Genomic DNA, 111,751 nt, shown 5'->3' on the forward strand with positions numbered 1-111,751 from the left:
GCGAGATCGTGCGGACCGCCCGGGACCAGGGCACCGCGGTGGTCCTGGTCACCCACGAGCCGCGGGTGTCGGCGTACGCCGATCGCGAAGTTGCCCTGCGCGACGGCGTGGTCGACCCGACCGGACTAGGTCTGGGGGTCACGGCGTGAGTCCGGCGACGCTGAGCCGGCTCGCGGTGGCCGGCAACCGCACCGACGTGCTGCGGACCGTGCTCACCGCGCTCAGTTCCGGGCTCGCGGTGGTGGCGCTGCTGGCCGCGGCCACCGTCATCTCGATCACCGGCTGGGCCGACCGGTACTCGAACCCGCTGCTCGTCGAGGACGGCCTGCGGCCCGGCGTGATGGCCACCCTGGTCCTGGTGTCGTTGCCGGTGCTGGCCCTGGCCGGGCAGTGCATCCGGCTCGGCGCGCCGGCTCGGGACCGGCGGCTGGCGGCCCTCCGGCTGGCCGGTGCCACGCCCCGCGAGTCGGTGCTGATCGCGACCGCCGAGACGGCCGTGGCGAGCCTGCTCGGCTCGGTGCTCGGCCTGGTCGCGTACCTGATCGGTCGTGAGGTTTTGACTCGGCGTGACGCACTCGGCCGGCTGCTGCTGCCCACCGACGTGTTGCCGCACCCCGCGGCCATCGTGCCGATCGTGCTGGTGGTGCCGCTGCTCGCGGCCCTGATCGGCGCGTTGCTGATGCGCCGGGTCATCGTCACCCCGCTGGGCGTCGTCCGGCGGACCCGGGACCGGGGTCCGCGGCCGTGGCCGGGGCTGCTGATCGCGGCCGGTCTGGTGCTGTTCGGCATCCCCGTCTCGTGGGAGCGCGTGCACACCATGCCCCGGGCGCTGTTCTACAGCCTGCTCACCGCTGGGGTGGTGCTGACCATGGCCGGGGTGGTGCTGGGCACCGGCTGGATCTCGCACACCGCCGGCCGGCTGCTGCGCCGGTACGGACGCGGGCCGGCCACCCTGCTCGCCGGCCAGCGCCTGATCACCGATCCGTGGAACGGCAGCCGCACCATGGCCGGGCTGTTGGCAGCGGTGATCGTCGGGGCGGGCGTGCTCGGCTATCGGGCCAATCTCGCTACCACGTTCCGCGCCTACGACCTGTTCAACCAGGCGATGGGCGAGCGGGACGGCTCGGGCATCTCGGCCGGTGACGAGCCGGGGTTCTACTTCGGCGCGATCCGGCTCATCATGATCGCGATCGCGGTGAGCGCGGCCGTGGCGGCGGCCGGGGTGCTGGTGGCGCTGGCCGAGAGCATCGTGGCCCGACGGCGGACGTTCGCGGCGCTCACCGCGACCGGCGTGCCCCGGCGCACCCTCGCCGCCGCGGTGCTGTGGCAGACCCTGGCGCCGCTGGTGCCGGCCATACTGCTGGGACTCGCGGTCGGCAACGCGCTGGCCCGGCTGATCGAAACCCGGGTCACCGTGGGCGGCTATGAGACCTGCATCGGCGAGGACGGAACCACGGCGTGCGTCTCCCAGGTGGTGCCGCGCATCGAGCTGGCAGTGCCGATCCCGTGGGCGCACCTCTCGCTGCTCGGCGGCGGCGTCCTGCTCACCGTGCTGGTCGCGGTCGGTGCCGGACTGCTGGTGTTGCGGTCCAGCACCGACCTCGAGGAGCTACGCGCCGGCTAGACCCAGCACGTCGAGGGTCCAGGCGGCCACGAACGACTCCTCTTTCCAGGCGTCGTAGCGGCCGCTCGGACCGGCGTGGCCGGCACCCATCTCGGTCTTGAGCAGGTAGGTGCCGTTCGGTGCGACGCGGCGTAGCCGCGCGATCCACTTGGCGGGCTCGTGATAGAGCACCCGGGTGTCGTTCAGGCTGGTCACCGCGAGGATCTTGGGGTATGGCAGGTCGGCGACGTTCTCGTACGGGCTGTACGCCTTCATGTAGGCGTACACCTCGGCCGATTCGATCGGGTTGCCCCACTCCTCCCACTCGGTCACGGTCAGCGGTAGCGACGGATCGAGGATCGAGGTCAGCGGGTCGACGAACGGCACCTGGGCCACGATGCCGGCGAACGCCCGCGGCGCCAGGTTGGCGACCGCGCCCATCAGCAGGCCGCCGGCCGAGCCGCCCCGGGCCACCAGCCGGTCCGCGGTGGTCCAGCCCTTCGCCACCAGCGCCTCGGCGACCGCGACGAAGTCGGTGAACGTGTTTTTCTTGGTCAGCAGCTTGCCGTCCTCATACCAGTGACGGCCCATCTCGCCGCCGCCGCGGACGTGCGCGATGGCATAGACGACGCCGCGGTCCAGCAGCGACAGCCGGGCAATCGAGAAGTACGGGTCGATGCTGTGCTCGTAGGAGCCGTAGCCGTAGAGCAGCGCCGGAGCCGCGCCGCCGTCCCGGACGCCCTTACGGCACACGATCGAGATCGGCACGCTGGTGCCGTCGGCGGCCCGCGCCCACTCCCGGAACTGCTCGTAGTCGGCCGGATCGTACCCGCCCAGCACCGGCTTCTGCTTGCGCAGCGTCATCTGCCGGGTCACCAGATCGACGTCGTAGATCGAGTCGGGCGTGACCATCGAGGTGTAGCCGATCCGGACCGTGCCGGTGTCGTACTCCGGGTTGCCGGCCAGGCCCACGCTGTAGAGCGGCTCGGGGAACGGCATGTCGTACGAGTCGGTGCTGCCGTCGCCCATCACCCGCAGCCCGGTGAGGCCGTCCCGGCGCAGCGAGATCACGATGTGCCGGGCGAACGCGTCGACCGACTCGAGCCGGGTGCCCGGCTGGTGCGGGATCAGCTCGACCCAGTCGCCCGGTGCGTCCGCCGAGGTGTACGCGAGCGCGAAGTCCTCGGCGTCGCGGTTGTGCAGGATCAGAAACCGGTGCCCGTGGTGCTCGACGTTGTACTCGACGCCCTGCTGGCGCGGCGCCACCAGGACCGGCTCGGCGGTCGGCGTCTCGGACGGGATGATCCGGACCTCGGACGTCACCTTGCTCTGGGTGTCGATGACGATGAACTTCTCGCTGCGGGTGAGTTCGACGCCGACCCAGAAGCGCTCGTCGGACTCCTCATATACGACCACGTCGTCGGTGGCCGCCTTGCCGATGGTGTGCCGCCACACCCGGTTGGGCCGCCAGGCGTCGTCCACGGTGATGTAGAACAGCGTGCTGTCGTCGGCCGACCAGGCGGTGCCGTAGAAGGTCTCGGGCACCTCGTCGACCAGTATCTCGCCGGTGAGCAGGTTTTTGACCCGCAGCGTGAAGCGCTCGTCGCCGCCGAAGTCGGTCGAGTAGGCCAGCCAGTTGCCGTCCGGGCTGACGTCGAAGGTGCCCAGCGCGAAGAACTCCTTGCCCTCGGCCAGCGCGTTGCCGTCGAGCAGGATCTCCTCGCCCGGCTTGTCGTCGGCCATCGGCGGCGCGGTCTCGCCCGGCTGCACCGGCACCCGGCAGTGGATGCCGTACTGCTTGCCCTCGACGGTGCGCGTGTAATACCAGTAATTGCCCTTGCGGGTGGGCACCGACAGGTCAGTCTCCTGGGTGCGGCTCTTGATCTCCTGGAAGACCTGGTCGCGCAGCCCGGCGAGATGTGCCGTGGCCTTGTCGGTCCAGGCGTTCTCGGCCTCGAGGTAGGCGGTGGTCGCCTGGTGGTCCTTGTCGGCGAGCCAGGCGTACTCGTCGTGCACGGTGTCACCGTGGAAGGTGCGCTCGCTCGGCACCTGGCGAACCGTGGGCGGGCTGTCGGGCGTTTCGGTCGTCACGGGACTCACGGTACCGGGCACCAGGGTTTGGCAGACATTATTGGGCCACCCAACCCCGCGCGCGTTCGAACATGTGTACGATATGCCAGAGTGGACGATCTATCTGACCGCCCCATCTGACCGCCGCTTTTGACCGCCGAGGCCGGGGGACATGAACCAGCTGCTTGATGCGCTTGTGGACATCTGCGGCCCTGACTATGCGCGCGCCGCGCGGTCGGTGGATGCCGTGGGTGGCCGGCGTGCCGGTTTCGTGGCGGTGCCCGCGACGGTGCATGCGGTCGCCGATGTCCTCCGCCTCGCCGCCGACCGTGGACTGGTTGCCGTGGCCCGAGGTTCCGGCAGCAAAATCGACTGGGGCCCGCCTAAAGCCGCCGTCGACCTGATCGTCGACACGGCGAGACTCGGCGGCATGTGGCATCACGACGTGGCCGGCCGCACCGCCGAGGTCGGCACCGGCACTCCCGTGCACGCGCTCCAGGCCGCCCTGGCCCTGCGCGGTCAACGGCTGCCGGTCGACCCGCCGTCCCGCACCGCGACGGTCGGCGGCATGCTCGCGGTCAACGAGTCGGGCCCGCTGCGTCACCGCTTCGGCTCGCCGGCCGAGTGGGTCGAGCGTATGGCGTATGTCGACGAGCTCGGCCAGCCCGCCGAATCCGACGGCGAACGCGGCCGCCCCGGCCTGGCTGAGGTAGCCGGCGTCATCACCTCGGCCGCGGTCCGCCTCGAGCCGTTGCCCGCCCTGCGCCGCTGGGTCACCACCCCCGTGCTCAATCCGATCCAGGCCACCAAGCTGGCCACCTCGGTGCCCGACCGCGCCGCCGCCGCGATCGAAACCGACCTGCCGGCCGAGGGCGCCGGCGCGCTGGCGGTCCTGTTCGAGGGTGACGAGGCCGTGGTCACCGCCGAGTCCGACGGCCTGGCCGACGCGTGGGGCGCCGACGCCGCGGTGTCCCCGGTCGCGCCCGCCTGGTGGGGCCGGTACCCCTTCGCCCCGTCCGACGTGGCGCTGCGCCTCTCCACGTCCCCGGCCGACCTGCCCGCCACGGTCTACGCCCTCGCCGACGCCGCCGGCATGCCGATATCGGTCCGGGGCTCGGCCGGCCTGGGTAGCGTGCACGCCGTACTGCCCGGCACGTTCCCACCCGAACGCATCAACCAGATCATGGAAACCCTGCGCCACGTCCTGATGGCCCGCAACGGCCAGGCCGTCCTGATCTCCGCCCCACCCACGCTGGCCACCGAGATCGAATTGGCTGCCCGCCATGACTTCTTCTGAGCACATGATCAGCCACCAGGTCAGGGCGTTCGTTCAGCTCGGCCCGCTCCCGTCGGAGCTCGACGACTCCGAGGACGGCGACGAGGCATTCGAGGCACGGGAACGCGCGCTGCTGGCCGTCGAGCCGCCGGTTTCCGCCGAGGAGGCAGACCTGCTGCTCGGCGCCTTCGGCGAGGACGACTGCTTCGGCCTGGCCTGGACGCTGCTGCACCTGGTCGAGTCAGCCCCCGCGCCGGCCGTGTCCACCGCCCCGCCGGCGGGCTCGAACCCCTGGATCATCCGTCTGTGGCAACGTCACCAGAACGACAAGGACCCCGGCTAGTCTCCCGGCTGGTCTCCGCCCAACACCGCCCTCTCCCGGTCGTCCCTCCCCCCGCGCCGCACCACAACATGCCGGGCGGGTCCGCGCGCGCCGGGATCGAGTCCCCGAGCCTGAACAGGATTCCGGTCTGCACGGCCAGATTTTGTCGATCTGGTGTCTGATCGACTTTCGCCATTTCGGGTTGGGAACCCTTTGCGGGTCGCCGGCGCGCACGGCTGCCCCGCCGACCCGCCGCCGTCAGGGCGATGTGGAGTTGCGTTTCGGTTGAACAGGAACTCGAAAAGTCCAAAGCCGCGGTGCGACTTTTTAGGAGTATTTGCGGTTTTTGTTCCCGCTGGATCACCGACTGACGGAACGATCGTCCACTTGTCGGGAAGAAGGCCACGGCGCGGGGGCCTGTCCCGACATTCGGTTGCCGGGAACCATTGACTGGGAACGGGAATGCCGATCAGGAGTTCGGCCGACAAGCCGCCTTCGTATAACGCGCATAACGGATGATGGCGAAACTCGAGAGTGACTGCCACGAACCGCAACCCGACATGATCGAGAGGCCGGGCTCTCGCCGCCGCGCTCGATACCTCGCCGGGTGCCATGAGACCGGAAAGCGGAGGCCGAGGGAGCAAACCTGCCGGGTGGCTTCCGGCCCGCACGGTCGGCAGCGACGGGCACGGTGATTCGCACCGGACCCTGGTGGGCGGCGGTTCAGTTGCCCCAGCGGGCCTTTTCCAGCAGCGCCAGAGCCTCGGCTGCTGCCTCGTCGCCGTTCGCGCGCAGGACTCGGGCTGCCTCGTCGACCGTTTCGGTCAGGCGTTGCCACTGGGCCTCGCGTTCACGGGCGGCTTCGGCCTGGGACTTCAGTTGCTGGGTCTTGGTCCACAGGTCTACGAAGATGGAGACCTTGGCGCGCAGCACCCACGGGTCGAAAGGCTTGGTCAGGTAGTCGACGGCGCCGGCCGCATATCCCCTCAGTGCCAGTTGGGCGTCGCGGTCGGCGGCGGTCAGGAACAGGATGGGCACGTGCCGGGTGCGTTCGCGCCGTTTGATGTGGCTGGCGGTCTCGAAGCCGTCCATGTTGGGCATTTGCGCGTCCAGCAGGATCACCGCGAAATCGTCGGTGAGCAGCTGTTTCAGCGCTGCCTCGCCGCTCTCCACGGCGACCGGGGTCACCGGGAGACCCTGAAGGATGGCCTCCAGAGCCAGGAGGTTGTCCTTTCGGTCGTCGACCAGCAAAGCTTTGGCGCGTTCCGCCACGCCGCCTCCTTCCTAGGTCAGCTTTCGCTCCGGCGGTCAGCCGCGCTCCGGCGTCCGGTCAGCGTTCACCCAGCGGGCCATCAGCTCGATCAGCTCGTCCAGGTCTACCGGCTTCGTGATGTAGTCACTGGCGCCGGCGGCTAGGGCCGACTCCCGGTCGCCGGGCATCGCCTTCGCGGTAAGGAACACTACCGGTAGATCCCGGAAGCGCTGGTTTCGCCGGATGCCGCGAGTGGTCTCGTAGCCGTCCTGATCGGGCATCATCGCGTCCATCAGCACGATGTCGACCTCGGGGTGTTCGGCCAGCAGGCGTACGCCGTCCGCGCCGTTGTCCGAGTAGAGCACGTTCAGGCCGTGCATCTCCAAGGCGCTGGTCAGGGCGAACACGTTGCGCACGTCGTCGTCGACGATCAGCACGGTGGCGCCGTCCAGCTGACGGCCGGCGGGGCTGAGCGGGGTGTCCACCTGCGGCGGCGCGGTCACCACCGGCAGGTCGAGCAGCGGCAGGTCGAGCGACTGGGCCGGCCGGACCACGACCGTGGTGGACGGTTCCGACGGCAGAATGCTCAGGCTCAGCGTCTGCACCGAGTCGGCGGTCAGCGCGTCCGGCACGTACAGGGTGAAGGTGGAGCCCTCGCCCGGATTCGACGAGACCACGATGGTGCCGCCGAGCAGGGCCGCGAACTCGCGGCTGATCGACAGGCCCAGGCCGGTGCCGCCGTACTTGCGGGTGGTGGTGCCGTCGGCCTGCTGGAACGGCTCGAAGATGATCGCCAGTTTCTCGTCGGAGATGCCGATGCCGGTGTCCGCCACCGCGAACGCCACCACCTGCCGGGCCGAGGACAGGGTCGGGATGTCGAAGTCGGTGGTGGGCGGCGCCGCGAAGATGCTCAGCGTCACCGAACCGCTGTCGGTGAACTTGACCGCGTTGGACAGCAGGTTGCGCAGGATCTGCTGGAGCCGCTGACCGTCGGTGACGATCGACTCGGGCAGGTCGGGCGCCACCTCCACCCGGAACTCCAGGCTCTTCTCTTCGGCCTGGGGGATAAAAGCCTGTTCCACGTACGCGCGAACGCCGTCGAAATCGATCTGGTCGACCTCGACGTCCATCCGTCCCGCCTCGATCTTGGCGAGGTCGAGGATGTCGTCGATGAGCGACAGCAGGTCGGAGCCGGCGCTGTGGATCGTGCGGGCGAACTCGATCTGCTTCTCGGTGAGGTTGCTCTCGGTGTTGTCGGCCAGCAGGCGGGCCAGCAGCAGCAGCGAGTTGAGCGGCGTCCGCAGCTCGTGGCTCATGTTGGCCAGGAACTCGGATTTGTACGCGCTGGCCCGGGACAGCTGCTGCGCCTTTTCCTCCAGGCCGCGCCGGGCCTGTTCGATCTCGCGGTTCTTGGTCTCGATGTTCGCCTTCTGCTCGCTCAGCAGCTGGGCCTTGTCCTCCAGTTCGGCGTTGGTGCGCTGGAGTTCGGCCGACTGGTCCTGCATCTCCCGGGCCAGCCGCTGCGATTGGGAGAGCAGTTCCTCCGTACGCCTATTGGCCTGAATGGTGTTGAGAGCGACCCCGATCGTGGCCACCAGCCGCTCCAGGAACGTCAGGTGCAGACCGGAGAACGCGGCCACCGAGGCGAACTCGATCACGCCGAGCATCTCGCCCTCGAACAGCACCGGCAGCACCACCAGGTCGTTCGGCGGCATCGACATGAGCCCCGAGCGCATGGTGAGGATGCCGTCGTGGGTGGCCCGCACCCGGATCGTGCGCCGGGACACCGCGGCCTGCCCGACCAGGCCCTCGCCCGGCCCGAAGGTCACCTCGTGGTTGCGGGCCACGTAGCCGTACGACGCCGCCAGCCGCAGCCGCATCACCGCCTGCTCGTTGTCGACCAGGAAGAACGCGCCGAGCTGGGCGTCCACCAGCGGGGTCACCTCGGTCATGATCATCCGGCAGACCTCGCCGAGGTCGCGCTGACCCTGGAGCAGGCCGCCGATCCGGGCCAGGTTGGAGTCGAGCCAGCCCTGCTCCGCGTTCGCCTTGGTGGTTTCGCGGAGCGTGACGATCATCTGGTTGATGTTGTCCTTGAGCTCGGCCACCTCGCCCTGCGCCTCGACCGCGATGCTCTGGGTCAGGTCACCACGGGTCACCGCGGTGGACACCTCGGCGATGGCGCGCAGCTGGATGGTGAGCGTCGAGGCGAGCTGGTTCACGTTGTCGGTGAGGTCCTGCCACGTACCGGAAACGCCCTTGACCTGCGCCTGACCACCCAGCTTGCCCTCCACGCCGACCTCGCGCCCCACCCGGGTGACCTCGGTGGCAAAACTGGAGAGCTGGTCGACCATCGTGTTGACGGTGTCCTTGAGCTCGAGGATCTCGCCCCGGGCGTCGACGGTGATCTTTTGCGACAGGTCGCCCTTGGCGACCGCGGTGGTGACCGAGGCGATGTTCCGCACCTGGGCGGTCAGGTTGGACGCCATGTAGTTGACGTTGTCGGTGAGGTCGCGCCAGGTGCCGGCCACGCCACGCACCTGGGCCTGGCCGCCCAGCTTGCCCTCGGAACCCACCTCGCGGGCCACCCGGGTGACCTCGTCGGCGAATGACGACAGCTGGTCGACCATGGTGTTCACGGTGTTCTTCAACTCGAGGATCTCGCCCTGCGCGTCGACCGTGATCTTCTGCGAGAGGTCGCCCTTGGCGACGGCGGTGGAGACCTGGGCGATGTTCCGCACCTGGGCGGTCAGGTTGGAGGCCATCGAGTTGACGTTGTCGGTGAGGTCGCGCCAGGTGCCGGCCACGCCGCGCACCTGGGCCTGGCCGCCCAGCTTGCCCTCGGTGCCCACCTCGCGGGCCACCCGGGTGACCTCGTCGGCGAACGACGAGAGCTGGTCGACCATCGTGTTGACCGTGGTCTTGAGTTCGAGGATCTCGCCGCGGGCGTCGACCGTGATCTTCTGCGAGAGGTCGCCCTTGGCCACCGCGGTGGTAACCGAGGAGATGTTCCGCACCTGGCTGGTCAGGTTGGACGCCATGTAGTTCACGTTGTCCGTCAGGTCGCGCCACGTACCGGAAACGCCTTTGACCTGGGCCTGACCACCCAGCTTGCCCTCCGAACCCACCTCCCGGGCCACCCGGGTGACCTCGTCGGCGAACGACGACAGCTGGTCGACCATGGTGTTCACGGTGTTCTTGAGTTCGAGGATCTCGCCGCGGGCGTCGACCGTGATCTTCTGCGAGAGGTCGCCCTTGGCCACCGCGGTGGAGACCTGGGCGATGTTCCGCACCTGGTCGGTGAGGTTGTTGGCGAGCTGGTTCACGTTTTCGGTGAGGTCGCGCCAGGTGCCGGAGACGCCGCGCACCTGAGCCTGGCCACCCAGCTTTCCCTCGGTGCCCACCTCGCGGGCCACCCGGGTGACCTCGTCGGCGAACGACGAGAGCTGGTCGACCATGGTGTTGACGGTGTCCTTGAGCTCGAGGATCTCGCCCTGCGCGGCCACCGTGATCTTCTGCGAGAGGTCGCCCTTGGCCACCGCGGTGGAGACCTGGGCGATGTTCCGCACCTGGCTGGTCAGGTTGGACGCCATCGAGTTCACCGAGTCGGTGAGGTCCTTCCAGGTGCCGGCCACGTTCGGCACCTCGGCCTGGCCGCCCAGCTTGCCCTCGGTGCCCACCTCGCGGGCCACCCGGGTCACCTGCTCGGCGAACAGGCGCAGCGTGTCGGTGAGGCCGTTCATGGTGGCGGACAGCTCGGCCACCTCGCCGCGGGCCGACACGGTGATCTTCTGCGACAGGTCGCCGCGGGCCATCGCGGTCGCCACCTGCGAGATCGAGCGCACCTGATGGGTCAGGTTGGAGGCCATCAGGTTGACCGAGTCGGTGAGGTCCTTCCAGGTGCCGGCCACGCCGCGGACGTCGGCCTGACCGCCCAGCTCGCCCTCGGTGCCCACCTCGCGGGCCACCCGGGTGACCTCGTCGGCGAACGACGACAGCTGGTCGACCATGGTGTTGACCGTGCGGCCGATGCGCAGGAATTCACCCCTTAGAGGACGTCCGTCCATTTCCAGGGCCATGTGCTGGGACAGGTCGCCCTCGGCTACCGCGACGATGACCCGGGAGATCTCGGTGGTGGGCCGGCCGAGATCGTCGATCAGCGAGTTCACCGACCGGACGCTGTCCGCCCACGAGCCGTCCAGGCCCTCGTCGTCGAGCCGCTCGGTGAGCCGGCCGTCCCGGCCCACGATCCGGCTGATCCGGCGCAGGTCGAGATTTTGACGTTCCTGCAGGGAGACGACCTCGTTGAAGGCGTCGGCCACCTCGCCGGCCATCCCGCCGCGCCGGGGCAGGCGGACCTTGAGATCGCCGCGGCGGACCCGCCGTAGCGCCTCGGCGAGCTCACCGAGCAGGGCGGTCTCGTCGGGCACGCCGACGCTGGCTTCCTTGGCCGCAGTCATGCTGTCCTCACCTGCTGTCCGTCTGCCGGGCTCTTCCATCGTCCTGCCGGGCTCTCCATCCTCTCTCGCTCGACCGGGTCAATGCGAGAGACGACTTTGTGCATCCCCCTGTCAACAGGAGAGGATGCATGGGTGTCAGGTTCGGAGACCCCGGCGGGCGGTCTCGTCCGGCGGGTCCGGCTGCCCAATGATCGTCGTACCCCGGCGGCAGCCCGCGCACTCGTCCGGTCGGTGCTGGAGGAGGCCGGCCTCGACCCGCTGCTCAACGAGGCCCTGCTGCTGACCACCGAGCTGTCGACGAACGCCGTGGTGCACGCCAACACCGAACTCGACATCGAGGTCAGCGCCGACCAGGCCGGCCTCACCGTGACCGTCACCGACTTCGCGCCCGGCCCGGTCGAGCAGCTCGCGGTGGGCCCGCGCAACGAGAGCGTGGACATCGGCGAGGTCGCCGAGCGCGGCCGCGGCCTGCTGCTGGTCGACCACTTCGCGAGCCGCTGGGGCACGGTGCACGAGGGCACCGGCAAGGGCGTGTGGTTTCGCCTCGAACGCCACGCCGGGCCCGAGCCGACCACGTCGGTGGTGCCGGTCGGCACGGCGGCCGAGGCGGGCACCCCGAGCGTCGGGGCGCTGACCGCGTTGTTGCAGGTCAACCCGGAGCGGCAGACCGACGAGGCGCTGGCCGACTTCGCCACCGACATGCTGGCCCAGCTGGCCCGGCTGACCGGTGCCGCCGGTGGGGTGGTGCGCCTCGACCGCGGCGACGGCGGCGGCCGGCAACTGCTGGCCCGCTACGGTCGGCAGCCGCGGGACGACGCCGACACGATCCGGGTGCCGCTGACCGTGCACCGGCCGTACTCCGGCGAGCTGGAGCTGGACGCGGCGCCGACCGGCTATGCGCAGCCGCTGGCCACGATCGTCGCGGAGCGGTTCTCGCTGCACCTGGAGAACGACCGGCTGCGCCGTACCGACCTGCGCCGGCAGACCTGGCTCACCTTCCTGGCCGAGGCCAGCGAGCTGCTCGCCCAGTCGCTCGACGTCAACCTGACGATGGCGCTGATCCCGCAGCTGGTGGTGCCCCGGCTGGGCCAGTGGTGCGCGGTGCACACCACCGACGCGTGGGGCCGGCTGCAGCTGGCGGCGGCCACCCACACCGACGAGTCGGCGGTGCCCAAGCTGCACGAGACGCTGGCCGAGACCGGTAGCGACTCGATACTGGCCCGGCTCGAGGAGGCGTCCCGGCTCGGCACCCAGGTGATGTTCGGCGGCCCGACTGAGTCTTCCCGCGGCGGAAAACCCCAGAAGATGACAGAAGGCTTTGCCGTGCCCCTGGTCGCCCGCGGTGCCCGGCTCGGCACGCTGGCGGTGGGCCGGCACGCCCGGCACCGGCACGACGCCGACGAGGTGGCCGTCCTGGAGGACGTGGCCCGGCGGGCCGCGCTGGCGATCGACAACGCCCGCATCCACGACGAGCGCCGCAAGGTCGCCCGCACCCTGCAGGCCTCGCTGCTGCCGCCGGCGCTGCCCCGGGTGGACGGGGTCGGCTTCGCGGCCGAGTACGTGCCGACCGGCTCCGAGGTGGGCGGCGACTTCTACGACGTGGTGCCGTCCGGCCCGGACCGCTGGGTGGTGGTGGTCGGCGACGTCTCGGGCAAGGGCGTCCAGGCGGCCACCGTGACCGGCCTGGTCCGCGACGTGATCCGGATCCTGGTCGACGACGGCAAGCCGATGACCGAGGTGCTGGCCCGGGTCAACCGCACGCTGGTGCAGCGCGGTGGCGGCCGGTACTGCACGCTGGCGATGGCCTCGGTGCACCGCGAGGGCGACGGCACCCTGGCGGTCTGCCTGCACCTGGCCGGGCACGACCGGGCGGCCCTGATCCGGGCCGACGGCAAGGCGTCGTTCGTGGGCGAGGGCGGCACCGCGCTGGGCCTGCTCGAGACGATCGCCTCACCACAGGTGGAGGTACGCCTCCAGGCCGGTGACTCGCTGGTCTTCTACACCGACGGGGTGACCGAACGCCGTCGTGGCCGCGAACTGTTCGGCACCGCCCGGCTGCTGGACGCGGCCGGCCCGCTGGCCGGCTATCCGGCCGACGTGATGGCCGCCCGCCTGCGCTCCATCACGATCAACTTCTCGGTCGAGGAGCCTCGCGACGACATCGCCGTACTGGTCCTCCGGAACGACGCCGGTTAGTCGGATTCGCGCCTTTCGCCCGCATCCGCGTGGCATGGTGGATCTCATGGCGAAAACCCAGTACTACACGGCCACGAGCATCGACGGTTACATCGCCGACGAGAACAACTCGCTCGAATGGCTCTTCGACGTCGACGGCGGCGCCGAGAACCCGTTCGGTGGCTTCTTCGCCGGGGTCGGAGCGTTCGCCATGGGCGCCAACACGTACGAGTGGGTCCTGCAGAACGACAACGTCCTGGCCGAGCCGCACAACTGGCACGACCTGTACGGCGACGTGCCCTGCTGGGTCTTCGCCAACCGGGAACTCCCGCTGGTTCCCGACGCCAACATCTTCATGGTCAGCGGCGACGTCCAGCGCGTACACGAGGCCATGCTGGTAGCCGCCAAGGGCAAGAACGTCTGGCTCGTCGGCGGCGGCGACCTGGTCGGCCAGTTCGTCGACCGCGGCCTGCTCGACGAGATCATCCTGGGCATCGCCCCGGTGCTGCTGGGCAAGGGGGCGCCGCTGCTGCCCCGGCACCTGAGCGCCCGGGAGATGGTGCTGACGGGCGCGGCCCTGGTGGGCCGCTTCGCCTATTTGACGTACGCGGTGGGCACCGAGCCGCTGCCCCAGCGGCACCCGGCCACCTCCGGCCGCGCCCGGGAGACCGCCCGGCGCTGAGCGGCGTCAACTGTTCACATAGGGGGTCAGGGCGTTCGTCAGTGCGGCCCGCAGGATCGACTTCGGGCGGGCGCCGACCAGGGACGCCGTCACCACCCCGCCGGTGAAGAACAGCAGGGTGGGCATCGACATGACCCGGTAGGTGCGGGTCGTTTCCGGGTTCTCGTCGGCGTTCAGCTTGGCTATCAGCAGGCGGCCCTCGAACTCCGGGGCCAGCTCGGCCAGGGTCTGCGCCATCGGGCGGCACGGTGGGCACCACTCGGCCCAGAAGTCGACGACCACCGGCAGGCCGGCGGCCAGCACCGTGTCGGCGAAGGTGGCGTCGGTGACGGTGATCAGGTCTGTTTGCGGCATGGGGACTCCTCGGCCTGGGTCAGCTGGGCGTGCAACTGCTGCCGGACCGCGGTGAGCTGTTCCAGGTAGCCGTCCACCTCGGCCAGCTTCCGGCGCAGCACCACCACCGAGTCGGGACAGACGTGGCCGGACTCGTTGCCGGCGCGCAGGCACGCGACGAAGGGCTTGATGTCGTCCAGCCCGAAACCGGCGGCCAGCAGCGACCGGATCTCGTGGACCACGCGCAACTCGGCGTCGTCGTACTGGCGGTAGCCGTTGGCGTCCCGCTTGGGGCGCACCAGGCCCTGCTCCTCGTAGTAGCGCAGGGTCCGGGCGCTCGTGCCGGCCCGCTCGGCCAACTCACCGATCAACATGGCAGCCTCCCGTCGTGCACCGACGGTAGGGCTTCACACCGATGTCAGGGCAAGGGTCAGGACGGTGCTGTGATCATCAAGGCGCTGCGCAGGCCGGTGATGTCGAGCACTCGCATCAGGAAGTCGCCGACGTTGGTGAGCGACAGCACCGAACGGGCGTGCTGGGCCTTACGGCTGAGCACCACCAGGGTGCCCAGGCCCTGCGAGTCGCAGAACGTGACGCCTGCCATGTCGAGCACGATCCGGGCCGGCGGGTCGGCCAGCGTTTCGTTCACAATGGCGGAGAGGTTGGTCACGGTGAACACGTCAACCTCCCCGGCGAGGTGCAGGACGACCTCGTCGGGGGCGCGATCAACCGCGATGGTCAACTCCGGCCGCTCCACGAGGGAAGCCTATCGCTTGCGGTCCCGATCGGCCTGCCGGGCGCGTTCGCATCGGAGCTTCCGGACATGCGGGGATGGTCGGCGGCGCATGCTCGGATGACGTGAACAACCCTCTCGGAAACCACCGGGCACGCCGCTGACAGAATGGGAGCCGCTGTGACCACGACATACCGCCCCGAGGGCCTCCCCTACCCGGAGGACGCCCCGGTCTCCCAGGCCCTGTTCGACCGTGCCTCGGCCATCGTGCCCGGCGGGGTCAATTCACCCGTGCGTGCGTTCCGAGCGGTCGGTGGCACGCCCCGATTCATGGCGCACGGCTCCGGCCCGTGGCTGACCGACGCCGACGGCCGTCGCTACGTCGACCTGGTGTGCTCGTGGGGGCCGCTGATCCACGGCCATGCCCACCCCGAGGTGATCGCCGCCGTGCAGGCCGCCGCGGCGCACGGCACCAGCTTCGGCACGCCCACCGCCGGCGAGGTCGACCTGGCCGAGGAGATCGTCCGGCGCACCCCGGTCGACCAGGTCCGCCTGGTCAACTCGGGCACCGAGGCGACGATGAGCGCGATCCGGCTGGCCCGCGGCTTCACCGGCCGGGCCAAGGTGGTCAAGTTCGCCGGCTGCTACCACGGGCACGTGGACGCGCTGCTGGCCGCGGCCGGGTCCGGCGTGGCCACCCTCGGACTGCCCGACTCGCCCGGGGTGACCGGCGCGGCCGCCTCCGAGACGATCGTGCTTCCCTACAACGACGCGGCCGCGGTCGAGGCAGCGTTCGCTGCCGAGGGCGACCAGATCGCCGCGGTGATCACCGAAGCGGCGGCCGGCAACATGGGCGTGGTCGCCCCGCGCGACGGCTTCAACCAGCGGCTCGCCGAGATCGCCCACGCGGCCGGCGCGCTGCTGATCATCGACGAGGTGATGACCGGCTTCCGGGTCTCGGCCGGCGGCTGGGCCGGGCTCGACCCGGTCGACGCCGACCTGTTCACGTTCGGCAAGGTGATGGGCGGCGGGCTGCCCGCGGCCGCGTTCGGCGGCCGGGCCGAGATCATGTCGCGGCTGGCGCCGGCCGGGCCGGTCTATCAGGCCGGCACGCTCTCCGGCAATCCGCTGGCCTGCGCGGCCGGACTGGCCTCGCTGCGGCTCGCCGACGACGCCGTCTACAAGCGTCTCGACGACCTGGCCGGCACGGTAAGTGGGCTGGCCACCGAGGCGCTGGCCGCGGCCGGGGTGCCGCACCGGCTGTCCACCGCCGGCAACATGTTCTCGATCTTCTTCACCGACGCCGAGGTGGCCGACTACGACACCGCCAAGACCCAGGACGTGGCGGCCTTCAAGGCGTTCTTCCACGCCATGCTCGCCCGGGGGGTCTACCTGCCGCCCAGCGCGTACGAGGCGTGGTTCGTTTCGACGGCGCTCGACGACGTGGCGCTGGAGCAGATCGCCACCGCGCTGCCGGCTGCGGCGCGTGCGGCGGCGGAGGCGGGGGGCACAGCTTGACCGAGGCGACCAGGACGACGGTGCACGTGCTGCGGCACGGCGAGGTCTACAACCCGGACAAGATCCTGTACGGGCGGCTGCCCGATTTCCATCTGTCCGAGTTGGGCGTGCAGATGGCCAAGGCCGCGGCCGAGGTGCTCGCCGACCGCGACGTGACCCACGTGGTGGCCAGCCCGCTCGACCGGGCCCAGGAGACCGCCGTGCCGATCGCGGCCGCGTTCGAACTGGAGACGGCCACCGACACCCGGCTGATCGAGAGCGCCAACTACTTCGAGGGTAAAAAGGTGTCGGTCGGCGACGGCGCGCTGACCAACCCGCGGCACTGGTGGGTGCTGCGCGACCCGATCACCCCGTCCTGGGGCGAGGCCTACCTGGTGATCGCGCAGCGGATGTTCGCCGCGGTGCAGGCCGCCCGGGTGGCCGCCGAGGGACACGAGGCGGTCTGCGTCTCGCACCAGCTGCCGATCTGGACACTGCGCCGGTACGTGGAGAAGAAGCGCCTCTGGCACGACCCGCGTCGCCGGCAGTGCGGCCTGGCCAGCCTCACCTCGTTCCGCTTCGTGGGCTCCGCGGTGGTCGGCATCGACTACTCCGAACCGGCCGCCCACCTGGTGGCCATGTCCGCGACGGCCAAATACGCCAAGGGGGCCTGATGCGTCGCCTCGTGGCCGCCGTGGTCGCCACTGCTTTGGCCGGTGCGGCGCTTGCCGGTTGCGGCGAGCCGAACTGGGCCACCAGGTGCACCACCACCGGCAAGGTCGTGGAGTGCGCGCCCGACCTGCGGCCCCAGGTCACCGAGGTCACCGGCGAGTTGCTGGACGGCGGCTCGTACGACGTGACCACCGACCGCGGCAAGGTCGTGGTGGTCAACTTCTGGGGCTCGTGGTGCGGGCCCTGCCGGGCCGAGGCGGACGACCTGGAAAAGACCTTCCAGGCCACCAAGGACAGGGGCGTCAACTTCATCGGGGTCAACTCCCGCGACGACCGCGACTCGGCCAAGGCGTTCCACCGGGGCCGGGCGACCTACGACAGCATCTACGACTTCGACGGCGAGGTGGCGCTGAAGTTCGACGTCACCCAGGTCAGCACCCCGGCCACCCTGATTCTCGACCGGAAGGGCCGGATCGCGGTCGCCATCCGGGACGCCACCACGGTGTCCCAGCTGCAGCCCCTGGTGGAGCGCATCGCAGCGGAGGCCGCGGGCTGATGGGCGAGGAGTTCGCGAGCATCGCCGGCACCGGTCCACTGGTGCTGGCGATCGGTGTCGCGGCGATCGCCGGCCTGGTCAGCATCCTGTCTCCGTGCGTGCTGCCGCTGATACCGGGCTATCTCTCGTACGTCACCGGCCTGGCCGGCTCCGACCTGGACGACAGCCCCGAGCCGGACGGCGCCGGTGGGGTGGCGGTGCGCACCCGCCGGCACACCCGCGGCCGGGTGCTGGCCGGGACGCTGTTGTTCGTGCTGGGCTTCGCGGTCGTCTTCACGCTGCTGGTGACGCTGGTGGCCAACATCGGCTTCGCCCTGAAGTCGCATCAGGACGTGCTCAACATCGCGCTCGGCGTGCTGGTGATCGTGCTCGGCCTGGCGTACCTGGGCTGGATTCCGGGTTTGCAGCGGGAAATGCGGATCCGCAGGCTGCCGGCCGCCGGGCTGCTCGGTGCGCCGGTGTTCGGGGGCATCTTCGCGCTGTCCTGGCTGCCGTGCACCGGCCCGACCCTCAGCGTGGTACTGGCGCTGGCCACGACCAGCGGGCAGACCAGTCGAGCGGTGACGCTGGCTCTCGCGTACAGCCTCGGTTTGGGTTTGCCGTTTGTGCTTTTCGGTCTTTTCTTCCGCAAGCTGCTCGGTGTCTTCCGGGCGATCCGGCGCAACAGCCGGTGGGTGACCCGGATCGGCGGCGTGCTGCTGATCCTGGTCGGCATCGCGCTGGTCAGCGGCGGCTGGAACCATTTCCTGGTCTGGCTGCTCACCACGTTCAACTTCGGCGGGGGGACGCTGCTGTGACCGTCGTCGAGGAACGGCCCGCGACTGCCGCCGAACCACCGCCGCGCCGCCCGAACCGGCTGTGGGCGCTGCTGCGCAACTCGTGGCGGCAACTCACCAGCATGCGTACGGCCTTGGTCCTGCTCTTCCTGCTGGCCGTCGCGGCGATCCCGGGCTCGGTGTTCCCGCAGCGCTCGGTCAACATCTCGCGTGTCGTCCAGTTCTACAACGACAATCCCGGGCTGGCGCCCTGGCTCAACCGGTTGGGCGCCTTCGACGTCTACTCGTCGCCCTGGTTCGCCTCGATCTACCTGCTGCTGTTCACCTCGCTGGTCGGCTGCGTGCTGCCCCGCCTGCTCGACCACGTACGGGCTCTGCGGATGGCGCCGCCGGACGCGCCGAAGCGCCTCGAACGCCTGCCCCAGCACTTCACCGCGGAACGGTCCGGCTCGCCGGCCGAGGTCGCCGAGTCGGTGGCCGGGATACTGCGCAAACGCCGGTTCCGCACGCGGGTCCGGGAGGGCGCGGACGGCGGCTGGACGGTCTCCGGCGAGAAGGGCTACCTCAAGGAGACCGGCAACCTGCTGTTCCATTTCGCGCTGCTGGCCGTCCTGATCGGGGTGGGATTCGGGCACTGGTACGGATGGCACGCCAACCGCATCCTGGTGGCCGGCGGCGACCAGGGCTTCTGCAGCTCGCTCGCGCAGTTCGACGAGTCCACGCTCGGGCCCCGGGTCACGGCGGCCGACCTGCCCCGGTTCTGCCTCAAGCTGACCAAGTTCGACGTCAGCTTCCAGGAGACCGGCCAGCCCAAGATGTACTCCGCCCAGGTGTCGGTGAGCGAGGACCACGGGCCGCCGGCGACCCGCCGGTTCACCGTGAACGACCCGCTGCGGCTGGACGGGGCCAGCGTGCACCTGATCGGCCACGGCTACGCGGTGACCGTGCGGTATACCGACCGGTTCGGCGCGTCGCAGACCAAGGTGGTGCCGTTCCTGCCGATCGACGGCATGTTCACCAGCGAGGGCGTGGTCCAGTTCCCGGACGTCAACATCGACCCCAGGACCGACGAGCGCGACCCGGCGCTGCAGATGGGGTTCGAGGGCCGGTACCTCCCCACGGTCGGCACCGAGGGCGCAGCCACCTCGGTCTTCCCGGCCGAGAACGCGCCCGCGCTGTTCCTCACCGCCTACCGCGGCGACCTCGGCCTGGACGTGGGCCGGCCGCGCTCGATCTATTCGCTCGACCAGGGCCAGATCGCGATCGGTGAGCTCGAGAACATCAGCGGCACCCGGCCGCACCGGCTCGAGGCCGGCCAGACCTGGCGCCTGGACGACGGCACCACGCTGGAGTTCCTCGGCACCCGCCCGTTCGCGACGCTGGCCATCCGGTACGACCCGACCCAGTCGTTGCTGCTGGTCGGCTCGGTGCTCGGGCTGATCGGGCTGATGCTCTCGCTGGCCGGCCATCGCCGCCGGGTCTGGTTCCGCGCCCTGCCGGTATCTGCGGGAACGTCCGGAGGTACGTTGTTGTCGGCCGGTGGGTTGCCCCGCACCGACTATCCGGGTTTCGCGGACGAGTTCCGCGCGTTGGAGAAGGCCGCCGAGGAAGGGACGTCCTGATGGCGGAGTTGTCGAACCAGTTGCTGGCGGTGGCCGTTCTCGCCTATCTGGCCGCGATGGTCTGCTACGCGGGGGAGTATGCGTTCGGCTCCAAGAGCCGGATCGGGAAGGCGGCCGTGCGTGAACTGGTCGGCGCCGGCGGCCCCGCCGTTGTGGAGAGTCCGCCCGTAGCCAAGCCGGACAAAAAGGGCGAATTGGCAGGAAGGTTTGGGGTCGGCTTCAACGTCCTGGCCGCCCTGCTGCACCTAGGCGCGCTGGTCACCCGCGGTATCGCCGCCGAGCGGATGCCCTGGGGCAACATGTACGAGTACATCCTGTCGGCCGGCTTCGTCGGCTCGGCGGTCTGGCTCGGTGTGCTGCTGCGGCGGCCTGCGGTGCGGCACATGGGTCTCTTCGTCGCGCTGACCATGGTGGTGCTGCTCGGTGCGGCCGGCATGATCGCGTACACCCCCGTCGGCCCGCTGGTGCCCGCGCTGAACTCGTACTGGTTCATCATCCACGTCTCGACGATCATCGTGGCCTCCGGCGTGCTGCTGTTCGGCGCGGTGCCGGCCACGCTCTATCTGATCCGGGACGGCTACGACAAGGGCAAGCGGCGCTTCCCGTACACGCTCGGCCGGAACCTGCCGGAGGCGGGCGTGCTGGAGCGGCTCACCTTCCGGCTGCACGCGTTCGGCTTCCCGCTGTTCACCTTCGGCGCGCTGATCGCCGGGCCGATCTGGGCCGAGGCCTCCTGGGGCCGGTACTGGGGCTGGGACCCCAAGGAGGTCTGGGCGTTCATCTCGTGGATCGTCTACGCCGGTTACCTGCACGCCCGGGCCACGCCGAGCGTGAAGCGGACCGCGGCGACCTGGATCGCGCTGCTCGGCTTCGCCACCATGCTGATGAACCTGTTCGGGGTCAACCTCTTCTTCAGCGGCTTCCACTCGTACTCCGGCGTGTGACCTCCGGCCCCGGCGGCGTGCAGTCGCCGGCGGTCCAGGTGTCGTACTGGTTCACCCAGTTCAGGCAGAAGCCGCCGGAACGCTGCTGCTCGCCGGGGTGATAGCCGGTCAGCGTCGGCACGTCCGCCCGCCAGTAGCGGGACGAGCCGCCGTCGGCCGGGCGCAGCTGCACGTTGTCCACGGTCACCGCGGGCACGTCGATCCGGGTCGGCCGGGTGGCGTCGACGTGCACCTCGACGTACTGCTCGATGAAGGCGGTGCCGCCGATCGGCAGATACTGCGCGGTGAGCAGGTTCCACCGGTTGTCCCACCACAGCCAGGCCGCCCACCAGCCGCGTCCGTCGCTGCTCAGGTCCAGCCAGATCTGGTCGCCGGGGCGCAGCGGGTACTGGTCGTGGAACTGCCAGGTCTTGGTGTTGGTGTTGAACGTGTAGATGTGCTGGCGGCCCGGCCCAGCCCAGCCGGTTTCCGCCCAGCCGGCCTCCAGCCAGGCGATCCGGCCGCCGCCCAGGTTGCGCTTGGCCATGAACCGGGCGGCCACGAAGTCGTAGCTGCTGGGCCGGATCGAGCCGTCCACGACCGAGATCCGGCCGGAGACGCCGCGCCATTCGCCGGCCGAGTTGGCGCCGAGGTGGTGGTAGCCGCTCGGCGTGAAACCGCGCTGGACTGCCGACTCGAGAATGCGTCCCGCGGCCCGGCAGGCTCTCGGCGACTGATAGCCGGCCCGGCCGGTGGGTGGCCGGGTCGAGGCTCTGCCCGGCGCGCAGGCGGGCAGCTTCTTGGCGGGCGCCGAGGCCGCCGGGGCGGCGGGGATCAGGGTGGCCGGGGCCGGGGTGCCGACCCCGAGCGCCGCCGTGATCGCGGCCAGGGCGCTCCACCGCGCCACATTCCGGAGCTTCACTGCCACCTCACAGAGCCGACGGGAACAATTGCCCGCTTCAACTCGAATCGGACACGTCGAGTGACGGTGATCGCCCGCTGGCGGATCTGTCGTACCCGTGCGGAACACTGGGTACATGGCACCTCGCGGGTTTCCCTTTGAAGACCTCCAGAGCTTCCTCGCCGCCCTCGAGGCGGCCGGCGAGCTGCGCCGGGTGACCGTCCCGGCCGACCCGACGCTGGAGATCAGCGAGGTGGTGACCCGCACCGTCCGGGCCGGCGGCCCGGCCCTGCTGTTCGAGCGCCCCACCCGCGGCGACATGCCGGTGGCGATCAATCTGTTCGGCACCGAGAAACGGATGGCCATGGCGCTCGGCGTCGGCTCGCTCGACGAGGTCGGCGACCGGATCGGCGCGCTGATCAAACCGGAACTACCGGTCGGCTGGTCCGGCATCCGCGAGGGCATCGGCAAGGCGCTCCAGCTCAAGTCGCTGCCGCCGAAAAAGGTGAAGGACGCGCCCTGCCAGGAGGTGGTGCTCACCGGCGACGAGGTCGACCTCGGCCGCCTGCCCGGACTCCAGGTCTGGCCCGGCGACGGCGGCATCTTCCACAACTTCGGGCTGACCCACACCAAGCACCCCGAGACCGGCAAGCGCAACCTCGGCCTCTACCGGCTCCAGCAGCACTCCCGCAACACACTGGGCATGCACTGGCAGATCCACAAAGACTCAACCGCACACCACGCGGTGGCCGAGCGGCTCGGCGAGCGGCTGCCGGTGGCCGTGGCGATCGGCTGCGACCCGGTGGTCTGCTACGCCGCGTCCGCCCCACTGCCGTCCGACATCGACGAATACCTGTTCGCCGGCTTCCTGCGCGGTGAGCGGGTCGAGATGGTCGACTGCAAGACGGTCCCGCTCCAGGTCCCGGCGCACGCCCAGGTCGTACTCGAGGGCTATCTCGAGCCCGGCGAGCGGCACCCCGAGGGCCCGTTCGGCGACCACACCGGCTTCTACACCCCGGTCGAGCCGTTCCCGGTGCTGCACATCGAGACCATGACGATGCGCAAAAAGCCGGTCTACCACTCGATCATCACGTCCCAGCCGCCCCAGGAGGACCACGGGCTCGGCAAGGCCACCGAGCGCATCTTCCTGCCGCTGCTGCGCATGCTGATCCCGGACATCGTCGACTACGACATGCCAGCCGCCGGCGTCTTCCACAACTGCGTGATCGTCTCCATCCGCAAGCGCTACCCCAAGCACGCCCAAAAGATCATGAACGCGATCTGGGGCGCCCACCTGATGTCGCTGACCAAGCTCATCGTGGTGGTCGACGAGGACTGTGACGTGCACGACTACCACGAGGTCGCGTTCCGGGCGTTCGGCAACGTCGACTACGACCGCGACCTGCTGGTCACCCAGGGGCCGGTCGACCACCTCGACCATTCCTCCTATCAGCAGTTCTGGGGCGGCAAGGCGGGCATCGACGCCACCCGTAAGCTGCCTGCCGAGGGCTACACCCGGGGCTGGCCGGAGGCGATGGTCATGTCGCCCGAGGTGGTGGCGCTGGTCGACAAGCGCTGGAAGGAATACGGCATATGACAGCGGTGGCGGCGGTGCCGGAGCGACCCGGCCGGATCAAATCCTTCCTGCGCCTGGTCGCCATCGAACACTCGGTCTTCGCGCTCCCGTTCGCCTACCTGTCCGCCCTGGTCGCCCTCGACCGGCAGGGCACCGGCGTGCACTGGGTCGACCTGCTGCTGATCACGGTGGCCATGGTGGCCGGCCGCACCTTCGCGATGGCCGCCAACCGCATCCTGGACCGCAAGATCGACGCGCAGAACCCGCGCACCCAGAACCGCGAACTGGTGACCGGCGCGGTGAGCCTGCGCACTGCCTGGACGGGCGCCGCCGTGTCGCTCGCGGTGCTGGCCGTCGCCGCCGGCCTGCTCAACTGGCTGTGCCTGGTGCTGTTCCCGCTCGCGGTGATCCCGCTGGTGATCTACCCGTACGCGAAACGGTTCACCAACTACCCGCACTACGTGCTCGCGCTGGCCCAGGCGGTCGCACCGGTCGGCGCCTGGCTGGCCATCACCGGCACGTTCGCCGGCTCCGGACCGGCCTGGCTGCTCGGCGTCGCGGTCGGCCTGTGGATTGGCGGGTTCGACATCATCTACGCCTGCCAGGACGTCGAGGTCGACCGGCGGATCGGGGTGCACTCGACGCCGGCCCGGTTCGGGGTGCGCACCGCGCTGCACATCTCGACCGCCACCCACGTGGTGACGTTCGCGCTGTTCGTCTGGTTCGGCCAGATGGTCGGGTTGGGCTGGCTCTGGTGGATCGGGCTGGCGCTGACCGCGGCCGCGTTCGCCTACCAGCACATCGTGGTCACCCCGACCGACCTGTCCAAGGTCAACCGGGCGTTCTTCACCGCCAACGGCTTCGTCGGCATCGCACTGTTCCTGTTCGCAGTGCTCGACCTGACATTGTTGTAACCGCCACCGGCCCGGCTTCCGTCTAATCCCCGTGAGCGATAACGAGGCCGAGTTCCGGGAGTTCGTCGCGGCGCGGATGGATGCGCTGCGCGGGCTCGCCTACCTCACGTGCGGCGACTGGCAGGTGGCCGAGGACGCTGTTCTCGGCGCGCTGGCCAAGCTGTACGTGAAGTGGCGCCGGGTCGACAATCCGGACGCGTACGCCCGGACCGCCGTGGTGCGTGCCGCCATCGACGAGACGCGCCGGCCGTGGTGGCGGCGCGAGCACGCGCACAGCCACGCGGCGCTGCCCGACCGTGCGGTGCCGGACGGCACCACCGGCGTCGACGACCGGCTGCATCTGCGGTCCGCGCTCGGCCGGCTGCCGGTCAAGCAGCGGGCCGTGCTGGTGCTGCGGTTTCTCGACGGCCTGAGCGTGCAGCAGACGGCGGCCGCCCTGCGGCTGCCCGAGGGCACGGTCAAGGCGTACACGGCACGCGGCCTCGACGCGCTCCGCCAGATCCTGGGTGTCGACCCGGGCGTCGACGAGCGTCTGGAGGGACGCCATGAAGCAGCTATCTGACCTGCTCAACGAGGCCAAGGCCGAGATGCCGCCGGCCCGCTACGACATTGACGACGTGGTCGCGGCCGGCCGTCGCCGGCGCCGCCGCCGGCAGTCCGGATGGGCCGCTGCCGCCGCCGTGGTCGCGGCGATCGGGATCGGGGTGCCGCTGGCCGCCACCCCGTCGTCCGCCCCGCAGCCTGCCGCGACAAATGGGGCGAAAGCTCCGGAAAAGCTGCGGGAACCGCACTTCACCTTCGCGGCCTACTCTGCCGTCGGGTTCCGCGTCCTCAACCCGACCACCTGGACCCTCGCGGGGGAGACCGCCGAGATCCGTAAAACCGGCCGGGACGGCACCACCGGAGCATTGACCGTCTACCGCCGCGGCGTAGACCCGCTGGCCGGCTACAAGCGCCGCCCCACGGTCACCGGCACCGACCCGATCAAGGGCCGCCCCGCCTCCCTGGTCGACTACGGCGCCGACGACCGCGACCTGCTCTGGGAGTACGCCGACGGCGCGTCCGCGGTGGTGAGGAGCCAGGACGGCGCCATGACCCCGGACGACCTGCGCCGGGTGGCCGAGGCCTTCACCACCGGCACGCCCCGGGAGATCAGGATCGCGTTCCGGCTGGCGAGCATCGACGCCGACTACCGGCTCGTCTCGATCTTCACCGACCCGGGTTCCGGCCTGCGGTCCCAGCTCACCCTGGTGCCGTCGGACGTGGCCGAGGCCCGCCTGGCCGAACCGGGCCGCGGCCGCGCCCCCGGCGAGACCGCCGACAAGACCACGACGGTCGACATCCGGCTCTCCACCGGCGGCCCCGACCTGCTCACCGTGCCCAAGTCGACCGAGTGCGAGGGCCCGGTCTGTTCGGCCCCGGCCAACGGCGGCGACTCGGAACTGGTGGTCATGGGCCGCAAGGTCGATCAGGGCGAGATGCGCAAGGTGCTGTCGGTGGTCGACGTCGCCGACCCCGCCAAGCCGGACACCTGGTGGCCGATCGACACGGCGGTGCCGGCATCCGTGCTGCTCGACGTCGGCTAACGGGCACACTTGAGACATGCGTGAACCATGGGTCGTCGGTGTCTCGGGTGCCTCGGGCACGCCCTACGCGAGGGCCGTGCTCACCGCGCTCCTGGACGCCGGCGAGCCGGTGGATCTGGTCGTCTCCCGGGCCGCCCGGCTCACCCTGCTCGACGAGACCGGCGGTACGGTCCGGGACGCGCACTGGAAGGACGACGTAACCGGCTGGCTGGCCCACGACCTGGGTGACCTGGTCTATTGGCCGGCGGGTGACCTGGCCGCCGGGCCGAGCAGCGGCTCCTACCCGGCGAAGGGGATGGTGGTGGTCCCGGCCAGCACGGCGGCGTGCGCCGGGATCGCCATCGGACTCTCCAAGGACCTGCTGCAGCGGGCCGCCGAGGTCAACCTCAAGGAGCGGCGACGCACCGTGGTGGTACCGCGGGAGACTCCGGTTACCCGCAGTCACCTCGAGCACCTGATCGCCCTGCATGATGCCGGGGCGGTGGTGCTGCCGGCGAGCCCAGGGTTCTATGGCTCAGGGGCGCAGGCGACCGCACAACAACTCGTCGACTTCGTGGCGGGCAAGGTGCTTGACGCGCTCGGCGTACCGCACAATCTTTTTGCCCGGTGGAAGGGTGAGTTGCAGGCTCAGCGCAACCCGTTGGGCGGGCCGTAACCCATGCCCGGGTTGGTCGGACCCGCATTGCGGGGCCGATTAGCAGCGTCGTCCTCCCGCATTTCCTCGACCACGCCATCGCCCTCGAGCAATGCACGGACCTCGGACTCGCGGAACCGGCGGTGGCCACCCGGAGTACGGATGCTGCCGATACGCCCGGCGGCGGCCCAGCGCGTGACCGTTTTCGGGTCGACGCGAAACAGCGCGGCCACCTCACCCGGTGTCAGCAGACGATCTCCAGTGTCCACAACCCCCTCCTCGCGTGGTCTTGGAGCGGCCGTGATCACGGTGAGTGTCGGCGTGCTCGATCGGGACGTAAAGCCATTAGAGCATCGCCCCGGAACCGAGTCCCTGGAATGCGGAAAAAGCCCTAATTGCGACAGTGATCGTTATCCTGCCGCCGATTCGTCGCTACCGGGCGTGAGTAGCTATCTGCCACCCGATTAGGGTCTGGCTATGGACTCCATCGACCTCCGGCTGATCGACCTGCTACGGGAGAATGCCCGTTCGTCGTATGCCGAGCTGGCCCGTAAGGTCGGCCTCTCCGCGCCCGCGGTGCACGAGCGGGTCGGCAAGCTCGAGGCCGCCGGCACCATCCGCGGCTACCGGGCCGACGTCGACCACGACGCGCTGGGGCTCGGCGTCACCGCGCTGATCGGGATCATCGAGGACTCCGGTGCCGACACCGACGACGTGCTGGCCGCGGTCCGGGCCATGCCCGAGGTGGAGAGCTGCTACTTCATGGCCGGCGTGGAGTCCTACCAGCTGACCGTGCGGGTCGGCACGATCGCCGAGCTGGAGCAGCTGATCGTCCGGATCAACCGGACCCCCGGGGTGGCGTCCACCCGGACCGCCATCGCGCTGTCCACGAAATGGGAGAACCGCCCCCAGCCGGGCCTCGGGTGACGAGGGTGGAGCCCCGGGACTGGATCAGCACCGCGATCGCTCTGGTCGAGGCCGACGCCAACCGGTCCGCCGACACCCATCTGCTGCCGTTCCCGCTGCCGGCGAGCTGGGGCATCGACCTCTACCTCAAGGACGAGTCGTCGCACCCCACCGGCTCGCTCAAGCACCGCCTGGCCCGCTCGCTGTTCCTGTACGCGCTGTGCAACGGCTGGATCGGCCCGCACACCGCGATCGTCGAGGCGTCCAGCGGATCGACCGCGGTCAGCGAGGCGTACTTTGCGCGCATGCTGGGCCTGCCGTTCATCGCCGTGATGCCGGCCGCCACCTCGCCCGAGAAGATCTCGCTGATCGAGTTCCAGGGCGGCAAGTGTCACCTGGTCGACGACCCCACCGAGGTGGTGCCGACCGCCCGGCGGCTGGCGGAGGGCCTGGACGGCCACTTCATGGACCAGTTCACATACGCCGAGCGGGCCACCGACTGGCGCGGCAACAACAACATCGCCGAGTCGATCTATCACCAGCTGGCGCTCGAGCCGCACCCCGTACCCGCCTGGATCGTGGTCGGTGCCGGCACCGGCGGCACCAGCGCGACCATCGGCCGGTATGCCCGCTATCGCCGGCTGCACACCAAGCTCTGCGTTGTCGACCCGGAGGGCTCCGCGTTCTGGCAGGCTTACCTTGCCGGCGACTGGAGCGTCGTGACCGGCAAGGGTTCCCGCATCGAGGGCATCGGCCGCCCGCGCGTCGAGCCGTCGTTCCAGCCCGGCGTCGTCGACCGGATGGTGCACGTGCCCGACGCCGCGTCGCTGGCCGCGATGCGTGCCGGCTCCGAGATCCTGGGCCGCCGGGTGGGCGGCTCCACCGGCACCAACCTGTGGGGCGCGTTCGGCATCATCGCCGAGATGCTCGCCGAGGGCCGCACCGGCTCAGTGGTGACGCTGATCTGCGACGGCGGCGAGCGCTACGCCGACACCTATTACGCGGACGACTGGTTGGCCGCCCAGGGCCTGCACCTGCCCCCGTACCTGGCCTCGATCGCCGCGTTCCTGGCGTCCGGGTCACTCACCGCACCGCCCGGGCCAGCCCCGGATAGTCGGTGACGAACCCTTCGTCATCCACCGTGAGATCAGCACTGAACGTCTCACTGGCGTAGCGCACCCGGTGGTCACCGAGCGGCGTGTAGATCTGATCCGCCTGCACCACCTCGAGGCTGGGCAGCAGCACCCAGGCCACGTTCAGCCGGTGCGAGACCCCCGCTTCCGCCTTGAGTAGTTCCAGCCGCCGGATCGGCAGCGTGTTGGTCAGCGGCGACCCACCGAGGTCCACGTCGAACGCCCCGTACAGCAGATCCGGTTCCTCGATGCCCGGCAGTCCCGCCCGCGCATGCCCCGCCGCAGCCAGCGCCGCGTCCAGATTTCCCTGCTCAGCGGTGGTGGCCCGCCATCGTCCCGCGGCCAACTCGAGCCGGATGCTGCGCCGCCACCCGGCACCTTCCGCGGTCACGTCCAGGTGCGCTGTGACCCACCCCGGATCCGTCCGAAGCTCATACCGGCACGTATAGGCAACCGGATCCACCGCGACGGCGGTCCCCCGGGCATAGAGCCCCGCGCGCGTGTCCACCAGCGCCTGCTCGGCCCCGCTTACGTCGACGCGTTCCCAAAACAGCGAATCAGGCAGCATTCCTCTACGTCTACCCGCCCGAAGGTCCTTTCGAAAGCCTTTGGACGTACGGGCGGCGCCGGCTCCACGGTCAACCGCCCGGCTGGCTGCCGTCCCGGCCCCGGTGCCGCAGCTTCCGGGCTGTCCTGCAACGAAAGCCCAAACCAGTCGGGCCCGTTGCCGATGGCAGACTCGAAAGCGGTGGTCGAGCCGCCTAGACCGGCGGGGCTCCGGGGACGGAGGAGCCGAAAGCCCCGGCACACCAGGTGTGCCGGGGCTTTCGGGTAGATCTGTCAGTAGGTGCGGGCGGGGCGGGCGCCGAAGCGGCCCGCGGTGCCCTCGCGGCGGTCGTTGCGCTGGTTGTCGCGGCGGAAGCCGGTGGTGCGCTCGCCGTTGCGCGGGGCGCGGTCGCGATCGCCGCGCGGGCGGTCGACGGCCGGCCGGTCGCTGGTCGGGCGGTCCCCGGTCGGGCGGTCGCCGTAGGAGCGCTGCGGGCGGTCCTCGTACGTACGCTGCGGCCGGTCGTCGAACGAACGCTGCGGGCGGTCGTCGAACGAACGCTGCGGGCGGTCGTCAAACGAACGCTGCGGGCGGCCCTCGAAGGAGCGACGCTCGCCGCCGTAGCTGCGCTGCGGACGGTCACCGAAGGAGCGGTCACTACCCGTACGGTCGCCACGCGGGCGGTCACCGTACGTGCGCTGCGGCCGGTCACCGTACGAACGCTGCGGCCGGTCGCCGAAGCGACCCCGCGGGCGCTCGCGGCGCGGCTCGGGCTCCTCCACGACGGGCACGCCGCTCGGCTCACGGGCGCCGGTGACCTCGGCGAGCTTCTCGTCGCCGAGACGCACCCGGACCTCGGCCGGAGCCACGCCGGCCCGGCCCATCATCGCCTGGGTGCTGCGGCGCTGCTTGGGCAGCACCAGCGTGACCACCGCGCCCGACTCGCCGGCCCGGGCGGTGCGACCGGCCCGGTGCAGGTAGTCCTTCGGGTCCTTGGGCGGGTCCACGTGCACGACCAGCGAGATGCCGTCGACGTGGATGCCCCGGGCCGCGACGTCCGTGGCAACCAGGACGTTGGTGCGGCCCTCCTTGAACTCGGCGAGCGTGCGGGTGCGTACCCGCTGGGTCTTGCCGCCGTGCAGCGCGCCGGCCCGGACACCCACCGCCGCAAGCTGCTCCACCAGGCGGTCGACGCCCATCTGGGTGCGGGCGAAGACGATGGTCTTGCCGGCCCGGTTGGCGATCGCCGCGGTGATCGGGAACTTCTCCTGCGGCGGGATCAGCAGCAGGTGGTGGTCCATGGTGGACACGCTCGCCTCGGCGGGCGCCGTGGAGTGCGTGACCGGGTCGTGCATGAACCGCTTGACCAGCATGTCGACGTCACCGTCGAGAGTGGCCGAAAAGAGCAGGCGCTGCGCGTTCTCGGGCGTCTTGGCCAGCAACTCGGTGACCTCGGGCAGGAAGCCCATGTCGGCCATCTGGTCGGCCTCGTCGAGCACCGTGATCTCGACGTCGTCGAGCTTGCACGCGCCGCGCTCGATCAGGTCGGCGAGCCGGCCCGGGGTGGCGACCATGACCTCGACGCCGCGCCGCAGCGCATCCATCTGCCGGTCGTACGGCACACCGCCGACCGAGGTCTTGAGGAAGACGCCGACCGACCGGCCGAGCGGCTGGAGCGCGTCGGCCACCTGCATGGCCAGCTCGCGGGTCGGCACCAGGATCAGCGCCTTGGGGTGGTGCGGCCGGGCACGGCCACCGGCGGCGACGCGGGCGAGCAGCGGCAGGCCGAACGCCAGGGTCTTGCCGGAGCCGGTCTGGCCGCGGCCGAGCACGTCCCGGCCGGCCAGCGCATCCGGGATGGTCGCGGCCTGGATCTCGAACGGGGTGGTGAGGCCCTCGCGGGTCAGCACCCGCACGAGCTCGGCGGGCAGTCCCAGGTCGGCAAAGCTGGTCGCCGCGGCCGGCGTGGTGTCCGGGTCAGCTTCCGTGTCAGTTTCAGTGACGGGGATCTCAACGGGCGAGGGGGTTTCGAAGACGGACGGGAACGTGCTGGGATCAGCGAAAGTGGTCAAGAGAACCTCTCTACGGGGGCGCATGCTCGCGAATGGCCCGCCGCGGCTGCCGTGAGCCGGCCGCTGAAATGACCGCAAGAACGCCCGTGGCACGCTTCGTAAAGGCGCGCCGCTTGAACAACTGTCATAAGTGTACGGCTCAACGTTTGGTGCGCCGACCGCATTCCGCGCCGGTAGTGGGCAGGCTCACCCATCGGCGCAACCTCGCCAGGATAGGCCGTGGTGCTCTGTCCGACAAATCAGTTGAACATGCCCTCGATCATTTCGCGGAACGCGTCGCCCGCGGTCAGCAGGAAGACAACGCTGACGGTCACCAGCAACCCCAGCACCACCAGCATCGCGATGGCGACCTTGAGGTTGCTGCGCCGCCGGTCAACGATCTCATCGCGCCAGCCCTGGGCCAGGATATGCCCGGTCAGCGACCCGGAGTTTTCCACCGCGTTGGTGGACACCGGCATGGTGGTGTCGATGGTCGCGTAGCCGCCGGTTCCGTACAGCGTGCCGGCCTGCCCACGCTGCTGCGGTACCGCCATCGTGGCCGCGGGATCCTCCGCGGCGGGGACGGCGGTCGGCGCCGTAGTCGGACCGAACGGCTGAGTAGCAGGAGCCGGTCCGCCGAACCCGTACGGGTGCGTGGGCGGCGCGCCGGCCGGCCGATTCCCGGCCGCGGGCGGCACGGTGTACGCCGGAAGCCCACCCGCCGCGATGGTCGGCGGCGGCGGGACGAGCGGCTGCGGCGGCCCCGGGATCGGGCTTGGTCCCGGCGGGGGTCCCGGCACCGGGCTGGGCGACGGCCCCGGCGGAACGGGGGAAGGACCGGGCCCCGGCGGTACGGGCGACGGCCCAGGACCGGGCGGTACCGGCGATGGCCCGGGTCCCGGCGGAACCGGTGATGGTCCGGGTGGCGGCGGGCTCGGCACCGGCCCCGGCGGCCCGGGTGGCGTCGGCCCGGGTGGCGTCGGCCCGGGCGCCGGCTCCGGGGTCGGGCTGGGCGCCGGGAACGGCCCGGGCTGCGGAGTCGGCAGCGGCGGCGACGGTTCGAACGGCTTCGGCTCACCGGGCCGAGGCTCCGGCTTCGGCTCACCGGGTCTGGCCGGCGGGACCGGGACCGGACGCGGCGGCTCCGGCTCGGACGGTTCCGGCTCGGTGGGCTCGGGCTGCGCAGGCTCCGGGTCACCGGGTGGTGGGTCGCTGGGCCGTGAGTCGCTGGGCTTGGGCTCGGCTGGTTTCGGCTGGGTGGGCGCGGGGTCGGCGGGCTTGGCGTCGGCGGGCTTGGCGTCGGCGGGCTTGGCGTCGGCAGGCTTGGGGTCGGCAGGCTTGGGGTCGGCAGGCTTGGGGTCGGCGGGCTCGAGTGGGGCTGGCTCGGGGTCGGTGGCGCCCTTGGCATCGGCCGGGGTGACCGAGGCCGGGGTGACCGAGGCCGGGGTGACCGAAGCCGAGCCGATCGAGGCCGAGCCGATCGAGGTCGACGAGACCGCCGGCTTGGCGACCGCCTCGGGGTGCTCCGACTTCCGCCCGTCGTAGAGCTTCGCGGGCCCACTGGGCCAGGTGGCCGCCCGAACCGCAGCCGGATCCGGCACGACCGCGCCCGGCACGGTAGCCCGCGCAGCCCCTGCGCCGGGCGTGGCGGGCAGCTGGCGAGACGAGCCGTCGACCCGCTCCGGCACCGGAACCGAGCCACTCACCGACCCGGGCCCACCGGAAACAGGCGCAGACGCGCTGACCGGCCCCGAGGCAGCCGGCATGCCGGACACGGACGCCGATGCGCTGACCGTCCCGGGCCGGGCCGTGCCGTAGGTGGCCGGCTTGCCCGACACGGGAGCCGAAGCCCCAGCCGATCCCGAGCCGGCCGGCGTTCCCGACACCGGCGCCGACCCGCTGATCGATCCGGGCGTGCTGGAGCCCGATTCGGCCGGTTTGCCGGGAACCGCGGCGGGGGTGCTGACCGAGGCCGAGCCCTGGGGCCGGGCCTTACCAGTGGGCCGAGCCCCGTTGGAATGATCTTTGCCGGTGTCCGAGGCGGACGAATCGACCGGCGTCGCCTCCTTGGAGCCGCCGCCCGAGGCTGAGCCTGAGCCGCCGACCGAGGCTGAGCCGCCGACCGAGGCTGAGCCGCCGACCGAGGCTGAGCCTGAGCCGCCGCCCGAGGCTGAGCCGGAGCCGTTGACCGAGGCTGAGCCCACGCCGTTGACCGAGGCCGACCCCTTCGGACGCCCCTTCACGGTCGACGGCAAGTCGGATTTAAGCGACTTGTCGCGGCGAGCGAGGTCGGCCGGGGAAGCGGTGGCAGCGGCCTTGGCGGCGCCGTTGGGTGTGGAGGTGCTGGCTTCGCTCTTTGCTGCTTCCGGGTCGGCCTCATCGCGGTCGGCGGGGGTGGCCCAGAGGGCACCCGGGGCCGGTGGCGGCGGAGGAGCGTACGCCTCCTGGTCGTCACCGGTCGTCGGCTTGCCGCCGGTGCCGCCCGGTGTCGCCTGCCGCTCGTCCATGAACCCTCCCGACCGCCGCGTGCCGAACGTTTCGGACGTCGGGCGTCTGCTTTACCGTGCCATATCCGTGCTCGTCAGCGCACCCGGCATCAACCCGGCCACCCACGTGACCGGTCCGTAACCACCGGAAAGGCGATCTTTTGCCGCCCGGTAGGAGGCGTCAGTTGGCGGACGAGGACGAGGACGAGGCAGACCCGGTCTGCGATGCTCCGGCCGAACTCGAGCTGGCCGTGCCGGAGCCGTTGCCGCTCGGCGTCGCGGTGGTCGGTTCGGAGCTGTTCGGCGGCGCGCTGGTGGGCACCGCCGTGGTCGGCTCGGGGGCCGTGGTGGTCGGTTCCGGATCCGGCGGCGTGGTGGTCGGCGGAGGCGGCGAGGACGACGGAGGCGTGCTCGGCGGTGTGGTGGGCGGTGTGGTCGGTGGCGTGCTCGGCGTCGACGGTGTCGTCGGCGGGGTGGTCGGCTTGCTGGTGGGCGGCGTCGTCCCGGGGTTGGACGGCGGCGTCGTGGTGGCAGGCGGCGGCGTCGTGGACGGGCCGGGCGTCGGCTCCGGGTCGGGGGCGCCCAGGTCGGGACCCTCGGTGATGCCCTCGACCGAGCCGAACACGCGGGTGGCCTGGAAGAGCCTGGTCCAGCGGACCGGGACGAGCCGGACGTTGAGGCCGCTGCGCGGTGCCTCGACCATCATGCCGTTGCCGGCGTACATGGCTACGTGGTGGATGCCGCGCCAGCTGTTGGAGTAGCTGAAGAACAGCAGGTCACCGGGGAGCAGCGAGTATCGGTCGACGACCTTGTTGATGGTCTGGAGGTATTGGTCGCGGGAGACCCGCTGGAGCGGGAACCCGACCCGGCGGTACGCCATGTACATGAGACCGGAGCAGTCGTACTGGTCGGGGCCCTCCTCGGACCACACGTACGGGTCGCCGCGCTGCGCCACGGCGTACTGCAGGGCCTGGAGCGCGCGCGGGTCGGCGCCGCGACCGGCCTCGGCGCCGGCCAGGTATTGCGCGCCGAGCCGGCTGTCGGCGGCGGTCTCGGAGGTCTCGGCCGCGGTCAGCTCGTCGGCGTGCCGGAGCTCGAGCGCCTGCTGAGCCGCCTGTTTCTTGCTGAGCTGCAGGTTGGCCTTGTTGTATTTGTCGACCAGCTCGTCGTAGCGCTGGCGGGCCAGGGTCTCCTCGCCGAGGGCGACCTGGACGGCGGACTGCGCGGCCACCAGCGTGCGGGCCACGGCCTCCTGCGAGTTGCCGCTGCCGCGCTGGAGGCGGGCCAGGTCTTCGAGGCCGGAGAGGCCGGTCTGGTATGAGCCGGGCGGCAGCGAGGCGGCCTCGCGCATCGACTGGGCCGCGGCGTCGGCGGCCCTGGTCTGCGCCTCCTGGAGGACCGCGTTGGCCTGGCTGTGCTTGAGCTGGGCGGCGGCGTGCTGGTCGCGTGCCAGGTCACGGTCCTGGCCGAGCACGATGAGCTGGTCGCCGAGGGTGGCGATCTCGGCCCGGCCCTTTTCAATCTTTTGCAGTACGGGGCTGAGCGCCACCCCGGTGAGGCCGGGTGTCGGGCTCGGGGTGCTGCCGGGCGACTGGCCCGGCAGGGTCAGCGTGCCGAGCGGGATCGGCCGGGAGCCGACGTCGGGCACCGCGGGAATGGCCGGCACCTGCGGCACGCTCGGCGCGGCGAAGGCTGGAACCGGGTTGAACAGAGCCGCGATGGCCGCGGTGGCGGCAGCAGAGTACGCCGCAGGTCGCCACCAGGGCGGCGCTGCGTGTGCTCCTCCAGTTCCGGCTCGGTGCCTTCCCGTCGACATGTGCTCCCCGTCCGCGCTCGGTGATCACCCGGTCGCTTGTCGTCCCCCTAACTGAATACCTCACCCTTGACACGCATGTCGATCGATCGGAGATGAAAGATGTCTGGGAATTCTGAAGATTTTTCTGCTACCCGATCGTGACCTGCACCGCCTTGGACCCGGCGGTCGTGTTCTTGTCAGGGGTGGGACGTACGCTCGACGGCGAGGATGGAAGGGGTCTCCATGGATGCCGGACTGAAGCGTGAGCTCGAGGCCAAGGTCTATGCGGGTGAGCGGCTGACCCGCGAGGACGGCGTCGCACTGTACGACTCCGACGACCTGGCCTGGCTCGGCAAGCTGGCCCATCACCAGCGCACCGAGATGAACGGTGACCGCGTGATGTTCAACGTCAACCGGCACCTCAACCTCACGAACGTGTGCTCGGCCAGCTGCGCGTACTGCTCCTTCCAGCGCAAGCCCGGCGAGAAAGACGCGTACACGATGCGCATCGACGAGGCCGTCCGCAAGGCCAAGGAGATGGAGGACGAGCAGCTCACCGAGTTGCACATCGTGAACGGTCTGCACCCGACCCTGCCCTGGCGCTACTACCCCAAGGTGCTGCGCGAGCTCAAGGCGGCACTGCCCAATGTCAAGCTCAAGTGCTTCACGGCCACCGAGGTGCAGTGGTTCGAAAAGATCAGCGGCCTGCCGGCGTCCGAGATCCTCGACGAGCTGATGGACGCCGGGCTCGAGTCGCTGACCGGGGGCGGCGCCGAGATCTTCGACTGGGAGGTCCGGCAGCACATCGTCGACCACGCCTGCCACTGGGAGGACTGGTCGCGCATCCACCGGCTGGCCCACGAAAAGGGCATGAAGACCCCGGCCACCATGCTGTACGGCCACATCGAGGAGCGCCGGCACCGGGTCGACCACGTCATGCGGCTGCGCGAGCTACAGGACGAGACCGGCGGCTTCGCGGTCTTCATCCCGCTGCGCTACCAGCACGACTTCGTCGACTCCAAAGACGGCAAGGTCCGCAACCGGATCCAGGAGCGCACCACGATGGCGGCGCCGGCCGAGTCGCTCAAGACGTTCGCGGTGTCCCGCCTCATGTTCGACAACGTGCCGCACGTCAAGTGCTTCTGGGTCATGCACGGCCTGTCGGTGGCCCAGCTCTCGCTCAACTTCGGGGTCGACGACCTGGACGGCTCGGTCGTCGAATACAAGATCACTCATGACGCCGACTCGTACGGCACGCCCACCACCATGCACCGCGACGACCTGCTCAACCTGATCTGGGACGCGGGTTTCCAGCCGGTCGAGCGCAACACGCGCTACGAGGTGGTCCGGGAGTATGACAAGGCGCCCTCACTCGCCGACCGGCGCAGCGAGCCGCAGCAGGTCTGGGCGTAGGGGCACGGCGTACCCTCTCAGGTGTCATGACCGAGACGAAGAGTGAGCGGCGCCCTCGCCGCGACCCCAGTGGACGCCTGGCCACCATCGGCGATCTGCTCGGCACCGCGCTGGCCGGCCTGGTGATCGGCGTCGTCCTGCTGCTGATCTTCGAGTCCATCCTGGCGCTGACCCGGGTCGCGTCGTTCGGCAACACCAGCGGCTGGATCATCATGATTCTGCCGTTGTGGCTGTTCACCGAGGAGTTCCGGGCGGTGGGCTGGGGCGCGCACCGGATTGTGGTGGCCGCCCTGGCCGCCGGCTTCGGGGTGGCCGTGGGGATGACCGTCGCCGGTCTGGTTGCGCCGATCTTCCCCGCGCTGGTGAGCGGTTTCGTCGGCGCCGGCGCCTGCACGCTGGTGTATTGCCTGATCTGGTTCTACGGCCTCCGGTGGCTGAGCCAACGCGCGGGTTAGGAAGAGATAGATGAGTCCGTACCTCAAGTACACGCTGGGCCGGCTGGCCCTGTTCGTGATCGTGTTTGTGCTGCTCCAGCCGCTCCCGCTGAACATACTGGTGAGCGCGATGGTGGCTCTGCTGATCTCGGCCGTGCTGTCCTACTTCCTGCTGGCCCGCTGGCGCAACGAGATGAGCGACCGCCTGGCCGCCTCGGCGAGCCGCCGCAGCGCCGAAAAGGAGCGCCTGCGTGCCGCCCTGGCCGGCGACGAGGACGCGGTGGCCGCGGGCGACCGCGCCGCCCAGCCCGCGCCGGAGGCGACAACGGAGGCGGCCCAGGTCGACGACAAGAAGGTCGACGAAAAGAAGTAGGCGAATCCCGCGCCGATCCGGTCGGCGGCGTGGGATAGCGTGCGAGAGACCGCGTCCCAGCGAAGCCGGTGCGAATCCGGCGCTGTCCCGCAACTGTGATGCCTCCCGACGAGAAATGGGAGGACCAGCCAGGTCGCCTGGGCGCCGGTCGCGACGTAGCGCTCTCGGGGAGGGGCGCCTCGCGGACGGGCCCGGAGGTCCTGTCGGCGAAGCACCACCGCAGCCGAGCCGACCGGAGGACCCCATGAAACGCGTGCTCACCGCGGCGGTCGCCGCCGCCCTGTTGTTTGTTGCCACCGCGTGTGGCAGTGCCGACGAACCCGAGACGACCGCCTCGGCCGGCGCCGCCTACCCGGTCACGGTCGGCAAGGTGACCCTGACCGAGCGGCCGCAGCGGATCGTCTCGCTGTCGCCCACCACCACCGAGATGCTGTATGCGATCGGGGCCGGGCCGCAGGTCGCCGCGGTCGACGACCAGTCCAACTTCCCGGCCGACGCGCCCAAGACCGACCTGTCCGGGTTCAAGCCGAACGCCGAGGCCATCGCCGCCAAGAACCCCGACCTCGTGGTGCTCTCCACCGACAGCGACAAGATCGTGTCGCAGCTGGAGCAGCTGAAGATCCCGGTCTTCATTGTTCCGGCCGCGACCACCATGGACGACACCTACCGCGAGATCACCGAACTGGGCACGCTCACCGACCACCGGGCCGAGGCCGAGGCGCTGACCAAGCAGATGGCCGCCGACATCGACAAAATCGTCAAGTCGGTGCCGGCCCGTGGCAAGCCGCTCAGCTACTACTACGAACTCGGTCCGGAGCTGTACACGCTCACCTCGAAGACGTTCGTCGGCTCGATCTTCGCGATGTTCGGGATGACCAACGTGGCCGACCCGGCGGACGCCGACGGCAGCAAGTTCGGCTACCCGCAGCTGTCGCCGGAGGCGCTGGTCAAGGCCAACCCGGACACCGTCTTCCTGGCCGACACCAAGTGCTGCAACCAGTCGCCGCAGACCGTCTCGGCCCGCCAGGGGTGGGGCGCGGTGACCGCGGTCAAGGCCGGGCAGATCTACCCGCTCGACGACGACATCGCTTCGCGGTGGGGCCCCCGTACGGTCGATCTTGTGCAGTCGGTGGCAGACGCGGTGGCCAAGGTCCCGGCGTGACCACCGGCCTCCGCACGGGCCGGCCGGAGGCCGATCGGCCGAAGGCCCGGGCCGGGGTGCGACCCGCCGGGCTGCGACCGGTCTGGCTCGTCGGAGGCGTGGTCGCGGTGCTGATCGCGATGGTGGCCGGCCTGGCCCTGGGCCCGGTCGGCCTGCCACCCGCGGCGGTCGCGGCCGAACTGCTCAACCTGATCCCCGGAGTGCACCTGGACAGCGGCCTCACCGAGCGGGAGATCGCGATCGTCACCGAGCTGCGGCTGCCGCGGGTGGTGCTGGGCCTGCTGGTCGGCGCGATGCTGGCGACGGCCGGCGCGGCGTTCCAGGGCGTGTTCCGCAACCCGCTGGCCGACCCGCACTTGCTCGGCGTCGCGGCCGGCGCCGGCCTGGGTGTCACCGCGGTGGTGGCCGTACGCTCCGCCGACGCCACCGGCGGACAGCCGCTCGGGGTGCCAGTCGCCGCGTTCGTCGGTGCGCTGATCGCGGTGGCGTTGACCTGGCTGCTCGGCGCGGCCGGCGGTCGCGACCGGTCGCCGGCCACGCTCATCCTGGCCGGGGTCGCGGTGTCGTCGTTCCTGGCCGCCGCGCAGACCTACCTCATGCAGCAGCACATGGACACGCTGCGCGAGATCTATTCCTGGCTGCTCGGCCGGCTGTCCACCGCCGGCTGGCACGACGTCCTGCTGATTTTGCCGTACGCCGCGGTGACCGGTGCGATCATGCTGTTCCAGCGGCGCGAACTCGACGTGCTCACGGTCGGTGACGAGGAGGCGACCGGCCTCGGCCTGCACCCGCAGCGCAGCCGCTACATCCTGATCATTGCGGCGTCGCTGGCCACCGCCGCGGCCGTCTCGGTGTCCGGCCTGATCGGCTTCGTCGGCCTCATCGTGCCGCACACCATGCGCCTGCTGGCCGGTTCCAGCTATCGCTCGATCCTGCCGCTGTCGGTGCTGTTCGGCGGCGCCTTCCTGGCGCTGGCCGACCTGCTGGCCCGCACCGCCGGTGGCCAGGCGGAGATTCCGATCGGGGTGGTGACGGCCTTTTTCGGCGCGCCGTTCTTCATCGTCGTGCTGCGCACCACCCGGGCGGCCGCGTCGTGAGCCAGGCCATTGCCGTCAAGGCTTTGCGGGTACGCCTGGACGAGACGTTGATCGTGGACGGCGTCGACCTGGACGTGGCGACCGGCGAGTGGGTGACCGTGATCGGCCCGAACGGTGCCGGCAAGTCCACCGCCCTGCGCGCGATCGGCGGCCTGGTTCCCTTCGACGGCACCGTGGAGTTGAACGGTGTCCCGGTCGACCGCCTGCCCCGCCGGGAACGGGCCAAGACGATCGCCGGCGTCGCGCAGAACCCGGTCGTCCCGCCCGCCATGCGCGTCTTCGACTACACCCTGCTGGGGCGTACCCCCTATGTCCCCCCACTCGGCCGCGAGTCGGCCGCCGACCTCGAGATGGTCGATGAGGTGCTGGCCGCGCTCGACCTGTCCCGGTTCGCGAGCCGCCGCCTCGACACCCTCTCCGGCGGCGAGCGCCAACGCGTCTTCCTGGCCCGGGCCCTGGCCCAGGGCGCCCGCATCCTGCTGCTGGACGAGCCCACCAGCGCCCTGGACATCGGCCACCAGCAGGAGGTGCTCGAACTCGTCGACCACCTGCGCGCCGAACGCGGCCTCACGGTCCTCGCGACCATGCACGACCTGTCCACGGCCGGCGAGTACGCGGACCGCATGGTGCTGCTGGCCGCCGGCCGGGTGGTGGCCGCGGGCCCGCCGCGCGAGGTGCTGACCGAGGCCAACCTGGCAACGCACTACCGGGTCCGGGTCCGGGTGGTGGAGGGCGAACACGGCCCGCTCGTGGTCCCGGTCCGCGGACGCGTTGACCGCTCTGCTTAGCGTGGAACGGTGGACCCGCCACCATGGTCGGGTGTCTGGCTGGCCGAAGACATCGAGCTGATCGCCCAGGGCGTCCGCGACCGCAGCTGGGTCGACGGCGGCCTGGGCGCGGTGAGTGCGGGCCTGGACGCGCTGGCCCTGGTGTCGGACCCGCTCGGTGGCCTGCTGCAGTACGGCATCGCGTGGCTGATCGAGCACGTCAAGCCCCTGTCCGAGGCTCTCGACTGGCTGGCCGGCGACCCGGCGGCGATCGCCGGGCACGCGCAGGTATGGCGCAACGTGGCGGCGACGATGCGGGCCGAGTCGGACGAGCTGGCCCGGGCGGTCCGTTTCGATCTGAGCGAATGGCAGGGCGCGGCGTCCGACGCGTACCGGATCTGGATCGACAATCGCGACCAGGCGCTCGAGGCTCTCGGCCGGGCAGCCGGCACGATGGCGGAGATGACCGAGGGCGCCGGCCTGCTGATCGCCTCGGTCCGGACGATGGTCCGCGACGCGATCGCGACCGTGGTGTCCCGGCTGATCGTGTACGCCGTCGAGCTGGGCGCCACGATGGGTTTCGCGACGCCACTGGTGGTCGAGCAGGTGGCCACGTTGTGCGCATCGTGGGCGGCGCGGATCGGGCGCTGGCTGCGGGATCTGATCGGCAGTCTGCGCAATCTCGGGTCGCTCGTCCGGCAGCTCGGGGAGGCTGTTCAGGATCTGGTCGCCCGTCTTCGCTCCACCCCCGACGAGGTCGGCCTGCTGCGTCAGGGCGACGGCATCGCCCGCAACGGAGTCAAAATCTTGATGACCAGGCAGAACGTGCTTACCGTCGCGGCGAAGTACGGAATCGACATGCACGGGGTGAGCTTCACGCTTGACAAGCTTCGCCGCGGCTCCGGTTCGGGCAAGGAGTTGTACGGCGTCACCCTGCCGAATGGCTCGATCACGCTGGCTCGCGACGCGTTCGTCGACGAGGAACAGTTGGCACGCACCTTGGCGCACGAGAGGTTCCACCTCGACGAGTTGCACAGTGGGTTGCCGTATCCCTGGGACGATGTGGCACGCGAGGCCTATGAGCGGCGGGCGTACGCCTTTGAGAAGAAATGGTGGCGGGAGCACAAGCACCTGCTCGAAGCGGAGTGAGCCTGATGCCCGAGATGACGGAGTCGCAGCGGTACTGGGAGACGTGGTTCGACGCCTTCACCAGGATTCGTGACGCCTGGCCCGCCCCGGTCGATGTGCCCTGTCCGGACGGCGACGGCGGCAAGCTCCGGATCACCTACACCGGCGATCCGGAGGATCGGATCGGCTTCGCGACGTTATGGTGCGACGTCGGCCGTAACGGCATTTTCCTGCATCGGGTGGGTATCCCGTCCGGCGCGCCGATGCTGAGCTTCGACGCGACGGACGAGGAGCGGGCCGAACAAATCCCGGCTGGCATCCGGCTGATTCCGGAGGATCCCTATACCGCGGATTAGACAGCTTCCGGGGTCGTGGTCCGCGCGACCCAGCTCATGCCTTTGGTCACGGAACCGGTGACGTTCGCGCCACCGGTCCGCAACCAGCCGGCGGTGGTCCGCCTTTCGCCGAGCTCAGCCCACGTGGGTGGTCAGGTTCCGGCCACATGACGCCACTTCGGACCGATATTCCCGAAAGGCACCAACGCCACGACCGGGGTGCGCGTGTCGCTGCCGGCACAGAGTCCCGGATCGCGGCAGTCATCCTGAGCAGTGGATGACTGCCGCGATCCGGGATAGCTCACGGCGCAAGTTCGCTTATCGCCCATTCCGCCCGCCGACAGCAGATCTTGTGGAATCGCTGTCCCGCCGGAACACGAACTCCACATGATCGGGCTGGGCCAGGACTGCCGCCGAACCGGAGTCGCGCGGACCTCGAACCTGGAAGTTCTCTAGCGGTTGCTGGCCAGGATTGAGAACACGCCGCCCTGTGGATCGGCCAGCACCGCGTACCGGCCGATCGGCAAGCTGGTTGGTGGCTGCATCACTCGGCCGCCCAGGGCGACCGCGTGTTCGGTGGAGCGGTCCGTGTCGTGCACCGCGAAATACACCATCCAGTGGGCCGGGGTGTCGATCGGCCAGGTGTCGCCGACCATCGACTGGAGGCCGCAGATCGCGGTTTCGCTCAGCTTGGCGACGATGTAGGGCAGGCCGACCATCTCGCTGTTGCGGAACGCCCAGCCGAACACCGCGGCGTAGAACGCGCAGGCGCCGTCCAGATCTCTGGTGTTCAGTTCGTTCCAGGTCAGCGCGCCGGGCACGTCGAACAGGGCCGCGCCGCGCATCGAGCCTGCCTGCCAGACGCTGAACGGGGCGCCGGACGGGTCGAGGAAGGCTGCCATCCGGCCCTGGTCCATCACGTCGAACGGGGCTACCAGGACCTTGCCGCCGGCGGCCGTCACGCGGGCGGCCACCGCGTCGGCGCTGTCGGTGGCGATGTACGTGCTCCACGCCGTTGGCTGGCCCTCACCGAAAAGTGGGCCGGCCCCGGCCACTGGGAGTCCGTTGAGCAGAAACGTCGTGTACCCGCCGTACTCCTCGCCGGAGATGTCGGCCGTCCAGCCGAACAGAGCGGTGTAGAAACGCTTCGCTTCCTCGAGATCGGCAGTTCCCAGATCAACCCATGCGGGAGAGCCGGGCGTCGATGCGCTCATGTGCGCATCGTTCCATTGCCTACCTTTCGATGGGCTTAAGTGTCATGGTTCTAGCTGAATCGACGACCCTCGTCCCGTCGATAGGCCCATGTCGCAACGGCACCTAGCACGACAATCCAGGCAACCAGCGACCCTGCGGAACCGAGCTCCAACGGATAGTCACCGACGGCTGCCCACATGAGCCGGACCGCGGCGCCGGTCGGCAGATAGGGCGCCATCGCTTCGATGAAACCGGGTGCGCCGCCGGGCGCCGACATCAGGCCGCCGCCGAACGCGAGCGGGAAGAACAGCACCTGGGCCACCACGATCGCGGCCTTCTGCGGCAGCGAGTAGCCGATCGCGAGTCCCATCAGGATGAACGGCACCGCGATCACGACCGTCGCGCCGATCGCGAGCAGCATCGCCGGCGGGCTGAGCGTGGCCGGGGTGAACAGCGCGGCGATCAGCACCACCGGCAGCAGCGCGAACACCATCAGGGCCAGCCCGGCGAGCAACCGGCCGGCGAACCGGGGGAGGGCGCCGGCCGGCAGGGTGCGGACGAACGGCTCCCACGGCTGCGCCCGATCTTCGGCGACTCCGATCCCGTACTGGAAAAGGTTTGTGCTCATCACCGCGAATGTGATCATCGAGGCGGTGGCGTAGGTGGCGAACTGCGCGTCGTCGCCGACCCAGGGCACCACGAAGGCGAGCATCGACGCGGCGGGCCAGAACGCGCTGCCGATCACCGCGATCGGGATCCGGAAGGTCTCGATCATCTGGATCTTGGCGTGGGTGAGGGCGAGCGACGACATCAGGACCTCCGGCTGGTCAGGGTGAGGAAGGCTTCCTCGAGCGAGGTGGGGCGGATCTCCAGGTCGGTGAACGGCACCTCGGCCGCCACCAGATCCCGGACCAGGCGGTCGGCGTCCGGCGTGAGCAGGTGCGTCCGGTCACCCTCACGATCAACACCGGCTACGCCGGCCAACCGCGGCAGGGGTACGGGTGAAGCCAGGCTCACCCGGCGGATCGCGACGAGACCGCGGACCGCAGCGACCGAGTCGTCGGCGAGCACCCGGCCACCCCCGATCACCACCACCCGCCGGGCGAGCGCCTCCACCTCTTCCAGGTAGTGGCTGGTCAGCAGCACCGTGCCGCCGCCCGCGTGGAACGCCCGGATGCCGTCCCACAGCGCCCGCCGGGCCTCCACGTCGAGTCCCGTGGTCGGCTCGTCGAGCAGCACGATCCGCGGCTTGCCGACGAAGGACAGGGCCACGGCCAGCCGCCGCTTCTCGCCGCCGGACAGGCCACCGGTCTGCCGGCGGACCAGATCGGACAGCCCGAACTGGTCGAGCAACTCGGCCCGGCCCATCGGGTCGGGGAAGTGTGCGCGTACGAAATCCACCACCTCGCCGACGCGCAGCGAGGCGGGCACCCCGGTCTCCTGCGGGGTGACGCCCAGCAACCGGCGGCTGGCCGGCCGGCGCGGGTCGCCACCACCCAGCTCGACCCGGCCGGAGGTGGGCCGGCGGATGCCGGTCAGCAGGCTGAGCAGCGTGCTCTTGCCGGCGCCGTTGGGACCGAGCAGGCCGACCAGCTCGCCGGCGGAGATCTCGAGGTTGACGTGGTCGAGCGCGAGGGTGCTGCCGTAGCTGCGGCTGACGTCGATCGCGCGGGCCAGGATCATGTTTTCTCCCGTGGGTCCAGCAGAGCACGCAGTGCCGCCGTGTAGTCGTCGAAGGCGAGCCGGCCACGTCTGGTGAGCCGGACCAGGGTGGCCGGGGTGCGGCCGTGATGGGTCTTGGTGACCTCGACGTATCCGGCGTCCTCGAGCTTGCGCAGGTGCACCGAGAGGTTGCCGGCGGTCATCCGCAGCTCGTCCTGCAGCCGTGGGAAGGCGATCTTGTCGTGGTCGTTGAGGATCGACAGGGCGGACACCACCCGCAGCCGGGCCTGGGCGTGAATCACCGGGTCGAGTTCGGCGCCGTCGGTCATCGCAGCCTCATCCAGCCGATCACCCCGGCCGCGATCATGGCGCCGCCACCGCCGACCGCGACGATCAGCGAGTGCCAGCCGGGTCCGGCGATGATGCCGGCCACGTTCACCAGGCTCGTCCAGGCGCCGAGGATGAACAGGTTGCGGTCGTTCCAGATCGCGCCGCCGGCCATGTGCAGCGCGCCGGTCAGCGCCACCATGCCGCCGGCCCAGAGCAGTCCGAGCTGTTCATTCGGCATGTCGCCGCTGAACTGGGCAAACAGGGCGGACAGTCCGGAGTAGGCGATGGACCAGGTCAGGCCGTACATCAATCCCTGGCGGCTGGTCGGCCCGGCCATCTGCCGGCTGGAGCGGCTGCCGGCGACGCCGGTGATGATGCCGGCGACGATGAACAGCGTCATCAGGGCGACCAGCGGGAGCCAGTCGGGCAGGTCGACGAAGACCCGCCCGTCCGGCCCGAACCGCAGGAAGAACAGCCCGAATCCGATCAGCCAGGCGAACCCCCACGGCCAGAGCATCAGCCGCGGGTCGGGGGTGAGCGAGCGGGCGAGGTTGGCCCGCTCGCGCTCGATCAGGGCGAGCGACTCGGCCGGGTCCAGAGGCGGGGCGTCGTCGTCGGTAGGTGTCATGCAAAGAACTTTACCGTATAAAGTCAAAGAGGTTTGTGCCATAAAGTTGACGGGGGGTGGTGGGGGCCGGCCCGGTGGGTCGGTGCGGCTTTCCGGGTGGTGGAAAAGCGGTCGGCCGTACGGGTGGAAGCGTCCTAGGCTCGTCGCATGGGGGAGGTTGTGTTGCGGGCGGCGGGGGTCGACGAGTTCGGGGCGGTGCTGGCGTTCTGGCACACGGCGGCCGAGAACGGACATCGGCCGGCCGACACTGTGGACGCTGTGCTGGCGCTGCACCGGCGCGATCCCGAGGCGCTGATCGTCGCGGTCGACGGCGACGAGATCATCGGAACGATCATCGTGGGCTGGGACGGCTGGCGGTGTCACCTCTACCGGCTCGCGGTGCGCCCGGACCGGCGACGCGAGGGCCTGGGCCGGCGGTTGATCGCAGCGGCCGAGGAACGTTTCTGGGCGTTCGGCGGTGGCCGGGCCGACGCCATGGTCCTCGACGACAACGCGGACGCGCACGGTGTGTGGGCCGCCAGCGGCTACGCCGCCCAACCGGAGTGGTCGCGCTGGGTCAAACCGCTCTGAAGACCGGGCCCGTCCCCTGGCCGCACGCGCCGCGGCACTCGAACCCGGGCGCCGCGGCGCTGATCCCGTGCCTAGCCGAGCGGAGCCGGTAGCGGCTTCGCGTGCAGCACCGACAGCCGGGAGACGGCGCGGGTGAGCACCACGTACAGGCGATTCAGGCCGCGCGGCTCGGCGGCGACGATGTCCGCCGGTTCGTGCACGATCACGTGGTCGTACTCGAGACCCTTGGCGACCGTGGCCGGCACCACCGTGACGCGCGCCTCGGCCTCGACGTCGTCGGGCGTCGCGTGCTCGATGCCCGCGGCCGTGAGGTGCCCCTGCAGCCGCTCCACCGCCGAGTCGGCCGCGATCAACGCCACCGAACCCTCGTGCTCCAGCGCCGCGGTCACCTCGACCAGGGTGGCGCTGTCCAGTTCGGACGGATCGGGCACCGCGATGATCGCCAGGTCACCGTCGCGGCGCAGCGAAACCGCCTCGGGCACGCGCACCGCAAGCGCCGGCAGCAGGCGGTTGGCCAGGGCCACCACGGCCGCGGGCACCCGGAAGCCGATCGTCAGCGGCACCACCGACGCGGCCGGCTTACCCAGGTGGCCGAGGGTGTCCCGCCAGTCCGCGGCGGCCCACGGTGCGGTGCCCTGCGCCAGGTCGCCGAGCAGGGTGATCGAGCCGTGCTCGCTGCGCCGCGCGATCGCCCGGGCCTGCATCGGGGAAAGGTCCTGCGCCTCGTCCACCACCACGTGACCGAAGCTGGTCTCGCGTTCGAGCAGGCCGGCCACCTCGTCGATCAGGAGCTGGTCGGCGGCGCTGAACCGGGCCGCCTTGACGGTGCGCGGAGGTTTGACCCAGCGGATCGCCTCCTGCTCCTCGGCGGTCAGGATGCCCTCGGCCACCGACGGATCGGTCAGCACCTCGACCACCAGGCCCTCCGCGGTCACCGCCGGCCAGGCCGCGTCGAGGAACTCGGTGACCGGCGCGACCTTGCCCATCCGGCGCAGCCAGGGTTCGCCCGGCGAGTTTCCGGTGCGGTATTCGGACTGCCGCTGGAGCAGCCCCACCACCCGGGCGCGCACCCGTTCGCGCCCGATCGCGTACGGCAAATGCTCTCGCCTTGCCTCGTCGACGATCCGCCGCAGCGGCTCCGGGTCGATCCGCCAGCGGTACGAGCCGTCCGGAACCATGATCGGCTCGGTCGGCTTGGCCAGTTTCCGCCAGAGCGCCCTGCGCAGCACCTCGGCCATCCGCACATCGTGTTTCACCAGCGTCGCCGCCTCGCTGTCGGCGGCACGGACCGGCTGCCGGTCAATCAACCCGTCGACGGTTGACTGCTGCACTTCAACTTCGCCAAGAGCAGGCAAAACCGCAGAGATGTACGAGAGGAAGGCCGTGTTCGGCCCGACGATCAGGACGCCCGAGCGCCGCAGCCGTTCCCGGTGCAGATAGAGCAGGTAGGCGGCCCGGTGCAGGCCCACGGCGGTCTTACCGGTGCCCGGCGCTCCCTGCACGCAGATCGAGTCGGTCAGCTCCGCGCGTACCAGCTCATCCTGTTCGGGTTGAATGGTGGCCACGATGTCGCGCATCGGCCCGACGCGGGGCCGCTCGATCTCGGCGGTCAGGATGCGGCTGCTGGTGCCGAGCTCCTCGCCGCGGTCCAGGTGCTCGTCCTCGAAGCTGGTCAGCTCACCCCGGACAAAGCCGAACCGGCGCCGGGTGCCGACGCCCTGCGGATCACGGACGCTGGCCCGGTAGAACAGGCGGGACAGCGGCGCCCGCCAGTCGAGCACCATCGGTTCGCCGGCGTCGTCGACCACGTGCCGGCGCCCGACGTGATACGACGAGTCGTCGAAGTCGAGCCGCCCGAAGAACAGCGGTGTACCAGGGTCGTCGGCCAGTTCGGCCACCCGGCGCGCCATGTGCCGGCCGAGCTGCTCGGCGGTATAGGCGTCCCCGGCAACCTTGTCACCCACGCCGAACAGGGCTTCCGCCCGATCCCGCATGCGCCGCAGGGCAGCCCGCGACTCGGTCAGATGATGTCGTTCGGCGGCAAGTTCGTTGTCGAGATCGATTGTTTCGGGCACGGGGTCATCCTCGGCAGTCCGTCGCAGGCTGCTCGCGTATCCGGGACCGGCACGGCGGTCACCGGCGCGGGGGACGTCCGCTGCGGTGCATGCTCACCACGGCCGTCAAGCGGTCCTCCACACTACGCCCGCCCCACCACCTGTCCAGCGATTTACGAACCTTGTCCGTCGTAGAGGATCTCCCCGCGCAGCGGTAGCGCCGGCGGCGAGTCGGGCGTAGAAGTCGGTGCTCGCGCCGTCATGTCTCTGGCCCGCCGCGACGAGCCAGTGGCGGAGGTCAGCGCTCGGTCCGTCGATCCACACCGCGCCGCGCCAACGCTGAATCTTGGCCTTGAACAGCACAAGGTCATCGATGGCAGCGATGCGCTCGGGTGCGGTCCGGGAGATTGAGATCTTCGCGGAGGCATCGCAGGGTGGGGCGGGCGGGCGGACGGCATGGCTGTGGATCTAGTCCTTCTCCTCGGCTGCACCGCCGAGTCGGTCGAGTTGGTCCCGGCTAAGGCCGCTCAGCAGGGCGACCCTGGAGGCGCGGGTGTCGTCGAGTGGGTGCATCAGGTTGCGCATGCGACGCCGCATCTCGTCGCGCCGCGCGTCGAGGTAAAACTGAACTGCCTCGACGACCAGGTCCTTCTTGGTCATGCCGAGGAAATTCGCGCCGCTGGCGATCAGTTCGTCAACCGCCGGATCGACCTTGAGTGGCGCCTGCCGGCGGGGCGTGCTGGATGTCGCCATCATGACCTCCTCGGTACCGAAAGCACCTCGGGTACCTCATCGGGTGCCCCTGATTTGTTTCCCGGCGCTGGCGTGAGAATGGCTTTATGGCTGACTGGCGTACCAGGAGCGGTGGGGTGCGGATCACCGACCCGCGGGTGATGCGGGCTCTGGCGCATCCCGCGCGCATTGAGATTGTTGAGTATCTGCATGACACCGGAGCCGTGGTCACCGCCACCGAGTGTGCGGGGATGGTCGGGCTGTCACCCAGTGCCACCTCGTATCACCTGCGTGAGCTTGCCAAGTATGGGCTGGTGGAGCAGGCGCCCAGCCGGGGGGACGGGCGGGAACGGGTCTGGCGCAGCGTCGGCACGGGGGTGCACATCGACGCCGACCCGGCGGACGGGCCGGACACCCGGGCGGCCTCGCACGCACTCATCGACATGTATCTGAACCGCGACCTGGCCCGCGTACGGCAATGGGTGGAGCGGCAGGACGACGAGCCGGCGGAATGGCGCGGCGCCAGCGCCATGATGGGGCAGCGGCTGCTGCTCACGCCGGACGAACTTCGTGAGCTGAACGGGCAGGTCCGCGACCTGCTCGAGCCGTATCGGCTGCGGGACCGGCGGGACACGGCTCCAGAAGGTGCACGAAAAGTTGCGGTCAACTACATGGCGTTTCCGGAGGTGTGAAGGAATGCTTTCGAAGTATGTCCTTCACATCTCGCTGGGGTGACGTCTATCTGGCGGCCGGGGCGCGGGCCGTCTCGGTCTGCGGTGACTTCCTCGCGGCCACCACGCTGGCCCTCGTGCTGCAGGGCGCCGGGCACGGCGGCCTCGCCATTTCGGGGCTCATGGTGGCGGCCAGCCTGCCGCTGGCCCTGCTCGTGCCGGTCGCGGGGCGGATCGCCGACCGGGTGGACAGCCGCCGGGTCCTGGTGGTCGCCGGGTTCGGGCAGGCCCTGGTCTGCCTGGTGCTGGCCGGCACCGACCACCCGGTGGCGATCATCGGGCTGGTGGCGTTGCTCGCCTGCGGGCTGGCGATCGTGCAGCCCACGCTGTCCGCGCTGCTCCCGGACATGGTCGCCGAGCGGGACCTGGCCAAGGCCAGCGGCATCTATCAGACGGCCGGGGTGCTCGGCATGATGGTCGCCCCGGCGCTGGCCGGGGTTCTGGTCGGGCAGATGGGGCCGCGCCTGCCGCTGCTGATCGACGCCGCCTCGTACCTGGCTCTGGTGGTTGCCGGCCTGGCCCTGCGCACCCGGCGGCACCACCGCGGCGGCAGCGTCACCGCGGCGCAGGTGCCCTACCGGGTGCGCGACGACCGCACGCTCAGCATCATGATCGGCGTGCTGGCCGCCTCGGTCGCCGCGATGAGCTCGATCAACGTGCTGATGGTCTTTCTGGTACGGGACACGCTCGGCGCGTCCACCACGGTCTACGGGTTGGTCGAGGCCGCCTGGACCGCGGGGATGCTGGTCGGGACGGTGGTCTTCGCCCGGTTACCGCGCCGGCTGATGACCGTGCGGGCCGTCCTTCTCACCGTGGTCGTGTCGGGCGTACCGCTGCTCCTTGGTGCAAGCGTGAGCGTTGCACCCTGGCTGATCCCCCTCTGGATCATCGGCGGGATGGGCAACGGTGGCACCAACGTGCTGGTCATGGTGATCGTCGCCAGCCGTGCCCCGAGCCGGTCGCGAGGTCGTGCCTTCGCGGCGCTGGGCTCGACCGTCCAGGCCGCCGGGCTGCTCGGTCTCGCCGCCGCCGGGCCGCTGGTCGACCGCTTCGACCCTCGGGTGCTGGTCGCCTCGGCCGCCACGCTGAGTCTGATCATCGCGGTAACGTGCCTGATGGTGGTGCGACGCGAAACACCCCAGCCCACCGTCGATCCCGAGCGGGTGCGGGATAGCGTCGGAGCATGAGCGACAGCGCCGGTCGGCCCCGGGTCGGGCACATCCAGTTCCTCAACTGCCTGCCGATCTACTGGGGTCTGATGCGCTCGGGCGCCCTGCTCGACGTCGACCTGCGCAAGGACACCCCCGACCGGCTCAGCGCCGACCTCGTCGCCGGCGACCTGGACATCGGCCCGATCACGCTCGTCGAATACCTGCGACACGCCGACGACCTGCTCCTGCTGCCCGATCTAGCGGTGGGCAGCGACGGGCCGGTGCTCTCGGTCAACCTGATCTCCACCCGGCCGCTCGCCGAACTGGACGGCCGCCCGGTGGCGCTCGGGTCCACCTCGCGGACCGGTGTGCTGCTCGCCCAGATGCTGCTGGCCGATCGGTACGGCGCCGAGCCGCGGTACTTCCGCTGCCCGCCCGAGCTCACCCAGATGCTGATGGAGGCGGACGCCGGCGTGCTGATCGGCGACCCGGCCCTGCGCGCGCTCTACGAGGCACCCCGGCACGGGCTCACCGTCACCGACCTGGGCGAGGCCTGGCGCGAGTGGACCGGCCTGCCGATGGTGTTCGCGGTGTGGGCGGTCCGGCGCGACTACGCGGCCGCCAACCCGGGAGCCGTCAAGGACGTGCACGAGGCCTTCCAGCGTTCCCGTGACCTGTGCCTGGGCGAACTCGACGAGGTGGCGAGCGCGGCGGCCCGCTGGGAGCCGTTCGACGCCGCGACCCTGGCCACCTACTTCCGCGCCCTGGACTTCTCGCTGGGCGAGCGGCAGATCGCCGGCCTCCGCGAGTTCGCCCGCCGCGCCACCGCCCGCGGCGAGGTGCCCGCACTGGGCTCCGGCCCGGTTTTCGCCGAAGTTTGATCTTCAAGGGCACAGGCCCTACGCTCCCGGGACCCCTCGACCAGTGGAAACGGGAATCACATGCGCCTGCGCCACTTCGGCCTGCCCGCCGCCACGACCGTCCTGGCCCTGACCGTCCTGGCCCTGACCGTCCTGGCCGCTCCCGTTTCTGCTCCCGCCTTCGCCGAGCCGACTTTTGAGGTGCCGCTCGTCGGGGTGCTGGTCCCCGAGCAGGTGACGGTGATCGAGGGGACGACCAAGTCGGTCACCGCCACGGTGCTCAACGCCGGCACGGCCACGGCCACGGCGGTGGTGCTCCAGTTCGGCAGCGCCGTCCACCCGGTCGACCCGGCGGTCGGCCTGAAGGTGCCGGCCGGCTGCGGCGCCCAGGGCTGCGAGGTCGGCGACCTGGCCCCCGGCGGGTCCCGCAGGTTCACCTTCACCCTCACGCCCGCGGCCGACGCCACCGCGCTGACCTCGACCTTCGACGTCACGGTCGGCGGCGCCGAGGGCGTGCTCGGCTACCAGTCGCCGGTGACCGTGGTGCGCGCCAAGGGCGGCCTCGACCTGGAACTCGCCCCGATCGACGACCTGAGGCTGGGCCGCGGCCAGACCGCCGACGTGCCGGTGGCGGTGCGCAACGCCGGCACCGAGCGGGTGGACGCGATCGGCCTGGTGATGGTGGCCGAGCCTGGTCTGCAGGGCTTGACGAAGTACCGGAACTGCGCGGTGGACGCCGATCCCGACCTGAGCATCGTGGTCTGCCTGTTCGAGCAGGAGTTCCCGGCCGGCGCCACGTTCTCGCTGCCGTCCGCCACCCCGCTCCAGATCAAGGTCGCGCCCGATGCCGGCGGCCCGTACAAGTACTCCGCAGCCGTTGCCGTGGTGGGAGTTCCCCCGCAGGCGCTCGAAGACCTGTCCGAAAAGTCCGGACCAACCCTCCGGATGTCGGCCACCCCGCCGGCCGGGGACATCAACGAGGACGACAACATCCAGACCTTCGGCGTAGAGGTGGGCAAATCGACGGCCGACTCCGCCGCGATCGGCGCGTCTTTTCGGGGAGCGGTGGGCGACAGCGCCTCGATCCAGGTGGGCGTCCGCAACGAGGGCCCGACCGCGGTGATCCCGCCCAGCCTGACCTGGTTCCAAACCGTCCGGGTCACCATCCCGGCCGGCGTCCGCCTGACCGCCGTGGACGACAACTGCGTGCCCGGCACCGCCTTTGACTTCGCCACCGCGGGCACCATCGGGGGCCGCGTCTACACGTGCTTCATCCTGACCTATCTGGGCCGGGGCGCGAGCCACCTCTTCACCTTCACCGCCGAGATCACCGACCCGGCCGCCAAGCCCGGAGCGGTGGTTGTCGACGGCGGCGTCCAGGACCCGGACCGGTCCAACGACCGCGCCGCCATCGGGGTGCAGTCGACCGCCTCAGGCGAGGGCGGCGGTCTGCCGGTGACCGGAGCTTCCACGGGTTGGTTCGCGGCCGCCGGGATCGCCTTGCTGCTGCTGGGCCTGACCCTGCACCGTTTGGCTCGCCGCTGCCGAATAGTCACCGTCGCCGACTGAACCGGGCGTGTTGGCGGTCCAGATCTTGTCGAACTGCGGGGTGCGAGAGTTCGACAGGTTTGAGCGATGGGCGATGCTGGCCCGCCAATCTTGTCGACAGGCCGTGCGCGCGGAACTCGAATTCGACAAGGTCAAGCAGGTCGGTCGCGCGCTGAACCGCGATGGGCTCCCCTGCTGGGGGTCAGAGCAATAGATATCGTGAAATATCGGGCTTGGGAAGACCGGAAGTGGGTCTGGCGGTCAGGGCGCGACGGTCGTGGAGTGGGCTGATGGCGGGGCGGGGCGGGGCGGGACGGCTGCGGGGCGGGACGGCTGCGGGGCGGGACGGCTGCGCGGCGGGACGGCTGCGCGGCGGGACGGCTGCGGGGCGGGCTGAGGTGGACGCCGCGGTCGCTGAGCAGTGCTGATGGAGGGCGCGACGGCTGTGGGCGGGGGCAGCGCGCGACGGCCGTCAGTGCACCGGCTGGTCGACCTGGGTGGGGCCCGCCTGGCGCGGCACCGGCGCATGCCCGGAGCGGAGAGCCGCGCGGGCCGGTTCCGGGCGCATGCCCCTCAGGGTCAGCAGGCTCGCGAACAAGCCGGAGAACACCCCGATCGCGCCCAGCCCGATCGCCGTCGCGGACGGTAGTACCAGGCGGATGGTGCCCCTCGGGTCCAGGTCGCCGAAGCCGTGCCGGCCCCACTCGCCCAGCGCCACGCCGGTGCCGGCCAGGCCCAGCAGGATGAGGGACACGCCGAAGAGGATGGACCGTTCGAAGCTCAGCCAGCGCACCCACGGGCTGGGTTTCGCGCGGCGCACCAGGCCCTCGAACTGGCCGTACAGCTCCGCGAACGCGCCGAACAGAACGATCTGTGCGCCGGCCAGGACGGCCAGGCACGCGTACACCAAGGCATTGACGTCGAAGCGCACCCCGGCCACCGTGCGTGACCCGGTGGCCAGGGCGATCGTGGCCAGCAGGCCGGTCAGCAAGAGGGCGGTGCCGGGCCACAGCAGGGTCCGGCGCGGGGCGAAGACCAGCAGGAAGCGCAGGTGCCGCCAACCGTCGCGCCAGGTGCGCAGGTGGGGCGGGCGGCTGCGGCCGTCGGGGCGCAGAGTGGTGGGCACCTCGGTCAGGTCGTAGCCGTTCAGCGCGGCGCGCACCACCAGCTCGGAGGCGAACTCCATGCCGGGCATCCGCAGGTCGAGGTCGCGGATGCGGTGCCGGTCGAAGCCCCGGATGCCGCAGTGGAAGTCGCCGATGCTGCGCAGGCCGAACAGCCGGCGGCCCAGCCAGGACAGCACCGGGTTGCCCAGGTAGCGGTGCAGGAAGGGCATGGCGCCCGGTGCGATGCCGCCCCGAAAACGGTTGCCCATCACCACGTCGTGGCCGGCGCGCAGGCTGTCGATGAACGGGCCCAGGTCGGTGAGGTCGTACGAGTCGTCGGCGTCCGCCATGATCACGTATCGGCTGCGGGCCGCCTCGATGCCGGCGATCAGGGCGGCGCCGTAGCCGCGGCGGGGGGCCGTGATGACCCGCGCGCCGGCCCGGCGGGCGATCTCCGGCGAGCCGTCGGTGGAGCCGTTGTCGCTGACCAGCACCTCGCCGCGCACGCCCAGCCGGGTCAGCGAACCGAGCGCCTTGCGGACGCACGTCTCCAAGGTCTCGGCCTCATTCAGGCAGGGGAGGAGGACGGTGACTTCGAGGTTGTCGCCGGCGAAATGGGCACCGCTGGAGGACATGGGATCTCGCTTTCGGCGTGCGTGGATGAAGCGGCTGCGATCCGGGTGACAGACAGGGCCAGGCCGAGCGGCACGAGCAGCACCGCCGGCACCGCGTAGCGGTAGTCGAAAAGGCTGGTGGCCACGCTGCCGGCGATCAGGCCGAGGCCGGCGCCGGTGAACAGCAGCGCGTCCGCGGCCGGGCGCCACGAGCGGCGCCGCGGGCGCCAGACCGCTGCCACCAGGGCCAGAACTGCGGCTATCGCATAGAGGGGGCCGGGGATAACCACAAAGCGGCCGTACGCGTGCAGCACGCGAGCGTCCGCGTTGTCCACCACGAAGGCCGGCGGCGGGTTGTCCTTCGGGCTGTTCGCCGGCAGGTAGTAGCGCGGCTGGCAGACACCGCCGGGCTCCGCGGGCGGCACCCACTGCAGGGTCAGGCAGTGGCCGATGTCGGTGACCGGCGCCCGCATCCGTAGGTGCCACGACGTCTGCTCGGCCACCATGCCCAGGTACGCGGCGGGCCGCTGCCGGATCACCGTGTACGCGAACTCGGCGAGCACCGGATCGCCCTCGACGGTGGGGTACAGGCGCCGGGCCGGACTGGCGAGGCTCCACAACCACTGGTCGGGGCGCTGGTCCCAACTGGCCGGTGCCTCCGGCATGCAGAGTTTGCGCTGCTCGGCCGTGAGTTCGAGACGGTCGCAGTCGGCGATTGGCATGACCCGCGCGTACAGGAATCGGCCCTGGTACTCGCCGAAGGCGTACGGCCCCCAGGTCTGGTGGTACCAGAACAGATAGCCGCCCAGGATGGCCGCCACCGGCAGCGCGAAGGCGGCGAGCCGCACCAGGCCGGGCCGCCGCACCAGCAGATAGATCGTGACCAGCGCCAGCACCGGCAGCCCCACGGTGCGGGTGACCGCGGCGAAGGCGAGCAGGGCGCCGCCGAGCGCGGCCGCCGGCCAGCCCAGCCGGTCGCGCCAGGCCAGCAGCATCAGCCCGCCCGCGGTGGCGGCCACGAACGCCGACTCGGCAAGCACGTAGTGCTCGACCGTGACCACCCGGGCGTCCAGCGCCCACGGCAGCAGGGCGAGCGCGGCCAGCCAGGGCCGGACGCCGCGGCGGCACAGGAAGACGTAGCCGAGCACCAGGACCGCGACGCCGACGACGTGCTGTGCGAGTGCCAGCCACGCGTACGGGTGACCCACGAAGGGTTTGATCAAAAAGGAATAGCCGTACGGGCGAATGCGGTAGGGCTCGTTGTCCGCGGCGGCGCTGATGTAGTCGAGGCTGTCCGAGAAGAAGAAGGCATGCGGATACGTCAGTTGGTAGTAGACCCGGAGCGCCACTGCCCCGGCGACCACGACCAGGAACAGCGCGTGCCGCCTATGAATAGACAAGTGTCATCCAAACGGACAGTCCTGATGTGCGCGTGCGAAAGTACCAGCGCCGCGCATCAACGACGAACCGTCCGTTTGGACGAGACCACCTGTGTGAGTGACCTCTCAGGAGGTGAGTATGTCGTCGAGGGCCGCGACGTCCTCGGCGGTGAGCTGCCAGGTGGCCGCCTCGGCGTTCGCCTGCACCTGCTCGGCGGTGGTGGCCCCGGCGATCACGCTGGCCACCGCGGGCCGGGCGGCGAGACCGGCGATCGCCACGTGGAGCAGGCTGTGGCCGCGCTCGGCGCCGAACGCGGTCAATGCCTCCACGGTGTCCCAGTCGGCGTTCTCCAGCACTCGCCGGTAGCGGTCGAGGGACAGCCGGGTGCCGGACGCGGGCGTCTCGCCGCGCCGGTACTTGCCGGTGAGCAGGCCGGAGTCGAGCGGGAAGAACGGCAGCAGGCCGAGGCCGAACTGCTCGCAGGCCGGCACCACTTCCTCCTCCACACCGCGCTGGAGCAGGCTGTAGTGGTTCTGCGCGCTGATGAACGGGGTCAGGTTGCCGGCCCGGGCGGTCCAGTCGGCGTCCGCGATCTGCCAGCCGGCGAAGTTCGAGTTGCCCAGGTATCGCACCTTGCCGGACCGGACCAGGTCGTCGAGGGCGGCCAGGGTCTCGTCGATCGGGGTGGCCGGGTCGGGCCGGTGCATCTGGTAGAGGTCGATGTGGTCGGTCTCGAGCCGGCGCAGCGACGACTCGACCGCGCGCACGATGTACCGCCGGGAGCCGCGGGCGCCGAAGTCGTTGCCGTTCAGCCCGCCCATGTCCATGCCGAACTTGGTGGCCAGCACCACCTCGTCGCGGCGGCCCTTGAGGGCGGCGCCCAGGCACTCCTCGGAGGACCCGTGCGGGGTTCCGTAGATGTCGGCGGTGTCGAACAGCGTGATCCCGGCGTCCAGGGCCGCGTCGACGACCTCCCGGGTCCCGTCCAGATCGAGCTTGCGGCCGAAGTTGTTGCAGCCGATCCCCACCACGGACACGACCAGGCCCGAGGTGCCGAGCCGGCGATAGCGCATCTCACTCATGGGCCGACCCTATGCCCGTTTGACGCGACGTTTGCCCGTGGACACCGGCATCCGTACGCATCTATTGACACACAGTCTTAACAATTGTCAGCTGGTGAGAGCGCTCTCCGTCCCCCACCTGCGGAAAGAGGTGTCTCCCCCGTGCGAAGAAGAAGTCTCCGCGTCCTCGCCGCGCTGGCCCTGGCCATCCCGGTCACGGCCGCCGTCTCCCCGCCGGCGGCCCAGGCCGTCGGGCCGGCCATCCTGCCGGTCACCATCACCAACAGCAGCGGCCGCGCCGACGCGGTCCACATCTACGTCATCGGCGTCCAGCTGTCCTCCGGCCGGCTCGGCTACGTCAACCAGGCCGGCACTTTCACGGCGTGGAGCGGCGGCGCGCTCCCGCCGGTCGCCGCGCCCGACGTCGCCATCCCCGGCGCCGGCAACGGCGGCACCAGCACCATCAACTTCCCGCGCGGCTTCTCCGGCCGGGTCTACTTCTCGATGGGCGAGAAGCTCAAGTTCTTCCTGACCCCGGACGGCCTGGTGCAACCGGCACCGTGGGCCGGCGGCGACGCCAACGCCAACATCCTGTTCGACTGGAGCGAGTTCACCTACAACGACGCCGGCCTGTGGCTGAACAGCTCGCAGGTGGACATGTTCGCGATCCCGCACGCGGTGACGGTGACCGGCAGCAACGGCGCCACCAAGCGGACCGGTGACGTGGTCGCCAACGGCCGGGACAACGTGATCAACACGATCCGCAACACGTCCGGCTGGGCCAACACCGTGCGCACCCGCTCGGACGGCACCGTGCTGCGCGTGCTCGCCCCCGGCAAGGCCGCCGGCGCGGGCCTGCTCAGCAGCACCTACCTCGACTCGTACATCGCCTCGGCGTGGAATGCGTACACCGGTAAGACGCTCACCGTGGTGCCGTTCGGGGACCAGCCGAACACCCGTTACTTCGGCCGCACCTCGGGCACGGTGATGACCTTCACGAACTCGTCGGGCGCCGTGGTGGCCCGCTTCAACCGGCCGTCGTCGGCCAGCGTGTGGGGCTGCGACGGCGACCTGCCGGCACCGAACGACCAGGTGGTCGGCCCGATCTCGCGCACCCTCTGCGCGGCGCTGAACCGGGGCACGCTCGGCACCATCGACACCCAGCCGAGCCTGAACGCCGCCGACTTCTACAAGAACAACCCCACCAACACGTACGCGAAGGTCATCCACGCCAACATGACTGACGGCAAGGCGTACGCGTTCGCCTTCGACGACGTCGGCGCGTTCGAGTCGCTGGTGCATGACGGCGATCCCCGCTCGGCCGGCATCATCCTGTCGCCGTTCACCGGTGGCGGCGGCGGAAACACCACTTCCGCGGTATCCGTGATCAGCTCGCTCAACGACAAGTGCATCGACGTGCCCAGTTCGAACTTTGTGGACAGTGCCCGGCTGCAGATGTGGAACTGCAACAACACCAACGCGCAGAAGTGGACCTTCACCGGCGGCACCCTGAGGAGCCAGAACAACAAGTGCCTCGACGTCGCGGCCGGCTCGACCGCGAACGGCGCGGCCGTCCAGCTCTACACCTGCAACGGCACCGGAGCCCAGCAGTTCGTGCTGAGCGCCGCGGGTGACCTGGTCAACCCGCAGGCCAACAGGTGCGTCGACATCGTCGACCTGAACGCCGCCGACGGCGCGAAGCTCCAGCTCTGGGACTGCGCCGGCAGCTCGAACCAGCGGTGGCGCAAGGGCTGACAACTGCGGTGACCTGGCCGGTCAATCCTTCGGATCGGCCAGGTCGCGGTACGCCGGGCGGAGCAGATCGACCAGCGGGATGTGCCGCACCCGCACCGGCGGCGGGTCGAGCGCGCGCAGCAGCAACTCCGGCGGCGCGGTCACCCGGGCCGGGCGTTCCCGCAGGCGGCCGAGGCTGATCGCGGGGGAGTAGAAGTCGGCCGGCTTGTCCGGCAGCGGCGTCTCGTCGACGGCGAGCGGGTCAACCGGGTCCACCGGTTCCGGCGTGCCGCGCAGCGCGTCGAGCAGTTCGTCCCGGTTGCGGCCGCGCCAGGCCAGCACCAGGAACGGGTCGTCGTCGAACGCCTCGGCCAGCACGTAGAGCACCGCCGAACCGTGCTTGCAGGGAACACTCCAATCCGGACAGCTGCACTCGATGCGCAGGTCGTCCGGGAACAGCGGCAGGTCGTGTTCGGCGAACAGGTCGACGATCTCGTGCGGCATCTCACCGGCCAGCAATGCGGCGCGATACAGGGCGCGGCTGCCGAGGGCTTCGGTCAGGTCCGTCCACTCTGTCTCGTCGAACGCTGCGATGCGGATCGTCACGGCGTACGGCTGCGGTCTTGATCCTTGCACCCGGGCCGTGACCCGGCCCGGCGTGAGTGCGAAATCCATCACCTGGCCCTTGCGGGCGTAGGCCCGCCCGCGGGCCAGCCGGCCGCCGTCGCAGACCCGCTCCAGCACGTCGACGAACCGCCGCGACCACCACTGTTCGCCGATCTGGCCGCGCTTGGCGCGCACCGCGATGCCACCGTCGACCTCGATCGGCTTGCCGCCCTCGAAGAACTCGCCCTTGCGGTTGAACGGCATCTCAGCGCACCGCCGTCCGGTCGAGCTCGAACAACTCGCGCAGCTGGTCGGTGTTCAGCTCGGAGATCCACTCCTCGCCGGTGCCGACCACCGACGAGGCGAGCGCCTTCTTCCGCTCGATCATCGCGTCGATCTTCTCCTCCAGCGTGCCGGTGCAGATGAACTTGCGCACCTGCACGTTGCGCGACTGTCCAATCCGGAACGCGCGGTCGGTGGCCTGATCCTCGACCGCCGGATTCCACCACCGGTCAAAGTGGACGACGTGGTTGGCGGCGGTGAGGTTGAGGCCGGTGCCGGCCGCCTTGAGCGACAGCAGGAACAGCATCGGTTCGTCGTCGGTCTGAAATCGCTCGACCAGGTCGTCGCGCTTGGCCTTGGTCAGTCCACCGTGGAGCCACAGCACCGGGCGGTCGAGATGCGCGGCCAGGTACGGCTGCAGGAGCGCGCCCCACTCGGCGTACTGGGTGAAGACCAGGGCCTTGTCGCCGTCCTCGACGATCTCGGCGGCCAACTCCTCGAGCCGGGCCAGTTTGCCGGACCGCGACGGCAGCCGCGAGCCGTCCTTGAGCAGATGCACCGGGTGGTTGCAGACCTGCTTGAGCTTGGTCATGGCGGCCAGCACGTTGCCACGGCGCTGGATGCCCTCGCTGCCCTCGATCGCGGACATCATGTCCTCGACCACGGCCTGGTAGAGCGTGGCCTGCTCCTCGGTGAGCGTGCACCAGACCTTCATCTCGTTCTTCTCCGGCAGGTCCGAGATGATCGTCTTGTCGGTCTTGAGCCGGCGCAGCACGAACGGGCCGGTGGCCCGCTTGAGCGCGGCCGCGGCGTCCTCGTCCTGGCGTACCTCGATCGGCTCCTGGAACCGGCGGCGGAACCGCTTGGCCGGCCCGAGCAGGCCCGGATTGCAGAAGTCCATGATGGACCACAGCTCGGCCAGGTGATTTTCCACCGGGGTGCCGGTCAGCGCCAGCCGGGTGCCGGCCGGGATGGCGCGCACCGCCTGCGCCTGCCGGGTGCCGCTGTTCTTGATGGCCTGTGCCTCGTCGCACACCACCCGGGCCCACTCCACGCCGCGCAATGTGGACAGATCGCGGACTGCGGTGCCGTACGTGGTGAGCACCAGGTCGGCGTCGTCGATCCCGTCCCGGCGGCGCGAACCACCATGATGGACGTACACTCGCAGGCTCGGCGCGAACCGGGCCGCTTCCTTCTGCCAGTTGCTCACCAGAGACATCGGACAGATGAGCAGTGTCGGTGCCGGCGTCGCGCCGTCGGCCCGCTCGGTCAGCAGCAGCGACAGGGTCTGCGCGGTCTTGCCGAGGCCCATGTCGTCGGCCAGGATGCCGCCCAGCCCGAGCCGGGCCAGGAAGTGCAGCCAGGACAGCCCGCGTTCCTGGTACGGCCGCAGCTTTCCCTGGAACCCGATCGGCGTCGGCAGCGGCTCGATCCGCTCGGCCGCCTGACCGGACAGCAGGTCGCCGAGCATCCCGTCGGCGTCCACCTCGACCAGCGGCAGGTCCTCGTCGCCGCCGTCGATCACCTGCTGGAGCACCTCGCCGGCGGTCAGCTCGCCCTCGCGGCGGCGGTCCACCGCCCGCAGGGCCGCCTTGAGCTGCCGGTCGTCCAGCTCGACCCACTGGCCGCGCACTCGCACCAGCGGCACCTTGAGCCGGGCCAGCTCGGCCAGCTCCTCGGCGGTCACCACCCCGTCGCCGATCACCAGGTCGATCCGGAAGTCGACGAGCTGCTCGAGGCCGAAGCCGGAGGCCGCCACCGCCCGGCTCTTGCTCTGCTTGGACCGGCTGCGGGTGGTGAGTTTCAGCCCGACCGCCTTGCGCCCGGCCCAGGCCGGCAGCTGTACGCCGAACCCGGCCGCCTGGAGCAGCGGCGCGGCCTGGCGCAGGAAGTCGTGCGCCTCGCCGGTGTCCAGTTCCATGCCGGCCGGCCGCTGATCGGCCAGCGCCAGGTGCAGCAACCGGAACAGGCGGACCGCCCGGCCCAGCCCGGCCAGCAGGGTCTCGTCCGGCCGGGCCGGCATCCCCGGGAACCGGGCGCCCGCCCAGACCTCGGCGGCCGGCAGATAGAGGCTGGGGTCCTCGGCGGACTGGAGGGCGAACTCGAGGCCCCACGCGTCCGAGCCGGGCAGCGGCTCGCTGAGCCGGAAGCTCACCCGGATCGGCCCGTTTGCCTCGTTCGCGGCGCGCATCCAGTCGCCGAGGGCCGCGCCCAGCTCGCGCACCTCGTCCGGGCGGGCACCGGGCAGCGCCGGGTCGTCCGCGGTCAGCGCCGCGATCCACCGGTCCGGCAGTGGTCCCTTGGGCCCGGCCCGGTGGCCGTGCAGGATGCGCTCCGGCATCACCTGCCGGGCCGCGTCGTCGACCAGCGCGTCCAGGGCGTCGCGCAGGGTGCGGGCCAGTCCGGTGCCGGTCGCCCGCACCGCCGGCGGCATCCCGGCGGCGAAGTCCCGGTAGGTGGCCGCGTCGCCGCCGGTGAGCACCGGCCGCCAGCGCCCGGCCGGCACGCCGCCCTCGATGACCAACTGCGGCAGCATCCGGCCGCGCCGGGCCAGGTCGCAGGCGAAACCGGCGAGCACCCCGAGGTAGCGCAGCGAGGAGCCGGCCTGCCAGGGGTTTTCCGGGTCGGGGTCGGCCACGGCGGCGAGGGTGGTGAGCGCCCGTCCGGCCGGGACGATCAAGACCGGGATGTCGTACGGGCGCAGCTTGACGCCCCGGCTCGGCGGCTCGAGACCGCTCTCCGGGGACGGTGCCGGGCCACGCGTGTTACCCGGCAGCGTCAGCCGCAGCGTGGCCGGCTCCGCGTCCGGTATGTCTTCGACCGAACCGCCCTCGGACCAGAGCGCGAGCCCGCTCCCGGGCACCCAGCAGCCGTGTAAGACCTGCACTCCCACCCCCTGACGAACGCATCGAGAGTAACGACCGTGACCCTCGCCGCTGACGCCCGATCGGACGGGGACGTAGTCTTCGAAAGGTGACGGGAAACCCGGAGATCGACAGCATCCTGCAACGCGGCGCGGACGGCGAGCGGATCACGCCGGACGAGGCGCTGCTGCTCTACACCGAGGCGCCCTTCCACGCGCTGGGCGAGGCGGCCGACGCGGTCCGGCGCCGTCGCTACCCGGACGGGATCGTCACCTATCTGATCGACCGCAACATCAACTACACGAACGTGTGCGTCACGGCGTGCAAGTTCTGTGCCTTCTACCGCGCGCCGAAGCACGCCGAGGGCTGGTCGCACCCGATGGACGAGATCCTGCGCCGGTGCGGCGAGGCGGTCGACCTCGGTGCCACCCAGGTGATGCTGCAGGGCGGCCACCACCCCGAGTACGGCGTGGAGTACTACGAAAACCTGTTCTCCTCGGTCAAGGGCGCCTATCCGCAGCTGGCCATCCACTCGATCGGCCCGAGCGAGATCCTGCACATGGCCAAGGTCTCCGGCGTCTCGATCGAGGAGGCGGTGGTCCGGATCAAGGCCGCCGGCCTCGACTCGATCGCCGGAGCGGGTGCCGAGATGCTGCCGGACCGGCCGCGCAAGGCGATCGCGCCGCTCAAGGAGAGCGGCGCCCGCTGGCTCGAGGTGATGGCGGTGGCGCACCGCAACGGCCTGTCCTCGACCGCGACCATGATGATGGGCACCGGCGAGACGAACGCCGAGCGGATCGAGCACATCCGGATGATCCGCGAGGTCCAGGACCTCGCCGTCGCGAACGGCTACCGGGACGAGCCGGTCGAGAGATTTGACGAGTCTTCAGTCCGGTCAAGGGCGGTGGTCGGGGCGGTTGGACGGGAGGTCGGCGGCTTCCGGGCGTTCATCCCGTGGACCTACCAGCCGGAAAACAACCACCTCAAGGGCCGCACCCAGGCCAGCGCCATGGAATACCTGCGCTTCATCGCGGTGTCCCGGCTGTTCTTCGACAACGTGGCGCACCTGCAGGCGTCCTGGCTGACCACCGGCAAGGACGTCGGCCAGCTGTCGCTGCATCTGGGCGTCGACGACCTCGGCTCGATCATGCTGGAGGAGAACGTGATCTCCTCGGCCGGTGCCCGGCACCGGTCCAACCTGCACGAGCTGATCTGGATGATCCGCACCGCCGAGCGCGTCCCGGCGCAGCGCGACACCCTCTACCGCCACCTCGCGGTGCACCACACCGAGGCCGACGACCCCACGGACGACCGCGTGGTCTCGCATTTCTCCTCGATCGCGATGCCCGGCGGCGGCGCGGCCCGCAAGCAGTTGCCACTCGTAAACGCCAAGTAGCCAGAACCCACCTGGGGGGTCGCTCTCGACCGTTCGGACAGGTGGGGGTCGGTAGAGCGGTGTGGGGCGGATTGCTCCTTCGTAACGAGGAGCGTGAACCTCTGTACCGCCCTGTTCTCGCTGGTTAGGTTCCTCGCGTACGGCTGAGAACTTCTGGAACGTCAGGTGCGCACCTGACGCTCGCGGACCCGACCGATCGCGGTCGTTTATATAACGCACAAGGCACGGGCGGGATGGGTGACCATCTCGCCCGTTCTGTTTCTCCCGGGTGCGAGAGACTTGCGAACGTGACGCGCGCAGATCTGGACAAGCAGCCGCACGAGGTCGCCGAGATGTTCGACGGCGTGGCCCGGCGGTACGACCTCACCAACACCGTGATCTCCTTCGGCCAGGACCGGGGCTGGCGCCGGGCCACCCGGGCCGCGCTCGGGCTGCGTCCGGGCGAACGGGTCCTGGACGTGGGCGCTGGTACCGGGATCTCGACCGAGGAACTGGCCCGGTCGGGCGCGTTCGCGGCCGGCGCCGACATTTCGATCGGCATGCTCCAGGCCGGGCGCCGGGTGCGGCCCGCCGTGCCGCTGCTGGCCGGCGACGCGCTCCGGCTGCCGTTCGCGGACTCCGTGTTCGACGCCGTGACGATCTCCTTCGCGCTGCGCAACGTGGTGGACACCGAGGCGGCGCTGGCCGAGTTCGCCCGGGTGACCCGGCCCGGCGGACGGCTGGTGGTGTGCGAGTTCAGCCACCCCACCAACGCCGCTTTCCGCACCGTCTACCTGCAGTACCTGATGCGCTCGCTGCCGGCGGTGGCGCGCGGGGTGGCGACCAATCCGGACGCGTACGTCTATCTCGCCGAGTCGATCCGCGCCTGGCCCGACCAGGCCGCCCTCGCCGCCCGGATTGCCGCGTCGGAGCCGTGGACCCGGGTAGCGTGGCGGAATCTGAGCGGCGGTATTGTGGCTCTTCATCGCGCTACTCGGGTATAAAACGGTCATTTAGCAGCAAAACTCCTTTCATCCTGTTTTGCTGCGGTTATGACGACCTTCGGACAGCTTGAGGACACCGACATCGACATCGCCATCGATGAGAACGAAGCGGGCGAGCGCCGCGGCATGGAGCTGGCCGCCCGGATCCGGATGGTGGCCGCGCAGGACCCGGAACTGGCTCAAGACCTAGTAGATGAGCTGATCGCCGCTCTCGACCGGGCAATGGGCGGTACGTTTCGTGAGTACCTGGACCCTGCCGAGCGGGACTTGACGGAGAGCGGATCGGGCATTTCACCGGCTCAGAACAGTTAGGGTTGCCTAACCCGAACGAGCTTCAATGGCCGTCTTAGACTCCGATCTGGGCGTGCTTGTGAACTGTTTCACGAGCCCGCACGAGACGGAGGTGTGCCGTGCACAACCCAGAAGTAACCGGGCCCGCGGAACCGTCCGACGCAATTGGCGACGAGGCCGATGTGATCGTCGTCGGGGCGGGTCCCGGCGGCTCGGCGGCCGCATATCACATGGCGCGGCACGGCCTGCGGGTCCTGTTGCTGGAGAAGACCGAGTTCCCGCGCGAGAAGGTGTGCGGTGACGGTCTGACCCCGCGGGCCGTGCGGCAGCTCGTCCGGATGGGTGTGGACACCTCCGAAAAGGCCGGTTGGCTGCAGAACCGGGGCCTGCGGGTGATCGGCGGCGGCGTCCGTCTCGAACTGGACTGGCCCGACCTGGCCAGCTTCCCCAACTACGGCCTGGTCCGCACCCGGCTCGACTTCGACGACATGCTGGCCAAGCGCGCGGTCGAGGCCGGCGCGCTGCTGCGCACCGGGGTGACCGTCACCGGCCCGATCCTCGACGAGGACGGCCACGCGGTCGGCGTCAGCGCCAATGTGGGCGCGGGCAAGGAACCGGTGGAATACCGGGCGCCCCTGGTGATCGCGGCCGACGGCGTCTCCGGCAAGCTGCCGCTGGCCATGGGTCTGACCAAACGCGACGACCGCCCGCTCGGCGTGGCGGTCCGGCGCTATTACCACTCGCCGGCCCGTGCCGACGACGATTACCTCGAGTCCTGGCTGGAACTGCGCAGCGCCTCCGACCGCGACCGGCTGCTGCCGGGCTACGGCTGGATTTTCGGCCTCGGTGACGGCCGGGTGAACGTGGGACTCGGCATTCTCAACTCGTCCAGCGCGTTCGGCCGCACGAACTACCGGAACATGCTCACCGACTGGCTGGCCGGCACGCCCGCCGACTGGGGCATGCGCGACGAGACCAATGCGGACGGCCCGATCCTGGGTGCCGCGCTGCCGATGGGCTTCAACCGGGTGCCGCACTACACCCGCGGACTCATGCTGGTCGGCGACTCCGGCGGCATGGTCAACCCGATGAACGGTGAGGGCATCGCGTACGCCATGGAGTCCGGCGAACTGGCCGCCGAGGTGGCCGTCCAGGCGCTGGCCCGGCCGGCCGGCGCCGACCGGGAGCGCGCCCTGCGGGCATATCCGGCCGAGTTGAGCCTGCGTTTCGGCGGCTACTACCGGCTCGGTGGGGTATTCGTGAAGCTGATCGGCAACCCGCAGATCATGCGGATCGCCACCAAGCACGGCATGCCGCACCCGACGCTGATGCGGTTCGTCCTCAAGCTGCTGGCCAACCTGACCGATCCGCGTGGCGGCGACGCCATGGACCGCATCATCAATGGACTCACGAAGGTGGCGCCCGCGGTATGAGCAGCTTGGCTACCCCGGTCGCGGTCTCGCTGAATCGGATTAATAGTGTGAAGTGGCTATCACCTCAGCAGGAGAGAACATGACGATCAATCCTTACGTCCCGATCGTCGGGTTGCTGATCCTCGGTGCGCTCTTCGCGTTGTTCTCGGTGTCGATCGCGCCGATCGTCGGGCCGAAGCGTTACAACCGGGCGAAACTCGACGCGTACGAGTGCGGGATCGAGCCGGCGCCGCAGCCGATCGGCGGCGGGCGCTTCCCGGTGAAGTTCTACCTGACCGCGATGCTGTTCATCATCTTCGACATCGAGACCATCTTCCTGTACCCGTGGGCCGTGTCCTTCGAGGCGCTCGGCCTGTTCGGGTTCGTGGAAATGGTCCTGTTCATCGTCACCGTCTTCATCGCATACACGTATGTGTGGCGGCGTGGCGGACTCAACTGGGACTGATGTGACATGGGAATCGAAGAGAAACTCCCCGCCGGGATCCTGCTGACCTCCGTCGAGAAGCTGTCCAACTGGGCACGCAAGTCCTCGTTCTGGGGAGCTACCTTCGGCCTCGCCTGCTGCGCCATCGAGATGATGGCGGCCGGCGGCCCGCACTACGATCTGGGCCGCTGGGGCATGGAGGTCTTCCGGGCCTCGCCCCGCCAGGCCGACCTGATGATCGTGGCCGGCCGGGTGAGCCAGAAGATGGCCCCGGTGGTGCGCCAGATCTACGACCAGATGCCCGAGCCACGCTCGGTGATCTCGATGGGCGTCTGCGCCTCATCCGGCGGCATGTTCAACAACTACGCGATCGTGCAGGGCGTGGACCACATCGTCCCGGTCGACATCTACCTGCCGGGCTGCCCGCCGCGGCCGGAGATGCTGATCGACGCCATCCTCAAGATGCGCGAGAAGGTCATGGCCCAGCCGCTCGGCCCGAACGGCCGCAAGATGCTCGAGGCTCGCAAGGCGGCCGGCAACATGCCGATCGTCGCCCCCGGCGCCATGCCCTCGTCGTACCGGGTGGACAAGGCCCGCCGTGCCGAGTGGACCCAGGCCGTCAAGGAAGGCCGCGAGGAGCAGCTGCGCATCGAGAACTGGATGAAGTTGCAGCCGCACCTGCGGGAGGGTGGCAAGTGAGCAGCATCGAACCCAACCCCGGATCGAACGAGGCCGAGCCGATCGGCGCCAACCTCGGCGCACCGGCACAGACGCCGGCCAGCCCGCGCAAGGGCATGTTCGGCATCACCGGCTCCGGCGACGTCTCCGGTTTCGGCGGCCTGGTGCGCCGGGAGCCCGAGGTGGTCGGCAGCCCGAAACCGTACGGCGGCTACTTCGACGAGGTCACCGACGCCCTCGAGGAGGCATTCCCGGGCTTCTCCGACGCGATCGAGAAGGTCGTGGTCGACCGCGGCGAGCTGACCCTCTACGTCAAGGCCGAGCGGATCGCCGAGATCGCCCAGATCATGCGGGACGACGAGGGGCTCCGTTTCGAGCTGTGCTCGTCGGTCTCCGGTGCGGACTACCTGAGCAGTGACGTCCGCCGGCTGCACGTGATCTACCACCTGACCTCGATGACCTACCGCCGGCGGGTCCGCCTCGAGGTGGCCGTGCCGGTCGGCACCAGCGTGCCGAGCGTGACCAGCGTCTACCCCACCGCCGACTGGCAGGAGCGGGAGACGTACGACATGTTCGGAGTCGTCTTCACCGGGCACCCCAACCTCACCCGGATCCTGATGCCGGACGACTGGGAAGGGTTCCCGCAGCGCAAGGACTACCCGCTCGGCGGCGTCCCCGTCGAGTACAAGGGCGCCGAGATTCCGCCTCCTGACCAGCGGAGGGTCTACCAGTGACTACATCCGGTTATGCAACCGAACGCGAAACCACCGAGGGCCGGGTCTTCACGGTCACCGGCGGCGACTGGGACACGGTCACCGGCAGCATCGACCCGCTGTCGAACGAGAAGATCGTCGTCAACATGGGACCGCAGCACCCGTCCACGCACGGCGTGCTGCGGCTGGTGCTGGAACTCGAGGGCGAGACGGTCACCGAGGCCCGGCCCGTCATCGGCTACCTGCACACCGGCATCGAGAAGAACCTCGAGTACCGCAACTGGACCCAGGGCACCACGTTCGTGACCCGGGCCGACTACCTGGCACCGCTGTTCAACGAGGCCGGTTACTGCCTCGCCGTGGAAAAGCTGCTGGGCATCGAGGATCAGATCACCGAGCGGGCCAACACGATCCGGGTGCTCTTCATGGAGCTCAACCGGATCTCCTCGCACCTGGTGTGGATCGCCACCACCGGCATGGAGCTGGGCGCGATCTCGATGATGCTGTACGGCTTCCGCGAGCGCGAGTACATCCTCGACATCTTCGAGGAGACGTCCGGGCTGCGGATGAACCACGCGTACTTCCGTCCCGGCGGCGTCGCGCAGGACATCCCCGAGTCCGCCATCAAGAAGATCCGCGACTTCCTGGTCTACCTGCCCAAGAAGCTCAAGGAGTACGAGAAGCTGCTCTCCGGCCAGATCATCTGGCAGGAGCGGACCCAGGGCGTCGCGGTGCTGGACGTCACCGGCTGCCTGGCGCTGGGCATCACCGGCCCGGTGCTGCGCTCCGCCGGCCTGGCCTGGGACCTGCGCAAGACGATGCCGTACTGCGGCTACGAGAACTACGAGTTCGACGTGCCGACCGCCGAGACGGCCGACGTCTGGGGCCGCTACCTGGTGCGGATGGCCGAGATCCGGGAGTCGCTCAAGCTCGTCGAGCAGGCCCTGGACCGGCTGAAGCCCGGCCCGATCTTCGTCGCGGACAAGAAGATCGCGTGGCCGGCCCAGCTCGCGGTCGGCGTCGACGGCCTGGGCAACTCGCTCGAGCACGTCGCCAAGATCATGGGTCAGTCGATGGAGTCGCTGATCCACCACTTCAAGCTCGTGACCGAGGGCTTCCGGGTTCCGCCGGGCCAGGTCTACATCGGCCTCGAGCACCCGCGCGGCGAACTCGGGGTGCACGCGGTCTCGGACGGCGGCACCCACCCGTACCGGGTGCACATGCGCGACCCGAGCTTCGTGAACCTCCAGGCCATCCCCGCGATGGCCGAAGGCGCCCTGCTGGCCGACGTGATCGCCGGTGGCGCGTCCCTGGACCCCGTGATGGGTGGGTGTGACCGCTGATGTCCGAAAGTACGATCGAGTTCTCCCCGGCGGCGGCGCCGCTGGCGGAGAAACTGCTGCCGCAGGCACTGGAGATCATCGCGCGGTACCCCGAGGGTCGCGGCCGCTCGGCGCTGCTCCCGCTGCTGCACCTGGTGCAGACCGTCGAGGGGCACGTCAGCCCGGACGGGGTCGCGTTCTGTGCCGAGGTGCTGGGCATCAACAAGGCCCAGGTCGGCGCGGTCGCCACGTTCTACACGATGTACAAGCGCCGCCCCACCGGTGAATACCTGGTCTCCGTCTGCACCAACACGCTGTGCAACATGATGGGCGGCCAGGAGGTCTACGACCGGCTCACCGAGCACCTCGAGGTCGGCCACGACCAGACCACCACCGACGGCCGCATCACGCTGGAGCACGCCGAGTGCCTGGCGGCCTGCGACTACGCGCCGGTGGTGACGGTCAACTACGACTTCGCCATCGACGAGGCCACCCCGGACGCCGCGATCGAGATGGTCGAGCGGCTGCGCAAGGGCGAGCTGCCGACGCCGTCGCGCGGCGCGCGGATCTGCTCGCTCAAGGAGATGCAGGTCCAACTGGCCGGGTTCAGCGACGAGCGGGAGGGCGCGGTGGCCGACGGGCCGGCCGGCGCTCCCACGTTGCGCGGCGTCACGCTGGCCCAGCAGCACGGCGTCGCGGTGCCCAACTTCAACCTGGACGCTCCGATCAACAAGTCCAAGCCGGCCCGCGAGGGTAAGGCCACACCGCAGAACCCGGCCGAACGGGCCGGCGCGGCGGCCAACAAGCCGGCCAGCGACGCCAAGCCGGCCGGCGACAGCGTCGGTAACGAGGTGAAGAAGTGACGCAGCCACGGCGTGAGGTCCTCCAGAAACTCACACCCGTCCTGACCAAGCGCTGGCTCTCGCCGGATGCCTGGAAGATCGACGTCTACGAGCGACTCGACGGCTACGCGGCCCTGCGCAAGGCGCTCGACGTGCACCCCGACGACCTGATCCAGCTGGTCAAGGACTCGGGCCTGCGCGGCCGAGGCGGCGCGGGCTTCCCCACCGGTCTCAAGTGGGGCTTCATCCCGCAGGGCGACGGCAAGCCGCACTACCTGGTGATCAACGCGGACGAGGGCGAGCCGGGCACCTGCAAGGACCTGCCGCTCATGACGTACGACCCGCACTCGCTGATCGAGGGCGCGATCATCGCCTCGTACGCGATCCGGGCCGACCGCGCGTTCATCTATATCCGCGGTGAGGCCGTGCACGCCGCCCGCCGGCTGCGCAGCGCGGTCCAGCAGGCGTACGCCAAGGGCTACCTGGGCAAGAACATCCTGGGTTCCGGGTTCGACCTTGACCTGGTGGTGCACAGCGGCGCCGGGGCGTACATCTGCGGCGAGGAGACCGCGCTGCTCGACTCGCTCGAGGGCTTCCGCGGTCAGCCCCGGCTGCGCCCGCCGTTCCCGGCCATCGCCGGCCTGTACGCCAGCCCCACGGTGGTCAACAACGTCGGCACGATCGCCAGCGTGCCCTACATCGTGCTCGGCGGCGCCGACTGGTGGAAGAGCATGGGCACCGAGAAGTCGTCCGGCCCGATGATCTACTCGCTCTCCGGCCGCATTCTCAACCCGGGCCAGTACGAGTGCGGCCTCGGCATCACCCTGCGCGAGCTGATCGAGCTGGCCGGTGGCATGAAGCCGGGCCACAACCTGAAGTTCTGGACGCCGGGCGGATCGTCCACCCCGCTGCTGACCGCCGAGCACATCGACACCCCGATGGACTTCGAGGGAGTCGCGGCGGCCGGCTCGATCCTCGGCACCACGGCGATGCAGATCTTCAGCGACCAGGACTGCCCGGTCTACGCGACCTGGCGCTGGCTGGAGTTCTACCACCACGAGTCGTGCGGCAAGTGCACCCCGTGCCGCGAGGGCAACTACTGGATGGTCCGCACCTACCGGCGGATCCTGTCCGGCGAGGGCACGTACGCCGACCTCGACACCCTCCAGGACACCGCCGACAACATCTTCGGCCGGTCGTTCTGCGGCCTCGGTGACGGCGCGGCCACGCCGGTCATCTCGACGCTGAAGTTCTTCCGCCAGGACTACCTGGACTACATCGAGGGCCGGACAGCTCCGCGCTTGTCCGCCAAGGCCCTGGTTGGAGCACACTAATGACAGACGTGGCGAAAAAGACCGACGATGTCACGCTCACCATCGACGGGGTCCAGGTCACCGCCGAAAAGGGTGAGCTGGTGATCCGGGTCGCCGAGCGGATGGGCATCGCCATCCCGCGGTTCTGCGACCACCCGCTGCTCGCCCCGGCCGGCGCCTGTCGCCAGTGCCTGGTCGAGGTGGAGGGCCAGCGCAAGCCGGTTGCCTCGTGCACCCAGACGGTGGCCGACGGCATGGTCGTGATGACCCAGCTGACGTCCGAGGTGGCCGACAAGGCCCAGCACGGCGTCATGGAGCTGCTCCTGGCCAACCACCCGCTGGACTGCCCGACCTGCGACAAGGGCGGCGAGTGCCCGCTGCAGAACCAGGCGATGTCCAACGGCCGGTCCGACTCGCGGTTCCACGAGCACAAGCGCGAGTACGAGAAGCCGATCCACATCTCCAGCCAGGTCCTGCTCGACCGCGAGCGGTGCATCCTGTGCCAGCGCTGCACCCGGTTCTCCGAGGAGATCGCCGGCGACAAGTTCATCGACCTGATGGACCGCTCGTCCGCTGAGCAGATCAACGTGTACCGGGACGACTTCTTCGGCGGCCGGGGCACCGGCGACGGGCAGGTCGGCGAGGGCGAGGGCGACGTTCCCTTCAACTCCTACTTCTCCGGCAACACCATCCAGATCTGCCCGGTGGGCGCGCTGACCGGCGAGCAGTACCGGTTCCGCGCCCGGCCGTTCGACCTGGTCTCCTCGCCGACCGCCTGCGAGCACTGCGCGGCCGGCTGCTCGATGCGGGCCGACCACCGCCGCGGCAAGGTGCTGCGCCGGCTGGCCGGCGACGACCCGGCGGTGAACGAGGAGTGGAACTGCGACAAGGGCCGGTGGGGCTTCCGCTATGCGGTGGCGAACGACCGGCTCACCACCCCGCTGGTGCGCGACAGCCGTACCGGTGAGCTGCGCGAGGCGTCCTGGAGCGAGGCGCTGGTGACGGCGGCCGAGGGCCTCAAGGCCGCGAAGGCGGCCGGCGGCGTCGGCGTGCTGACCGGTGGCCGGCTCACCGTCGAGGATGCGTACGCGTACGCGAAGTTCGCCCGGGTGGCACTCGGCACCAACGACATCGACTTCCGGTCCCGTCCGCTTCGCGCCTCTGGCGGTTCGGCGAGCACTGACGAGGAGGCATCTTTTCTCGCCTCGTCGGTGGCCGGCGGCGTCTCCGACGTGACCTACGACGACGTGGAAAACGCGTCGTCCGTGCTCATCGTGGGTCTCGAGCCGGAGGAGGAGTGCCCGATCCTCTTCCTGCGGCTGCGCAAGCGCTTCGTCCGCAAGCGGCTCCCGGTCACGGCGGTGGCGCCGTTCCTGACCCGCGGCCTCGGCAAGCTCGGCGCGGCCCTGGTCGCGGCCGCGCCCGGCGACGAGGCCCGGCTGCTGGCCGGTGACCCGGCGGTCGCCGCCGCGCTGGCCACGCCGGGTGCGCTGCTGATCGTGGGCGAGCGCCTGGCCTCGGTGCCCGGCGGCCTGTCCGCGGCGGCCGCCCTCGCGGCCCGCACCGGTGCCCGCCTCGCGTGGGTGCCCCGCCGGGCCGGCGACCGCGGCGCGGTCGACGCCGGCTGCCTGCCCAACCTGCTGCCCGGCGGCCGCCCGGTCGGCGACCCGCTGGGTCGCGCCGAGCTGGCGGTGGCCTGGGACGTCGAGGCCGGCACGCTGCCCACCGTGGCGGGCCGGGACACCGACGGCATCGTTGCGGCGGCCGCCCAGGGCAAGCTAGGCGGCCTGCTGGTCGCCGGGGTCGACCCGGGTGACCTGGCCGACCCGCGGCTGGCCGAGCAGGCGCTCGACAACGTCGGCTTCCTGGTCAGCCTGGAACTGCGGGCGAGCGCCGTCACCCGGCGCGCCAACGTGGTACTCCCGGTGGCGCCGCCGGCCGAGAAGTCCGGCACGTTCATGGACTGGGAGGGCCGGCTCCGCTCGTTCGGCACCGTGCTGCCCACCACCGCGATGACCGACGGCCGCGTGCTGGAGGCGATCGCCGCCCTTCTGGAGTTCACGCTGGGCACCGGCGACGTGATGGCGGTGCGGCGCGAGTTGGGCGCCATGCCGCCGAGCAAGGCCGCCCGGCCCTCGGTGCCCACGGTCTCCGCGGCGGCGCTGCCGCAGCGGGGCGAGCGCGAGGCCGTGCTCGCCACCTGGCATTACCTGATCGACCAAAGCTCGCTGCTGGACGGCGACGCCGTTCTGGCCGGCACCGCCCGCCCGTCCCTGGCGCTGATCGGTAAGGACCTGGCCGAGGCGCTCGGCGTGGCCGACGGCGATCAGGTCACGGTCAGTACCGACCAGGGCGGCATCACGCTGCCGGCCGCGATCACCGACCTGCCCCCGCAGGTGGTGTGGCTTCCCACCAACTCGCCGGGCTCGACGGTGCGTCGCAGCCTCGGCGTCACCTCGGGTGCGGTGGTCCGGCTCTCCGCCGGTGCCGCGGGCCCGATCCTCGCCGGGTCTACCGAAGGCGGCTCCGCCGCACTACAAGGAGAAACCCGCATGAAGGGGGCGACCACCGCATGAACTCCCTGATACTGGCGGCTAATGCGCAGGACCCGACGCTCCAGACGTTCGAGAACGACGTCTGGTGGATCGTGCTGATCAAGCTGCTCGGCGTTTTCGTGATCCTGCTGCTGCTGACCCTTTTCACGATCAACTATGAGCGCAAGGTCGTGGCCCGGATGGCCGTCCGGCCCGGCCCCAACCAGGTCGGTCCGAAGGGCTGGCTGCAGAGCCTCACGGATGGCGTGAAGCTGCCGTTCAAGGAGGAGATCATCCCGAAGACCGCCGACAAGGTGGTCTACTTCATCGCCCCGGTGATCTCGGCGACGGTGGCCTTCACCGCGTTCTCGGTGATCCCGTTCGGCGGCGTGGTCAGCATGTTCGGTCACCAGACCGCGCTGCAGCTGACCGACGTGCCGGTCTCGGTGCTGGTGCTGCTCGCCTGCTCCTCGATGGCGGTGTACGGCGTGGTGCTCGCGGGCTGGGCGTCCGGCTCGACATACCCGCTGCTCGGCGGTCTCCGGTCCAGCGCGCAGATGATCTCGTACGAGGTCGCCATGGGTCTCTCGATCGTCGCGGTCTTCATGACCGCCGGCACGATGAGCACCTCGCAGATCGTCGCGGCGCAGGCACACGGCAACGAGGTCGAGATCCTCGGCTGGACGGCCACCACGCCGAGCTGGTACGCGGTGCTGCTGTTCCCGAGCTTCGTCATCTACTGCATCGCGGCGGTCGGCGAGACCAACCGGGCCCCGTTCGACCTGCCCGAGGCCGAGTCCGAGCTGGTCGGCGGTTTCCACACGGAGTACTCGTCGTTCAAGTTCGCGCTGTTCTTCCTGGCCGAGTACATCAACATGATCACCGTCTCGGCGTTCGCCACCACGCTGTTCCTGGGCGGGTGGCGCGCACCGTGGCCGATCACCTGGATCTGGCCCGGCGCCAGCTCCGGCTGGTTCGCGCTGATCTGGTTCTTCGCCAAGGTGCTGCTGCTGCTCTTCGGCTTCATCTGGCTGCGGGCCACGCTGCCCCGGATGCGCTACGACCAGTTCATGCGGTTCGGGTGGAAGGTCCTCATCCCGGTCAACCTGGTGTGGATCCTGTTCCTCTCGTACGTCAAGGTCGCCAACAACGAGCTCTCGGCCACGGCCAAGTGGCTCTCGATCGGTGGCCTCGTGCTGGTCGTGCTGATCGTGGCGGTGTCCTGGCCGCAGGCACGCAAACCACGGCAGCGCTCCATCGAGGAACAGCTGGCGGCCAGACCACCGGGCAGTTTCCCGGTGCCGCCGATGGACCTCCAGGTACCCCCCAGCCCGCGGGCCCGCCGCGCGGTGGCCGAACGCACTCCCGCCACGGTCGGCGCCGAATCCGAAACCAAGGAGGTGTGACGTGGGGACGTTCGGAGGCTCGTTCAAGGGCTTCGGCGTGACCTTCGCGCACATGTTCCGCAAGGTCATCACGACCGATTACCCGTTCTCGCCGCCTACCCCGGCGCCGCGGTACCACGGCCGGCACATCCTCAACCGGCACCCCGACGGCCTGGAGAAGTGCATCGGCTGCGAGCTGTGTGCCTGGGCCTGCCCGGCCGACGCGATCTACGTCGAGGGCGGGGACAACACCGAGGAGGAACGGTTCTCGCCGGGTGAGCGGTACGCGAAGATCTACCAGATCAACTACGCCCGCTGCATCTTTTGCGGCCTGTGCATCGAGGCCTGCCCGACGCGCTCGCTGACCATGAGCAACGAGTACGAACTGGCCCGGGACAGCCGGCAGGACCTGATCTTCACGAAGAAGGAACTGCTGGCCCCGCTGCTGCCCGGCATGGAGCAGCCGCCGCACCCGATGCGCCTCGGCGACACCGACAAGGACTACTACGTCGGCGCGCTGACCAACCCGGGCACGTCGGCCGGCGCGGAACGGGCGCCGTGGGCGACGAATGAGGTCGCCGACGGCACCGGCGAAGCGGCGAAGGAGGCGGTCCGATGAATGACGTCTCGACCGCCGAGGCGGTCGGCTTCTGGATCCTCGCGACGGTTTCCGTGGCCGGTGCGCTCGGCATGGTCATCGCCCGCAACGCGGTGCACTCCGCGCTGTGGCTCGTGATGACGATGCTCTGCCTGGGTTTCATGTACGTGATGAACGCGGCGCCGTTCCTCGGCGCGGTGCAGATCATCGTCTACACCGGCGCCATCATGATGCTGTTCCTGTTCGTGCTGATGCTGGTCGGCCGGGATGCGTCCGATTCACTGATCGAGACACTGCGCGGCCAGCGGGTCGCGGCGATCGTCCTGGGCGTCGGCTTCGCGGCCCTGATCGGCGCCGGTGTGGCCCGGTCGTTGGGCGACAACCCGGTGGTCGGCCTGACCGCGGCCAACGCGAACGGCAACGTGCAGGGCATCGCCAGCCTGCTGTTCACCAAGTACGTCTTCGCCTTCGAGGTCACCTCGGCCCTGCTGATCACGGCGGCGGTCGGCGCGATGGTGATGGCGCACGTCGAGCGGGTCAAGGCCGAGGTGGCCGACCAGGTCACCCGGATGACCCAGCGGTTCCGCCCGGGCAACTACCCGGGCCCCAAGCCGGGTCCGGGCGTCTACGCCAACACGATGTCGGTGGCCGCCCCGGCCCGTCTGCCGGACGGCAACGGGGCCGAGCGCAGCATCTCGCCGATCCTGCCGGTGCGTGAGTTGACGGCGCAGGAAGCGGCACCGAAGGGAACTGAGAAATGAGCGCGAAGCGTTGGTCTTTCACCGGGGTGGCCCAGTGACTCCCGACTACTACCTGGTGCTCGCGGCGATCCTGTTCACCATCGGCGCCGCGGGCGTTCTGGTGCGCCGGAACGCGATCGTGCTGTTCATGTGCATCGAGCTCATGCTCAACGCCGCGAACCTCGCGCTGGTCACCTTCAGCCGGATCAACGGCACGCTGGACGGCCAGATCATGTCGTTCTTCGTGATGGTGGTCGCGGCGGCCGAGGTCGTGGTCGGCCTCGCCATCATCATGTCGATCTTCCGTACGCGACGCTCGGCGAGCGTCGACGACGCGAACCTCCTCAAGTACTAAAGGGGCCTTCACGTGGAACAGACAGTGGAGTTTGCCCAAGCGACGGGGACGTTGAGCGGTATCTGGCTGTTGGTGGCCATTCCGCTCGCGAGCGCCGCGGTCCTGCTGTTGCTCGGAAAGCGGGCCGACAAGTGGGGACACTGGCTCGGCGTCCTCGCCGTGGCGGCCTCCTTCGTGCTCGGGTTGATCTTCTTCTTTAGCCTGCGCGGGCTCGCCCCCGAGGCGCGCTCGGCCGAGCTGAGCCTGTGGGACTTCATCGCCGTCGGTGGGCTCAACGTCGACTTCGGTCTGCTCTTCGACCCGCTGTCCGGCGTCTTCGTACTGTTGATCACGGGTGTCGGCTCGCTGATCCACCTGTACGCGGTCGGCTACATGGAGCACGACCCGGGGCGCCGCAGGTTCTTCGCCTACTTCAACCTCTTCGTCGCGGCGATGTTGCTGCTGGTGCTCGGCAACAACTACGTGATGCTGTACTTCGGCTGGGAGGGCGTCGGTCTGGCGTCGTACCTGCTGATCTCGTTCTGGTACACCCGGCCGTCCGCGGCCACCGCCGGCAAGAAGGCGTTCCTGATGAACCGGGTCGGCGACGCCGGCCTGGCGATCGGCATCTTCCTGATGTTCGCCACGCTCGGCACCACCCAGTACGACGCCGTGTTCAACGGGGTCGGCGCGCTCACCGCGACGACCGTGCTGATCCTCGGCATCCTGCTGTTGCTGGGCGCCGCCGGTAAGTCCGGCCAGTTCCCGCTGCAGGCCTGGCTGCCGGACGCGATGGAGGGCCCGACCCCGGTGTCGGCCCTCATCCACGCGGCGACCATGGTCACCGCGGGCGTCTACCTGATCGCCCGGTCCAACCCGATCTTCACGGCCAACCACACGCTGCAGACGATCGTGGTCAGCGTCGGTGCGCTCACCCTGCTGATGGGCTGCATCATCGGCGCCGCGAAGGACGACATCAAGCGGGTCCTGGCCTGGTCGACGGTCAGCCAGATCGGCTACATGTTCCTCGGCGTCGGGCTCGGCGGCGGTGCGTACGCGCTGGCGATCATCCACCTGCTGGCGCACGGCTTCTTCAAGGCCAACATGTTCCTCGGCGCCGGGTCGGTCATGCACGGCATGCACGACCAGGTGGACATCCGGCGGTTCGGCGGCCTGCACAAGTACATGAAGTACACCTGGATCACGTTCATGATGGGCTGGCTGGCGATCATCGGTATCCCGCCGCTGTCCGGGTACTTCTCCAAGGAACCGATCATCGCGGCCGCCTTCGAGCGGGGCGACTGGACGTCCTGGCTGTTCGGCTCCGCCGCGCTGCTCGGTGCCGGGCTCACCGCGTTCTACATGACCCGGCTCTTCGTGCTGACCTTCCACGGTCCGGAGCGCTACACCGAGGACAACAAGCACCCGCACGAGTCGCCGTTCATCATGACGGTGCCGCTGATGCTGCTGGCGCTCGGCTCGATCGGGGCCGGCTGGCTGATGTCGACCTCGGTGCCGGGCTGGCTCGAGCCGGTCTTCGGGGCCGAGGAGGCGCACGCCGAGTCGGTCATCCCGCACGCTCTGATCAACATCCTGGGCCTGGTGGTCACCGTGATCGGCGCCGGACTCGCCTGGGCACTGTTCCGCAACGGCACGGCCCTCCAGGAGCAGCCGGCCGGCGCGGTCGTCACCGCGGCCCGGCGGAACCTCTACACGGATGCGTTCAACGAGGCGGTCTTCGAGCGCCCCGGCATCTACCTCACCCGGGCGCTGGTCTACTTCGACAACAAGGGCATCGACGGTCTGGTCAACGGCATCGCGGCCGGCGTCGGGGGCAGCTCCGGCCGGCTCCGGCGGCTGCAGACCGGCTTCGTGCGCTCGTACGCCCTCTCCATGCTCACCGGCGGCGTCCTTGTGGTCGGCGCCTTCCTTGCAATCCAGCTGGGGTGGTTGGCGTGACGAACATTATTCGGTCCGGAAGGGCTCATGATCGGCGACTCAACCAGGGCCGGGAGGCCGAATAATGTTCGCTGACTTTCCGTTCCTTTCCCTCCTGACGCTCCTGCCGCTGGCGGGCGCGATCGTGGTGGGCCTCATCCCGCGGACCAAGGGGCAGCTCGCCAAGACGGTGGCCCTGGTCTGGTCGTTGGTGGTGCTGCTGCTAAGCGTCTTCATGTGGATCGCGTTCAAGGTCGACGGGGACCGGTTCCAGTTCCACGAGTCGTACGCCTGGATCCCGTCCTGGGACGCCCGGTTCACCTTCGCGGCCGACGGCATCGCGCTGGTCATGCTCATGCTGATCGCGGTGCTCACGCCGGTGGTCATCCTGGCGTCCTGGCACGACGTGGACGAGAGCAAGCGCTCGGTGCCGACATACTTCGCACTGCTGCTGGCTTTCGAGTTCACGATGATCGGCGTCTTCGCGGCCGCCGACGTGTTCCTGTTCTACGTGTTCTTCGAGGTCATGCTGATCCCGATGTACTTCATCATCGGGTCGTTCGGCGGACCCCGCCGGCAGTACGCGGCGGTGAAGTTCTTCCTCTACAGCCTGGTCGGCGGCCTCTTCATGCTGGCCTCGGTGATCGGGCTGTGGGTGGTGGGCGGGCACACGTTCGACTTCAGCCGGCTGATCGAGTCGCTCAACGCGATCGACCAGAACACGTCCCGCTGGCTGTTCCTCGGCTTCTTCGTGGCGTTCGCGATCAAGGCGCCGTTCTTCCCGTTCCACACCTGGCTGCCGGACGCCGGTGGCGCCGCGCCGGCCGGTGCGGCCGCGCTGCTGGTCGGCGTGATGGACAAGGTCGGCACGTTCGGCATCCTGCGTTACTGCCTCCCGCTGTTCCCCGAGGCGTCGCGCTGGTTCGCGCCGGCCGCGCTGGTGCTGGCCACCATCGGCATCATCTACGCGGCGCTGCTCGCGGTCGGCCAGAACGACCTGAAGCGGCTGGTGTCGTACACGTCGATCGCGCACTTCGGCTTCATCGGCATCGGCATCTTCGCGTTCACCACCCAGGCCGGCTCCGGCGCGGTGCTCTACATGGTCAACCACGGCCTGGCCACCGGCCTGCTGTTCATCGTGGTCGGCATGTTCGTGGCCCGGCGCGGCTCCAACCTGGTGAGCGACTTCGGCGGCGCCGGCAAGCTGGTGCCGGTCCTGGCCGGGGTGCTGTTCTTCGCCGGTCTGGCGTCCCTGGCGCTGCCCGGCACGGCGCCGTTCATCAGCGAGTTCCTGGTGCTGATCGGCACGTTCACGGTCCACCCCGCGTACGCGGTCATCGCGACCACCGGGATCATCCTGGCCGCCGCGTACGTGCTCTGGATGGTCCAGCGCACCACCCAGGGCACGCTGAACCCGGCCCTCGAAGAGGTGCCGGCCATGCGCAAGGACATCACCATGCGGGAGAAGGTCGTGGTGGCCCCGCTGATCCTCCTGCTGATCCTGCTCGGCTTCTATCCGAAGCCGGTCACCGACGTGATCAACCCGGCGGTCCAGGCAACCATGCAGGACGTCGGGACGACCGATCCGGCGCCAACGGCGGTCACTGCCAATGGAAGGGCGCGCTGAGCCATGGAAGACCTGAAACTGCCCGGCATCGACTACGGCGCGCTGCTGCCGATGTTGATCCTGTTCGGCGCGGCGTGCCTCGGCATCCTCGTCGAGGCCGCGGTGCCGCGCCGGTCGCGCAACGCGATCCAGCTGGGCCTGGCGTTCCTCGCGGTGGTGGCGTCGTTCGTCGCGGTGGTGGCCAACAACGGCAAGCAGACGATCACCATCGGCGGCGCGGTCGCGGTGGACGGCCCGACGCTCTTCCTGCAGGGCGCCATCCTGCTGCTCGGCGGCGTCTCGCTGATGCTCATCGGTGAGCGGTCGATCGAGAACGGTGGCCCGTTCGTCTCCCAGGCGGCGATCACCGTGGGCTCGCAGAAAGACCTGCGGCAGGCGGGCGACCAGCCCGGCGCCACCGAGGTCTACCCGCTCACCGTGTTCGCCCTGGGCGGCATGCTGCTGTTCGTGGCGGCGAACGACCTGCTGACCATGTTCGTGGCGCTTGAGGTCTTCTCGCTGCCGCTGTACCTGCTGTGCGCGCTGGCCCGGCGGCGCCGCCTGCTCAGCCAGGAGGCCGCGCTCAAGTACTTCCTGCTGGGGTCGTACGCCTCGGCGTTCTTCCTGTTCGGCGTGGCGCTGATCTACGGCTTCTCGGGCGGCATCGAGCTGGGCCAGGTGCACGAGGCGGTGGCCAGCCCGCAGCGCAGCCAGGTGCTGCTGTACGCGGGCCTGGCCATGCTGGCGATCGGCCTGCTGTTCAAGAGCGCGCTGGCCCCGTTCCACGTCTGGACCCCGGACGTCTACCAGGGCGCGCCCACGCCGATCACGGCGCTGATGGCGGCCTGCACCAAGGTGGCCGCGTTCGGTGCCCTGCTGCGCGTGCTGTACGTGGCGTTCGACGGCGTGCGCTGGGACTTCCAGCCGGTGCTCGGCACGATCGCGGTGCTCACCATGCTGGTCGGCGCCGTGCTGGCGGTGACGCAGACCGACCTGAAGCGCCTGCTGGCCTACTCGTCGATCGCGAACGCCGGCTACCTGCTGGTCGGCGTCCTGGCGCTGAACGAGGAGGGCCTCAGCGGCACCATGTTCTACCTGGTGGCGTACGGCTTCTCGGTGCTCGCGGCGTTTGGCATCGTGACCCTGGTCCGCGACGCCGATGGCGAGGCCACCCACCTGTCCCGGTGGGCCGGCCTGGGCCGCAAGAGCCCGCTGTTCGCCGCCGTCTTCACGTTCATCCTGCTGGCCTTCGCCGGCATCCCGCTGACCAGCGGCTTCACCAGCAAGTTCGCGGTCTTCGGCGCCGCGGTCGAGGGCGGACAGACCTGGCTCGTCATCTTCGGCGTGATCACCAGCATGCTGATCGCCTTCCCGTACCTGCGGGTGGTCGTGATGCTCTGGCTGAGCGAGCCCGGCGAGTCGACCCCCACGGTCTCCATCCCCGGCTTCCTGACCTCGGCCGCGCTGACCATCGGCGTGATCGCGACGCTGGCGCTGGGCGTGGTGCCCGCCCCGCTGATCGACCTGACCCGGGACGCGGCAACCTTCGTCCGATAACGATCGCCCACGGTTTGCGGGCCCCGGTTCTTCACCGGGGCCCGAACTGTTTCCCGATCAGCCGCAGCAGGTCGGCATGGGTGTCCGGGTCCGCCGCCACCAGAATTCCGCCCACGCCGCTGTGCAACTCGTGACCTTGCAGGTTGGTGACAACGCAGCCCGCGGCCCGGCAGAGCGCGATTCCGGCCGCGGAATGCACGGTGTAGGTCTGGTGCCCGTCGGAGAGGTACGCGGCCCGGCGTCCCGCCGCGGTCCACGCCACGGCCAGGGCAGTCGACACAACCCGCGGCCGGTAGGTGGCGACAAATTCCCGATCGGCAAGCAGCGCGACCGCCCGAAACTGCGGGTCGTTCGGGAACGGCGGATCCAGGTTGACGTCCACCAGCCGCGACCCCACCTCGGGCGTGAGTTTCTCGTCAGTTCCCGCCCGGCGCACGAAGGCTCCCGCGCCCGCCGTCCAGAACACTTCCCCGGCAAACGGGTCCGCGATGGCCGCGGCCGACCCGTCCTTGAGCGCCACGTTGACCGAGACCAGGCTGGTGCGTGCCGCAAAGTTGAGCGTCCCGCAGAGCGGATCGACAAGCCAGGTGCGCCCGGACGCGCCGGTGCCGCTGCGCCCGCTCTCTTCCCCGATCACATAGTCGTCCGGCCGAGCCGCCCCGAGAACCGCGAGGATGGCCGCCTCAGCCTCGATATCAGCGGCCGTCGCGAAGTCCCCGTCGCCCTTGTCGACCCGAGCAAGCGACTCCCCAAATCGCTCCCGCACAACGACCGCCCCGGCCTCAGCCGCCGCGATCGCAAGCTCCCCATCCGTGATCGACATACCGCGAAGGCTAGCCACTTCGGCCCCCGCTCCAGCGCCGGGAGGACGATATGCACGGATCGAGGCATTTGGAGCCGTCACGCTACCGGAACGCGGGAAACCCCTGCGGTGCCGCCGGCGCGGCAGTGCTGAACGCCCCGGGTCCGGCTCTGCTTGTCCTGGGCCGCGCCAGGAAGTCGAGATGAGTGAACGCCGCTTAAGGCTGGGTGGAAGTTCGGGGAAAGTCGGATTTCCGGCGATGTCCGGATGGTGGCTGGAAATGATCGGGAAGGCTGGATCGGGGACGGGGCCCCGCGAGCTCGCCGCAGGCGAAATGTCGAAGATGTACCACTGGGCCCGCCCGGCAGCCGCGTGCGGAGCGGAAGGGGCGCCTGGCGTGGCGCAAAACCGGGGACAGACCTCTACGCGTACGTGTGTCAGATTTTGATTTTGATCTTGCTGCTTGTACCCCTGGGACCGGAAGCGTCGGACCCATGTGGCATCGTGAAAGCGTGGTGAGCACCGGTGATATGACGCCGTCTTTTGACATGGCTCTGTCGTCGCTTGGCCTCGACATCGATCCGGCGGTCGATGCGTCGGTCACTGCGACGCTGGTTGCCGTGGAGGAGGCGCTTCGGGCTAACGTGGCCAGCGCCGATCCGCTGGTGGCCGAGGCGGCGCGGCATCTCGCTGATGCGGGGGGCAAGCGGTTCCGGCCGCTGCTGGTGGCGTTGGGGGCGCAGTTCGGTGATCCGGAGGCGCCCGAGGTCGTCGCCGCGGCGAATGTGGTGGAGCTCACGCACCTGGCAACGCTGTACCACGACGACGTGATGGATGAGGCGCCGGTGCGGCGGGGGGCGGCCAGTGCCAACTCGCGCTGGGGCAACTCGGTGGCGATTCTCGTCGGTGACTACCTCTTCGCCCGGGCGGCCGACATCGCGGCCTCGCTCGGGCCCGAGGCGGTGCATCTACAGGCCCGCACGTTCGCCCGGCTGGTGCACGGGCAGATCGCCGAGACGGTCGGGCCGCGCGGCAGCGATCCGATCGAGCACTATCTCAGCGTCATCACCGAAAAGACCGCTTCGCTGATCGCCACGTCGGCGCGGTTCGGTGGGCTGTTCTCGGGGGCGCCGGCCGAGTGTGTGGAGGCGCTCGCGGGCTACGGCGAGACCATCGGCATCGCGTTTCAGCTCTCCGACGACCTGCTCGACATCGCGTCCGAGTCGGATCAGTCGGGCAAGACGCCGGGCACCGACCTTCGCGAGGGCGTGCCTACGCTGCCCGTCCTCTACGCGCTGGCCGGCGACGACACCGACGCGTCCGCGGTTCGGCTGCGCGAGATCCTGGCCCTCGGGCCGATCACCGACGACGCGCTGCACGCCGAGGCGTTGACGCTGCTGCGCGAGTCGGTGGCGATGAAGCGGGCGCGGGAGACCGTCCGCTCCTACGCCGAGGAGGCTCGGGCACGGCTGGCCCCGTTGCCGGCGGGGGAGCCCAAGCGGGCCATGGAATCCCTGTGTGACTTCATAGCCGACCGCACCGGCTGAGCCGAGGTCCCGTATCACGAGACGACAGGCCGGGAGCGCGGCAGCTGTTCAGCCGGCCACCGGGTGACGGCCCAGCAGGCGGCTGCCCAGGATCATCAGCATCGATGCCGTCAGCATGGCCGCGGCCGCCACGATCCACATGGTCGGATAGTCGGTGGCCGTCGCCAGCGCGCCCAACCCCAGCGGACCTAGACAACCTCCGGCGTACACCCCGGTCTGGGTGATCGAGGTGGCCGCGGCCGGCGCCTGCGGATGCAGCCGGACTACCGCGAAGTTCATCAGACCGGGCCACGCCCACCCCAGCCCGAATCCGACCACCACGCCGACCAGCAGCGGCACCGGGCCGGACAGCGCCAGCACCGCCAGGCCGACCGCGCCGCCGGCCAGCAGGCCCGCGATCACGCCCACCTGGCGGCCGGGATGCTTGTCGGCCTGCCAGCCGCCGATGACCCGGGCCGCGCAGCACACCGCGCTGCCCAGGGTGAGCGCCAGCCCGGCCGGACCGGGTTCGATGCCCCGGGTCACCGCCGCGTCGACCAGGAACGTGCCCAGCGCGTTCGCCGAGCCGGCCGCCAGGGTGGCCGCCACCCCGATCACCACCAGCGCGCCGGTCGCCTGCCGGGCCTCCTCGCCGTGCGCGGCCCGCGGCCGCTCCAGGTCGGCGGGCACCAGCAGAACCGCCACCGCCGCCAGGCCGGCCGCCAGCACGAACGCCCACCGCCAGCCGACCGTCAGCGCCACCGCCGGTACCGCCGCGCCGGACAGCAGCGACGCCACCGGGATGGCCGCCTGCTTCACGCCGAACGACAGCCCCTGCCGGCCGGCGGGCACATGCCGGGAGAGGCTCGTGTTGCTGGCGAGCTGACCCATCGCGTTCGCGCCGGCACCGAGCGCGAGGATCGCGATGAGGCTCCACAGTGCATTCGCGGCCACCGCGACGGCCAGCAGCGCCGCCGCGGACAGGGCGATGCCGATCCGGGAGATCCGGGCGGCGCCGAACCGCTCGACGAGCGCGCCGGACGGCAGCGAGGTGAGCGCGCTGACGCCGAAGTACGCCGACACGGCCAGTCCGAGCCCGGCCGGAGAAAATTGAAGTTCATCACTGATCTGGACCGCGAGGCCGCCGACGAGGAAGACCGGGAGGGTCACCGCCACGGTCGTGGTCAGCGCACCGGCGGCGGCCCGGACCGGTCGGGTCGCGTTCGCGCTGGTAGGCGCGTTGCGAGCGGCGGGGATCTTGGGCTCGGTCATCCTCCGGAGACTATGCCCAGAGAATGCATCCGAGCGCGTTGAGTGCTAATGACCACACGCGTCGTGTAAATCGACCGTGATCCACATGCTTTTTGGCATTCCGTCGGCGGAAGATTATTCATATGGTGTAAGTCCCTGGCGTCGGAGGTAGCTGTGCGCGACCCCCTGGCGGAGCCGTCCGATCTGATTCGGAGCGTGTCACGCGCGTTGCGCGTCCTCGAGTCGGTCGGCCGGGCCCCGCGCGGACTCACCGTGAAGCAGATAGCGCGACGATGCGAGTTGACCGTCGCGACGACGTACCACCTCGTGCGCACACTGGCGTACGAGGGCTACGTGATCCGTCGCGAGGACGGCACGTACATCGTCGGTTTGGAGATCGCCGATCGGTACCGAGAGCTGGTTTCCGCCTTCCGCGGGCCGCCCGCGGTCGGTGAGGCGTTACGCCGGGCCGCCCTGGATACCGGCTACAGCCACTATCTCGGGCGCTTCGTCGGCGGCCGGATAGCGGTGACCGCCTCGGCCGAGGGCGCCCGCTCGCCGTTCGTCGACGACATGGCGCCCGGGTTCGACGAGGGCGGGCACGCCACCGCGCTGGGCAAGGCCCTGCTGGCCACGTTGACCCCCGATCAGCGTGCCCGGTACCTGCGCGATTACGGCATGCGCCAATTCACCCCGGCCACTCTCACCACTCCCGAGGCACTCGAAGCCGACCTGTCAGCGGGTGAGCGGCGCGGCATGCAGATCGAAATGGGTCAGTTCCGGCAGGGCCTCGCATGCGCCTCGGTGCTCGTCGTGCCCGACCGGGACATCGAGCGCCGACTCGTCCTGGCCTGCGCCTTACCGGCCGCCGAGATGCTCACCTCGGCCCGGGTGGTGCGCGCCAAGCTGACCGCGGCCGCCCGAAACGTGGCCGAGGCGCTGTCGGCCGGTGAGTCCGCCACTGCCTGACTTGGGCGGCTAAGACTCCGTTGAACCTCCCACTGTTCGCTCACGTAAGACAGGGTGCAGCGGGATATCAGCGGAGGGTGGTGACGGGGTGCGCTGTGAGCATGAGCACGATGACGGAGCGTACGTGCTGGGCGCCCTCTCGTCGGCCGAGCGTGCCGCCTACGAGCGCCACCTCGCGACCTGTTCCTTCTGCCGCGAGGCCGTGGCCGATATTTCCACTTTGCCGGATCTCTTGTCTAGGCTGGACGCCAAGGAGTTCGCAAAACTCCTTGATCCGACGCTCACCGTGGACGATCCGGCGCTTTCCGGCCGGCGGGCACACCCGGGCGCGTCGCTGCGGGACATGGCGGTCTCGTCGGCGACTTGCGCTAATCGCGGCAAAAGGCGCAAGGCATTGGGCGTACGGGTGATGAGCAGCGCGGCCGCCGCGGTGCTGGTCGCGGTGATCACCGCGGGGGTCCTGGTCTGGACGCGGGACACCGCCACGCCGGCCACCCCGCCGTCCGGCCCGGCCGTCGCCATGGCACCGGTCGCCGGCTCCTCGCCGATCACCGCCACGGTCAAGCTGACCAGCACCACCGGCGGCACCCGGGTCGAGCTGGTCTGCCAGTACGACAAATCGGCACAGCGGCCGGGCACGTTCCGGCTGATCGCTTACGGACCCGACGAGGACCAGGAACAACTCGGCTCGTGGCAGGCCGCGCCCGGCGCGACGTTCAGCATGCCGGGAGTCACGCATTTCGCCCGCGGCAGCCTCTCCCGGCTGGAGCTGGTGCGGTACGACGGAAAGGCGCTTCTCGCCTACGACGTCCCCTGACCTTCTGATTCCGGGTCAGCGGGGTGGCAAGGCGGTGACCGGCTCGGCGGTGGCGGCCGTCGGTCCGGTCACCGTCCTTTTCCGGCGGTTCTGCTTTCGGCGGTTCTGCCGGATGGCATCCGCGGTGAAGATGATCAGCGCGACCCAGACCAGGCAGAACCCGGCCAGCCGGGCCGGCGGCATCGGCTCGTGGAACAGCAGCAGGCCGCAGGCGAGCTGGAGGATCGGCGCCACGTACTGCAGGATGCCGATCCCGACCATCGACACCCGGTTGGCCGCCGCCGCGAACAGCAGCAGCGGCACCGCGGTGGCCACGCCCGCGCCGATCATGAGAAGCGTGTGCGGCACCGACACGTGGCCGAACTCGGCGTGCCCGGCCGCGGTCAACCAGATCAGGTACGCCAGCGCGGGCAGCGCGAGCACCCCGGACTCGACGAACAGGCCCTGCGCCGGCGGCAGCGACATCCGCTTCTTCACCAGGCCGTACGAGCCGAAGCTGGCGGCCAGGGCCAGCGCGATGTACGGCAGCCGGCCGTAGTCGACGGTCAGCACCACGACCGCGGCCGCCCCCAGCCCGACCGCCGCCCACTGCCAGCGGCGCAGCCGTTCGCGCTCCAGGGTCACCCCGAACACCACCAGCACCAGCGGCGTGATGAAGTAGCCGAGCGCGGTCTCGAGCACCCGGTCGGAGTTGACGCCGTAGATGTAGACCGCCCAGTTGACGGCGATCAGCAGGGCGGCCAGCGCCATCCCGCCGAACTGCCGCGGCGAGCGCAGCAGCTTGGCCAGGAAGCGCCAGTTCCGCATGACGGCCAGCAGCAGGCCGACGAAGGCCACCGACCAGATCACCCGGTGCGCGAGGATCTCCAGCGGTGTGGCCGGCTTGAGCAGCTTGAAATAGATCGGGAAGAAACCCCAGAGGGTGTACGCCAACAGGCCGTACAGATATCCGCTCCGCTCCTCGCCCATGCCCTCACCGTAAGGGCATGGGCGGTCGGCGGTCCTTGCATATGGCTCAGCTCACGGCCGGCCCGGTATCAGTCGTCGCCGTCCGGCACCAGCATGTTGAGGACCCAGCTCACGACGCCGACCAGCAGCGCGCCCAGCACCGCGCTCGGCCAGAAGTCGTCCACCTCGAACGGCAGGCCGAACTGCCCGGCGATCCAGTCGGTGAGCAGGAACAGCAGTCCGTTCACGACGAGCGCGATCAGGCCGAGGGTGAGGACGTAGAGCCCGCAACCGATGACCTTGATGATCGGCCGCAGCACCGCGTTGACGATGCCGAAGATCGCGGCGACCGCGAGCAGCGTCCCGGCCTGCTCGAGAATCGAGTCGGTGGTCAGCCGGATCCCGCTGATCAGCAGCGTGGAGATCCAGAGCGCGACGGCGGTGATTAACAGCCGGATGATGATGCCCATGGCACGCGATGGTGTCACGATCATGCCAATCGGGGGTAGATCTTGTGGCTATCGGCCCGGCGGACCGATCAGCTGGGCCTCGATCGGAGTCTCGGCAAGCGCCGCCCAGCGGACCGCGCGGCGGTTGACCACGCCGACCATGTCGGGCCGGATCCGGGTCATCCACTGCGCGACCTCGCCGAGGCCGAGCGCGCCGCCGATCAGAGTCGCCTCGTCCGGTCGCAGCGGCTGGAGCATCAGCAGGTCGGCCCGGGACGCCACGTCGACGTCGGCGGGGCTGAAGTCGTCGCGCACCACGAGGGTGGCCTGCCAGCCCGCTCCCGGGCGGTTGTCGGCGCCGACCGGGCCGACGTCCACCACGACCAGCAGCGGCTGGATGGCCGAGCCCGGGGCGATCTCGATGGCCCGGCCCGGCGGCACCACGGCGATCGCCTCACCGGGCACCGCGGCGCCCCGGACGAACGGCTCCCACGCCTGCGGCCGGGCGGTCTGCACCACGACCCGGGCACCCACCGCCATCGCCCGCAGCGCCACCAACTGGGCGCAGCGCACCCCGCCGATCAGCAGCGCGCGGGTCTGCTCGGGGCGGAACAGGCGGGCCACCACCGGGTTGCCGTGCCGGTTGCGGCCCAGCATCAGACCCGAGGTGCCGACCGGGAGGTGCAGGCCCTCGAACTGGTCGGCCGGGTGCACGCCGTCCGGCGGCAGGCCCGGCACGGCGGTCGGGGTGCCGCCCAGCGGCAGGGTCGCGGCCAGGCCCAGCAGGTGTTCGCCGTCGAGCCGGCGGACCGCCGCGTGCTCGGCCGACACCACCTTGCGCAGCGCCTGACCGGCCAGGCCCAGGCTGCCCGGGTCGGGGGCGGCGAGCCGGACGGTCATCTCGATCGGGGTGGGCCCGTGCGCCGGGCGCGGCCCGGCGGTCAGCGCCACCGTGGTGGAGGTGGCCGGCAGGGTGAGCATCCGCGGCACCAGCCGGCGGGCGGTCTCGACCCGCAGGTCGGGCCAGCGGCGCAGCCGGTACGTCGCCTGGGCGAGGCCACCGACCCGCAGGCCGGGCCAGGTCTCCTGAGCCGCGGCGCCGTCGTCGTCGTGGGCCAGTTCGGCGAGCACCCGGAGGGCCGCGGCCTCGCCGAGCGGGCGGGCCGGCGCCGCGGACAGTCGCCGCACCAGCTTGCGGACCAGGCCGCCGAGGGCCCGCCGCAGTTCCTCCTCGGACCAACCCTCGGACCGCAGCACCCGGACCGCGAGCAACGCGCGGCTGTGCCCGAGCAGGCGGCCCTCGGTGAGCTGCCGGTAGGAGTTGGCCGGGGTGCCCGCGCCGGCCCGGATCGACGGCGCGGGTGCGCCGCTGAGCAGCAGCTGGATCAGTACCGGCGGGTGTTCGGGGCCGGCTGCCGGCAGCAGCGAGGCCGGTGAGGGCAGCGCGGCCGACTCCTCGGCGAGCAGGCCGGCCGGGTCGCCCAGCTCGAGGATCGCGGTGCAGCCGAGACCGTCGATCAGTACGGCGCCCGGGTCGCCGGCCATCTCGGCCTGCTCCACACGCGAGCCCGGCGCGACGAACTCCAACAGCGACGGTGCCGCCGCACCGGCCGGGGCGGTGTGCCGCCGGCCGCTGAACCGCATCGCCACGCCGAGCCACTCGAACACCCAGCGGCCGCGCAGCCGCAGCCAGGTGAAGCCGAGAATCACGACGGCCGGCACGGCGGCCACGGCAAGCCCGACGGTGCCGTTGACCGCGCCGAGCAGCAGCACCACGGCAGCCACCTGGGTGCCGACGAACTGGCTGGCCCGGACGCCGAACAACCGTCCACGCCGGACCGTGCGTACGGTCGACCTGGGTTGCGGTTTGGCCGGACCGGTGAGGTCGCGGTAGTCGGGGCCGCTCGCCACCACCGTCACCCTGCACCACCCTTCTTTTCCCCGTTGCGCGGCCCATCGTAGGACCTGACCGTCACCGGTAGGGGGTGGCGGGTTATCCACAGGTTTGAAATTCGGGGTTCCGGCCTTTGAACCGGATGGCTACCGTCGTCGTTCGAGGGTGAAAGAAGAGTGGTCACCGCGTACGGCTGCCCCCCACGGTTGGTGCGGACGCGTTAACGTGGTGGCTCACGTCGATGTGCCGTCCATTAGGGATCGGGTCCGTCGGCGCCGAATATGAAAGCGGGGTGACGTCCGGGGTGGCCCAGACGCAATCAGATGCCGCGGTGATGGCGAGTGTCGCCGCGAAATTCGACAGCACCAACGACTCGCTGCAGTCCATGCTGTCGACGCTCATGTCCGAGCTGTCGGCTCTCGGCGGCACCTGGAAGGGTCTCGGCGCGACCGCGTTCGAGCAGGTCAAGACGCAGTACTCGACCGACCTCAAGGCGCTCAACCAGGCCCTGTCCGAGACGGCCCAGTCGATCCGTGAGTCCGGCAAGGGCTACACGGCGGTCGACACCGACCAGGCCGCCAACGTCGCCAGCACCGGCGGCAATTTCCAGCTGCCGCTCTAGGGCTGAGACGGGAGGAGAAAAATATGGCAGGCGACGGGGTTCTTCTCGTCAATTTCGGCGCGCTCCAGCAGGCGAGCGCCGACATCAACAAGGGTGTGAGCACCCTCCAGAGCCAGCTCGATCAGCTTGAGCGCGACGCGGCTCCGCTGATCTCCGAGTGGGACGGCGAGGCCAAGGAGGCCTACTACGTCCGCCAGGAGACGTGGCGCAAGGCTTCGGCCGAGCTGACCCAGATCCTGCAGAACATCAAGGGCGCGGTGGACCGGGCGTCCGAGGATTACCTCACCACCGAGAAGCAGGCGACCCAGCGCTTCCAGTAAGCGCAGCTGCACACGGACGGTTAACGGTCGGCTCAGCCCTCGGCGGTTGCACCGACCGTTTCCGTTTGGTCCGTTCTTGCGTGTTAAGTGTCCCCCGATCGCGTACTGGCCCAGAGTGTCCGGGAAGCTACGATCGGTGTTTGAATGATCGCGCCTAGCAATCGATACGGGGTTGTCGGTATGCTCCCGGCGACCATCCGAGGGCGCCGTACACCCGACTTGCCAGTCAGCGCACCGCCGCCCATTGTGATCGCCGCCTGACCTTGTAGGTTGTACGCGTTGAGATGGCCTCGTCGCGCGGTGGGGAGAGGTGGACGTGTCCGAGTGGGAACCGGCTACGGACGCCGAGGTCGCCATGCGGGATGCCCTGCGCACGGACGACCAGGAGACGTACTTCCGTATTCTGTCCGGCGTTGACCTGCTGTTACCGGTGTCCGCCGACGCCTTGGCGGGCCTCGCGCCGCTGGGCTGGGGCACCTGGAGCACGGGTGGCCGCACGCATGTGCTGGCCTTCACGTCGACCGCGGCGCTACAGGCCTGCCTAGCCGACTACACCGGCTCGGCCCGCCGGGTGCCGTACGCGGAACTGGCCAACACCTGGCCCAACCTCGAGTGGTGGCTGGCGGTAAACCCCGGCCTGCCGATCGAGGGCTACCTGCCGGCCTGGTTCGTGGCCCAGCTGTCCCGCGGTGACCTGCGGCTGCCCACGCGCGGCCCCGGCCGCGAGAAATCGCAGGCGAACCGCATCCAGGACCTGCACTCGGCAGCGCTGGCAGCCAACGCGGCAGCCGCCCAGAAGGAAGAGGCCGCGGCGGCCACCTATGGCCAGCCCGTCAGTGCCTCGCCTGCCGGATACCCGGTGGCCGCCTCCTCGGCACCGCCGGGCAGCCCGGCGCTGCCCGGGCATGAGCAGCCCAGCAGCGGCGCGCCGGCCGGCTACCCCGGCGCTGCCGCATACCCTGCCGCTTCCTATCCGGGTGGTGGGTCGGCCGGATACACCGGCTCGGCGCCCGCCGCTTACGCTCAGGCGGCCGGCGCCGGCTATGCGCAGCCGACCAGCGCCCCGCCGGCAAGTTACCCGCCGCTCGGCAGCGCCGCCGCGGCCGGATACCCGCAGCCCAGCAGTGCTCCGCCGGCCGGTTATCCGCCGCCGGGCAGTGTGGCCGCGGCCGGCTATGCGCAGCCGAGCAGTGCCCCGCCCGCTGGTTACCCGGCGCTGGGCAGTGCCGCCGCGGCCGGTTATCCGTCGCCCAGCGGTTCTGGCTACTCGCCGCCCAGCACTGCTCCGCCGGCTGGTTATCCGTCGTCCGGCGGCGCTGCCGCGGCCGGATACCCGTCGCCCGGCAGTGCGGCTGCCGCCGGATATCCGCAGCCCAGCAGTGCCCCGCCGGCCGGCTACCCGGTCAGCAGCGTGCCGCTCGGCGGCGCGCCGGCCAGCTACGCCCGGGCCGCCGCGGCCGCCGGTCAGCCGCCCGGGTTCCCCGCCGCCGACGAGGAGCAGCGGCCCGCCGACCCGAAGCCCGGCCAGGTCGGCCCCGGCGGCCTGCCGCTCCGGTCGCCCGGCGGCGTGCTGCCCAGCGGTCTGCCCTCCCGCACTCCCACCTCGGCGCCGCCGCCCGAGGTGCCCGCCGCCCTGTCGCCCGAGGTGCCCACCGCCTACCGGCCGCCGTCGGTGCCGGCCGGTTCCGGCTGGTCCACCGACCCGCGGGCGGCGACCGGCGGGCTGCCGGTGCGCACCCCGATGGCGAACACCCCGCCCGTCCCGGAGCACCTGACCGGGCAGCACCCGGGCGAGCCGGACCAGCGCTGGGGCCGCCCGGGCGCCGAGATGCCGGCGTCCACGTACCAGCCCAACGCCTTCCCGCAGGGGCCCGCCTCGCCGCAGGCCGCCGCGGCCCAGCGCACCGCCCCGGCGGATCCGCGCTCCGCCCCGGCGGATCAGCCGGGGCCCGGCTTCGGCAGCCCGCTGCCGCGCCGGCAGGCCACTCCGGCCAGCGAGCCGGCCCCGCTGACCTCGTTCCCAGCCTTCAAGACCCCGGCGGAACGGTCCGTCGGCGGCCCCGCCGCTCCGCCGGTCATCCCGGGTTCGCCGGGCAGCGACCGACCGGCTCGGCTGGGGGCGCCGCCGCTCGAGGTCCGCACCACCGGCGTGCCGCAGCCGAGCGCGCGTGCCCTGCCGCCGGCGCCTCCGTTCGTTCCGGCAAATGATGTGGAACGCGATCTGCACGACGCGGCCGACGGCGGCAGCACCGACCAGTTCCTCTCGACGCTGCTGCTGGCCACCGTGCTGGTGCCGGTGGCGCACCACTCCCGGCCGGGCAGCGCGCCCGGTGAGTCGGGCTTCGCGTTCCGCACCGAGCAGGTCGAGGGCGAGCAGTTCCTGGTCGTCTTCACCAGCAAGGACCGGCTGGCCGAGCACTTCGCCGAGCCGACCCGCACGGTGAGCGTCCGGTTCCTCGAGCTGATCCGGAACTGGCCCGACCCGGCCTGGTCCTTCTCGGTCAACCCGGGCACCCCGGTCGGCGCCAAATACCCTGGTCCGCAGGTCATCGCGCTGGCGAGTTGGGCCGCCGAGGCCGGCCTGGGCGCCGATCCGGTCGATCACGCCGACGAGGCGCTCGCCCCGGTGCCCGCGCCCGAGCCGGCCAGCGACGACGCCCAGCACGCCACGGTCATGCAGAAGACGCTGCCACCCGAGCAGGTCGACTACTACCTGGAGCGCGGCTACGACCGGGTGGCCGGTTTCGTGCACCGCGCCACCGAGGTCGAGCACCTGCATACCCCGGCCGAGTTGTTCGGTGCGCTGGGCCTGACCTACCACGGTTCGCCGCATCAGCCGGACGCCAAGGAGGCGTACGTGCTGCGGTGGCCGGCCTATCGACCGAGTCTCTACCGGATCCCGTACGGCGGCCAGAACGAGCAGGCGCTGCGCGCGATGGACGGCTGGGTGATCGAGCGGGCGCCGTTCCGGGGCAACGGTTTCGCCCCGGGCGAGGGCCGCGACGTGATCGCCGAGTTCAAGGTGGACAGTGTCCGTCTGCCGCACGGCGCCCAGCTGTGGCGCATCGACGCGGACGGCGCCGAGCACATGGTCGCCATCTTCGACAATGACGGTCCACTGTGGCGCCGGGTGGGTGAGCAATGATTCGCGACGGCTACGTGGTCACCTGGCAGGGCCGGGAGTACGACGCGGTCCCGGACGCCGACAACGTGCGGGTGTACGCCGCCCAGCCGGCCGACGGCTTCGACGAGGTCAAGCCCGGCCGCTACGTGCGCGTGCTCAGCCCCGACGAGTACGACGACCTGGTCTACGTGCGCACGGTCTGCTCCTGGCGCGGCGCACCGTTCCTGGTCCTGGCCGAGGCCGACAACTGGTTCCGCCTCGAGTACACCGGCGGCCGCGCCCCGATAGCCCGGCAGATGGGCCTCGAGGAGTTCGACTTCGGCGTCTACCAGGCCTGGGCGCCCGCCCACGAGATCAGCGATCTGATGGAGCAGCGGATCTGACCACGCGGCACGCCCGCTACGAGGCCGTCTCGGCCGGGCTGGCCGCGCTGGACGACGACGAGTTCCGGTCCCTGTTCGACGCGGACGTGGCCGGTCAGGCCACCGGCGTCGGCGGCCGCACCGGGACGGCGCTGTTCGACGGCAGCCCGGTATTCGTGAAGTGGGTGCCGCTCACCGACGGGGAACGGCAGCGCTCCGGCTCCACCGCCAACCTGTTCGGCCTGCCGCTCCACTACCAGTACGGGATCGGTTCGGCCGGCTTCGGCGCCTGGCGTGAGCTGGCCGCGCACCGGATGACCACCGAGTGGGCGCTGAGCGGCCGGTATGCCGGCGTCCCGCTGCTCTACCACTGGCGGATCGTGCCGCGGGTGCCCGCGCCGGACCCGGATGACGTGGACCGGTGGGGACGTGGCTGGCGGCCCGGAGCGACCCGGAGGCTGTGGCGTTCGTGGACCGGTCCGTGCGGGAGGGCGTGGATTTTCTGGCCGGGCAGGGGCTGGTGCACTTCGACGCGCACTTCGGCAACCTGCTCACGGATGGCGAGCGGGTCTATTTCGCGGACTTCGGCCTAGCCCTGCACACGGGTTTCGGCCTGACGCCGGCGGAGTCCGGCTTCCTGCGCCGGCACGCCGGCTACGACCGTGCGTTTCACCGTCACTCACCTGAGCCAATGGCTGATCTGCCATGAGCTCGGGGTGCCGTGGGACCGGGCGCTGGACATGCTCTGCGGTCCGCTCGACCTCGACGGGCTGCCGGACGGCGTGGCGGCGCTGGTTGCCCGGCACGCGCCGACCACGGCCGTGATGGCCCCGTTCTGGCGCGGCCTGCTGACCGCGCCATCGACCTGACCTAGGACGTCTTGAGCCAGCGCAGCACTTCGCCGGTGATCACGTCGGGCGCCTCCTGGTGCAGGAAGTGGCCGGCGTCCGGGATGAGGCGCCATTCGTACGGTGCGATGACGTAGCGGCCGGAACCCTGCGCGGTGCGCGGCAGCGTCGCCGTGTCGAGTGCGCCGTGCAACTGGAGCGTCGGCGTGATCAGCGGGTGCTGCATGAGCTTGACGAACCGGTAGCCCTGTAGGCGCAGCGCGCTGCGGGCCACCCAGCGGTACGCCTCCAGCGCGCAGAACGCCGCCTGCGGGATCTGGATGGCATCGCGGCAGCGGCGCACGTAGTCGGCGAACTCCGGGGTCTGCCTCCACTGGGGACTGGACCAGCGGGTCATCAGCTCGCCGACCAGCGCCGCGTCGTCGCGGGTCAGGACGTGTTCGTATCGTGGCACCTGGAAACGCAGGATGGTGGCGGACGCCGCGAGCTGGCCGCGCGGGTCGGCGAAGAGTGCGGCTCGCAGGCGTAGCGGATGGGCTGCGCCCAGCACCACGAGGCGGCTCACCAGCTTGGGGTGGAAGGCCGCGGCGGCCCACCCGATCATGCCGCCGGCGCCCGAGCCGACGATCATCGCGTTGCGCTCGCCGAGGGCGCGGATCAGGCCGGTGACGTCGGCCGCCATGGTGTAGCCGTCGTAGCCGCGCGGGGGCTTGTCGCTGGCGCCGTACCCTCGCAGGTCGATCGCGACGGCCCGGAAGCCGGCGTCGGCGACCCGGGTCATCACGTCGTGCCAGGCCCACCAGAACTCGGGGAAGCCGTGCAGGAACAGGACGAGCGGGCCGGCGCCGGCCTCGACCACGTGGAAGCGGCTGCCGTTGGCCCCGACGAAACGATGCGTCCAGGGGCCCTCCACCAGGACGCACGACTCGTCAACCATGCCGTCCAGCCTATGCGGTGGGTGCTAATCCGTGGTCATCGCACCGGTTCGACGGCCACGATCTCGACGAATCTGCCGGGGCCGCAGCTGATGCGTACCAGGGCAGGTTTGGTGTTGATCTTTATGCGGTCGCCCTTGACCAGGGTGATTCCGTCGCCGGAGTACAGCGCGTACTGCGTACCGTCGTCGGTGGTGAGGCGGTAGCACGGACCGGAACCGCCGGCAGTCACCGTGCCCACCACCCAGCTGGTCTTTTTGATCGTGTCGGTGGGGTCGCGAGGCGGACCGGACGGACGCCGATCGACCGGAGGTGACGAGCTCGGGAGACTTGTCGGATTTGTCGCGCGCGGAGGCAGGGAAGACGGCGCGGCGGAGGGGGCCGGCGGGGAGGAGGCAGGCGCAGAGGAGGGCGGGGTGGCACCCGCGGGGGGCGCGGCAGCGGGTGAGCCGCCACAACCGCCGGAAACGGCCACCAGAGCCACCGTAGCGGCACAAATCGCCATCCTGCGAATCATCCGAACCCCTCCTGAAGCCGAACCGATAGGACGCGCCAGAGACCGCACCCGTTCCCCGAAACGAGCCGGCGCCCGGGGAGCGACTCCCCGGGCGCCGGCCTGAACCGGAAGGGTCAGAGCACGCCGACCGTCATCGAGGTGCCGTTCTGGCTGAGCACCGCGATCTTGACACCGAGACCGGGCAGCTTGACGCCCTGGTTCGGCAGTTCCTCGTAGAAGTACTTGCCCTTGTCGTTGAACAGCGGCGACGGCGGCAGCGGACGAACCGGCGACGCCTTGCCGTCGACGTGCAGCAGCATGCCGTCGGTCGGGGTCAGGCCGAACGGAGCGTCGTAGACCTGAATCCGGGACCGGAACGGAACGCCGTTGACGTTGTTGAACGGCTTCGGGTGCGCGTCGACGTAGAGGTTGCGGCCCTCACCCGGGTGCACGTTCGTGTTGTTGTCGGCCTGCGAGGTGTCCCAGTACGAGATCAGCAGACCGGTCTGGTAGTTGTAGTGCTCCACCCAGTCCGGCTTGGTGGAGACCCAGCCGAAGTTGTACGGGCCGGTCTTGAGGTACCGGTCGTACGACACGTAGCTGCGGTTACCCGCGATGTAGTAGTGCGGGTGCTGGCTGGTGACGCTGGAGCCGACGATCGAGAAGCCGTCGAGTGCCCAGGTCGTGGTGCCCTCGGCGCCGTCGGCCAGCACGGTCGCGCCGTCCGCCGTGATGGTCAGCTCGTCGCCGAAGAAGCCGCCCGCCGAGACGCCACCGTCGGTCAGGTAGTGCAGCCGGAACTGGATGGCCTGGCCCGCGTACGCGTTCAGCGGGATCGCGATGTTCGCCCAGGCACCGCCCGAGCTGCCGGTCAGGGCCGGCTGGCCGCTGCCGTCCACCGGGAGCGCGGCACCGTTGACCGTGCCGTTCAGCTTGGTCCAGGTCGTCCCGCCGTCGGTCGACGCCTCGAAGTAGAGGTAGTCGTAGTCCTCCTCGATCTCGTACCGGCCCTGCAGGGTGACCGCACCGCTGGTCTTGCCGGTGAGGTCGACCGCGTGGGTCAGCGCGTTGTTGAGATCGTCGGCGTTGCCGGAGAAGAACTGCTTGGTGCCCGCGGCCGGTGCGCCCAGGTCGCTCGTGACCGTCTTCTGGCCGAGGTCCACCACCACCGCCTGCGGCTTCTTGGTGTTGTACTCCTCCGGGCCCAGGTTAACGAGCTTCTTCTTGCCGGCCTTGACCGTGGTGTAGTTCAGCCAGCCGAGCTGCAGCTTGTTCCACGCGCCCAGGTCGCCCGGCTTGGTGCCGATGGCCTGGTCGCCGGCCGCGCCGAGGCGGCTCTGCGCCATCAGCGTCCAGTACTCGCTGTTGTTGTCGCCGCCGCCGCTGGTGTCGTAGTCGTCCGGCAGGCCGAGGTCGTGGCCGTACTCGTGGACGAAGACGCTGAGGCCGCCGTTCTCGGGCTGGATGGTGTAGTCACCGATCCACACGCCGGTGTTGCCGATCTGGGTGCCGCCGAGCAGGTTGCCGGACGGGCCGGTGCTGCCCTGGCCGGTGTAGAAGGCGTACCAGCGGTGGCTCCAGACGGCGTCCTCACCCTGCTGCGGGTCGCCGTCGGCCTGGTCGCCGCCGGCGTGCACGATCTGGAAGTGGTCGATGTAGCCGTCGGACTCGTTGAAGTTGCCGTCACCGTCGAAGTCGTACCGGTCGTACTGGTCGAACGACTTGACGTCCGCGGTCACCTCGGCGAGTGTGCGGCCGGCCGCGAGCTGGTCGGCGACCCACTTGTTGGCGGCGTCCTTGACCAGCTCCCAGACGTTGGAGCAGTTGCTGCTGCCGCACAGGTCCCGGCCGTACCGGGCCTCGTTGTAGTTGACCTTGACCCAGTCGGTGACCTGGCCGTCGACCGTGTACCGGCCGGACGACTGGGTCTCGAAGTAGGTCTTGACCGACTCGACGTTCTTGCCGGTGCCGAAGTACAGGTCCTGGTAGTAGTCGGCGGAGTAGTCCGCGCGCCAGTTGGTCGAGTTGTCCTTGGTGCGGTCCGGCTGCGGAATCGCGTTGTGCAGCGGGCCTTCCCAGGTCGACGGGCCGGGGGTGTCCGGGTCGTAGTCGATGTCCGGGTAGTCCGGGTGCCGCTCGTTGCCGAATTCGGCCAGGATCACGAAGATCCGGTCGGTGCGCTCACGGCTCAGCTCGACGTACTGGTCCTTGCCGCCCCGCTTGCCGCCCCGGGTGTGCCCGACCTTGAGGACCGAGCTGCCGTTCTTGGTCACCGCCTGGGCCCGGCCGCTGACCACATCGGACACCGCCTGCGTCCGCAGGGCGCGGCGTTTGTCCTCGAGCGGGTTGGGCAGGTCGTCCTTGGGCAATGCGCCCGGTTCGCCGGACTTCGCCGCCGGCGCCGTGTCAATTGGTGGTGCCGCCTGGGCCACCGTCGGGAGCATTACACCGACGCTGGTGACCATCGCGGCGCCGAGCAGTCCTGCGACTACTTTGCGCACCACGCATACCTCCGCATATGGGCCGGGCGCGGGGGTGCTGCCCGGCATGAATCAGCCCCGTGTTCAGGGGCTAGCGGTAAACGTATGCAAACGCACCGATGGCATGGAAGACCTAGAAAAATCGATAGCCATTGGTTATGTGTTATGGCCCGGACATAGCACGAGAAGAGGGCCGGCGAAATATCGCCGGCCCTCTCGGATTACATCGTTCAGTCCTCCGGTTTTGCGCCCTTCATCCCCTGCGAGATGAGATCCATGACCGCCGAGTCCTGCAGGGTCGTGACGTCGCCGAGCGAACGGTGCTCGGCCACGTCCTTGAGCAACCGCCGCATGATTTTGCCGGACCGGGTCTTGGGCAGCTCCGGCACCAGCATGATCTGCCGCGGCTTGGCGATCGGCCCGAGCGTCTTGGCCACGTGGTTGCGCAGTTCGGCGGTGAGTTCCTCGCCCTTGTCGCCCGCGGTGTCCACTTTGCCGCGCGGGATCACGAACGCCACGATGGCCTGCCCGGTGGTCGGGTCGGTGGCGCCGACGACGGCCGACTCGGCCACCGACGGGTGCGACACCAGGGCCGACTCCACCTCGGTGGTGGAGATGTTATGGCCGGAGATCAGCATGACGTCGTCGACCCGGCCGAGCAGCCAGATCGAGCCGTCGTCGTCCCGTTTTGCGCCGTCACCGGCGAAATACACCCATTCCTTACCGCTGCTCGCTGTGACGGCATCTCCCTGCCCAGCCCCGGCGCCGAACCGGGACCAGTACGTGTCGATGAACCGCTTGTCGTCGCCCCAGATGGTGCGCAGCATCGACGGCCACGGGTCGCGCAGCACCAGGAAGCCACCGCCGCCGTTCGGCACCGACTGGGCCGTGTCGTCGACGACGTCGCCGGAGATGCCCGGCAGCGGGGTCATGGCCGAACCCGGCTTGGCGGCGGTCACCCCCGGCAGCGGCGAGATCATGATGGCGCCGGTCTCGGTCTGCCACCAGGTGTCCACCACCGGGGTGCGGTTGCGGCCGATGTGCTCGCGGTACCACATCCAGGCCTCGGGGTTGATCGGCTCGCCGACGCTGCCCAGGATGCGCAGCGACGACAGGTCGTACCCGGCCGGCAGGTCGTCGCCCCACTTCATCATGGTGCGGATCAGGGTGGGTGCGGTGTAGAGGATCGACACCTGGTACTTGTCGACGAGCTGCCAGAAGCGGTCCCGGCCCGGGGTGTCCGGCGTGCCCTCGTACATGACCTGGGTGGCGCCGTTGGAGAGCGGCCCGTAGACGATGTAGGAGTGCCCGGTCACCCAGCCGATGTCGGCCGTGCACCAGTAGACGTCGGTCTCCGGCTTGAGATCGAAGACGGCGTGGTGGGTGTACGACGTCTGGGTCAGGTATCCGCCGGTGGTGTGCAGGATGCCCTTCGGCTTACCGGTGGTGCCGGAGGTGTAGAGGATGAACAGCGGGTGCTCGCTGTCGAACGGCTGCGCGGTGTGCTCCGGGCTGGCCTGCTCGACGGTCTCGTGCCACCACTTGTCCTTGTCGGTCCAGGCCACCTCCTGCCCGGTGCGCCGGATCACCAGCACGTTCTCGATGCTCGGGCACTTCGCGACGGCCTCGTCCACGGTCGGCTTGAGCGCCGACGGCTTGCCCCGCCGGTACCCGCCGTCCGCGGTGATCACGAGCTTGGCGTCGGCGTCCTGGATCCGGGTGGAGAGCGCATCCACCGAGAAGCCGCCGAACACCACGCTGTGCGTGGCGCCGACCCGGGCGCAGGCCAGCATCGCGACCGCGGCCTCCGGGATCATCGGCAGGTAGATGGCCACCCGGTCGCCGGCGCTGATGCCCAGCTCGGTCAGCGTGTTGGCCGCCTGGCTGACCGACTTCAGCAGGTCGGCGTAGGTGACCGTGCGGGTGTCGCCGGGCTCGCCCTCCCAGTGGATCGCGACCTTGTCGCCGTGACCGGCCTCGACGTGCCGGTCCACGCAGTTGTACGCGACGTTCAGCTCACCGCCGATGAACCACTTGGCGAACGGCGGGTTGGACCAGTCCAGGATCTCGTCCCACGATTTTGCCCAGCTGAGCCGCTCGGCCTGCTTCGCCCAGTAGGCGAGGCGATCGGCCGCCGCCTCGTTGTACGCATCCGCTTTGACGTTGGCGTTCGCCGCCAGCTCCTCCGGCGGCGGGAACTGCCGCGTCTCCGAGTACAGGTTCTCCAACGTCTCGCTCATGAGGGCGGCTCCTCTTAAATTCACGTCTGACCGGGGCTTCTTCGTTTGCAGATTAGTTCGGCCGGTGCGACCCGGCGATGTTTGCGGCCAAGGGCGCGCCCGATGGCCACGTGGGCGCGCTGGATGACCGGAACCTGCGTAGTACTGCGCGAATCATGCCATTAGTGAACCGATTCGCGCAGCAACCGTCGCGCCACTTTTACCGGCTACCGTGGTCGCGTGGATCCGCTAGCCCCCCTGCTCGACCTGGCCGACGTCGCTCCCGCCCTGGCCGCGGCCCGGGACCGGGTGGACGCCGCGATGCGCCACCGGGCGCTGCGCCGGCACGGCGGCCAGGTCGCCGCCGAGGTGAGCCTGCGCGCCGCGGTGGCCAGCGCCGCGCTCGAGGGCCACGCCTACGACCTGGACGACGTCCGGGCCGGCACGGTGACCGATCCGGTGCTGCAGGGCGCGCTGCGGGTCGCCGAGGGCGTGCCCGGCCTGGTCGACCTGTGGCCGCGCGCGCCCAGGCAGGTGCTGGCCAAGCTGCACGTGCTGGCCGCCCGCGGCGTGGTCACCCCGGACGACCTGGGCCGCTTGACCGCCGGCGCTGACCGGATCGACGCCCTGGCCGCGCTGGTGGCCGGAAACGAGCAGACCCCGCCGCTCCTGCTGGCCGCCGTGGTGCACGCCGAACTGATCACCCTGCGCCCGTTCGCCGGCCCCGCGGGCGTCGTCGCCCGAGCCGCCGCCCGCCTGACCCTGATCGGCCGCGGCCTCGACCCGCGCGGCCTGGTGGCGGCCGATGTGGGCCATCGCGACCGCGAGCCGGAATACGTCGGTGCCGCCGGCGCCTACGCCACCGGAACCCCCGACGGCGTGCGCTCCTGGCTGCGCCATTACGCCGCCGCGGTCACCGTCGCCGCCGACGAGATCACCCGCATCGGCGACGGCGTCCTCGCAACGGTCTGACCGTTGGCCCCTGCCATACTCCAAACCGTGGAGAGCAACTGGACCCGCCCCTACCGGCCCGGCATCGGCCGCTGGTTGGTGATCGTCTGGGAGGCGGCCGCGCTGGCGCTTTTCGCCTGGGCCACGATCCGCCAGTTCGACCTGACCGGCCACCACGTCACGCTGGTCGGCTGCACGATGGCGGCGCTCTGGGTGGTGGGCGCCCACCGCATCCTCCAGATGGGCGCCTACGTCGGCGTCACCGGCCTGCGCATCCACGGCCTGCTCCGCTCCCGCACGATGCACTGGCGCGAGGTGGCCCACGTCCGCCTGCACAAGGCGACCCATCGGGTGGGTCCCTGGGAGATCGAAAGCGGCATGACCGTCCTGATAGACCGCCACGACGGCTCCACGATCAACACTGAACTCTGGGCCCAGGGAGTCGACTTCCACTCCCGCCCCGGCGTTTTCCGAGCGGTCTACCACGAACTTCGCACAAGACACCAAAAAGCAACTTCATAGGTACGGGTAAAGCCAGGTCCCCGGAACAACGCCACGCTGGCTGCAACTCACTCTCCGCGCGCAGCCGCCGGGCTGTCCCGCGGGGCTCGGCTCCGCCCGCTCGCCGGCTCTCCGCTGCCCGACGCCCGCTGCCCGACGCCCGACGCCCGCTGCCCGACGCCCGCCGGACAGAACAGAGCCGGCGTCCCTTGAGGGGCGCCGGCTGTATGCCCGTCCAGACCGGGTTATCAAGCGTGCACCTGGGTCGTTGTCGACAGTCCAGAAGCCCGAGGGCTAAAGGTCCCGCCGCAACGTGCCTGCCGTGGCTGATCGCGCGTGGGTTCCCGGTGGCCGCGCACGAGACGCCGCTGCTTCCCCGAATTTCAAGGTCTCCCGGCAACCCGGGCTCTCCCAAAATCCAAGTCCTCCGCATCAGGCCTCGCCGTTTCTTTCTACGCCGCCGCTCCCTTGATCGCCAGGCCTTCCCCAGGCAAACCCGGCCTTTCGCATTAGTCAGACCAAACCCATCCACCCAGCTCACTCCCCACCAGCGCCACCCCCCGCCGGCATCAAATCGCCCACCGGCCGCCATGGCCCACCCGCCCTTGACGCGCGCCACCACCGCCGGCTGAGCTTGGTCCCGGCGCCACCGCCCCGGCCCGCACGAACTCGCCCTGCCGGTCGCCGTGCACGAACTCGTCCTGCCGGTCGCCGTGCGCGAACTCGCCCTGCCGGTCGCCGTGCGCGAACTCGCCCCGCGATCGCCGAGCATGGCACTCGCCGAGGCGTTTTGCCGATAAACGTCCGCCTTGGCCCTCGCCTGCGTCGCGACGTTGTCGATCTTCAGTTCGGGGATGGGGATGGCAGTAGATCGACAAGATCTGCCGAGGCGAGCCATCGGTGCCCGGTAAAGCGGTAATTATCGGATATGTTCCGGCAACACGGCGGTCACCGGTCGCCGAGTGGCACGACCGTGGCCGCCCGGGGGTGGCTAGGCGAGTGCGCGGCGGCGGTGGCGGGCGTAGAGCGCGAACCCGATCGCCGCGCCGACGCCCACGCCGAGTGCGGCCGCCACCGGGACCGCCGGGCGGTCGCGCAGCCTGCGGCCCAGGGCGATCGGGTGGCGGAACTCCAGGATCGGCCACGAGTTTTCGATGGCCGCGCGGCGCAGGGGGCGGTCCGGGTTGACCGCGCTCGGGTGGCCCACCGCCGACAGCAGCGGCAGGTCGCTGGCCGAGTCGGAGTAGGCGTAGCAGTCGGCCAGCTGGTAGCCGCGCTCGTCGGCCAGGGCCTGGACGCCGGTGACCTTGTTGGGGCCGGCGGCGTAGAACTCGATCTCGCCGCTGTAGCGGCCGTCGACGATGCTCATCCGGGTGGCGATGACGTCGGTGATGCCGAGCAGGTCGCCGATCGGCCTGACCATCTCCTCGCCGGACGCCGAGACCAGGACCACGTCGCGGCCGGCCTGCTGGTGCTCGCTGATCAGCGTGGCCGCTTCGGCGTACACGTAAGGGTTTATGAGTTCGTTGAGGGTTTCCGCGACGATCTGCTGGACCTGTTCGACCCGCCAGCCCTTGCACAGCGCGGCCAGATAGTCGCGGGTGCGGGCCATGGCCTGCTCGTCACCGCCGCCGCCGAGGCGGAACATCAGCTGTGCGTAAGCGGATTTGACCACGTCGCGGCGGCTGATCAGGCCGTCACGATAGAACGGCCGTCCGAAGGCCAGGGCGCTGGACTTGGCGATGACGGTCTTGTCGAGGTCGAAAAACGCGGCGCTGCGGCCCACGGGCCGAAAGTGTAGCCGGAAGTCGTTCATCGGCGCCGTCCCCGCCGCGCCGTGCGGGGGTCTCGGTGACGCGCTGTGAAAACGGTCAGAGCGGCAGCACCGCCGCAGCGAGTCACAATCGGTACTCGACGGTGCGGCTCCGGTGAGGCATGCTAGTGCTTGTTGCGACCGGGATTCACGTTGCTACGGCCGCTTTCCATCACCTGAACCCTCGGTGATTGCGCCCCCCGCGATCACCGAGTCGATTCGGCTCGACCCCCCCGGAGCCGAATCTTCGGACGGCCCCCGTCTCCCCCGACGGGGGTCGTTCCCTATGCGCCGGTGGCCTGGGTCGCCTCGGTGTCCGATACGGATGACTCGGCCAGGCCGAAGAAATCCGACAGGCCGGTTACGTCGAGTACACGGCGGAAGGCCCGCGTCGGGTTGATCACCAGGAACTGCGCCTCGGCGTCGTTGGCCGCCTTGTAACCCTCGATGAGTGCGCCTAAGCCGGTCGAGTCGATGAAGGTGGCGCCGCGCAACTCGACGCGGAGCACGGCCGGGGACCACTCGGTCACCGCTTCCTGCATGCAGCGCGCCAGGTCGTCGCAATTGGCGTAATCGATCTCGCCGCGCACGGTGACTGTGGCCGTGCCGTCGTCGTCAAGCCTGCGCTGGATCGCACTTTCCATGCCAACCCCATCAATCCGTGTCGGCCCAACATACCCAAGGCGCGCCCAATTCACTCGCCCGCGTGTCTGGTTCTGTCCGGATTCCGGCGGCCGCAAATACCAGATCGGGACGCCGGGAAGCCGTTATCCACAGGATTCCGAGTTATCCACAGGCAGGGAAGTTTCGCGTTGCCCGGGCCGTCCGGCCGCCGCGAAGGTGGGCGCCTCATCCGCCCGCCGCTCGCGTTGGAGTGCCGATGTCCGACCCGCGTCTGCCCCTCGTCGTCACCGCCGACGCCGACCTGCTCGACGATCTGATCCGGCTGGCCGCCGCCGGAGGCACCGAGGTCACGGTGGCTCCCGATCCGGCCGCGGCCCGCTCCCGCTTCACCTCCGCGCAGCTCGTCGTGATCGGCGCCGACCAGGTCGGCGCGTGCCTGCGTGCTCGGCTGCCGCGCCGTCCCCGGTTGTTCGCGGTGGCCCGGCAGAAGTTCACCGCCGACGTCTGGGAGGCCGCCCACCTGCTCGGTGCCGAAAATGTCTGCACTGTGCCCGCCGCCGAGCCGTGGCTGGTCGACCGCTTCGCCGAGCGTCCCGGCCGCCCGTACGGCCGCGTGCTGGCGGTGATCGGCGGCCGGGGCGGGGCCGGCGCCAGCATCCTGGCCGGCGGGTTGGCGGTCACCGCGGTCGCGGCCGGTCACCGCACCCTGCTGGTCGATGCCGATCCGCTGGGCGGCGGCCTCGACCTGCTGCTCGGCTGGGAGCAGGTGGACGGCCTGCGCTGGTCCGCCTTGGCCGAGGCGGGCGGCCGGGTGGACCCGCCGGCGCTGCTCAACGCTCTGCCGCATCGAGGCGACTTGGTACTTCTCTCGTTCGCCCGGGATGAGGCGCCGGCCGTACCCGGTGAAGCCATGGCCGCCACCCTGGACGCCGGCCGCCGGGGCCGCGACGTGATCATCGCCGACCTGCCCCGGCAGCTCGACGACGCCGCGGTGCTGGCACTCCAGGCCGCCGATCAAGCCGTCCTGATTGTCCCGGCCGAACTGCGCGCCACCGCGAGCGCGGCCCGGGTGGCCCGGATGGTGCGAGTCCATCGCGACGACCTGTCGCTGGTGGTTCGCGGCCCCTCGCCCGGCAGGCTCAAACCCCGGGAAGTGGCCTCGGCTCTGGGTCTGCCGCTGATCGGTTCGCTGCGTCCCGAGCCGGCGATGTGCCATGCGCTGGAGCGCGGCGAAGCGCCGGCCAACGCCGGCAAGGGACCTTTGGCCGAGCTCTGCCGCCGCCTCATTGGTGATCTCGTACGCGAGACCCAGGTGCCCGCATGAGCGAGTACGGGGGACTCGCCTCCTCGTTGCGGCAGCGGTTCGCGGTCGAGGGCGTGGAGGCAACGCCGGCCGCCGTGGTGCAGGCGGTGCGGCGGGAGACCGGTGCGGCGGCGCTGGGCGACACCGCCGTGCTGCGCCTGGCCGACCGGGTGCGCGACGAGCTGGTCGGCGCCGGCCCGCTGGCCCCGCTACTCGGCGACGTCGAGGTCACCGACGTGCTGGTCAACGGCACCCAGGTCTGGGTCGACCGCGGTGCCGGCCTGCAGCGGGCCGCGGTCGCCTTCCGCGATGCCGACGAGGTGCGCAGGCTGGCGCAACGGCTGGCCGCGGCGTGCGGGCGCCGGCTCGACGACGGGCAGCCGTACGCGGACGCCCGCCTGCCCGACGGCACCCGCCTGCACGCGGTACTGCCGCCGGTCGCCGCCGAGGGCCCGTACCTCTCGCTGCGCACCTTCCGGCAGCGCCCGTTCAGCCTCGGCGACCTGGTCGACCACGGCACGGTCGCGCCCACGGTGGCCCCGGTTCTGACCGCGATGGTGTCCGCGCGCCTCGCGTACCTGGTCACCGGAGGAACCGGAAGCGGCAAGACCACCCTGCTCTCGACGCTGCTCGGCCTGGTCCCGTCGACCGAGCGGATCGTGCTGGTCGAGGACGCGGCCGAGTTGCGCCCGGTGCACCCGCACGTGGTCGCGCTCCAGTCCCGCACGGCCAACGTGGAGGGTGCCGGTGCCGTGGGCCTGACCGACCTGGTCCGGCAGGCGCTGCGGATGCGCCCCGACCGGCTCGTGGTCGGCGAGTGCCGAGGCGCCGAAATCGTGGATTTGCTGGGCGCCCTCAACACCGGCCACGACGGCGGCGCCGGCACCCTGCACGCCAACACCCCCGCCGACGTACCGGCCCGGCTGGAAGCGCTCGGCCTGCTCGGCAGCCTGCCCCGGGCCGCGCTGCACGCCCAGGTGGTGGCCGCCCTCCAGGTGGTGCTCCAGGTGCGGCGCACCGATCGCGGCCGGGTGCTCGATTCGGTCAGCGTGCTGCTGCCGGCGGGCGAGCAGCGCCTGGCCACGGTGGTCCCGGCCTGGCGGCGCTCGCGTGGGGCCGGCCCGGGTGCCGCGGCCCTGGCCCGGCTGCTGGCGGTTCGCGGCGTAGCGGTCCCGGCCGTCCTGGAACCACCGGCGGGGGTGGGCGCATGAACCGGCGCGCGATCGGCCTGTCCGTCGGCGCTGCGGCCGCGCTGGCGCTGGTGGCCGGGGGACCGGTAGCCGGGGCGATCGCCGCGGCCTACGCCGGACTGGCGGGCCGCGCCCTCCTCCGCGTGCAGCGACAGCGCCAGGCCAAGGCGGCGAAGGCAGCGGCGTTGGACGACCTGTCCGCGCTGGCGGCCGACCTGCGGGCCGGCCTGCCACCCACGACGGCGTGGGCTGACAACTTCGGCCAGCCGCCGGGTCTTGAGCGGCTGGGGCGGCTGGCGGCGTCGGTGTGGCGGCTGGCCGAGCGGACCGGGGCGCCCGCCGCCGACCTCGTCGAGCGGATCGAGGCCGACGCTCGGGCGGCGGACCGGGCCCTGGCCTCGGCGGCCGCTCAGGCTGCCGGGGCGCAGGCCACGGCGCTCCTGCTGGCGGGGCTGCCGCTGGGTGGCATCGGGCTCGGGATGACGATCGGCGCCGATCCGGTACACGTGCTGCTGCGGACGCCGGTGGGTGCGGCCTGTGCTCTCGGGGCCGTGGTGCTCCAGTGTGGTGGCCTGCTCTGGGCCGAGCGCCTCGTCGCGGGAGTGGCTCGATGACGGCGGAGTGTGCGGTCGCCGCGCTGTTGGAGAGCGGCGGTCCGGTGCGGGTGTCGATGCGGCCCTGCTGTGTGCTGGCGCTGGTCGGGGGCAGGGCGCCGGCTGATCCGGAGTTGCGGGAGTCGTTCGTGTGCCCGGCGGCGGAACCGGCCGAGGAACTGCCGGCCCTCGGATCGGGAGTGCCGACGTGACGGTCCTGCTGGTCGCCGCGGCCGTGGTGCTGGCTTTGCCGGTGGGCTGGCCGGGAGGCGTACGACGGCGTCTTGATCTTGCCCTTGCCACGAAGGCAGATGTGCCGTCCCGGCCCGCCAAGCCGCCGGCCGATGAGGGACGCCGGTCGAGGCTGCTGCTCGCTGCGGTCGCCGGGCTGGCCATGGCGGGTCTGGTCGGTGGGTGGTTCGGCGTGCCGCTCGGGGTTGGTGCCGCGGTCGGGGCCGAGCGGCTTCTGCGGCGCCGGGAGCCGCCGGGGGTGCGCAAGGAACGGCTGGCCGCCTCGGCTGACCTGCCGCTCGGCGCCGATCTGCTGGCGGCCGCGCTGCGGGCCGGTGCGCCGCTCGACCGCGCGGCGGCCGCGGTGGCCGAGGCGCTGGGTGGGCAGCTCGGCGAACGTCTGCAGCGGACCGCGCGGTCGCTGCGGCTCGGTGCGGAACCCGCCGAGGCCTGGGCGCACCTGGCCGGGGTGACCGGTGCCGATCGGCTGGCCGCGGCGGCCGTGCGGTCCAGTGCCAGCGGCGGTGCGCTCGCCGGTGCGCTCGTCCGGCTCGCCGACGACCTGCGTGCCGACCGGGCCATCGCGGTGGAGCGGGCCGGGCAGCGGGCGGGCGTCCTCGTCGTACTGCCACTGGGTTTGTGCTTCTTGCCGGCCTTTCTGCTGGCCGGGCTGGTTCCGGTCCTGATCGCCGTGCTCGGTGACGTGCTCTGACCTCCGGGACTCGTCCCGGCAAACCGCGGCAACCGCCGCACCCACCCACAACCGAATGGAGAACCACGTGCACAGACTGATCGCGCACTACATCCGCCTGCGGACCGAGGCCGGCGACGCGGGGATGAGCACAGCCGAGTACGCGATCGGCACGCTCGCCGCGGTGGCGTTCGCCACCGTCCTGCTCAAGGTGGTCAACGGGCCGAAGGTGATGGCGGCTCTCAGTGCGGTCATCGAGCAGGCCCTGAAGTGACCGGGCGCCGGTGGCCCGGCCGCGATCGGGGATCGTTCACGGCCGAGCTTGCGGCCGGGCTGCCGGCGCTCATGCTGCTGCTGTTCGCGGGCCTCACGGCGGTGACCGGGGTGACCGCGAAGGGTCAGTGCGTG

108 protein-coding genes and 1 riboswitch (2 of these 109 only partly in view) are annotated in these 111,751 nt (G+C 70.4%); of the genes, 73 read left to right on the forward strand and 35 right to left on the reverse strand.

The features are described from left to right. Both Ari01nite_RS28020 and Ari01nite_RS28025 read left to right on the forward strand, forming a co-directional pair. Window positions 1-149: the 3' end of an ABC transporter ATP-binding protein gene (locus Ari01nite_RS28020; protein WP_203785186.1), read on the forward strand. Its footprint begins 541 nt before the window's first position; 149 of the gene's 690 nt are visible here — the last part of the coding sequence; the start codon falls outside the window, past its left edge; the stop codon is at window positions 147-149. Beyond that, window positions 146-1,624 carry an FtsX-like permease family protein gene (locus Ari01nite_RS28025; RefSeq protein ID WP_203785187.1) on the forward strand — a complete coding sequence of 493 codons (1,479 nt, stop codon included), beginning with the start codon at window positions 146-148 and terminating at the stop codon, window positions 1,622-1,624. The genes Ari01nite_RS28020 and Ari01nite_RS28025 overlap by 4 nt, the downstream gene beginning before the upstream one ends. Here the strand turns inward: Ari01nite_RS28025 and Ari01nite_RS28030 are convergent. Beyond that, window positions 1,610-3,694, reverse strand: coding sequence for a S9 family peptidase (locus tag Ari01nite_RS28030; protein WP_203785188.1), 2,085 nt, complete (start codon window positions 3,692-3,694; stop codon window positions 1,610-1,612). The genes Ari01nite_RS28025 and Ari01nite_RS28030 overlap by 15 nt on opposite strands. Before the next feature lie 151 nt (window positions 3,695-3,845). Here Ari01nite_RS28030 and Ari01nite_RS28035 point away from each other — a divergent pair, with 151 nt between their 5' ends. Both Ari01nite_RS28035 and Ari01nite_RS28040 read left to right on the forward strand, forming a co-directional pair. After that, the gene (locus Ari01nite_RS28035; protein ID WP_239163089.1) at window positions 3,846-4,970 is read left to right on the forward strand and encodes an FAD-binding oxidoreductase; all 1,125 of its coding nucleotides are present in this window, start codon (window positions 3,846-3,848) and stop codon (window positions 4,968-4,970) included. Then, entirely contained in the window at window positions 4,957-5,292 is a 336-nt protein-coding gene (locus Ari01nite_RS28040) for a hypothetical protein (protein WP_203785189.1), read from the forward strand. Before Ari01nite_RS28035 ends, Ari01nite_RS28040 begins: the two co-directional genes overlap by 14 nt. A gap of 702 nt (window positions 5,293-5,994) precedes the next feature. On the opposite strand, the gene Ari01nite_RS28045 is transcribed toward Ari01nite_RS28040, so the two are convergent. Both Ari01nite_RS28045 and Ari01nite_RS28050 read right to left on the reverse strand, forming a co-directional pair. After that, window positions 5,995-6,543 (reverse strand): response regulator, encoded by a 549-nt coding sequence (locus Ari01nite_RS28045; RefSeq protein WP_203785190.1) that lies wholly within the window; start codon window positions 6,541-6,543, stop codon window positions 5,995-5,997. Window positions 6,544-6,579: 36 nt separating this feature from the next. Beyond that, entirely contained in the window at window positions 6,580-10,983 is a 4,404-nt protein-coding gene (locus Ari01nite_RS28050; protein ID WP_203785191.1) for a HAMP domain-containing protein, read from the reverse strand. A 132-nt stretch (window positions 10,984-11,115) separates the two neighbouring features. Between Ari01nite_RS28050 and Ari01nite_RS28055 the strand changes: the two genes are divergently transcribed. Continuing rightward, complete coding sequence (locus Ari01nite_RS28055) at window positions 11,116-13,179, forward strand: SpoIIE family protein phosphatase (protein WP_203785192.1); 2,064 nt, start codon at window positions 11,116-11,118, stop codon at window positions 13,177-13,179. Between the two features lie 46 nt (window positions 13,180-13,225). After that, on the forward strand, window positions 13,226-13,840 hold the full coding sequence (locus tag Ari01nite_RS28060) for a dihydrofolate reductase family protein (protein WP_239163090.1): 615 nt from the start codon (window positions 13,226-13,228) through the stop codon (window positions 13,838-13,840). A gap of 6 nt (window positions 13,841-13,846) precedes the next feature. Here Ari01nite_RS28060 and Ari01nite_RS28065 read toward each other — a convergent pair whose 3' ends face one another. From Ari01nite_RS28065 to Ari01nite_RS28075, 3 genes are read right to left on the reverse strand one after another with little or no spacing between them, the layout of a single operon-like run. Further along, complete coding sequence (locus Ari01nite_RS28065) at window positions 13,847-14,194, reverse strand: thioredoxin family protein (RefSeq protein ID WP_203785194.1); 348 nt, start codon at window positions 14,192-14,194, stop codon at window positions 13,847-13,849. After that, on the reverse strand, window positions 14,176-14,547 hold the full coding sequence (locus tag Ari01nite_RS28070) for a MerR family transcriptional regulator (protein ID WP_203785195.1): 372 nt from the start codon (window positions 14,545-14,547) through the stop codon (window positions 14,176-14,178). The genes Ari01nite_RS28065 and Ari01nite_RS28070 overlap by 19 nt, the downstream gene beginning before the upstream one ends. Before the next feature lie 56 nt (window positions 14,548-14,603). Beyond that, on the reverse strand, window positions 14,604-14,930 hold the full coding sequence (locus Ari01nite_RS28075; RefSeq protein WP_203785196.1) for an STAS domain-containing protein: 327 nt from the start codon (window positions 14,928-14,930) through the stop codon (window positions 14,604-14,606). A 144-nt stretch (window positions 14,931-15,074) separates the two neighbouring features. Here Ari01nite_RS28075 and hemL point away from each other — a divergent pair, with 144 nt between their 5' ends. Genes hemL through ccsB form a run of 6 tightly spaced genes read left to right on the forward strand, consistent with a single transcriptional unit; the run spans window position 15,075 to window position 20,973 of the window. Next, complete coding sequence (gene hemL, locus Ari01nite_RS28080; RefSeq protein ID WP_203785197.1) at window positions 15,075-16,424, forward strand: glutamate-1-semialdehyde 2,1-aminomutase; 1,350 nt, start codon at window positions 15,075-15,077, stop codon at window positions 16,422-16,424. Beyond that, window positions 16,421-17,077: a histidine phosphatase family protein gene (locus tag Ari01nite_RS28085; RefSeq protein ID WP_203785198.1), complete on the forward strand. Its 657-nt coding sequence runs from the start codon at window positions 16,421-16,423 to the stop codon at window positions 17,075-17,077. Before hemL ends, Ari01nite_RS28085 begins: the two co-directional genes overlap by 4 nt. Further along, entirely contained in the window at window positions 17,077-17,631 is a 555-nt protein-coding gene (locus tag Ari01nite_RS28090) for a TlpA family protein disulfide reductase (RefSeq protein WP_203785199.1), read from the forward strand. Before Ari01nite_RS28085 ends, Ari01nite_RS28090 begins: the two co-directional genes overlap by 1 nt. Next, on the forward strand, window positions 17,631-18,428 hold the full coding sequence (locus Ari01nite_RS28095; RefSeq protein ID WP_203785200.1) for a cytochrome c biogenesis CcdA family protein: 798 nt from the start codon (window positions 17,631-17,633) through the stop codon (window positions 18,426-18,428). The genes Ari01nite_RS28090 and Ari01nite_RS28095 overlap by 1 nt, the downstream gene beginning before the upstream one ends. Further along, a complete protein-coding gene (gene resB, locus Ari01nite_RS28100) occupies window positions 18,425-20,029 on the forward strand; it encodes a cytochrome c biogenesis protein ResB (RefSeq protein WP_203785201.1) in 1,605 nt (534 codons plus the stop codon). Before Ari01nite_RS28095 ends, resB begins: the two co-directional genes overlap by 4 nt. Then, window positions 20,029-20,973, forward strand: coding sequence for a c-type cytochrome biogenesis protein CcsB (gene ccsB / locus Ari01nite_RS28105; RefSeq protein ID WP_203785202.1), 945 nt, complete (start codon window positions 20,029-20,031; stop codon window positions 20,971-20,973). The genes resB and ccsB overlap by 1 nt, the downstream gene beginning before the upstream one ends. On the opposite strand, the gene Ari01nite_RS28110 is transcribed toward ccsB, so the two are convergent. Then, complete coding sequence (locus Ari01nite_RS28110) at window positions 20,942-21,874, reverse strand: hypothetical protein (protein WP_239163091.1); 933 nt, start codon at window positions 21,872-21,874, stop codon at window positions 20,942-20,944. The two genes, ccsB and Ari01nite_RS28110, sit on opposite strands and share 32 nt — an antisense overlap. Window positions 21,875-21,989: 115 nt before the next feature. On the opposite strand from Ari01nite_RS28110, the gene Ari01nite_RS28115 reads away from it, so the two are divergent. From Ari01nite_RS28115 to Ari01nite_RS28135, 5 genes are read left to right on the forward strand one after another with little or no spacing between them, the layout of a single operon-like run. Next, window positions 21,990-23,450: a menaquinone biosynthesis decarboxylase gene (locus tag Ari01nite_RS28115; RefSeq protein WP_203785203.1), complete on the forward strand. Its 1,461-nt coding sequence runs from the start codon at window positions 21,990-21,992 to the stop codon at window positions 23,448-23,450. Then, a complete protein-coding gene (gene mqnP, locus Ari01nite_RS28120; protein WP_203785204.1) occupies window positions 23,447-24,343 on the forward strand; it encodes a menaquinone biosynthesis prenyltransferase MqnP in 897 nt (298 codons plus the stop codon). Before Ari01nite_RS28115 ends, mqnP begins: the two co-directional genes overlap by 4 nt. Before the next feature lie 31 nt (window positions 24,344-24,374). Further along, window positions 24,375-24,905, forward strand: a complete 531-nt coding sequence (locus Ari01nite_RS28125) for a SigE family RNA polymerase sigma factor (protein ID WP_203785205.1) — start codon at window positions 24,375-24,377, stop codon at window positions 24,903-24,905. Next, window positions 24,889-25,929, forward strand: a complete 1,041-nt coding sequence (locus tag Ari01nite_RS28130) for a hypothetical protein (protein ID WP_203785206.1) — start codon at window positions 24,889-24,891, stop codon at window positions 25,927-25,929. Before Ari01nite_RS28125 ends, Ari01nite_RS28130 begins: the two co-directional genes overlap by 17 nt. A 16-nt stretch (window positions 25,930-25,945) precedes the next feature. Beyond that, window positions 25,946-26,584 (forward strand): UbiX family flavin prenyltransferase, encoded by a 639-nt coding sequence (locus Ari01nite_RS28135; RefSeq protein ID WP_203785207.1) that lies wholly within the window; start codon window positions 25,946-25,948, stop codon window positions 26,582-26,584. Here Ari01nite_RS28135 and Ari01nite_RS28140 read toward each other — a convergent pair. Beyond that, window positions 26,557-26,832 carry a BldC family transcriptional regulator gene (locus Ari01nite_RS28140; protein WP_030442123.1) on the reverse strand — a complete coding sequence of 92 codons (276 nt, stop codon included), beginning with the start codon at window positions 26,830-26,832 and terminating at the stop codon, window positions 26,557-26,559. The two genes, Ari01nite_RS28135 and Ari01nite_RS28140, sit on opposite strands and share 28 nt — an antisense overlap. 208 nt (window positions 26,833-27,040) lie before the next feature. Here Ari01nite_RS28140 and Ari01nite_RS28145 point away from each other — a divergent pair, with 208 nt between their 5' ends. Both Ari01nite_RS28145 and cds1 read left to right on the forward strand, forming a co-directional pair. Next, window positions 27,041-27,490 carry an Lrp/AsnC family transcriptional regulator gene (locus Ari01nite_RS28145; RefSeq protein ID WP_203785208.1) on the forward strand — a complete coding sequence of 150 codons (450 nt, stop codon included), beginning with the start codon at window positions 27,041-27,043 and terminating at the stop codon, window positions 27,488-27,490. A gap of 5 nt (window positions 27,491-27,495) precedes the next feature. After that, window positions 27,496-28,590: an L-cysteine desulfhydrase Cds1 gene (gene cds1 / locus Ari01nite_RS28150; RefSeq protein ID WP_239163092.1), complete on the forward strand. Its 1,095-nt coding sequence runs from the start codon at window positions 27,496-27,498 to the stop codon at window positions 28,588-28,590. Here cds1 and Ari01nite_RS28155 read toward each other — a convergent pair. The 3 genes from Ari01nite_RS28155 to Ari01nite_RS28165 form a co-directional block, all read right to left on the reverse strand. Continuing rightward, window positions 28,553-29,170, reverse strand: coding sequence for a putative glycolipid-binding domain-containing protein (locus Ari01nite_RS28155; RefSeq protein WP_203785210.1), 618 nt, complete (start codon window positions 29,168-29,170; stop codon window positions 28,553-28,555). The genes cds1 and Ari01nite_RS28155 overlap by 38 nt on opposite strands. Before the next feature lie 272 nt (window positions 29,171-29,442). Continuing rightward, complete coding sequence (locus Ari01nite_RS28160; protein WP_203785211.1) at window positions 29,443-31,221, reverse strand: DEAD/DEAH box helicase; 1,779 nt, start codon at window positions 31,219-31,221, stop codon at window positions 29,443-29,445. Window positions 31,222-31,460: 239 nt separating this feature from the next. Beyond that, window positions 31,461-31,754 (reverse strand): hypothetical protein, encoded by a 294-nt coding sequence (locus Ari01nite_RS28165; RefSeq protein ID WP_203785212.1) that lies wholly within the window; start codon window positions 31,752-31,754, stop codon window positions 31,461-31,463. 838 nt (window positions 31,755-32,592) lie between these two features. Between Ari01nite_RS28165 and Ari01nite_RS28170 the strand changes: the two genes are divergently transcribed. The 4 genes from Ari01nite_RS28170 to Ari01nite_RS28185 are packed head-to-tail and all read left to right on the forward strand — an operon-like array spanning window position 32,593 to window position 33,828. Further along, window positions 32,593-32,745: a hypothetical protein gene (locus Ari01nite_RS28170; protein WP_203785213.1), complete on the forward strand. Its 153-nt coding sequence runs from the start codon at window positions 32,593-32,595 to the stop codon at window positions 32,743-32,745. 24 nt (window positions 32,746-32,769) lie between these two features. After that, the gene (locus Ari01nite_RS28175; RefSeq protein ID WP_203785214.1) at window positions 32,770-33,018 is read left to right on the forward strand and encodes a hypothetical protein; all 249 of its coding nucleotides are present in this window, start codon (window positions 32,770-32,772) and stop codon (window positions 33,016-33,018) included. A 9-nt stretch (window positions 33,019-33,027) separates the two neighbouring features. Next, entirely contained in the window at window positions 33,028-33,222 is a 195-nt protein-coding gene (locus Ari01nite_RS28180; RefSeq protein ID WP_203785215.1) for a hypothetical protein, read from the forward strand. 9 nt (window positions 33,223-33,231) lie between these two features. Then, window positions 33,232-33,828 (forward strand): hypothetical protein, encoded by a 597-nt coding sequence (locus Ari01nite_RS28185; RefSeq protein WP_203785216.1) that lies wholly within the window; start codon window positions 33,232-33,234, stop codon window positions 33,826-33,828. Between the two features lie 39 nt (window positions 33,829-33,867). Here the strand turns inward: Ari01nite_RS28185 and Ari01nite_RS28190 are convergent, their stop codons facing one another. Further along, on the reverse strand, window positions 33,868-35,352 hold the full coding sequence (locus Ari01nite_RS28190; RefSeq protein WP_239163093.1) for a C40 family peptidase: 1,485 nt from the start codon (window positions 35,350-35,352) through the stop codon (window positions 33,868-33,870). Window positions 35,353-35,724: 372 nt separating this feature from the next. Between Ari01nite_RS28190 and mqnE the strand changes: the two genes are divergently transcribed. The 8 genes from mqnE to Ari01nite_RS28230 all read left to right on the forward strand — a co-directional run bounded on the left by mqnE (window position 35,725) and on the right by Ari01nite_RS28230 (window position 42,211). Beyond that, complete coding sequence (gene mqnE / locus Ari01nite_RS28195; protein WP_203785218.1) at window positions 35,725-36,894, forward strand: aminofutalosine synthase MqnE; 1,170 nt, start codon at window positions 35,725-35,727, stop codon at window positions 36,892-36,894. A 26-nt stretch (window positions 36,895-36,920) separates the two neighbouring features. Beyond that, entirely contained in the window at window positions 36,921-37,349 is a 429-nt protein-coding gene (locus Ari01nite_RS28200) for a hypothetical protein (RefSeq protein ID WP_203785219.1), read from the forward strand. A gap of 10 nt (window positions 37,350-37,359) precedes the next feature. Then, on the forward strand, window positions 37,360-37,701 hold the full coding sequence (locus Ari01nite_RS28205; protein ID WP_203785220.1) for a DUF4229 domain-containing protein: 342 nt from the start codon (window positions 37,360-37,362) through the stop codon (window positions 37,699-37,701). Between the two features lie 64 nt (window positions 37,702-37,765). Next, a riboswitch (cobalamin riboswitch) is annotated at window positions 37,766-37,834 on the forward strand. A gap of 111 nt (window positions 37,835-37,945) precedes the next feature. After that, entirely contained in the window at window positions 37,946-38,863 is a 918-nt protein-coding gene (locus tag Ari01nite_RS28210; protein ID WP_203785221.1) for an ABC transporter substrate-binding protein, read from the forward strand. Further along, complete coding sequence (locus Ari01nite_RS28215) at window positions 38,860-39,960, forward strand: FecCD family ABC transporter permease (protein ID WP_203785222.1); 1,101 nt, start codon at window positions 38,860-38,862, stop codon at window positions 39,958-39,960. Before Ari01nite_RS28210 ends, Ari01nite_RS28215 begins: the two co-directional genes overlap by 4 nt. Further along, on the forward strand, window positions 39,957-40,748 hold the full coding sequence (locus tag Ari01nite_RS28220) for an ABC transporter ATP-binding protein (RefSeq protein WP_203785223.1): 792 nt from the start codon (window positions 39,957-39,959) through the stop codon (window positions 40,746-40,748). Before Ari01nite_RS28215 ends, Ari01nite_RS28220 begins: the two co-directional genes overlap by 4 nt. A gap of 9 nt (window positions 40,749-40,757) precedes the next feature. Further along, complete coding sequence (locus tag Ari01nite_RS28225) at window positions 40,758-41,876, forward strand: WXG100 family type VII secretion target (protein ID WP_203785224.1); 1,119 nt, start codon at window positions 40,758-40,760, stop codon at window positions 41,874-41,876. 5 nt (window positions 41,877-41,881) lie between these two features. Next, entirely contained in the window at window positions 41,882-42,211 is a 330-nt protein-coding gene (locus Ari01nite_RS28230; protein ID WP_203785225.1) for a hypothetical protein, read from the forward strand. Window positions 42,212-42,642: 431 nt separating this feature from the next. Here Ari01nite_RS28230 and Ari01nite_RS28235 read toward each other — a convergent pair whose 3' ends face one another. From Ari01nite_RS28235 to Ari01nite_RS28255, 5 genes are read right to left on the reverse strand one after another with little or no spacing between them, the layout of a single operon-like run. Further along, complete coding sequence (locus tag Ari01nite_RS28235; protein WP_203785226.1) at window positions 42,643-43,404, reverse strand: VOC family protein; 762 nt, start codon at window positions 43,402-43,404, stop codon at window positions 42,643-42,645. Between the two features lie 50 nt (window positions 43,405-43,454). Next, on the reverse strand, window positions 43,455-44,195 hold the full coding sequence (locus Ari01nite_RS28240) for an ABC transporter permease (RefSeq protein ID WP_203785227.1): 741 nt from the start codon (window positions 44,193-44,195) through the stop codon (window positions 43,455-43,457). Then, window positions 44,195-45,067 (reverse strand): ABC transporter ATP-binding protein, encoded by an 873-nt coding sequence (locus Ari01nite_RS28245; RefSeq protein WP_203785228.1) that lies wholly within the window; start codon window positions 45,065-45,067, stop codon window positions 44,195-44,197. The genes Ari01nite_RS28240 and Ari01nite_RS28245 overlap by 1 nt, the downstream gene beginning before the upstream one ends. Continuing rightward, window positions 45,064-45,375, reverse strand: a complete 312-nt coding sequence (locus Ari01nite_RS28250; RefSeq protein ID WP_203785229.1) for a winged helix-turn-helix domain-containing protein — start codon at window positions 45,373-45,375, stop codon at window positions 45,064-45,066. Before Ari01nite_RS28250 ends, Ari01nite_RS28245 begins: the two co-directional genes overlap by 4 nt. Then, a complete protein-coding gene (locus Ari01nite_RS28255; protein ID WP_203785230.1) occupies window positions 45,372-46,004 on the reverse strand; it encodes a transporter in 633 nt (210 codons plus the stop codon). The genes Ari01nite_RS28250 and Ari01nite_RS28255 overlap by 4 nt, the downstream gene beginning before the upstream one ends. A 147-nt stretch (window positions 46,005-46,151) precedes the next feature. Between Ari01nite_RS28255 and Ari01nite_RS28260 the strand changes: the two genes are divergently transcribed. Continuing rightward, entirely contained in the window at window positions 46,152-46,574 is a 423-nt protein-coding gene (locus Ari01nite_RS28260; protein ID WP_203785231.1) for a GNAT family N-acetyltransferase, read from the forward strand. Between the two features lie 71 nt (window positions 46,575-46,645). Here the strand turns inward: Ari01nite_RS28260 and Ari01nite_RS28265 are convergent, their stop codons facing one another. Both Ari01nite_RS28265 and Ari01nite_RS28270 read right to left on the reverse strand, forming a co-directional pair. After that, on the reverse strand, window positions 46,646-48,649 hold the full coding sequence (locus Ari01nite_RS28265; RefSeq protein ID WP_203785232.1) for a HelD family protein: 2,004 nt from the start codon (window positions 48,647-48,649) through the stop codon (window positions 46,646-46,648). Window positions 48,650-49,096: 447 nt separating this feature from the next. Beyond that, window positions 49,097-49,381 carry a hypothetical protein gene (locus Ari01nite_RS28270; protein WP_203785233.1) on the reverse strand — a complete coding sequence of 95 codons (285 nt, stop codon included), beginning with the start codon at window positions 49,379-49,381 and terminating at the stop codon, window positions 49,097-49,099. Window positions 49,382-49,467: 86 nt separating this feature from the next. On the opposite strand from Ari01nite_RS28270, the gene Ari01nite_RS28275 reads away from it, so the two are divergent. Genes Ari01nite_RS28275 through Ari01nite_RS50120 form a run of 4 tightly spaced genes read left to right on the forward strand, consistent with a single transcriptional unit; the run spans window position 49,468 to window position 53,671 of the window. Beyond that, window positions 49,468-50,052 carry an ArsR/SmtB family transcription factor gene (locus Ari01nite_RS28275; RefSeq protein ID WP_203785234.1) on the forward strand — a complete coding sequence of 195 codons (585 nt, stop codon included), beginning with the start codon at window positions 49,468-49,470 and terminating at the stop codon, window positions 50,050-50,052. 17 nt (window positions 50,053-50,069) lie between these two features. Beyond that, window positions 50,070-51,278: an MFS transporter gene (locus Ari01nite_RS28280; protein ID WP_203785235.1), complete on the forward strand. Its 1,209-nt coding sequence runs from the start codon at window positions 50,070-50,072 to the stop codon at window positions 51,276-51,278. Beyond that, window positions 51,275-52,123 carry a menaquinone biosynthetic enzyme MqnA/MqnD family protein gene (locus Ari01nite_RS28285; protein WP_203785236.1) on the forward strand — a complete coding sequence of 283 codons (849 nt, stop codon included), beginning with the start codon at window positions 51,275-51,277 and terminating at the stop codon, window positions 52,121-52,123. Before Ari01nite_RS28280 ends, Ari01nite_RS28285 begins: the two co-directional genes overlap by 4 nt. 60 nt (window positions 52,124-52,183) lie before the next feature. Beyond that, window positions 52,184-53,671 (forward strand): LPXTG cell wall anchor domain-containing protein, encoded by a 1,488-nt coding sequence (locus Ari01nite_RS50120; protein WP_239163094.1) that lies wholly within the window; start codon window positions 52,184-52,186, stop codon window positions 53,669-53,671. 451 nt (window positions 53,672-54,122) lie between these two features. Here Ari01nite_RS50120 and Ari01nite_RS28295 read toward each other — a convergent pair whose 3' ends face one another. The 3 genes from Ari01nite_RS28295 to Ari01nite_RS28305 all read right to left on the reverse strand — a co-directional run bounded on the left by Ari01nite_RS28295 (window position 54,123) and on the right by Ari01nite_RS28305 (window position 57,832). Then, window positions 54,123-55,391 (reverse strand): glycosyltransferase family 2 protein, encoded by a 1,269-nt coding sequence (locus Ari01nite_RS28295; RefSeq protein WP_203785237.1) that lies wholly within the window; start codon window positions 55,389-55,391, stop codon window positions 54,123-54,125. Then, window positions 55,325-56,770 carry a phospholipid carrier-dependent glycosyltransferase gene (locus tag Ari01nite_RS28300; protein ID WP_203785238.1) on the reverse strand — a complete coding sequence of 482 codons (1,446 nt, stop codon included), beginning with the start codon at window positions 56,768-56,770 and terminating at the stop codon, window positions 55,325-55,327. Before Ari01nite_RS28300 ends, Ari01nite_RS28295 begins: the two co-directional genes overlap by 67 nt. Before the next feature lie 105 nt (window positions 56,771-56,875). Then, a complete protein-coding gene (locus Ari01nite_RS28305) occupies window positions 56,876-57,832 on the reverse strand; it encodes an aldo/keto reductase (RefSeq protein ID WP_203785239.1) in 957 nt (318 codons plus the stop codon). Window positions 57,833-57,973: 141 nt separating this feature from the next. On the opposite strand from Ari01nite_RS28305, the gene Ari01nite_RS28310 reads away from it, so the two are divergent. After that, window positions 57,974-59,566: a beta-1,3-glucanase family protein gene (locus tag Ari01nite_RS28310; RefSeq protein ID WP_203785240.1), complete on the forward strand. Its 1,593-nt coding sequence runs from the start codon at window positions 57,974-57,976 to the stop codon at window positions 59,564-59,566. A gap of 21 nt (window positions 59,567-59,587) precedes the next feature. On the opposite strand, the gene Ari01nite_RS28315 is transcribed toward Ari01nite_RS28310, so the two are convergent. Together Ari01nite_RS28315 and Ari01nite_RS28320 are read right to left on the reverse strand one after the other, a co-directional pair. Beyond that, the gene (locus Ari01nite_RS28315) at window positions 59,588-60,415 is read right to left on the reverse strand and encodes an SWIM zinc finger family protein (RefSeq protein WP_203785241.1); all 828 of its coding nucleotides are present in this window, start codon (window positions 60,413-60,415) and stop codon (window positions 59,588-59,590) included. A 1-nt stretch (window position 60,416) separates the two neighbouring features. Continuing rightward, the gene (locus Ari01nite_RS28320) at window positions 60,417-63,320 is read right to left on the reverse strand and encodes a DEAD/DEAH box helicase (protein ID WP_203785242.1); all 2,904 of its coding nucleotides are present in this window, start codon (window positions 63,318-63,320) and stop codon (window positions 60,417-60,419) included. A gap of 86 nt (window positions 63,321-63,406) precedes the next feature. On the opposite strand from Ari01nite_RS28320, the gene mqnC reads away from it, so the two are divergent. The 18 genes from mqnC (at window position 63,407) to nuoN (ending at window position 83,384) form a co-directional block, all read left to right on the forward strand. Further along, on the forward strand, window positions 63,407-64,693 hold the full coding sequence (mqnC, locus tag Ari01nite_RS28325) for a cyclic dehypoxanthinyl futalosine synthase (protein ID WP_203785243.1): 1,287 nt from the start codon (window positions 63,407-63,409) through the stop codon (window positions 64,691-64,693). A 233-nt stretch (window positions 64,694-64,926) separates the two neighbouring features. After that, window positions 64,927-65,676 carry a demethylmenaquinone methyltransferase gene (locus Ari01nite_RS28330; RefSeq protein WP_203785244.1) on the forward strand — a complete coding sequence of 250 codons (750 nt, stop codon included), beginning with the start codon at window positions 64,927-64,929 and terminating at the stop codon, window positions 65,674-65,676. A 48-nt stretch (window positions 65,677-65,724) separates the two neighbouring features. Further along, complete coding sequence (locus Ari01nite_RS28335) at window positions 65,725-65,988, forward strand: hypothetical protein (protein WP_203785245.1); 264 nt, start codon at window positions 65,725-65,727, stop codon at window positions 65,986-65,988. A gap of 161 nt (window positions 65,989-66,149) precedes the next feature. Beyond that, a complete protein-coding gene (locus Ari01nite_RS28340) occupies window positions 66,150-67,400 on the forward strand; it encodes a geranylgeranyl reductase family protein (protein WP_239163095.1) in 1,251 nt (416 codons plus the stop codon). Window positions 67,401-67,479: 79 nt separating this feature from the next. Beyond that, window positions 67,480-67,845, forward strand: coding sequence for an NADH-quinone oxidoreductase subunit A (locus Ari01nite_RS28345; RefSeq protein WP_203785246.1), 366 nt, complete (start codon window positions 67,480-67,482; stop codon window positions 67,843-67,845). A gap of 6 nt (window positions 67,846-67,851) precedes the next feature. Further along, window positions 67,852-68,523 carry a NuoB/complex I 20 kDa subunit family protein gene (locus Ari01nite_RS28350; protein ID WP_203785247.1) on the forward strand — a complete coding sequence of 224 codons (672 nt, stop codon included), beginning with the start codon at window positions 67,852-67,854 and terminating at the stop codon, window positions 68,521-68,523. A gap of 95 nt (window positions 68,524-68,618) precedes the next feature. After that, window positions 68,619-69,236 carry an NADH-quinone oxidoreductase subunit C gene (locus tag Ari01nite_RS28355; protein WP_239163102.1) on the forward strand — a complete coding sequence of 206 codons (618 nt, stop codon included), beginning with the start codon at window positions 68,619-68,621 and terminating at the stop codon, window positions 69,234-69,236. After that, complete coding sequence (locus tag Ari01nite_RS28360) at window positions 69,233-70,558, forward strand: NADH-quinone oxidoreductase subunit D (protein ID WP_203785249.1); 1,326 nt, start codon at window positions 69,233-69,235, stop codon at window positions 70,556-70,558. Before Ari01nite_RS28355 ends, Ari01nite_RS28360 begins: the two co-directional genes overlap by 4 nt. Beyond that, the gene (gene nuoE, locus Ari01nite_RS28365; RefSeq protein WP_203785250.1) at window positions 70,558-71,400 is read left to right on the forward strand and encodes an NADH-quinone oxidoreductase subunit NuoE; all 843 of its coding nucleotides are present in this window, start codon (window positions 70,558-70,560) and stop codon (window positions 71,398-71,400) included. Before Ari01nite_RS28360 ends, nuoE begins: the two co-directional genes overlap by 1 nt. Next, the gene (nuoF, locus tag Ari01nite_RS28370; RefSeq protein ID WP_203785251.1) at window positions 71,397-72,713 is read left to right on the forward strand and encodes an NADH-quinone oxidoreductase subunit NuoF; all 1,317 of its coding nucleotides are present in this window, start codon (window positions 71,397-71,399) and stop codon (window positions 72,711-72,713) included. The genes nuoE and nuoF overlap by 4 nt, the downstream gene beginning before the upstream one ends. Continuing rightward, complete coding sequence (locus Ari01nite_RS28375; protein ID WP_203785252.1) at window positions 72,713-75,268, forward strand: NADH-quinone oxidoreductase subunit G; 2,556 nt, start codon at window positions 72,713-72,715, stop codon at window positions 75,266-75,268. The genes nuoF and Ari01nite_RS28375 overlap by 1 nt, the downstream gene beginning before the upstream one ends. Next, on the forward strand, window positions 75,265-76,632 hold the full coding sequence (gene nuoH / locus Ari01nite_RS28380; protein WP_438872236.1) for an NADH-quinone oxidoreductase subunit NuoH: 1,368 nt from the start codon (window positions 75,265-75,267) through the stop codon (window positions 76,630-76,632). Before Ari01nite_RS28375 ends, nuoH begins: the two co-directional genes overlap by 4 nt. Window position 76,633: 1 nt before the next feature. Then, on the forward strand, window positions 76,634-77,230 hold the full coding sequence (gene nuoI, locus Ari01nite_RS28385; protein WP_203785253.1) for an NADH-quinone oxidoreductase subunit NuoI: 597 nt from the start codon (window positions 76,634-76,636) through the stop codon (window positions 77,228-77,230). Next, window positions 77,227-77,970, forward strand: coding sequence for an NADH-quinone oxidoreductase subunit J (locus tag Ari01nite_RS28390; RefSeq protein ID WP_203785254.1), 744 nt, complete (start codon window positions 77,227-77,229; stop codon window positions 77,968-77,970). Before nuoI ends, Ari01nite_RS28390 begins: the two co-directional genes overlap by 4 nt. 34 nt (window positions 77,971-78,004) lie before the next feature. Beyond that, complete coding sequence (nuoK, locus tag Ari01nite_RS28395) at window positions 78,005-78,304, forward strand: NADH-quinone oxidoreductase subunit NuoK (protein ID WP_203785255.1); 300 nt, start codon at window positions 78,005-78,007, stop codon at window positions 78,302-78,304. A gap of 12 nt (window positions 78,305-78,316) precedes the next feature. Continuing rightward, window positions 78,317-80,242: an NADH-quinone oxidoreductase subunit L gene (gene nuoL, locus Ari01nite_RS28400; protein ID WP_203785256.1), complete on the forward strand. Its 1,926-nt coding sequence runs from the start codon at window positions 78,317-78,319 to the stop codon at window positions 80,240-80,242. Window positions 80,243-80,306: 64 nt separating this feature from the next. Further along, window positions 80,307-81,848 carry an NADH-quinone oxidoreductase subunit M gene (locus Ari01nite_RS28405; RefSeq protein ID WP_203785257.1) on the forward strand — a complete coding sequence of 514 codons (1,542 nt, stop codon included), beginning with the start codon at window positions 80,307-80,309 and terminating at the stop codon, window positions 81,846-81,848. 3 nt (window positions 81,849-81,851) lie between these two features. After that, entirely contained in the window at window positions 81,852-83,384 is a 1,533-nt protein-coding gene (gene nuoN / locus Ari01nite_RS28410; RefSeq protein WP_203785258.1) for an NADH-quinone oxidoreductase subunit NuoN, read from the forward strand. Between the two features lie 31 nt (window positions 83,385-83,415). Here the strand turns inward: nuoN and Ari01nite_RS28415 are convergent, their stop codons facing one another. Continuing rightward, window positions 83,416-84,207: an inositol monophosphatase family protein gene (locus Ari01nite_RS28415; RefSeq protein WP_203785259.1), complete on the reverse strand. Its 792-nt coding sequence runs from the start codon at window positions 84,205-84,207 to the stop codon at window positions 83,416-83,418. A 527-nt stretch (window positions 84,208-84,734) separates the two neighbouring features. On the opposite strand from Ari01nite_RS28415, the gene Ari01nite_RS28420 reads away from it, so the two are divergent. Further along, on the forward strand, window positions 84,735-85,733 hold the full coding sequence (locus tag Ari01nite_RS28420; protein ID WP_203785260.1) for a polyprenyl synthetase family protein: 999 nt from the start codon (window positions 84,735-84,737) through the stop codon (window positions 85,731-85,733). Window positions 85,734-85,781: 48 nt separating this feature from the next. Here the strand turns inward: Ari01nite_RS28420 and Ari01nite_RS28425 are convergent, their stop codons facing one another. Next, complete coding sequence (locus tag Ari01nite_RS28425; RefSeq protein WP_203785261.1) at window positions 85,782-86,984, reverse strand: MFS transporter; 1,203 nt, start codon at window positions 86,982-86,984, stop codon at window positions 85,782-85,784. 153 nt (window positions 86,985-87,137) lie between these two features. Between Ari01nite_RS28425 and Ari01nite_RS28430 the strand changes: the two genes are divergently transcribed. Both Ari01nite_RS28430 and Ari01nite_RS28435 read left to right on the forward strand, forming a co-directional pair. After that, window positions 87,138-87,932, forward strand: a complete 795-nt coding sequence (locus Ari01nite_RS28430; RefSeq protein ID WP_203785262.1) for an IclR family transcriptional regulator — start codon at window positions 87,138-87,140, stop codon at window positions 87,930-87,932. 88 nt (window positions 87,933-88,020) lie between these two features. After that, entirely contained in the window at window positions 88,021-88,749 is a 729-nt protein-coding gene (locus tag Ari01nite_RS28435; RefSeq protein WP_203785263.1) for an anti-sigma factor family protein, read from the forward strand. Window positions 88,750-88,764: 15 nt separating this feature from the next. On the opposite strand, the gene rarD is transcribed toward Ari01nite_RS28435, so the two are convergent. The 3 genes from rarD to eccE all read right to left on the reverse strand — a co-directional run bounded on the left by rarD (window position 88,765) and on the right by eccE (window position 92,066). Beyond that, a complete protein-coding gene (rarD, locus tag Ari01nite_RS28440) occupies window positions 88,765-89,718 on the reverse strand; it encodes an EamA family transporter RarD (protein WP_203785264.1) in 954 nt (317 codons plus the stop codon). 68 nt (window positions 89,719-89,786) lie between these two features. Continuing rightward, window positions 89,787-90,167: a phage holin family protein gene (locus Ari01nite_RS28445; RefSeq protein WP_203785265.1), complete on the reverse strand. Its 381-nt coding sequence runs from the start codon at window positions 90,165-90,167 to the stop codon at window positions 89,787-89,789. 48 nt (window positions 90,168-90,215) lie between these two features. After that, complete coding sequence (eccE, locus tag Ari01nite_RS28450) at window positions 90,216-92,066, reverse strand: type VII secretion protein EccE (RefSeq protein WP_203785266.1); 1,851 nt, start codon at window positions 92,064-92,066, stop codon at window positions 90,216-90,218. A gap of 266 nt (window positions 92,067-92,332) precedes the next feature. Between eccE and Ari01nite_RS28455 the strand changes: the two genes are divergently transcribed. From Ari01nite_RS28455 to Ari01nite_RS28485, 6 genes are all read left to right on the forward strand, one after another. Continuing rightward, window positions 92,333-92,662, forward strand: a complete 330-nt coding sequence (locus tag Ari01nite_RS28455; protein WP_239163096.1) for a WXG100 family type VII secretion target — start codon at window positions 92,333-92,335, stop codon at window positions 92,660-92,662. Between the two features lie 23 nt (window positions 92,663-92,685). Beyond that, the gene (locus Ari01nite_RS28460; protein WP_203785267.1) at window positions 92,686-92,982 is read left to right on the forward strand and encodes a WXG100 family type VII secretion target; all 297 of its coding nucleotides are present in this window, start codon (window positions 92,686-92,688) and stop codon (window positions 92,980-92,982) included. 316 nt (window positions 92,983-93,298) lie between these two features. Continuing rightward, window positions 93,299-96,127, forward strand: a complete 2,829-nt coding sequence (locus tag Ari01nite_RS50125) for an SseB family protein (RefSeq protein ID WP_239163097.1) — start codon at window positions 93,299-93,301, stop codon at window positions 96,125-96,127. Next, window positions 96,124-96,489, forward strand: a complete 366-nt coding sequence (locus Ari01nite_RS28475; RefSeq protein WP_203785268.1) for a UCP033725 family protein — start codon at window positions 96,124-96,126, stop codon at window positions 96,487-96,489. Before Ari01nite_RS50125 ends, Ari01nite_RS28475 begins: the two co-directional genes overlap by 4 nt. An 86-nt stretch (window positions 96,490-96,575) precedes the next feature. Continuing rightward, window positions 96,576-97,061 (forward strand): hypothetical protein, encoded by a 486-nt coding sequence (locus Ari01nite_RS28480; RefSeq protein WP_203785269.1) that lies wholly within the window; start codon window positions 96,576-96,578, stop codon window positions 97,059-97,061. Window positions 97,062-97,130: 69 nt separating this feature from the next. Then, window positions 97,131-97,337 (forward strand): hypothetical protein, encoded by a 207-nt coding sequence (locus Ari01nite_RS28485; protein WP_203785270.1) that lies wholly within the window; start codon window positions 97,131-97,133, stop codon window positions 97,335-97,337. Between the two features lies 1 nt (window position 97,338). Here the strand turns inward: Ari01nite_RS28485 and Ari01nite_RS28490 are convergent, their stop codons facing one another. The 4 genes from Ari01nite_RS28490 to acs all read right to left on the reverse strand — a co-directional run bounded on the left by Ari01nite_RS28490 (window position 97,339) and on the right by acs (window position 103,467). Continuing rightward, window positions 97,339-98,253, reverse strand: a complete 915-nt coding sequence (locus Ari01nite_RS28490; RefSeq protein ID WP_203785271.1) for an alpha/beta fold hydrolase — start codon at window positions 98,251-98,253, stop codon at window positions 97,339-97,341. Window positions 98,254-98,288: 35 nt separating this feature from the next. Next, on the reverse strand, window positions 98,289-98,483 hold the full coding sequence (locus Ari01nite_RS28495) for a hypothetical protein (protein WP_203785272.1): 195 nt from the start codon (window positions 98,481-98,483) through the stop codon (window positions 98,289-98,291). A gap of 398 nt (window positions 98,484-98,881) precedes the next feature. Further along, on the reverse strand, window positions 98,882-101,212 hold the full coding sequence (locus Ari01nite_RS28500; RefSeq protein ID WP_203785311.1) for an immune inhibitor A domain-containing protein: 2,331 nt from the start codon (window positions 101,210-101,212) through the stop codon (window positions 98,882-98,884). A gap of 245 nt (window positions 101,213-101,457) precedes the next feature. Next, the gene (acs, locus tag Ari01nite_RS28505; protein WP_203785273.1) at window positions 101,458-103,467 is read right to left on the reverse strand and encodes an acetate--CoA ligase; all 2,010 of its coding nucleotides are present in this window, start codon (window positions 103,465-103,467) and stop codon (window positions 101,458-101,460) included. A 219-nt stretch (window positions 103,468-103,686) separates the two neighbouring features. Between acs and Ari01nite_RS28510 the strand changes: the two genes are divergently transcribed. Continuing rightward, window positions 103,687-104,418, forward strand: a complete 732-nt coding sequence (locus tag Ari01nite_RS28510) for a Fic family protein (RefSeq protein WP_203785274.1) — start codon at window positions 103,687-103,689, stop codon at window positions 104,416-104,418. Window positions 104,419-104,445: 27 nt separating this feature from the next. After that, window positions 104,446-104,919: a PH domain-containing protein gene (locus Ari01nite_RS28515; protein ID WP_203785275.1), complete on the forward strand. Its 474-nt coding sequence runs from the start codon at window positions 104,446-104,448 to the stop codon at window positions 104,917-104,919. A 970-nt stretch (window positions 104,920-105,889) separates the two neighbouring features. Here the strand turns inward: Ari01nite_RS28515 and Ari01nite_RS28520 are convergent. Then, window positions 105,890-106,684, reverse strand: coding sequence for an HAD family hydrolase (locus Ari01nite_RS28520; protein WP_203785276.1), 795 nt, complete (start codon window positions 106,682-106,684; stop codon window positions 105,890-105,892). 311 nt (window positions 106,685-106,995) lie between these two features. After that, window positions 106,996-107,355 (reverse strand): STAS domain-containing protein, encoded by a 360-nt coding sequence (locus tag Ari01nite_RS28525; RefSeq protein WP_203785277.1) that lies wholly within the window; start codon window positions 107,353-107,355, stop codon window positions 106,996-106,998. 236 nt (window positions 107,356-107,591) lie between these two features. Between Ari01nite_RS28525 and ssd the strand changes: the two genes are divergently transcribed. From ssd to Ari01nite_RS28560, 7 genes are all read left to right on the forward strand, one after another. Next, window positions 107,592-108,659 (forward strand): septum site-determining protein Ssd, encoded by a 1,068-nt coding sequence (gene ssd, locus Ari01nite_RS28530; RefSeq protein ID WP_203785278.1) that lies wholly within the window; start codon window positions 107,592-107,594, stop codon window positions 108,657-108,659. After that, window positions 108,656-109,849 carry a TadA family conjugal transfer-associated ATPase gene (locus Ari01nite_RS28535; protein WP_203785279.1) on the forward strand — a complete coding sequence of 398 codons (1,194 nt, stop codon included), beginning with the start codon at window positions 108,656-108,658 and terminating at the stop codon, window positions 109,847-109,849. Before ssd ends, Ari01nite_RS28535 begins: the two co-directional genes overlap by 4 nt. Next, window positions 109,846-110,442, forward strand: coding sequence for a hypothetical protein (locus tag Ari01nite_RS28540; RefSeq protein ID WP_203785280.1), 597 nt, complete (start codon window positions 109,846-109,848; stop codon window positions 110,440-110,442). The genes Ari01nite_RS28535 and Ari01nite_RS28540 overlap by 4 nt, the downstream gene beginning before the upstream one ends. Continuing rightward, window positions 110,439-110,633 carry a hypothetical protein gene (locus Ari01nite_RS28545; RefSeq protein WP_203785281.1) on the forward strand — a complete coding sequence of 65 codons (195 nt, stop codon included), beginning with the start codon at window positions 110,439-110,441 and terminating at the stop codon, window positions 110,631-110,633. The genes Ari01nite_RS28540 and Ari01nite_RS28545 overlap by 4 nt, the downstream gene beginning before the upstream one ends. A 5-nt stretch (window positions 110,634-110,638) precedes the next feature. Then, window positions 110,639-111,364 (forward strand): type II secretion system F family protein, encoded by a 726-nt coding sequence (locus Ari01nite_RS28550; protein WP_438872237.1) that lies wholly within the window; start codon window positions 110,639-110,641, stop codon window positions 111,362-111,364. 124 nt (window positions 111,365-111,488) lie between these two features. Beyond that, the gene (locus tag Ari01nite_RS28555; RefSeq protein WP_438872238.1) at window positions 111,489-111,617 is read left to right on the forward strand and encodes a DUF4244 domain-containing protein; all 129 of its coding nucleotides are present in this window, start codon (window positions 111,489-111,491) and stop codon (window positions 111,615-111,617) included. Continuing rightward, window positions 111,614-111,751: the 5' portion of a TadE family type IV pilus minor pilin gene (locus tag Ari01nite_RS28560; RefSeq protein ID WP_203785283.1), read on the forward strand. Its footprint extends 228 nt past the window's final position; 138 of the gene's 366 nt are visible here — the first part of the coding sequence; the start codon lies at window positions 111,614-111,616; the stop codon falls past the right edge of the window. Before Ari01nite_RS28555 ends, Ari01nite_RS28560 begins: the two co-directional genes overlap by 4 nt.

Source organism: Paractinoplanes rishiriensis (assembly GCF_016862375.1).
GTDB lineage: Bacteria > Actinomycetota > Actinomycetes > Mycobacteriales > Micromonosporaceae > Actinoplanes > Actinoplanes rishiriensis.

What these genes read in the sequence shown, in the direction of transcription:
- Ari01nite_RS28280 (WP_203785235.1), top strand. Translation starts at nt 50,070, where the DNA reads ATGTCCTTCACATCTCGCTGGGGTGACGTCTATCTGGCGGCCGGGGCG.
- acs (WP_203785273.1), bottom strand. Translation starts at nt 103,467, where the DNA reads ATGAGCGAGACGTTGGAGAACCTGTACTCGGAGACGCGGCAGTTCCCG.
- Ari01nite_RS28270 (WP_203785233.1), bottom strand. Translation starts at nt 49,381, where the DNA reads ATGGCGACATCCAGCACGCCCCGCCGGCAGGCGCCACTCAAGGTCGAT.
- Ari01nite_RS28335 (WP_203785245.1), top strand. Translation starts at nt 65,725, where the DNA reads ATGACGACCTTCGGACAGCTTGAGGACACCGACATCGACATCGCCATC.
- Ari01nite_RS28375 (WP_203785252.1), top strand. Translation starts at nt 72,713, where the DNA reads ATGACAGACGTGGCGAAAAAGACCGACGATGTCACGCTCACCATCGAC.
- Ari01nite_RS28065 (WP_203785194.1), bottom strand. Translation starts at nt 14,194, where the DNA reads ATGCCGCAAACAGACCTGATCACCGTCACCGACGCCACCTTCGCCGAC.
- Ari01nite_RS28035 (WP_239163089.1), top strand. Translation starts at nt 3,846, where the DNA reads ATGAACCAGCTGCTTGATGCGCTTGTGGACATCTGCGGCCCTGACTAT.
- Ari01nite_RS28115 (WP_203785203.1), top strand. Translation starts at nt 21,990, where the DNA reads ATGGCACCTCGCGGGTTTCCCTTTGAAGACCTCCAGAGCTTCCTCGCC.
- Ari01nite_RS28095 (WP_203785200.1), top strand. Translation starts at nt 17,631, where the DNA reads ATGGGCGAGGAGTTCGCGAGCATCGCCGGCACCGGTCCACTGGTGCTG.
- Ari01nite_RS28405 (WP_203785257.1), top strand. Translation starts at nt 80,307, where the DNA reads ATGTTCGCTGACTTTCCGTTCCTTTCCCTCCTGACGCTCCTGCCGCTG.
- Ari01nite_RS28285 (WP_203785236.1), top strand. Translation starts at nt 51,275, where the DNA reads ATGAGCGACAGCGCCGGTCGGCCCCGGGTCGGGCACATCCAGTTCCTC.
- Ari01nite_RS28500 (WP_203785311.1), bottom strand. Translation starts at nt 101,212, where the DNA reads ATGGTCACCAGCGTCGGTGTAATGCTCCCGACGGTGGCCCAGGCGGCA.
- Ari01nite_RS28445 (WP_203785265.1), bottom strand. Translation starts at nt 90,167, where the DNA reads ATGGGCATCATCATCCGGCTGTTAATCACCGCCGTCGCGCTCTGGATC.
- Ari01nite_RS28545 (WP_203785281.1), top strand. Translation starts at nt 110,439, where the DNA reads ATGACGGCGGAGTGTGCGGTCGCCGCGCTGTTGGAGAGCGGCGGTCCG.
- Ari01nite_RS28525 (WP_203785277.1), bottom strand. Translation starts at nt 107,355, where the DNA reads ATGGAAAGTGCGATCCAGCGCAGGCTTGACGACGACGGCACGGCCACA.
- Ari01nite_RS28245 (WP_203785228.1), bottom strand. Translation starts at nt 45,067, where the DNA reads ATGATCCTGGCCCGCGCGATCGACGTCAGCCGCAGCTACGGCAGCACC.
- Ari01nite_RS28350 (WP_203785247.1), top strand. Translation starts at nt 67,852, where the DNA reads ATGGGAATCGAAGAGAAACTCCCCGCCGGGATCCTGCTGACCTCCGTC.
- Ari01nite_RS28240 (WP_203785227.1), bottom strand. Translation starts at nt 44,195, where the DNA reads ATGTCGTCGCTCGCCCTCACCCACGCCAAGATCCAGATGATCGAGACC.
- Ari01nite_RS28315 (WP_203785241.1), bottom strand. Translation starts at nt 60,415, where the DNA reads ATGCCGTTCAACCGCAAGGGCGAGTTCTTCGAGGGCGGCAAGCCGATC.
- Ari01nite_RS28050 (WP_203785191.1), bottom strand. Translation starts at nt 10,983, where the DNA reads ATGACTGCGGCCAAGGAAGCCAGCGTCGGCGTGCCCGACGAGACCGCC.
- Ari01nite_RS28420 (WP_203785260.1), top strand. Translation starts at nt 84,735, where the DNA reads ATGGCTCTGTCGTCGCTTGGCCTCGACATCGATCCGGCGGTCGATGCG.
- Ari01nite_RS28555 (WP_438872238.1), top strand. Translation starts at nt 111,489, where the DNA reads ATGAGCACAGCCGAGTACGCGATCGGCACGCTCGCCGCGGTGGCGTTC.
- Ari01nite_RS28490 (WP_203785271.1), bottom strand. Translation starts at nt 98,253, where the DNA reads ATGGTTGACGAGTCGTGCGTCCTGGTGGAGGGCCCCTGGACGCATCGT.
- Ari01nite_RS28235 (WP_203785226.1), bottom strand. Translation starts at nt 43,404, where the DNA reads ATGAGCGCATCGACGCCCGGCTCTCCCGCATGGGTTGATCTGGGAACT.
- Ari01nite_RS28540 (WP_203785280.1), top strand. Translation starts at nt 109,846, where the DNA reads ATGAACCGGCGCGCGATCGGCCTGTCCGTCGGCGCTGCGGCCGCGCTG.
- Ari01nite_RS28040 (WP_203785189.1), top strand. Translation starts at nt 4,957, where the DNA reads ATGACTTCTTCTGAGCACATGATCAGCCACCAGGTCAGGGCGTTCGTT.
- rarD (WP_203785264.1), bottom strand. Translation starts at nt 89,718, where the DNA reads ATGGGCGAGGAGCGGAGCGGATATCTGTACGGCCTGTTGGCGTACACC.
- Ari01nite_RS28210 (WP_203785221.1), top strand. Translation starts at nt 37,946, where the DNA reads ATGAAACGCGTGCTCACCGCGGCGGTCGCCGCCGCCCTGTTGTTTGTT.
- Ari01nite_RS28250 (WP_203785229.1), bottom strand. Translation starts at nt 45,375, where the DNA reads ATGACCGACGGCGCCGAACTCGACCCGGTGATTCACGCCCAGGCCCGG.
- ccsB (WP_203785202.1), top strand. Translation starts at nt 20,029, where the DNA reads ATGGCGGAGTTGTCGAACCAGTTGCTGGCGGTGGCCGTTCTCGCCTAT.
- Ari01nite_RS28130 (WP_203785206.1), top strand. Translation starts at nt 24,889, where the DNA reads ATGAAGCAGCTATCTGACCTGCTCAACGAGGCCAAGGCCGAGATGCCG.
- nuoH (WP_438872236.1), top strand. Translation starts at nt 75,265, where the DNA reads ATGAACTCCCTGATACTGGCGGCTAATGCGCAGGACCCGACGCTCCAG.
- Ari01nite_RS28425 (WP_203785261.1), bottom strand. Translation starts at nt 86,984, where the DNA reads ATGACCGAGCCCAAGATCCCCGCCGCTCGCAACGCGCCTACCAGCGCG.
- mqnE (WP_203785218.1), top strand. Translation starts at nt 35,725, where the DNA reads ATGGATGCCGGACTGAAGCGTGAGCTCGAGGCCAAGGTCTATGCGGGT.
- Ari01nite_RS50120 (WP_239163094.1), top strand. Translation starts at nt 52,184, where the DNA reads ATGCGCCTGCGCCACTTCGGCCTGCCCGCCGCCACGACCGTCCTGGCC.
- Ari01nite_RS28305 (WP_203785239.1), bottom strand. Translation starts at nt 57,832, where the DNA reads ATGAGTGAGATGCGCTATCGCCGGCTCGGCACCTCGGGCCTGGTCGTG.
- Ari01nite_RS28260 (WP_203785231.1), top strand. Translation starts at nt 46,152, where the DNA reads ATGGGGGAGGTTGTGTTGCGGGCGGCGGGGGTCGACGAGTTCGGGGCG.
- Ari01nite_RS28230 (WP_203785225.1), top strand. Translation starts at nt 41,882, where the DNA reads ATGCCCGAGATGACGGAGTCGCAGCGGTACTGGGAGACGTGGTTCGAC.
- Ari01nite_RS28475 (WP_203785268.1), top strand. Translation starts at nt 96,124, where the DNA reads ATGATTCGCGACGGCTACGTGGTCACCTGGCAGGGCCGGGAGTACGAC.
- Ari01nite_RS28145 (WP_203785208.1), top strand. Translation starts at nt 27,041, where the DNA reads ATGGACTCCATCGACCTCCGGCTGATCGACCTGCTACGGGAGAATGCC.
- Ari01nite_RS28355 (WP_239163102.1), top strand. Translation starts at nt 68,619, where the DNA reads ATGTTCGGCATCACCGGCTCCGGCGACGTCTCCGGTTTCGGCGGCCTG.
- nuoN (WP_203785258.1), top strand. Translation starts at nt 81,852, where the DNA reads ATGGAAGACCTGAAACTGCCCGGCATCGACTACGGCGCGCTGCTGCCG.
- Ari01nite_RS28205 (WP_203785220.1), top strand. Translation starts at nt 37,360, where the DNA reads ATGAGTCCGTACCTCAAGTACACGCTGGGCCGGCTGGCCCTGTTCGTG.
- Ari01nite_RS28345 (WP_203785246.1), top strand. Translation starts at nt 67,480, where the DNA reads ATGACGATCAATCCTTACGTCCCGATCGTCGGGTTGCTGATCCTCGGT.
- Ari01nite_RS28255 (WP_203785230.1), bottom strand. Translation starts at nt 46,004, where the DNA reads ATGACACCTACCGACGACGACGCCCCGCCTCTGGACCCGGCCGAGTCG.
- Ari01nite_RS28275 (WP_203785234.1), top strand. Translation starts at nt 49,468, where the DNA reads ATGGCTGACTGGCGTACCAGGAGCGGTGGGGTGCGGATCACCGACCCG.
- Ari01nite_RS28070 (WP_203785195.1), bottom strand. Translation starts at nt 14,547, where the DNA reads ATGTTGATCGGTGAGTTGGCCGAGCGGGCCGGCACGAGCGCCCGGACC.
- Ari01nite_RS28415 (WP_203785259.1), bottom strand. Translation starts at nt 84,207, where the DNA reads ATGTCGATCACGGATGGGGAGCTTGCGATCGCGGCGGCTGAGGCCGGG.
- Ari01nite_RS28060 (WP_239163090.1), top strand. Translation starts at nt 13,226, where the DNA reads ATGGCGAAAACCCAGTACTACACGGCCACGAGCATCGACGGTTACATC.
- Ari01nite_RS28330 (WP_203785244.1), top strand. Translation starts at nt 64,927, where the DNA reads ATGGGTGACCATCTCGCCCGTTCTGTTTCTCCCGGGTGCGAGAGACTT.
- Ari01nite_RS28135 (WP_203785207.1), top strand. Translation starts at nt 25,946, where the DNA reads ATGCGTGAACCATGGGTCGTCGGTGTCTCGGGTGCCTCGGGCACGCCC.
- nuoE (WP_203785250.1), top strand. Translation starts at nt 70,558, where the DNA reads ATGTCCGAAAGTACGATCGAGTTCTCCCCGGCGGCGGCGCCGCTGGCG.
- Ari01nite_RS28165 (WP_203785212.1), bottom strand. Translation starts at nt 31,754, where the DNA reads ATGGCGGTACCGCAGCAGCGTGGGCAGGCCGGCACGCTGTACGGAACC.
- hemL (WP_203785197.1), top strand. Translation starts at nt 15,075, where the DNA reads ATGGGAGCCGCTGTGACCACGACATACCGCCCCGAGGGCCTCCCCTAC.
- Ari01nite_RS28155 (WP_203785210.1), bottom strand. Translation starts at nt 29,170, where the DNA reads ATGCTGCCTGATTCGCTGTTTTGGGAACGCGTCGACGTAAGCGGGGCC.
- Ari01nite_RS28390 (WP_203785254.1), top strand. Translation starts at nt 77,227, where the DNA reads ATGAATGACGTCTCGACCGCCGAGGCGGTCGGCTTCTGGATCCTCGCG.
- Ari01nite_RS28295 (WP_203785237.1), bottom strand. Translation starts at nt 55,391, where the DNA reads ATGTCCTCCAGCGGTGCCCATTTCGCCGGCGACAACCTCGAAGTCACC.
- ssd (WP_203785278.1), top strand. Translation starts at nt 107,592, where the DNA reads ATGTCCGACCCGCGTCTGCCCCTCGTCGTCACCGCCGACGCCGACCTG.
- mqnP (WP_203785204.1), top strand. Translation starts at nt 23,447, where the DNA reads ATGACAGCGGTGGCGGCGGTGCCGGAGCGACCCGGCCGGATCAAATCC.
- Ari01nite_RS28090 (WP_203785199.1), top strand. Translation starts at nt 17,077, where the DNA reads ATGCGTCGCCTCGTGGCCGCCGTGGTCGCCACTGCTTTGGCCGGTGCG.
- Ari01nite_RS28535 (WP_203785279.1), top strand. Translation starts at nt 108,656, where the DNA reads ATGAGCGAGTACGGGGGACTCGCCTCCTCGTTGCGGCAGCGGTTCGCG.
- Ari01nite_RS28460 (WP_203785267.1), top strand. Translation starts at nt 92,686, where the DNA reads ATGGCAGGCGACGGGGTTCTTCTCGTCAATTTCGGCGCGCTCCAGCAG.
- Ari01nite_RS28200 (WP_203785219.1), top strand. Translation starts at nt 36,921, where the DNA reads ATGACCGAGACGAAGAGTGAGCGGCGCCCTCGCCGCGACCCCAGTGGA.